The organism is Enterobacter sp. WPR_3_1, assembly GCF_003635055.1.
Taxonomy (GTDB): domain Bacteria; phylum Pseudomonadota; class Gammaproteobacteria; order Enterobacterales; family Enterobacteriaceae; genus Enterobacter; species Enterobacter ludwigii.
Window position 1 is genome coordinate 56,488 of the sequence record NZ_RBXU01000015.1, and the last position, 115,343, is coordinate 171,830.

Here is a 115,343-nt window from a genome sequence, read left to right on the forward strand (position 1 = left end):
CTCGCCTGTCTGAACCAGCATCAGCTGCATCTGCAGGGCTGGCGTGTTCACGTTACCGGTGGCACTGGAGTAAAGCACATACTGCGCACCGACGTTACGGGCAATCCCAATCGCCTTGCTGCGTGAACCGAGGCTGTCCTGCGGTGACAGGCCCAACTGCTGCTTGGCTACCGCGAGCTGCTGTGCCGAGACCAGCGTAAACTTACCGTTATTGGCCAGGGCATTGCGCAGGGTTTCTGTCGCTTCGCCCGCGTTCAGCGAACCGTTGGTACGGTTATTCACGCTATCAACCAACAATACGCTGCCCGCGGTCACACCCTGAGCCTGCAGCATTTTGCCGACCATCGGTTGCATCGCACCGTTCCAGTCGTAATGGCGAACGCGCGGCGCAGGCTGCGATGTCTGATCCGGATGTTCAATTGGACCAGGCTGCGACGGAATAGACGGCACAGTCGGTACGGTTGGCGGCGGCTGTGTTGGCTGTGTCGGCTGCTCGGTACCCGGTTTGGCCTCTTCCACAGGCGCAGGTTCTTCAGTTCGGGTCACACACCCTGCGAGGAACAGAGCGAAAGCAGTCACGAGCGCATAACGGCTCAAATTTTTAATCAAGGTTCACCCCTTACAAATAAAGATAAAGTCTCACCTTATGTGCACCCAGATAGTTGGCGCTGCCATAGAGCGTTACCGACGATCTTGCCGGAATAGTGACGCTGCGCGGCGCTTCCAGCGGATGCATTTCAAGACCTCGTACGTCATACCAGAAAAAACGGTAGTGCACCGTCACTGGTTCTTGTCTTTCATTAAAGAGCGTAGAGGAAGCAGAAGAGTTGATTTCACTGATCGACAACGCAGGTTGTTGCGCCGTGATGCCCGCAGCAAGTACGGAGGATTCCATCACCAGCGTCTGTTCATCGCTGACGGGGATCGCCGGACGCGTGCTGCACCCTACGATCAACATCGTCATTACCAGCGCTGCAATACGCCCTTTAAGCATGTCAAAGACCTTTATGTGCCAGCATCGGCCCCAGAGGACGTCCACCCAGCAGATGCATGTGAATATGATAAACTTCCTGACCACCGTGGCGATTACAGTTCATGATGAGACGGTAACCGTCTTCAGCAATCCCTTCCTGCTCAGCAATTTTTGCGGCCACTGTCAGCATACGACCTAACGCTACTTCATGCTCGGTTTTTACGTCGTTTACGGTCGGAATCAGAATATTAGGAATAATAAGGATATGTGTCGGAGCCTGAGGAGAAATGTCCCGGAAAGCCGTCACCAGCTCATCCTGATAAACGATATCCGAAGGGATTTCGCGGCGGATAATTTTACTAAAAATCGTTTCTTCAGCCATGACCTTTTCCTTTTTTGTTTAATCTGGCGTAGTGCGCCGCCATTAACACATTCTCAGTATTACTGTGTGACACAACACAAGAGTATGAGCGAGATTCTCCTGTCCTTTCAACCTTCTCCACCGATTTCTTTCCTGAATGTCCTCCAGCTGCCTGGAGAGTGAGCGCTGACGCGTCGCGATCGCCTGAAACATTATTTCAGTTCTCTTTGACACATCTGTTTACACCGTTAATCTCAATGCGTATATTTCGCATTTGCATTTTCATGCGCATTTTCAACATAGAAAACGACATCAGCCCGTACATGCGGGACTGATGCAGACCACCTTCACCATTCATTAAGGGTTTGATGATGTCTTTCATTACTCATACCAGGGATGGGCAACGCCAGCCTGTCGCAACACCTTCGTTGCTGACAGCCTGTATTGCTATGGCATTGATGCCAACCGTCAGTTTTGCCGCCTCCACGACCGAAGATACGGTAGTTGTGGAGGGTGGCTTTGATAACGCACAGGATCCCGCCAGCGGACAGGATCAGGACTACAGCGTAAAAACCACCACCACCGGGACCAAACTGTTACTTGTTCCCCGCGATATCCCCCAGTCCGTCAGCGTGATTAGCCAGCAGCGCATGGCAGATCAGAACCTGCAGTCAGTCGGCCAGGTATTGACCAACACCACCGGCGTAACGGCTCAGGTACAGGACAGCGACCGCACCGTATTTTACTCGCGCGGATTCTTCGTCAGTAACTATGCGTTCGATGACCTGCCGACCTCCATCAGCGAAGTATGGAACTTTGGTGACACCGCCGCCGACACCGCCATTTATGACCGTATAGAGGTGGTTCGCGGCGCTACCGGGCTGATGTCCGGCACCGGTAACCCATCCGCCTACGTCAATATGGTACGCAAGCACGCAGACAGTAACGTATTCAAAGGGAACGTCTCCGCCAGCTACGGCAGCTGGGACAAGCAGCGCTATGTGCTGGATTTACAGGCCCCGCTGGTAGAGTCTGGCAATGTGCGCGGTCGTCTGATCACCGGTTACCAGGACAACGACAGCGCTGTGGATAACTACCACTACCGTAAAAAATTCCTCTATGGCGTGGTGGATGCCGACGTCACCGACAGCACGACCCTCTCCGTAGGCTATGAATACCAGGAAAGTCACACCGCCGATCCCACCTGGGGCGGGCTGCCAACCTGGTATAGCGACGGAAGCAAAACCCATTACAACCGCAGCCAGACCGTTGCGCCTGACTGGGCTTACTCGGATAAAGACAACACCCGTATCTTTGCCAACCTGACCCAACGTTTTGACAACGGCTGGGAAGCGCACATCAACGGCATGCATGCGGAAACCCATTTCGACAGCAAACTGATGTATATGTCCGGCTATCCGGATAAAGAGACCGGGGCGGGCATGGTCGGCTACGGCGGCTGGAACCGCGGAGAACGTAAGCAGGATGCCATCGACGCCTTCCTGCGTGGCGATTTCAGCCTTTTTGGTCGTCAGCATGAGATGATGTTTGGCGGGAGCTTCAGCCGCCAGCGTAACCATTACGATAACAGCATGCCGGATGCGTTATACGGTATGGTGGATGTGGGTAATTTTAAAAACTGGAATGGCAATATCGCCGACCCGCAGTGGACACCGTGGAAGCTCTATAGCCAGGACGACATTCGCCAGTCATCGGCGTATACCTCGGCCCGATTCTCGCTGGCCGACCCGCTGCACCTGATCCTTGGCGCGCGTTACACCAACTATAACATTCGCTACAACCCTGCAGGTTCCCCGGATACCCGTCTGGAAAGTTCCAAAGATGACGTAACGCCTTATGCAGGACTGGTTTATGACATCAATGAAGACTGGTCGACCTATGTCAGCTACACCTCTATTTTCCAGCCACAGGACAAGCGTGACGCGATCGGCCGTTACCTCGACCCTACGACCGGGAAAAGCTACGAAGCGGGGGTGAAAGCGGACTGGTTCAACACCCGCCTGACCACCTCACTGGCCGTTTTCCGTATTGAACAGGATAACGTGGCGAGCAATACCTACACCTATATGCCGAGCGGCGAATCTATTTATGAATCACTGGATGGCGTAGTCAGCAAAGGGATTGAATTTGAGCTAAACGGTGCACTGACCGACAACTGGCAGTTAACCTTCGGGGCGACACGGTTTATTGCAGAAGATAAGCGCGGGAATGCCATCAGTTCCGATCAGCCACGCACGACCATGAAGCTGTTTACCCGTTATCAATTGCCTATGCTGCCAGAACTGGCGGTGGGCGGCGGGGTGAACTGGCAGAATAAAGTGTGGACGGATGTGGAGGGTGGCCCGGTAGGCCAGTCACGTGCAGAACAGGGCAGCTATGCGCTGGTGAATCTCTTCAGCCGTTATCAGGTCACCAGGGACCTGGCCTTGCAGGCCAACGTTAACAACCTGTTTGATAAAAAATACTACGACTACGTCGGGTCATACGTTGTCTATGGCGCGCCGCTGAACGTCTCCGTCAGCGCGAATTACTCTTTTTAAGTTTCTACCCATAAAAAAGGCAGCCATTCGGCTGCCTTAGTCTCCCCAGGTCACAGCTTAGCTGTTGCGGATGTACTCATCCATTTCGGTTTTCAGGTTATCGGATTTAGTCCCGAAGATTGCCTGAACGCCCGAACCAGCAACAACAACCCCTGCTGCACCCAGTTTTTTCAGACCCGGCTGGTCCACTTTCGCGACGTCGGCAACGCTAACACGCAGACGAGTGATGCACGCGTCCAGGTTAGTGATGTTCTCTTTCCCGCCGAATGCGGCAACCAGAGCCGGAGCCATTTCGCTTGTCGCGGTGGCTTTGCTGTCTTCTGACGCATCTTCACGACCTGGTGTTTTCAGGTCCAGTGCTTTGATCAGCACGCGGAAGATGGTGTAGTAAACAACGGCATAGCACGCACCAACGATTGGGAACAGCCACAGTTTGCTGCTGTTACCGGACAGAACGATGAAGTCGATCAGGCCGTGAGAGAAGGACGTACCGTCACGCATACCCAGCAGGATACAGATTGGGAACGCCAGACCCGCCAGAACCGCGTGAATGATGTACAGGATCGGCGCAACGAACATGAAGGAGAACTCGATCGGCTCGGTGATACCGGTCAGGAACGAGGTCAACGCTGCGGAGATCATGATACCGCCCACTTTTGCACGGTTCTCTGGTTTAGCAGAGTGCCAGATAGCAATTGCCGCTGCTGGCAGACCGTACATTTTGAACAGGAAGCCACCAGACAGTTTACCTGCAGTTGGGTCACCCGCCATGTAACGTGGGATATCACCGTGGAATACCTGACCTGCTGCGTTGGTGAATTCACCAATCTGCATCTGGAATGGAACGTTCCAGATGTGGTGCAGACCAAATGGTACCAGGCAACGCTCGATGAAGCCGTAGATACCAAACGCCACAACCGGGTTCTGATAAGCAGCCCACTGAGAGAAGGTCTGGATAGCGGAACCGATTGGTGGCCAGATGAAGGACAGGATCACGCCAGTGAAAATCGCTGCCAGACCAGAAATAATCGGAACAAAACGCTTGCCCGCGAAGAAGCCCAGATACTCAGGCAGCTTGATGCGATAGAAGCGGTTGAACATGTACGCTGCAATCGCACCGGAGATGATACCGCCCAGAACACCGGTGTCTGCCAGGTGTTTCGCAGCGATCTCTTCTGCCGGTAAATGCAGAACCAGTGGCGCAACCACTGCCATGGTTTTCACCATGATGCCGTAGGCAACAACTGCAGCCAGCGCAGAAACGCCGTCGTTATTGGTGAAGCCCAGCGCCACACCGATAGCGAAGATCAGAGGCATGTTAGCAAAGACGGAACCGCCTGCTTCGGCCATCACGTGGGAAACTACGGCTGGCAGCCAGCTGAAGTTAGCAGAACCGACACCCAGCAGGATACCTGCGATAGGCAGTACGGATACTGGCAGCATCAGCGATTTACCGACCTTTTGCAGGTTAGCAAATGCATTCTTAAACATAATTGAGAGTGCTCCTGAGTATTTGTGCTTTTTTTACGCTTTCACGCATTGGCCCGGGGGGAGTACCGTGCCGTGGACAGGACATCTAAGCGCCCTTTATTTATTACACAGAGTAAAATAATTCCCTCTGAGTTTGTTTGACGGCTATCACGTTTCAGCTTAAGACGGTCGAAAAACTTTCAATTATTTACAAAAAGCGTTTCTGGATGTGTCTAAATACACCTTCACCACCCCAAATGAGGCGGTGAACTTTACTCGTTTTATGTATTAATTACGAGCCTAAAAAAAACAGGCGTATCAAACAGATTGCAGGCGGGCGGGGTCGATATGGAACAGCGTAGAGAAGTTGTCCGTCGTGACGCGGGCCAGCTCTTCAATGCTGACGCCTTTAAGCACGGCCATGTACTCGGCTACGTCTCTCGTCATGGCTGGCTGATTTTCTTTACCGCGATGCGGCACCGGTGCCAGATACGGAGAGTCTGTTTCCACGAGGATGCGATCGAGCGGAACATAGCGCGCAGCCTCGCGAAGTTGCTCAGCGTTACGGAACGTCACGATCCCCGAAAACGAGATATAAAACCCTAAATCAAGCAGTTTACCCGCTGTTTCTCTGTCTTCTGTGAAACAGTGTAGTACGCCACCGCAATCCGTCACCTTTTCTTCCTTCAGGATCGCCAGCGTATCGGCGCGCGCATCACGGGTATGGACAATCACCGGCTTGTTGAGCTCGCGACCAATGCGAATATGATGGCGGAAGGATGCTTGCTGGCGCGGTTTCGTTTCCGGCGTGTAGTAGTAATCCAGCCCGGTTTCCCCCATCGCCACGACGCCCTCTTCTGCGGCCAGCCGGCGCAGTTCCTCAACGTCATACTCTTCATCCTGATTGAGCGGATGCACGCCACAGGAGAAAACAACGTTCTCGCGCTCGCCCACCAGCTCACGCATGCCGCGATACCCCGGTAACGTTGTCGCCACGGCAAGGCAAAACTTCACATCACGGGCAGCGGCTTTGGCCAGCACGTCGTCCACGTTTTTATGCAGGGATTGATAATCCAGGCCATCAAGATGGCAGTGTGAGTCGACTAAAAACATAATGTCTCTCTCAGAGATGGGAAACAGGCGGTGTCACGCCTGGTTGCAGGTAATGTTCGATACGCAGCAACTGGTCGGTCAGTAAAAGCTCGCGATTAAGACCAGTCACTGTTAAAAGTTGTTCACGACTTTGACAGATATCGTGAAGGATAGCGTGTAATGATGCGCCTGACAGGCTGTTCGCCAGCGTGTTAACCAGCGGCCAGACGTCCGGGTTGGTCAGTAGCGTTGCCCCTTGCTGGAGTTTGAGCGCATCCAGAAGTAAGGAAGCCAGCCAGTGCAGACGTTCCGCGGCCTGCTCGCCGTTAAGCACAGGCAATAAACTTAGCCAGTCGCGGCTGGTGATGGAAGACTCAACGGCCCGGCAGAGCGCGTCTCGCTGTGACCAGACCTCTGGCTGCAGTAATGCCAGCGCCGCCGCGGGCGCACCGCTGCTCAGGCGCAACGCAGAGAGCGCCCCTTCCTGTGACGTTGTCACTTCTCGCTCAAGCCAGCTCAGCGCCCATGATTCCTGAGGCACCGCGAGGTGATGAAGACGGCAACGGCTGCGCAGCGTTGCCAGCAAACGCCCCGGGTCACGACAGGAGAGAAGGAACCACGTTTTCTCCGGCGGTTCTTCCAGCGTTTTAAGCAGCGCATTCGCCGCCGCCTCGGTAAGCTGTGCTGCGTCTTTGAGCCAGACGACTTTTGCGCCGCTGAGCCGCGCATGTTCGTACAATTTTTCACTGACTTCACGCACGGCATCAATACCGAGCGCGCTTTTGCCCTTCTCAGGCTCGAGCGTGTAATAGTCAGGGTGCGTGCCCGCCTGCATTAACTGGCAGCCACGGCATTTACCACAGCTTTTGTGCCCTTCCGGCTGCTGACACATCAGGAAGCGGGTGATGGCGTAAATCAATGCATCATCCCCCATTCCCGGCAGTGCCTGAATCAGTAACGCATGATGCCCCCGACCAGCCTGATAGCTTTCGATCAGCTTTTCAAAATGCGGGCGCAACCATGGGTACCATTTCATGCCTGTTGCTCCTGTAGCCACTGCGTAACCGTCTTCTGAATTGCGCGGGTGACCTCTTCCAGGGATTGCGTCGCATCAATGGTGCGAATACTGCCATCCTGATCCGCCAGTTCCAGATAGCGCGCGCGGGTACGGTTAAAGAAATCAAGGGACTCCTGCTCAATGCGGTCCAGCTCACCGCGAGCACGGGCGCGCTTGAGACCCACTTCCGGCGTCACATCCAGATAGAGCGTCAGGTCAGGGCGAAAATCACCCAGCACCGCATCGCGCAGCGTGGCCAGCATCGTCTGGTCAATACCACGCCCACCGCCCTGATAAGCCTGGGTCGACAGATCGTGACGATCGCCAATTACCCACTTGCCATTAGCCAGGGCCGGTTTAATGACCGTCTCTACCAGCTGCACGCGCGCCGCGTAGAACATCAATACTTCGGCTTTATCTGTGATGACCTCGTCACCTACGGATTTGATATCCAGCACCAGGCTTCGCAGCTTTTCGGCCAGTTGCGTACCGCCGGGCTCGCGGGTAAATACCATGTCCGCAACGCCAAGCGATTTGAGCGTATCCACCACCACGTTGCGGGCCGTGGTTTTACCCGCCCCTTCGAGTCCCTCAATGACAATGTATTTACTGCGCATTTTTTTCCTTAAGTGCCTTCAGATAGTCCTGAACGGAGCGATTATGGCTGGCAAGGTTGGTGTTAAAGGTATGCCCCCCTTTTCCATCAGCCACAAAATAGAGATACGGTGTTTTAGCAGGATGCGCAGCCGCACGCAGGGAAGCCTCGCTCGGCGTGGCAATCGGGCCCGGCGGCAGACCGCTAATCACGTAGGTATTATACGCCGTTGGCGTCTCCAGATCTTTTCTTGAAATCTTACCGGTATAACTCTCGCCCATTCCGTAGATGACGGTGGGGTCCGTTTGCAGACGCATGCCGATACGCAGACGGTTAATGAAGACCGATGCCACCTGATCGCGTTCGGCGGCGACGGCCGTCTCTTTCTCAATAATTGAGGCCATCGTGACAAACTGGTTTTGATCTTTGTATGGCAGGCCGTCCATGCGCCCTTCCCAGGCGGAATCGACGGCTGCCACCATCTTTTTATGCGCCCGCTTAAGGATAGCCACATCGGTCGTGCCTGCGGTGTACATCCAGGTGTCTGGCCAGAACCAGCCTTCCACCCACTCAGGGTGTTCAAATTTCAGTACCTCGGCCACCGTCTGATAGCGGTCATCTTTCAGGGTATGCTTAATGTACGGAGCATCGCGCAGCTGCTCGAGATAATCGCTCAGGCGCATCCCCTCAACAAAACGCAGCGGGAACTGCGCTTCTTTACCGCTTTCCAGCAGCTGAAGCATCTCTTTGACGGTCATCCCCGGCGTAAAGCGATAGGTACCGGCTTTGAAATGAGACAGTTCAGGCTCGATACGTAACAGCCACTGAAACACGCGCGGACGGTTAATGATCTTGTCGCCATAAAGCTGTTCGCCAAGCGCCAGGCGGCCCGTCCCCGCTTTCAGGGTAAAAATCGTCTCGTCTTTAATCAGGATCTTACTGTTCGCCAGCTGACGAACTTTCCACACTCCCGCTCCGCCGGCAACACCCAGCGCAACGATAAGGAGGAGGACAAAGCGCAACATTTTCTTCATGACTATCGGGTTTGCTCACATATCGGGGCTAAAAACTGAAACAGCTCGCGCGAGGACAAGCTGTATTGACCATACGCGCGGACGGGTACAACCGGCATCAGCGCATTACAGATGATAATTTCTTCAGCCTGGTGCAGCGCCTCTTCTCTCGCGCTCACTTCGACAACGCGAAAGCCAGAGTGTGCCAGCTGCTGCAAACAAAACTGACGCATAATCCCGTTGACGCCGGCCTGCTCGAGCGACGGCGTATAAACATCGCTCCCCTGCCGCCAGAGTAAATTAGCCGCACAGCATTCCGTAATAAACCCTTCGCTGTCAAGAACCAGCGCCTCATCAGCGTCCGTCTGTTCAAGATGAGTGCGAATCAGTACCTGTTCAAGGCGGTTGAGGTGTTTTATACCGGCAAGCATAGGGTTTCGCCCCAGACGTACCGGGCTGAGCGTTAGCGTAACGCCCTCTTCACGCCAGCGCAGATAATGAGCAGGACAGGCAGACACCGAAAGGATCCGCGTTGGGTGCTGGCAAGCTATACCGCTGTATCCCCGGCCACCGCTGCCGCGGCTGATGATCACCTTCAAAACACCGCTTTGCTTCCCGGCCGCCAGCTGGCACATCTCCTGACGCAATGTGTCCCAGTGCGTGAAGGGGATCATCAAGGCTTCACAACCCTGCTGAAGACGACGAAGGTGCGCCTCGAGCAGGCAGACATTGCCGTCGAGAATGCGCGCTGTCGTAAAGCAGCCATCACCAAACTGAGTTGCCCTGTCACCAGCAGGCAGCGTGTTTTGCTCAAGGCCATTGATTAAAAACATGGTGGCTCCTTATGCGTGGGCATTTAGTCTGGCAGGATGCCATGCAGCCGACAAGAAGATTAGGCTTAATAAAAAAGGCCCGACAAGCGGACCTTTTTTAATCGCCATGATGCAGTCAGGCTCAGATCTTTTTGAAGATCAGTGAACCGTTAGTACCACCAAAGCCGAAGGAGTTACACAGGGTGTACTCCATACCACTTACCTGACGCGCTTCGTGAGGAACGAAGTCCAGGTCACAACCTTCATCCGGATTATCCAGGTTGATGGTTGGCGGAACAGCCTGATCGCGCAGCGCAAGGATAGAGTAGATAGACTCTACTGCACCCGCCGCACCCAACAGGTGACCGGTCATGGATTTCGTGGAGCTCACCAGCACGCGGCTGGCATATTCGCCGAAGATAGACTTAACAGCCTGAGCTTCTGCTTTATCGCCTGCAGGCGTAGAAGTACCGTGCGCGTTAACGTAACCGATGTGCTCCGGGGTAAGACCCGCGTCGCGAATCGCGTTGGCCATTGCCTGCGCGGCACCTGCACCATTTTCTGGTGGTGACGTCATGTGGTATGCATCGCTGCTCATCCCGAAGCCGACAACTTCAGCATAAATCTTCGCGCCACGTTTTTTAGCATGTTCGTACTCTTCAAGTACGATCATACCCGCACCGTCACCCAGCACGAAACCGTCACGGTCTTTGTCCCACGGACGGCTTGCTGCCTGCGGGTTATCGTTGCGGGTAGACAGCGCACGCGCTGCACCAAAGCCACCCACTCCCAGCGGAGTACTGGCTTTTTCCGCACCGCCCGCAACCATAGCATCTGCATCGCCGTACGCAATCATGCGCGCGGCCTGGCCGATGTTATGCACGCCAGAGGTACATGCGGTAGCGATAGAAATGCTTGGCCCACGCAGGCCGAACATGATGGTCAGATGACCTGCCACCATATTAACAATCGTGGACGGAACGAAGAACGGGCTGATTTTACGCGGGCCGCCATTCATCAGAGATGTATGGTTTTCCTCAATCAGACCCAGACCGCCAATCCCGGAACCGATAGCGGCACCGATACGGGTTGCGTTCTCTTCCGTAATTTCAAGGCCAGAATCCTGCATGGCCTGAACGCCAGCGACAATTCCATATTGAATGAAGGCATCCATCTTGCGCTGTTCTTTGCGCGAGATGATCTCTTCACAGTTAAAATCCTTTACTAAGCCAGCAAATTTCGTTGCATAGGCGCTAGTATCGAAATGGTCGATTAGGCTGATGCCGCTCTGACCGGCAAGGAGAGCTTTCCAGGTGGACTCTACGGTATTGCCGACAGGAGACAACATGCCAAGTCCGGTCACAACTACACGACGCTTAGACACGTTTGTCCTCCAGGGAGGGATAAAAAAGGGATTCGTGGGACAAAAAAGATAAAACTCAGGCGGTCGAATGACCGCCTGGAGATGTTCACTTACGCCTGGTGACCGTTGATGTAATCAATGGCAGCCTGAACGGTGGTGATCTTCTCAGCTTCTTCGTCCGGAATCTCAGTATCAAACTCTTCTTCCAGAGCCATTACCAGCTCAACGGTGTCAAGAGAATCTGCGCCCAGGTCTTCAACGAAGGAAGCGGAGTTCACAACTTCTTCCTGCTTAACGCCCAGCTGTTCGCCGATAATTTTCTTAACGCGTTCTTCGATAGTGCTCATACTCTTAAATTTCCTATCAAAACTCGCTTTCGCGATGGTTTTCGTAGTGTATAAAATGTTGAAAAATTTGCAACTAAATCCCGGCAGTTCTTACCACGATTTTACGTTATTTTGAGGCCATTCGCCCTAATAACGCAAATATTTTTCATCGTGATTAAACCATGTACATCCCGCCGTTGACGTGGAGGGTCTCACCAGTGATGTAACCCGCTTCGTCAGAGGCTAAAAATGCAACCGCGCTGGCAATTTCTTTAGGGTCGCCTAAGCGGCCCGCTGGAACAGCTGCCAGCGTACCCGCACGCTGCTCATCAGTTAGCGCACGCGTCATGTCCGTTTCAATAAAGCCCGGAGCAACAACGTTTACAGTAATACCGCGGGACGCAACTTCACGTGCCAGCGACTTACTGAAACCGATCAGACCTGCTTTCGCCGCAGCGTAGTTAGCCTGACCAGCATTTCCCATGGTACCAACCACAGAACCGACAGTGATAATACGACCATGACGCTTTTTCATCATAGCGCGCATTACCGCTTTTGACAGACGGAATACAGATGACAGGTTGGTTTCGATGATATCGTTCCACTCGTCGTCTTTCATTCGCATTAACAGGTTATCACGAGTGATCCCGGCATTATTTACCAGAATATCCACTTCGCCAAATTCTGCGCGAATATTTTCCAGAACAGATTCGATAGATGCAGGTTCGGTCACATTCAGAACCAGACCTTTACCGTTCGCACCCAGATACTCGCTGATGGCCTTAGCGCCATTCTCGCTGGTTGCTGTACCAATCACTTTCGCGCCGCGCGCAACCAGTGTTTCGGCAATTGCACGCCCGATACCGCGGCTTGCGCCAGTGACCAGGGCAATTTTTCCTTCAAAACTCATGGTATTCCTCTTTTATTGCGAGAGTGCCGCTGACATCGCGTCCGGCTCGTTAATTGCCGAAGCAGTCAGGGTGTCAACAATACGTTTTGTCAGACCGGTGAGGACTTTACCTGGGCCGACTTCATACAGATGCTCAATGCCCTGAGAGGCCATAAACTCAACGGTTTTGGTCCACTGTACCGGGCTGTAGAGCTGGCGAACCAGCGCATCACGGATAGCGTCCGGCGAGGTTTCGCATTTCACATCGACGTTGTTCACAACGGAAATTGTCGGTGTGTTAAAAGTAATTTTTTCAAGCTCAACGGCCAGTTTATCGGCAGCAGGTTTCATCAGTGCGCAGTGGGACGGTACGCTGACGGGCAGCGGCAGAGCGCGTTTCGCCCCTGCAGCTTTACAGGCTGCACCAGCACGTTCAACCGCGTCTTTATGACCGGCGATAACCACCTGGCCTGGCGAGTTGAAGTTAACGGGAGACACCACCTGACCTTCAGCGGATTCTTCACACGCTTTTGCAATCGCAGCATCATCAAGGCCGATGATAGCAGACATGCCACCGGTGCCTTCAGGTACTGCTTCCTGCATGAACTTACCGCGCAGTTCAACCAGACGCACCGCGTCAGCAAACGCGATAACACCGGCACACACCAGCGCAGAGTATTCACCCAGGCTATGGCCCGCGAGCAGCGCTGGCGCTTTACCGCCCTGCTGCTGCCAGACACGCCACAGCGCAACGGATGCCGTCAACAGCGCTGGCTGAGTCTGCCAGGTTTTGTTCAGCTCTTCGGCCGGTCCCTGTTGGGTCAGCGCCCACAAATCATAACCCAGCGCAGCGGAAGCTTCACGGAAAGTCTCTTCGATAACCGGATACTTTGCTGCCATTTCAGACAACATCCCAACGGCCTGAGAACCCTGGCCCGGGAACACAAAAGCAAATTGCGTCATTATTTAATCCTTATACTAGAAACGAACCAGCGCGGAACCCCAGGTGAACCCGCCACCAAAGGCTTCAAGCAAGACCAACTGGCCCCGTTTGATTCGTCCGTCACGTACCGCTTCATCAAATGCGCACGGTACTGACGCCGCAGAGGTATTGCCGTGACGATCCAGCGTCACCACAACGTTATCCATCGACATGCCCAGCTTTTTAGCGGTCGCGCTGATGATGCGCAGGTTCGCCTGATGCGGCACCAGCCAGTCGAGTGCGGAGCGGTCAAGGTTATTCGCTTCCAGCGTTTCATCGACAATGTGCGCAAGCTCAGTCACCGCCACCTTGAACACCTCATTACCGGCCATCGTCAGGTAAATAGCGTTATCCGGATTAACGCGATCGGCGTTAGGCAGGGTCAATAATTCGCCATAGCTGCCATCGGCATGCAGATGCGTAGAGATGATGCCCGGCTCTTCGGACTGACCGAGCAGTACCGCGCCCGCACCATCACCAAAAATAATGATCGTCCCACGATCGGTTGGATCGCAGGTACGTGCCAGCACGTCAGCACCGATGACCAGCGCATATTTCACGGCACCGGATTTAACATACTGATCGGCAACGCTCAGCGCATAGGTGAACCCTGCGCACGCTGCGGCAACGTCAAATGCCGGGCAGCCTTTAATGCCGAGCATGTTTTGCACCTGGCACGCTGCGCTTGGGAAGGCATGCGTGGCAGAGGTCGTGGCAACCACGATCAAGCCAATCTGATCTTTATCAATGCCCGCCATTTCGATAGCACGCTGCGCGGCTTCGTAACCCATGGTCGAAACGGTTTCGTCTGGCGCGGCAATACGACGTTCACGGATACCTGTGCGCGTGACAATCCACTCGTCAGACGTATCTACCATTTTTTCAAGATCGGCGTTGGTACGCACGTGTTTTGGCAGGTAGCTGCCGGTACCTAAAATCTTCGTATACATGTACGCTCAGTCACTTTTAGCTAATACAGATTCCAGGCGAGCGGCAATCCGCTGAGGGACTTGTCGCTGCACCGCCTGCACTGCCTGTTCAATGGCGACAGTAAATGCTCGCTGATTGGCGGCACCATGACTCTTAATCACGATGCCGCGCAATCCTAACAGACAGGCGCCATTATACTGGTCGGGGTTGAGGTGACTGAATCGCCGCGTCAGGCTTTTTTGTAACCAACGCTTTAATAAAATCAACCACCAGGCGCTTTTTTTGCCTTCTCCCTGCGATTTAAGCAGTGAGAGAAACATTCGCACGACCCCTTCCATGGTCTTCAACGTTACGTTCCCGGTGAAGCCATCACACACCAGAACATCCGTTTTCCCCGTCAGCAACTCATTGGCTTCGAGATAACCAATATAGTTGATGGAGGGAACCTGTTTGAGCAATTCGGCAGCTTCGCGAATGCTGTCCAGGCCTTTGGTCTCTTCTTCACCGATGTTCAATAACGCAACACGGGGATTGTTTATCCCGACCACTTCTTCTGCCAGCACCGACCCCATCACGGCAAACTGAGCCAGCATTGTACTATCACAATCGACGTTAGCACCCAAATCGAGCACCACGGTCTTGCCCTTCTGCTGATGCGGTAATACCGTCACCAGCGCCGGACGCTCAATACCTTCAATAGGTTTGAGCAACAATTTCGATAGCCCCATCAGCGCGCCGGTATTTCCCGCACTGACGCAAGCCTCCGCGCGTCCTTCCTTCACCAGCTCCAGCGCCATTCGCATAGAACTGCCCCGGCTATTGCGAATCGCCTGCGATGGACGTGCATCACTGGCAATAACTGACTGCGCAGGAATAATCTGCAGACGCGAACGTTGTTCGAAGTCAGCTTTTGCAAGTAATGGCGTGATTGTGTCGGGATTGCCGACTAAAAGAAGTGTGAGTTGCGAATTAGAATTCAGTGCCTGCAAAGCTGCAGGCACTGTCACGGAAGGGCCAAAATCCCCTCCCATGACATCTAACGCCAGGGTTAGACGTGTCAAGGTATCGTCACAGCCTGGTTCGGTAAATTCCCCGTTTGCACGGGGAAATCCTCACTAAGCCTAATCACGCTGACGCGTGATTACTTAGTGATAACCTTGCGGCCGCGGTAGAAACCGTCAGCGGTGATGTGGTGACGCAGGTGTTTCTCACCAGAAGTCTTGTCTACAGACAGGCTGGTAACTGCAGTCAGCGCGTCATGGGAACGACGCATGCCACGTTTGGAACGGGTTGGTTTATTCTGTTGTACGGCCATGGACCTTACTCCTCAATTACTTACGCTTTAAGCTGGCTAATACGGCAAATGGGTTTGGTTTTTGCGCTTCATCAGGCAGTTCCCCAAAGACCATGTCCGCCTCGGACACTTCACAGTGTTCAGATTCATGCACCGGAACGACTGGCAAGGAGAGGATGATTTCATCTTCAACCAGAGCCAGAAGATCGATTTCACCGAATTCATTAACTTCAATCGGTTCATACGCTTCCGGGAGTGCTTCAGCCTGTTCGTCAGAACGGACCGGACTGAAACAATACGTTGTGTGAACATGCTGTACAAACGGTTTCCCGCAACGCTGACATTCGAGGGTTACCGTCACCTTTGCATCACCGGTTAAAACGGCGAGACGCTGGTTATCGATAGCGAACGACATGGAGCATTCTACATCACTGTCCACACTGACTACGGATTCGGCGACACGCTCAGCCTGATCGGAAGTATAAATACCTTCGTAATCGAGGCGTTTTTGAGCCGTGCGAACCGGATCAAGAGTCAGGGGTAATTTTACCTTTTGCATAGGGCGCGCATATTAACTTTGTAACGTCATATAGTCAAAGAAAAAGGCAACCACAGCTGCCTTTTGCCAATTATTCGCACACATTGCGGCCTGTAGTTTAAAATGGCTGGCATCGATACGCTATATCTGGTGATAAAAATATGCCAAATCTCGTTCTTGCCTCCACCTCACCCTACCGTCGAATGTTGCTGGAAAAGCTCGGGATCCCGTTTGAATGCGCGGCGCCGGAAGTTGACGAGACGCCGCAGCCGGGCGAATCACCACGTCACCTGGTCACCCGTCTTGCGAAGGAGAAAGCGCAATCACTTGCCGCACGCTACCCTTCGCATTTGATTATAGGCTCCGATCAGGTTTGTGTGCTGGACGGTGTTATCACCGGAAAGCCGCACACTGAAGCGAATGCCTGCCAGCAGCTTATGCAAGCGCGAGGCAATATCGTCACCTTTTATACAGGTCTGGCGCTCTACAACTCCGCCTCGGGTCACCTGCAAACCGAATGCGAACCTTTCGACGTCCATTTTCGCCATCTTAGCGAGCAGGAAATCGCCGACTATGTGCGCCGGGAGCGACCGCTCAATTGCGCCGGAAGCTTCAAAAGTGAAGGTCTGGGGATTGCCCTGTTCGACAAGCTGGACGGACGTGACCCAAACACGCTGGTTGGGTTGCCGTTGATAGCATTGTGCCAGATGCTCAGACGCGAGGAGTGTAATCCGCTGAAGATGTGAGTATTACGGGTGATACATCACTTACCGGCCAGGGAGACCTCAGGCCGGTAAGTGCTAGCCAAATCAGCCGCGCAGCACCTTCAGGCAGCGTTTTAACTGCTCATCAAGGGGGGCTTCAATGCGAATTGTTTCGCCGGTATTCGGGTGAGTGAACGTCAGTGCCGCCGCATGCAGGAACAGGCGTGACAACCCGGTGCCCGCCAGCTGCTTATCAAACTCCCTGTCACCATAGCGGTCATCAAATGCGATCGGATGACCGGCATACTGCGTATGTACGCGGATCTGGTGGGTACGGCCGGTTACCGGGCTGCAGCGCACCAGCGTGGCGAACGCATAGCGCTCTTCCACTTTGAAACGCGTCTCAGACGGCTTCCCTTCCTGATTCACACGGACAATGCGCTCACCGCTTTGCAAAATATTCTTCAGCAAAGGTGCCTGCACCGCCTTAACGTGGGACTGCCAGTGGCCGCGAACCAGCGCCAGATAATCCTTCTGCATCCCTTTTTCACGCAGCTGCTCATGCAGGGAACGCAACGCAGAACGTTTTTTTGCGACCAGCAGCACGCCGGAGGTATCGCGATCGAGACGGTGAACCAGTTCAAGGAAACGGGCTTCAGGGCGCAGCGCACGCAGGCCTTCAATCACGCCAAAGCTGAGACCACTCCCGCCATGGACGGCGGTACCTGACGGTTTATTCAGCACCAGGATATGATCATCCTCATAAAGGATAACGTCACTCAGGGCGGCCACTTTCTGCAACCTGGGTGAAACGACCTCTTCTTCGCGTTCCGCAACACGGACCGGTGGGATACGCACTTCATCACCGGCTTCGAGTTTGTACTCAGGCTTTACGCGTTTTTTGTTAACCCGCACTTCACCCTTGCGCAGGATGCGGTAAATCATGCTCTTTGGCACGCCTTTGAGTTGGGTGCGCAAAAAGTTATCGATACGTTGCCCCGCGTCGTCTTCCGCGATGGCAACCATTTTTACGGCTGGAGTCTCTGTTTTCATGGTTGGCGATTCTAAATATCGTCAGCCATTAGCGCCACTCATTTTTCTATGCTTATATTTACTTTTATCCGGCCTGTCCCCTGTTTCACGCAATCGATTTGGTGGTTATTAAACCAATCACCACCTTGAAGTGAAGAAACTGTGAGTAACCGGGTGATAATTGGTAAAAGTCATCTTGCTATAACCCGGCGAGCAGTGGAATAATGAACTCGTTTTCCGTGTTAAATCCTGGTTAAGTAAGGATCTCGACGGAATGACCAATTTTGTCTGACCGATCATCCACGCAGCAATGGCGTAAGACGTATTGATCTTTCAGGCAGTTAGCGGGCTGCGGGTTGCAGTACTTCCCGGTATAAGGATTGTTCTCTGGAGAGTTCTACCCAGGCAATTCCCCTGATAATTGCGCTGTGTTTCCGTATGAAATACAGGCAACCGACACTCTGCGCCTCTTAAGCGAGCGACAACCGTGAGGTTGGCGACGTGAATAGACACGAGGCCATCGGTTCATACCCCGGAAAGCGTCACCTTGCCCGCAGCTTTGTCGTCAATGTAAGAATAACGAGTAAGTTACGATGAAAAGAATGTTAATCAACGCAACTCAGCAAGAAGAGTTGCGTGTCGCCCTTGTGGATGGGCAGCGCCTGTACGATCTGGATATCGAAAGTCCTGGACACGAACAGAAAAAAGCGAACATTTACAAAGGTAAAATCACCCGCATTGAACCAAGCCTTGAAGCTGCATTTGTCGATTACGGTGCTGAGCGTCACGGTTTCCTCCCTCTGAAAGAAATCGCCCGCGAATATTTCCCTGCAAACTATAACTCCCATGGCCGCCCAAACATCAAAGATGTGCTGCGTGAAGGTCAGGAAGTCATTGTTCAGATTGATAAAGAAGAGCGTGGCAACAAAGGTGCCGCACTGACCACCTTTATCAGTCTTGCGGGAAGTTACCTGGTCCTGATGCCAAACAACCCGCGTGCCGGTGGTATCTCTCGCCGCATCGAAGGTGATGACCGTACCGAGCTGAAAGAAGCGCTGGCAAGTCTTGAGCTGCCTGACGGCATGGGGCTTATCGTGCGTACCGCAGGCGTCGGCAAATCTGCCGAAGCGCTGCAGTGGGACTTAAGCTTCCGTCTGAAGCACTGGGAAGCAATCCAGAAAGCGGCAGAAAGCCGCGCAGCGCCGTTCCTGATTCACCAGGAAAGCAACGTGATTGTGCGTGCCTTCCGTGACTACCTGCGTCAGGACATCGGTGAGATTCTGATCGATAACCCGAAAGTGCTTGAGCTGGCGCGCCAGCACATTGCTGCGCTGGGTCGACCGGATTTCACCAGCAAAATCAAACTGTACACCGGTGAAATCCCGCTGTTCAGCCATTATCAGATCGAATCGCAGATTGAATCCGCTTTCCAGCGTGAAGTGCGTCTGCCATCCGGTGGTTCTATCGTTATTGATACGACCGAAGCGCTCACCGCCATCGACATCAACTCCGCACGTGCTACGCGCGGCGGTGATATCGAAGAGACCGCCTTCAACACCAACCTTGAAGCCGCTGATGAAATCGCCCGCCAGCTCCGCCTGCGTGACCTGGGTGGTCTGATTGTTATCGACTTTATCGACATGACCCCGGTTCGCCACCAGCGTGCGGTTGAAAACCGTCTGCGCGAAGCGGTACGTCAGGATCGTGCTCGTATCCAGATTAGCCATATCTCACGCTTCGGCTTGCTGGAGATGTCCCGTCAGCGTCTGAGCCCTTCACTCGGTGAATCCAGCCATCACGTCTGTCCGCGCTGCTCCGGTACCGGTACCGTTCGTGATAACGAATCTCTGTCCCTCTCTATTCTGCGTCTGATTGAAGAAGAAGCGCTGAAAGAGAACACCAAAGAGGTTCATGCCATTGTTCCCGTGCCAATTGCGTCCTACCTGCTGAACGAAAAACGTGCGGCCGTCAGCGCAATTGAATCACGCCAGGGCGATGTTCGCTGCATCATCGTGCCTAACGATCAGATGGAAACCCCGCACTACCACGTGCTGCGTGTCCGTAAGGGTGAAGAGACCAGCACGCTCAGCTATCTGCTGCCTAAGCTGCATGAAGAAGAGATGGCGCTGCCTTCCGATGAAGAACCTGCCGAGCGCAAACTGCCAGAGCAGCCAGCCTTAGCGACCTTCATCATGCCTGAAGCTCCGCCAGAAACGGCACTGGAAAAACCCGTGACCAAACCGGTTGCGCCAAAACCAGAAGCCGTTGCGGTCAAAGCCCAGCCAGAACAACCGGGTCTGCTGAGCCGCCTCTTCGGTGCGCTGAAAAAGATGTTTGCAGGCGAAGAAGTCCAGCAGCCTGAGCAACCGAAAGAAGCACCGAAAGAAGCGAAACCTGAACGTCAACAGGACCGTCGTAAACGTCAGAACAACCGCCGTGACCGTAACGATCGTAATGACCGTAACGAACGCCGTGACAACCGTTCGGACAATAATGAGGGTCGTGAGCAACGCGAAGACAACCGTCGCAACCGTCGCGAGAAGCAACCGCAGAATGTTGAAGATCGTGAAATTCGCCAGCAGGCGGGCGATGAGTCTGAGAAGAGCAAACAGCGCGACGAGCAGCAGCCACGCCGTGAGCGTAGCCGTCGTCGTAACGACGAGAAGCGCCAGGCGCAGCAGGAAGTCAAAAACCTGAACCGCGAAGAGCCTGTTGAACAACAGGAAAGCGAGCAGGAAGAACGTACTCAGGTTATGCCGCGTCGTAAGCAGCGTCAGCTGTCACAGAAAGTGCGTGTAGGTGCCCTGCCGGTGGAAGAGACCATCATCGTCCCAGCAGAAGCAAGTGACACTGCACCGGGCACCCAACTGGCGAAAGTGGATCTGCCGGCCGTCGTCGAAAACAACGCTGAGCAAGACGATAACGGTGAAGGCCGTGATAACGCGGGTATGCCACGTCGTTCACGCCGCTCTCCGCGTCACCTGCGCGTCAGCGGTCAACGTCGTCGTCGTTATCGCGACGAGCGTTATCCGACACAGTCGCCAATGCCATTAACCGTGGCGTGCGCGTCTCCTGAAATGGCTTCCGGTAAAGTCTGGATCCGCTACCCGGTTGCTCGTCAGGAGCAGGTTGTGGAAGAACAGGCTGTCACCGAAGAGGTGATTGCCCCGGTAGCCGCAACTGAAGAAGCGGTAAATGAAGCCGCTATCGTGGTTGAGCCACAGGCCGTTGAGTCAAAAGCGCCTCATGCAGTAGACGTTGAAACCACGCACCCTGAAGTGATTGCCGCGCCGGTTGACGCCGCACCGCAGCTTATTGCTGAAGAAGACACCGTGGTCGCTGAAGACGTTGTTGCTGAGGTTCAGCCAGCAGCAGCGGTAGAAGAGACCCCGGACGTGGTTGTCGAAACCGTGACTGAAGACGTGGTTCAGGACGTTGAAATTGACGTCGAACCAGTGCGTGAAGCCGCGAAAGCAGAAGAGCCAGAAGTGAAAGCCGAGCCGGTAATCACAGCGCCGGCCCCTGCTCACGTTGCGACAGCCCCGATGACTCGCGCACCAGCGCCGGAATATGTGCCGGAAGCGCCGCGTCACAGTGACTGGGTCCGCCCTGCGTTCAACTTTGACGGTAAAGGCTCTGCCGGTGGCCACAGTGCAACGCATCAGGCGACGGCACCGGCTACCCGTCCGCAGTCTGTTGAGTAACGACACATAGCGTAAAAAGCCGACCTTCGGGTCGGCTTTTTTATTGCTCGCGTGCCGGCTTTCTCATACCCGCAATGTCCGGCATCACCCTCTTCATCATCTCCAGAAAACGGCGTAAACGCGCCGGATAATAACGCGACCACGGATAAACCAGATGAACCGGGAGCGCGGCGGGCTGCCACTGTGGAAGCAAATGCACTAAGCGCCCTTCCTGGATATCCTGCTTGACCGTCCAGCTTGAAACCATCGCCACCCCTAATCCTGTCAGGGCGGTATTGCGCGCAACATGCAGGCTATCCGTGCTTAGTCGTGGCGCAATGGAGATACGTTTTACCTGCGAAAGATCATCCCACAACTCCACATGTCGCTGATAGAACGTGCTGATGGCAATCCAGGGAAGCGCCTGCAGATCCTCCGGTGTGTGAACCGGCGCAAACTGGTCCAGCAGCGCAGGCGAAGCCACCACACAGCGTGGCACTTCCGCCAGCAGCACGGAGACGGTTGCCGGATCCACCTCTGCGCCAACTCGAATAGCACAATCCAGATTGTCGCTCAGAAAATCCACCGACTTATCGTTGAGCATCCACTCCACCGACAGCTGAGGATAACGCTGCAAAAACTCCGTTAACGGTCTCAGAAGCTGATCCTGCCCAAAGGCGTGCGGTGCACGTACCCGTAACACCCCTACCGGCTCGTCCTCCGTCTGGCCGATTTCATCTTCCAGTGCCAGCCAGCTATCAATGACCCGCCGGGCATGTTGATAGCAGCGCTCGCCGTCATCGGTAAGTTTTGTTGCATGGGTGGTTCGCAATAAAAGCCGTACCCCCAGCAGCGTTTCCAGAGACTGAAGGCGGCGGCTCACCGTGGCCTGGCTCGTCGCAAGCAGTCTTGCCGCCCCGGATAGCGATCCGCTTTCCACAATACGAACAAATGTGCGCATGAGTTCCACCCTGTCTATACGCTCAACTCGCTTCATCATTTTCCCAGCTATACGCCAAACGTATAAGCGTTTTACCACCAGGCCCTCTACCGTCGCAAGGCATAGTGATAAAAAATAGCGGCACACTATGAGTGAGGAACGTCTTATGAACACAACAACTGCTCCCCATGCCGCCAGTCGCTGGGTGATTTTTATGCTGGCTCTGGGGGCTGGCTTTAGCGTCGCATCCATTTACTACGCGCAACCGCTGCTGCCGCTGATAGGCGCCGACCTTCATCTTAGTATTGAAGGGATGGGGCTGGTCCCGACGCTGACCCAGGCAGGCTACGCGCTCGGTATTCTTTTTCTGTTGCCACTTGGCGATCGTCACGACCGCAGGACGTTAATCCTGATAAAAAGCACCGCCCTGGCACTGTTTCTGCTGGGCTGCAGCCTGACCGGGCAGCAGCACTCATTGCTGCTGGCAAGCCTGCTGATTGGTATGGCCGCGACCATGGCACAGGATATCGTTCCCGCAGCGGCTATCCTCGCCCCCGAAGGGAAGCAGGGAAAAACCGTGGGAACCGTGATGACAGGGTTGCTGATGGGCATCTTGCTGTCGCGAACCGTCAGCGGTGTGGTGGGTGAAGCTTTTGGCTGGCGCGTCATGTATCAGCTGGCCGCTGTAAGCATCGCATTTATTGGGGCGGTGATGTGGCGGGTACTCCCGCGTTTTGCCATTCACTCCACGCTGAGCTATCCCGCCCTGATGCGCTCAATGGAACATCTGTGGCGTCGTTATCCGGCTCTGCGTCGTGCAGCACTGGCACAGGGTTTTCTGTCGATTGCCTTTAGCGCCTTCTGGTCAACGCTGGCGGTCATGCTGCTGGAGCGCTATCACCTGGGGAGCGCCGTCGCGGGTGGTTTTGGTATTGCCGGGGCCGCGGGGGCCTTAGCCGCCCCGCTGGCGGGAGGTCTGGCGGACAAGCTGGGCGCCGGAAAAGTCACGCAGCTTGGCGCAGCACTGGTTACCGTCTCGTTTGCCCTGATGTTCCTGATGCCCGCGCTGGGTCTTCATGGACAACTGATTCTGATTGCAGTCTCAGCCATCGGGTTTGATCTGGGGCTGCAGTCCAGTTTGGTGGCGCACCAGAATCTGGTCTATAGCCTTGAGCCTCAGGCCAGGGGGCGTCTTAATGCCCTGCTCTTTACGGTGGTCTTTATCGGCATGGCGCTGGGTTCGGCAGCAGGGAGTAAAATCTACACGCTGGCTGGCTGGACGGGCGTGGTTGCCCTGGCAACGGTATGCGGTGTCATTGCGCTGGCAATACGTCTGATTGAAAGTGCACGCGTCGCCTCCGCACCGGCAGAAATCGCGTAAAAAAAATGCCCAATCCACACGGATTGGGCAGTAAAACATGCCCAGTTTCAAGACATGTTCCAAGAGGTCAAGATGTTATCTGTTCAGCTGGAACAGGGACATGCCCTGCATATCGCTAAACGCTTTATAAGATGCCTGCAGCGCGGCCTGCTGCATGGTGTAAGAGGAGATCGCTGCGTTCCAGTCCACATCAACCAGGTCGCTCATCTGCTTAGTCTGGCCCAGTGCACGATCGTCACCAAGTGTATCCAGCTTTTCAAGCTCGTTCATCTTGGTACCCACATCAGCAACAACAGTAAGGATATTGTTCTGGGAATTTTTGATACCAATTTGAGCATTTGCAATCACCTGAGCTTGCGCAGCTGCAGCTGTCGGATCGTTCTCAATCGGCGTTTTCAGCGAGGCAACGGTGGCATCAAGGATTTTGAACATATTTGTTTCGCCATATCCCCCACCCGGCACTTCCTGTGCATTACTCGTAATGCTCTCGAAAATTTGCTGCCCAGTATGGCTAATTGCCATGTTTCGTGCCGTATCGACTTGCTGAGTGATCGGCTCAAGGCCACCTTTGTAATCCCCGGTAGCAGAATCAAACGGTGCACTTTCTGTTTTATATCCTGCAAAGATAAAACGACCATTACCATCGGCTGTATTGGCCAGGTTCATGAGCTGATCGCGCACGCCCTGGATATCAGTTGCCAGGGAAAGGCGGTCATCATCACTTAATGTCCCATTTGCAGCGTAAACTAATTTCTCACGCACGCTCGATAAGGCGGTGTTAACCTGAGCCAGTACATTATCCTCGAGCGAGACTTTTTGCGTAGCAAACGTACGCGCCAACGCAAACTGGCTATTTTGTGACTGTGATTGTGACAGAACAATAGCCTGCGACGCCGCGATGGGATCGTCCGACGGGCGATTGACACGCTTGCCGGTGGACATTTGTTCACCATAACTCAACCACTTGCTCTGGGAATCGGTGATCCCGCGCATGTTTTGGTCGTACATCATCTGGGTGCTAATACGCATGTTTCACCTCAGCCTTAGCGAATATTAATGATTGCATCAAAGAGCGAGCTGGCAGTTTGTAGAACCTGCGCATTAGCGAGGTAATACTGCTGATAGCGCTGCAAATTGCCGTACTCTTCGTCAAGGTTTACCCCTGAGATCGACTGCTGCTGTTTGGTTAACTGCGTCGCCACATTCGCTTTCGTTTCGCTGCTGGTTTTCAGTGCCGCTGTTGAGCTACCAACGGTACTGACGAGGGAAGCATAAGCATCATTGAAAGACTTATTCCCGCCGACAAGCTTGCTATTTTGCAGATCCAGCAATTTTTGACCGTTGCGGTTGTCACTTTCGCCACCGGCGCTTGTCGATGCCATCGCCAGTTTGGACTCATCATTAAACTTGAGTTCCATGTTTACGATGACATCAGAAACGGGCTTAACAACAAAACTGTCTTTGTTATTCGCGGTACCGCTCACGTTGACATTCAGGCCGTCGAAAGACAGATTGCCGCTCGCATCCGGACTCATCGTGAAACTGGTCTTATCCGACGTACGCGTAATGGTCCAGTCGGTTCCGTTGAACTGCAGCTTATAATCGGTTGCCTGGACTTTAGTACTGTCAGCCACGGAGGCTGTCAGCGCGGCGGTACCTGAATTCTTGCTGTTGGACACAACCGCAGGCGAGCCAAAGTCAAAGAGCTTGCCGCCAGCATCGCCGTTAGCATCAAAACCCGCTTCATGCTGCTTGTTCATCGCGTCAGCAAAGGCCAGCGCCATCTGGTTAAGGCTATTACGCGCTTTATCCAGATCTTCAGAACGGAAGGTGAGTAAACCGCCAAGGGTGCCGGTGGTAATCAGCTTCTCAGGAATTTCGATATTGCCTGTAACATCATCGGTATAGGCCAGCGTTGTACGGGTTGGGTCTGCGCTGGATTTCACCGCAGCCAGCTGGTTCGCTTTGCTCCCCTGTACCAGGCTGTAACCGGTGCCAAATGAGACGTTATACGTGCCGCCATCCTGCACAGAAACTTCAACACCGACAATTTTATTCAGTTCGCTCACCAGCTGATCGCGTTGATCGAGCAGGTCATTTGGTGATGAGCCAGCACCCACGCCGGTCAGACGGGAAATCTGATCGTTCAGGTTCGCAATCTGTTTGGCGTAGTTATTAATTTGATCGACGCTGGCAGAAATCGCGGTATTCACCTGAGAATCCTGATCGCGAAGATACTGATCGTTGGTTTTAAACTGATTGACCAGGCCATCCGCTTTGCCCAGCACCGTCTGGCGCGCAGCCGGATCTTCTGCGTTGCTCACCAGCGTCTGCAGACTTTTGAAGAAGTCCTGCAGCGTGGTAGAGAGCGAGTTGGTGGTATCCGAGAGCACATCGTCGATTTTTGACATTTGCTGATAGCGCGTAGTCAGGCCGCTGCTCTGGGTCTGCGCGGCGCGCAGCTGGTTGGTAATGAATGCATCATACTCACGCTGGACACCGGAGACATAAACCCCGTTACCTACCCAGCCACCGCCGGTCAGCGTGCTGTTCGACGCGCCCAGCACTGTCGTCTGGCGGGTATAACCTGCCACGTTATAGCTTGAAATATTATTACTGACGGTATTGAGTGCCGACTGCGCAGCACTGAGGCCACTCATGGCACTGTTAATCAAACTGGACATGGGGGTTCCTTTTATACGTTCAGACACGAGTCCTGATGAAGGTTATCGGCAGCCTCCACCGGGACTTGAGAACTTTCAGAACAGATTTTCGATATCTGTGCTATAGGCTTTACTGACCTTCTCGCCCATCGATTTCAGCTGCTGAATCATACTGGTGAGCTTACGCGCATAGTTCGGATCGGTGGCGTAGCCCGCGTTCTGCAGTGCCTGAGCGCCCTGCTCCGCGGTTGCCGCCTGTGTAACGGCGGTATAACGCGGATTTCGGCTCAACAGGCCCACATAGTCGGATAAGGCTTCCAGATAGGAGCTATAGACGCGGAATTTGGCTTTAACCTTCACCGCCGCACCGTTTTCATATTCAGTGGTGGTGATCTCGGTGGTCGGCCCCTTCCAGCTCGACGTGGCCTTCACGCCGAAGATGTTAAAGCTCGGATCGCCGTTTTCTTTACGGATCTGCCGCTGACCCCAGCCGGACTCCAGCGCCGCCTGCGCGAGGATCAGGTGATGAGGCACGCCGCTCTGTTCACTGGCAAGACGTGCCGGCAGCGAGAGCTGCGCCAGGAAGTCTTTGCTGTCGCCAGAAAGTGGCTCATCGCTGGTACTCGTGGCCTTCGGTATGGCTTTGCGCACCATCTGCGTCAGGGCCTGATTCTGATAACTGGTCACCGTTTGCAGGTCGAACTTCATCGGCACCTGCTGTGGCTTATCATCCGGCTGGATGCCCTGCGCGGCTTCGGTCTGTTTGACAATCATATCAGCCAGACCGAGGCCTTTCCCGGCGGTCATCTGCTGTGCAATCTGCTGGTCATACATGCTGGTGTAAAGACGGGTTGAATCACTGCTGAACATCCCGTCTTTCGGCAGGGTTTCACGCATGCTTTTCAGCATCATCTGTACAAACATCCCTTCCACCTGGCGGGCGACCGGGCGGATATTCGCCGCCGGGTCCTTACCTGCTTTGGTTTTCAGTTCGTTGAGCGACTGGGCATCCCAGGCAGCACCGGTCAACAGCTTGCTATCGGTCAGCATCAGATGATTTCCAGTTTGGCGCGCAGACAGCCCGCGCTTTGCATGGATTGCAGAATCGACATCAGATCCATCGGCGTCGCCCCCAGGGCATTCAGGGCCCGAACCACGCTATTGAGGTTCGCGCTGGAGCGTACGCTCTGCAGCGACCCACCGCTCTGGCGCAAATCAATCTGCGTTTGTGGCGTCACCACGGTCTGGCCACCCCCGAACGGGGTATCAGGCTGGCTGACGTTGGCGGAACGGTTAACCGTCACGGAGAGGTTACCCTGCGCCACGGCACAGCTGTCGAGCGACACTTCGCGGTTCATTACGACCGAACCGGTGCGCGAGTTGATAATCACTTTGGCATCCTGAACCGGAACATTCACTTCCATATTCTGGATATCAGCCAGCATACGGACCTGGTTGCTGCTGCCGGTAGAAGTACGGATTTGCACGGTACGGGCATCCAGCGCCGTGGCGCTGCCATAGCCGCGGCTACGGTTGATGGTGTCGGCAATCTGCTGCGCCATCGTGAAGTCTTCATTATTCAGCTGCAGGTTAATGGTGTTGCCTGCGCCAAACTGGGTCGGCAGTTCACGCTCAATGATCGCACCATTGGTGATACGCCCGCCGTTCAGCTGGTTCACCTGCACACTGCTGCCGCCCGCAGACGCGCCGGCACCGCCGACCAGAATGTTCCCCTGCGCCAGCGCATAAACCTGGCTGTCGACCCCTTTCAGCGGAGTCATCAGCAGCGTGCCGCCACGCAGGCTTTTGGCGTTACCCATTGACGAGACCACGACATCAATCGTCTGCCCCTGGCGCGCGAACGCCGGATAGGAGGCGGTGACCATGACCGCGGCCACGTTTTTCAGCTGCATGTTGGTTCCCGCCGGGACGGTAATACCGAGCTGGGAAAGCATGTTGTTCAAACTTTGAGTCGTGAATGGCGTCTGGGTGGTCTGGTCGCCCGTTCCGTCCAGACCCACCACCAGCCCATAGCCAATCAGCGAGTTTTCGCGTACGCCCTGAACGCTGGTGAGATCGCGAATACGGTCAGCCTGGGCAAACGTTGCCACCAGCGCCAGCGCCACAGCGAAGATCGATTTAAACATGGGTCACCTCGCTTACATCGGCGATAAGTTAAGGAAGAAACGCTGCAGCCAACCCATATTTTGCGCTTCATTGATGTAGCCGTTACCGACGTACTCGATGCGCGCATCCGCCACCTGGGTGGACGGAACGGTGTTGGTGCCGCTGATGGTGCGAGGATTAACCACGCCCGAGAAACGAATGAACTCAGTGCCCTGATTGATGGCGATCTGTTTTTCACCCACAACGTGTAAATTGCCGTTAACCAGCACCTGGTCAACCGTCACCGTCAGCGTGCCGCTAAAGGTATTGCTGGCATTCGCGCCACCTTTACCGTTAAAGGTATTGCCGCCAGAGGCCTCGACATCAGCACGCGCATTGCCGAACAGGCCCTGCAGATAGCGTGGAACGGTATCGAAACCGAAATTGGTTTTGCCATCGCGGCTGGCATTCGCCGACGAGCTCTTGCTCGCGCTGACGTTTTCCTGCAGCACAATGGTCAACGTATCGCCGACATTACGCGGGCGGCGATCTTCAAACAGCGGTTGATAGCCATAATTGATTGGCTGCGCGGTCTGGAAAATGGAGCCGTTCACCACTGGCGCCGGGCCAGGAACGGGTTGGGCGGTAGTCGCACCCTGCACTAAAGGTTTAGACGGGATCAAGGCACACCCGCTGAGGGTGACAGCCAGAACAGTCAGTATCGGATAACGAAACGCCGCGTTTTTTTGCATTGCCTTCATCTTCGAAAACAGGGAGCCGGCGCGGCGTTGACCGCACCGGGCTACACCTTAGAGTTGCGTCAGTTTCTGCAGCATCTGGTCGGTCGTCGACACTGCTTTACTGTTAATTTCATACGCGCGCTGGACCTGGATCATATTCACCAGCTCTTCCGCAACGTTCACGTTCGAGGTTTCCACATAACCCTGATACAACAGACCCGCACCGTTGAGGCCCGGGGTGCTTTCATTTGGCGTACCGGAGGATTGCGTTTCGGTGTAGAGGTTCTCACCAATGCTTTCCAGACCGGTGTCGTTCATGAAGGTGGTCAGGTTTAGCTGTCCAACCTGAACAGGTGCGGCCTGCCCCTGCTGCGTCACACTCACCACGCCGTCACGCCCGATAGTAATACTCAGGGCATTCGCCGGGATGGTAATCGCAGGCTGAACCTGGAAACCACCCGCCGTCACCAGTTGGCCATTCTGATCGACCTGGAACGATCCGTCGCGGGTATAGGCAGAAGTACCGTCAGGCAACTGCACCTGGAAGAACCCCTGGCCTTTGATTGCCACGTCTTTGCTGTTGTTGGTCTGAGACAGGTTGCCCTGGCTATGCAGACGCTCGGTGGCTACCGGACGAACACCGGTACCAATCTGCAGACCGGATGGCAGCGTCGTTTGTTCAGAAGACTGCGCTCCCGGCTGGCGGATGGTTTGATAAAGCAAATCTTCGAAAACGGCACGCTGACGCTTGAAACCATTGGTGCTGACGTTTGCCAGGTTGTTGGCAATCACATCCATGTTGGTTTGCTGCGCGTCCAGGCCAGTTTTCGCGATCCATAAAGAACTGATCATAAGGAGTCCTGTTAACTCATAGCCAGAAGTTGGTTAGCCTTGCCCGCGTTCTCATCAACGCTGCTGATAATCTTCATCTGCATTTCAAAACGACGGGCACTGGCGATCATGTCGGTCATCGCTTCGACCGGCTTGACGTTACTGCCTTCCAGAACGCCGGACATCACGCGGATGCTCGGATCGGCCTGTAACGTGGCCCCCCGAGTGGCCTGGGTCGCCTGGGTCAGACGGAACATCCCGTCATCGCCACGCTGCACCTCTTTGCCTTCCGCCTTCACCAGCTTCAGACGCCCGACGGGCGCAACGGTATTGGCCGGATCGCCCGGGTTCAATGCCGAAATGGTCCCGTCGGCCGCGATAGTCAGCTCAGACCCTTCCGGCACCGTCAGCGGACCCGCTTCACCCATTACCGGATGCCCCTGAATCGTCAGCTGGCCCGTGGCACTCACCTGGATGTTACCGTTACGGGTATATCCTTCACCGCCGTCAGCGGTCTGCACCGCCAGCCAGCCGTCCTGTTGCAGGGCAACGTCCAGCGGGCGTGAGGTGTAATCCATCTGGCCTGGCGTCATATCCGCACCCGGCGTAGAGGCCGTAACCAACGTACGCGTCGGCAGGGAGAGCCCTTCCACCGGGACCGCACGCAGCGCATTAAGCTGCGCACGAAAGCCCGGTGTAGAGGCGTTTGCCAGGTTGCTGGCAGTAACAGCCTGCTGATTGAGCGTCTGGCTTGCCGCGCCCATCGCGGTATATATTGCGTGATCCATTGCGCTTTCCTGTCAGCCGCTTAACGCAGGTTAACCAGCGTGTTGAGGATCTGATCCTGGGTTTTGATGGTCTGCGCGTTCGACTGATAGTTACGTTGCGCGACGATCATGTTCACCAGTTCTTTACTCAGATCCACGTTAGACGCTTCCAGCGCACCGTTGGTCAGCGTACCGAAGTTACCGGAGCCCGCAGTACCCAGCAGCGCCACGCCGGAAGACTGGGTGGCAGACCAGACGTTATCGCCTTCAGACTTCAGACCTTCGTTGTTGGCGAAGTTAGCCAGCACGATCTGGCCCAGGGCCTGGGTCTGTTCGTTGGAGTAGTTACCCACCACGGTGCCGTCGTCGTTAATCTGGTAGCTCACCAGATCACCCGGTTTGTAACCGTTCTGGTTGGTTGCCACGATGTTATTCGCGCCGGTGTTCTGCTGCATGGAATTGGCGAAGCTCATCGCAAACGTGGCTGGCGTTGCACCTGGAACTGTGCCGGTGGTGATATTGATGCTGCCGCCGCCAGTCAGTACGCCGCTGGTGTTGAAGGTCAGCGTGGTCGCCAGGGATGGCGTGCTTCCTGCAACGCTGCCGTCCTGGGCATAGACTTTCCAGGAGTTTGCCGGAGTCGCGTCTTTAACGTAAAACAGGTTCATGTTGTGCGCATTACCCTGGCTGTCAAAGACCGTCACCGTCCCTTTTTTGTTGTAGCTGTCAGGGTTGGTCGGATCAAAGGCCGTGGTTGGCGCGGTGTCAGTGGAGTTCAGGTTGATCTGCTGGGACGCGGTGGTGGTGGATTTCGCCGCCATCAAGGTCGTTGGGATATTGATCGCCTGCGGGTTAGCGCCGGTCTGAACCGTTGGCGGGGTACCCGCAACAGGATAACCGGTTAATTGCAGACCCTGCATGTTCACCAGGTTACGGTTTTCGTCCAGTTTGAACTGACCGTTACGGCTGTAGAACACAGAGCCGTTGGAATCGACCATACGGAAGAAACCGTTCTGGCTGATGGCGACGTCCAGACCACGACCGGTGTTGGTCGTCGTACCGTCGGTAAAGTCCTGAGTGATGCCCGCAACTTTCACGCCCAGACCCACTTTGGAACCGGCAAACATATCTGCAAATGAGGCAGAACCGGATTTAAAACCATAGGTCGCGGAGTTGGCGATGTTGTTGCCAATGACATCCAGGTTGGTGGCCGCAGCATTCAGGCCGCTGACCGCTTGAGAAAAGGCCATGACTTACTCCTGATAAGTGTTAAGGCTTAGATAATCTGCCGAACTTCGTCGAGCGTGGTGGTACCCGAGGTACCCAAATCCAGTTTGTTACCGCCGGCGCCTTTAATCACGCCCTGAACCAGCGCGAACTGCAGCGGCTGCGCCACCAGTTGGGTGGTTCCGTTGCTGGCGCTGATCGCCACTTTGTAAGAACCGTTTGGTGCTTTCGTGCCGTCGGTCAGGCTGCCGTCCCAGGTAAAGGTGTGTACGCCTGCCTTCAGCTCACCAATCTCAATGGTGCGTACCACTGCCCCGCTCGCATCGCTGATCGTCGCAGTCACTTTGTCAGCCGGCTGCTGCAGCTCAACGCCAAACGGCGTGGTGGTCGTGGTTGACGTCCCCTCGGTAGTGCTGGTGCCGGCAAGGATCGTGGTCCCCGGGATCATCACCCCATGACCAATCAGATTCGCAGCCTGCAGAGACTGGCTGTTGTCAATCTGACCGGAAACGGAGCCAAGGGTGGTATTGAGTTTTTCAATGCCGCTGACGGTACTGATCTGTGCCAGTTGCGTGGTCAGCTCGTTGTTCTGCATCGGATTGGTGGGATCCTGGTTCTTCAGCTGCGCCACCAGCAGCGTCAGAAAGCTGCTCTGCAGATCGGACGCGTTACTGCCCGTCAGGGCGTTGGAACCCGTCGAACTTTTGGCGCCATTAACACCTGAGTTCGTGGGATCATTCACATTTACGGCGATGGACATGCATGTCTCCTTTACTGGCCGAGAGTGAGTGTTTTGAGCATCATGCTCTTCACGGTATTAAGCACTTCGACGTTTGCCTGGTAACTGCGTGACGCCGACATGGAGTTCACCATCTCACCCACCACATCCACGTTAGGCATTTTTACGTAACCGTTCGCATCTGCCAGCGGGTTGCCTGGCTCATACACCAGCTTGTCCGGTGCCTGGCTCTCAACCACATCAGAGACTTTCACACCGCCGGTGGCCGCGCCTGGCGCTGCATCGACCTGAAAGACGACCTGTTTCGCACGATAAGGCTGACCGTCTGGTCCGGTCACGCTGTCGGCGTTCGCCAGGTTACTGGCGGCTACGTTCAGACGTTTGGACTGCGCGGTAAGCGCCGAGCCGGCGATATCAAAAATATTCAGCAAGGCCATTTATCAGTTGCCCCCCTGCAGGACGTTCATCATGCCTTTGATCTGTCCGCCGAGAACGGTCAGGCCTGTCTGGTACTTCAGGCTGTTATCGGCAAACTGTGTACGCTCCCGGTCCATGTCCACGGTGTTACCGTCGAGTGAAGGCTGGTCGGGAATGCGATAAAGCAAATCGGTCGTTGGTGCGGTCATCGTCTGAGCCGGAATATGACGTGAGGAGGTCAGCGCGAGCGCGACACCGCTCCCTTCTGCGCGTCCACGCTCCATCACTTTTTTAAGCTCACTGGAAAAATCAATATCGCGCGCCTGATACCCTGGCGTATCGGCGTTAGCGATATTGGCGGCTAAAATTTCCTGCCGCTGGGCACGTAAATTGAGCGCTTCCTGCTGAAAACGTAACGCGGCGTCGAGTTTATCGAGCATGTCTCCTCCGCTGATGGCAAAATTTCAGTTCACAGCTTAAATCTCAACCCATCCGCCTTATCGACGGAATAAGCGCAAAATGCGTCGCTATTTATTGCGTTGATGAAAAACCACTGCAGGTAGAATTCACTCAATTCTGGAAACGGTGGAACTTGCGATGCAAACGTTAAAACGTGGCCTGATGGCAACTTTCTTGCTTTTTAGCCCCCTGGTGCAGGCGGATGGTTTACAGGATCAGCTAAACACCTTTTTTGCCCAGAAGCTGGCGGGCTTTAGCGATGAAGTTGTCGTCACGGTACGCACGCCACCAAATCTGTATCCCTCCTGTGAGCAGCCGTCATTTACCGTGACCGGCACCACCAGACTGTGGGGGAACGTGAACGTGCTGGCACGCTGCGCCAACGAAAAACGGTATTTACAGGTTGCAGTCCAGGCGACAGGCAATTATGTTGTCGCCGCTGTCCCCATTGCCCGGGGTACCGCACTGCAGGCCAACAGCGTGACGTTGAAACGTGGCCGTCTGGATCAGCTGCCGCCACGGACAATGCTTGAAATTAACCAGGCGCAGGACGCCATCAGCCTGCGTGATGTCGCACCGGGCCAACCGATACAGCTGTCGATGCTGCGCCAGGCGTGGCGCGTCAAGGCGGGTCAACAGGTGATGGTGGTGGCCAATGGAGATGGCTTCAGTATCAACAGTGAAGGGAAAGCGTTAAACAATGCCGCGGTGGCACAAAATGCCCGCGTCAGAATGTCTTCAGGGCAGGTGGTTAGCGGAACCGTCGATTCTGATGGGAATATTCTGATTAACCTATAATCTTTTTAAAGATTTCGCTGCAGCTGCCGATAAATATTCAACTATTGATGATGTCAGGCGCCAACGCCGCGAACCCTCGATGAGGACAACACTATGAGCATTGATCGTACATCAGCCCTGAAGCCGGTAAGCGCTGTACAACCTCGCGAAACGAATGACGCTACGCCGCAGAAAACGCGTCTGGAAAAACCGTCAACGTCTAACAGCACCAGCGTAACCCTGAGCGATGCCCAGGCAAAACTGATGCAGCCAGGCGGCAACGATATCAACATGGAACGTGTTGAAGCGCTGAAAACGGCTATTCGTAACGGCGAGCTGAAAATGGACACCAGCAAAATTGCTGACGCCCTGATTCAGGAAGCGCAGAGTTTCTTACAGAGTAACTAACCGTATGAGTCGACTGTCAGAAATACTGGATCAAATGACGGTTGTCCTGAACGACCTGAAAACGGTAATGGACGCTGAGCAACAGCACCTCTCTTCCGGTCACATCAACGGCAGCGCGTTGCAGCGTATTACTGAAGACAAAAGCTCGCTCCTGGCGACGCTGGATTACCTTGAGCAGCAACGTCGCGCTGAGCAGGATCCTAAGCGCAGTGCTAACGACGATATCGTTGAGCGCTGGCAGACTATTACAGAAAAAACCCAGCACCTTCGCGATCTCAACCAGCATAACGGCTGGCTGCTTGAAGGTCAGATAGAGCGTAATCAGCAAGCGCTTGAGGTGTTAAAGCCGCATAAAGAAACCGGGCTGTACGGTGCGGATGGTCAGACAGCGACGGCCCGTATTACGGGCGGGAAAAAGATTTCGATTTGAAGCATAAGCGACAAATCAAGCAGTGGGGAGCACCATAAGGTGAACTCCCCTTTTGGCGTTTATGCCGTACGGCGGGCAAACTCTTTCACTTTGAAGCCCAACACGGCGAGGGTGGCAAAGTAAGCCACAACCCCAACACCCACCACGGCCATCAGTCGCAGCAGACGATAAGGCATGGTGCCGAGCGACCACTCCGGCATCACGTGCATCATGCCGAGCAACGCCGCTGCCATCACCAGCACCGCGATAACCAGTCGCACAAGGAAACTCGCCCAGCCCGGCTGCGGCGTGAAGATATCCTGCTTACGCAGCTGCCAGTACAACAGCCCGGCATTCAGACAGGCCGCCAGACCAATAGACAGAGCCAGACCCGCGTGCTTCAGCGGGCCAATAAACGCCAGGTTCATCAACTGGGTCATCACCAGCGTCACCAGGGCAATCTTCACCGGGGTTTTAATGTTCTGACGGGAGTAGAACCCTGGCGCCAGCACTTTAACAACAATCAGCCCCATCAATCCCACCGAGTACGCCACCAGCGCCTGCTGAGTCATGGACGCATCATGGGCTGAAAATTTACCGTACTGGAACAGCGAGACGGTCAGCGGTTTCGCGAGGATCCCCAGCGCCACCGCGCTTGGCAGTGCCAGCAGGAAACAGAGGCGTAAGCCCCAGTCCATCAGGCGGCAATACTCATCATGGTTGCCGCTGGCAAAGCTTTTAGAGAGCGACGGCAGCAGAATCGTCCCCAGCGCGACGCCCAGTACGCCAGAAGGAAACTCCATCAGACGATCAGCGTAGTACATCCAGGAGACCGAACCGGACACCAGGAAAGAGGCAAAGATGGTATTGATGATAAGTGAGATCTGGCTGACAGAAACCCCGAGGATTGCAGGTCCCATCTGCTTCATGACGCGCATTGCGCCGGCATCACGGAAATTAATGCGCGGCAGAACCAGCATGCCAATTTTCTTCAGATGCGGCAGCTGATATGCCAGCTGCAGGACGCCGCCCACGGTCACCGCCCAGGCCAGCGCCAGTACCGGCGGGTTGAAATGCGGTGCGGCAAACAGGGCAAAGCCGATCATGCTGACATTCAAAAACGTCGGCGCAAACGCCGGAACGGAGAAGCGGTTCCAGGTATTGAGGATTGCCCCCACCAGCGAGGCCAGCGAGATCAGCAGAATATAAGGAAAGGTAATGCGCAGCAGCTGGGTGGTAAGCGCAAATTTATCAGCGGTGTCGGCAAACCCCGGCGCGGTCACCATAATCACCCAGGGCGCAGCCAGCATCCCCAGGACTGTCACAATAGCCAGCGCCAGCGTCAGCAGCCCGGAGACGTAGGCGACAAACACCCGCGTAGCATCTTCGCCCTGCTTGCTTTTATATTCCGCCAGAATTGGAACGAAGGCCTGCGAGAAAGCCCCCTCAGCAAAAATACGGCGCAATAAATTCGGCAGTTTGAACGCGACGAAAAAGGCGTCCGTTGCCATCCCAGCACCAAAAACCCTTGCCACAATGGCATCGCGCGCAAAACCCAGTACGCGAGAAAACATGGTCATCGAGCTGACTGCTGCCAGCGATTTTAATAAGTTCATTAATGTGAATTTCCACAACCATACGGCAAAACGCCTGCAGAGCAGGCGTAATGAATGCCCGACGGCGTTGCGCTTGCGCAGGCCTTCGGATTTGCAGGCCGGGTAGGCGAAACGCCTCCCGGCGAAACCAACAATCGGCGCTTAGTCTACCCGGATTTAAGGGAATTACTATCGGCAGATGTTACAGAGGGTTATTCACTCATGGCCTCTCGCCAGAGCCGTTCCACGATGCGTTGCGCCATGATGGCCTGTTCACCGGCGGTTTCCGGAACCGTCTGATTTTGCACGCAGCTAATGAAGTGACGGGCGCATCCCGCGAAGCCGCGTTGCTCCAGAGTGCTCTGCCAGCCCGGCGCCGGAAGCGTGACCACACCGTTGCCTTTCTCTTCACGCCACTCCCGCATGTCGGTGATGTCATACAGCGCACCGTCAGTGACGGCCTGGACAAACTCCCGCTGACTGCCCGCACGACGATGCATGGTGGTGGTCACCTGCAGATGTTCCAGCGCAAAGTGGTGCTCGGCGTAGACCATCTCGCCCAGATCGTTGGTCATCAGGGTCCCGCTTTTCAGCTGAGCCTGGCCGTTTGTCAGCCAGAGCGCCGTGTCCACCACGTGCAGATAATCATCGAGAAGCGTAAAGCGCAGATCGTTTGGCCCGACGCTGTCGGTACGGTGTTTATCCATCCTCAGAGAGGCCAGCGCGCCCGGCTGTGCCTTCAGTTGCTGATAAAGCGGAGCGAAGCGGCGGTTAAAGCCCACCATCAGCGTCAGGTTCTTGCGTGCCGCCAGCTCTATCAGTCGCTCGGCATCCTGAACGTTCTCCGCCAGGGGCTTATCCACACAGACGTGAACACCGGCATTCAGCAGTTCGCTGACCGCCTGATAGTGCGTTGCCGTTGAGGTATGCACAAATACCGCATCGCACTCGCGGGCAAGATCCGACAGCGAAGCGGCGTAAGGTATCCGCCAGGTTGCGCAGATGCGTTCAGCCTTCTCGCGGGTAGGTGACCACGCGCCCTGAAGCGTCCAGTCCGTTGCCGCGCCTAATACCGGTAACCAGGCTTTTTGTGCAATACCGCCAAGCCCCACCACGCCTACACGTAATTTTTTCACTGTTAATCTCCCAAATGTGCCAGCAGTGCGTCCAGGCGCTGTTTCAGCCCAGCGACCTCCTCTTCCAGCGCGTCCACGCGCGCCGTCAGGCTGCCGCTGACAACAGTGGACTCTTGTTCCGTTGCCAGCGTCGCGGTATCCACCTCGCCACTGAAGAGATGCATATAGCGGCTCTCACGCTTGCCCGGTTCGCGCGCCAGACGCACCACGTAAGGGCCATCCTCGCGGGTTGCAAGCCCTTCCAGGGTTTGTTCCACTTCCTGCATATCCGCAAACTCATGCATACGGGAAGCCCGCGTGCGCAGCTCGCCGGGAGTCTGTGCCCCGCGCAGTAAAAGGGTCGCGATCACCGCCACTTCCGCGGCGCTTAACTTCAGGTCGCCGAATTCGGAATTACAAAAACGTTGTTCGTACTTGGTGACGCGGTTTCCGAAGCCGCTGACGGTGCGCAGATAATGGCGTTTCACCAGTTCATCCAGCACATCCTGAACGTCATGCTCGCTGAGGTTCATTACCGGCTCGCGGTTGGTCTTTTGGTTGCAGGCCATCATGACGGCATTGACAGAGAGCGGATATTGCTCCGGCGTCGTGACCTGTTTTTCCAGCAGGCATCCGACGACGCGCGCTTCTGCACCGCTTAACTGATATTTCATCTCTTCTCCTTAGCGACCCGCTGTCCAGTCCCGGGTGGTTAATGCCGTGAGGACATGGTCGCGCCATTCTCCATCTATCAGCAGATAGTCTTTGGCGTAACCCTCTTTCTCAAACCCTAAACGCGCCAGCAAATTACCGCTGCGCTGATTATGCGGCATATAGTTCGCCATAATACGATGGATATGTTGCGTGCGTTGCATATAACGGATCGCCACCGTTAATGCTTCATACATCAGCCCCTGCCCCTGCCATTTCTGACCGATGGAGTAGCCGAGGTAGCAGGCGTGAAACGATCCGCGCACGACGTTTGAAAAATTGGCGATGCCGATGATCTCTTTTTCTTCGGGATCCAGCAGCGCAAAATAAAACGCACTTCCCTGCTTATGAAATTCCGCAATCATACTGAGGCGCGCCTGCCAGCCGGATGGGTAACAATGGCTCTCATCCCGAACGGGTTCCCAGGGTTTTAAAAACTGGCGATTCTCGGCGTAATAATCCGCCAGACGCCAGGCATCACGCTCATGCACCAGACGAACGACCAGCCTGTCCGTTGTCAGACGCACTTTTGGCACATTACTGCGATAGCCAAACATCGATACCACTCCTTCCCGTCACTTCTGCTGACCCATTAGGTTTACTATACCTGTGCCTGCGCCGTCTGTGAAAACAGTGACATACCATTTTGACCTCTTTTCACATTTTTCGATGAGAACTCTCTATCAAAGCGCTCTTTTGATAAAAAAATATTGTCACGCCCAGGGGTGGGAAAACGCGCAGTAACCCCGCAGAATGTTAGCGTGCTCACCATCCTGTTTTCCCTGGAGGGAAAATGTCCCGCGTATCACAGGCGAGGAGCCTGGGTAAATATTTCCTGCTAGTCGATAACATGCTGGTCGTGCTCGGCTTTTTTGTCGTGTTTCCTCTTATCTCGATCCGCTTTGTCGATCAGATGGGCTGGGCGGCGCTGATGGTTGGCATCGCGCTGGGTTTACGCCAGTTTGTCCAGCAAGGCCTTGGGGTGTTTGGCGGCGCCATTGCTGACCGCTTTGGCGCGAAACCGATGATTGTGACCGGTATGCTGCTTCGTGCGGCAGGCTTTGCCACGATGGCGGTTGCCCATGAGCCCTGGCTTCTGTGGTTCTCCTGCTTTCTCTCCGGGATCGGCGGAACCCTGTTTGACCCGCCGCGCACCGCGCTGGTGGTGAAGTTAATTCGCCCGCAGCACCGCGGACGTTTCTTCTCGATTTTGATGATGCAGGACAGCGCGGGCGCGGTAATTGGCGCGCTTCTGGGGAGCTGGTTGCTGCAGTACGATTTCCGTCTGGTCTGCGCGGCTGGCGCGGTGCTCTTTATTCTGTGCGCCCTCTTTAATGGCCTGTATCTGCCCGCATGGAAATTGTCGACGGTGAAAGCGCCGGTACGCGAAGGGCTGGGCCGCGTCCTGCACGACAAACGTTTTGTCACCTACGTATTGACCCTGACGGGTTACTACATGCTTGCCGTGCAGGTGATGCTGATGCTGCCTATCATGGTGAATGATATTGCGGGAACCCCGGCCGCCGTGAAATGGATGTACGCCATCGAAGCCGCGCTTTCGCTGACGCTGCTCTATCCGATTGCCCGCTGGAGCGAACGGCGTTTTCGCCTGGAGCATCGTCTGATGGCCGGGCTGTTTTTAATGACGCTGAGCATGATGCCCATCGGTCTGGTGAATTCTCTCCAGCAGCTGTTTACGCTGATTTGCACCTTCTATATCGGCTCTATCATCGCCGAGCCGGCTCGTGAGACGCTGAGCGCCTCGCTTGCAGATGCGCGTGCCCGCGGCAGCTATATGGGGTTCAGCCGACTCGGTCTGGCCTTTGGTGGGGCTTTGGGTTACGCCGGCGGCGGCTGGCTGTTTGATGCAGGCAAAGCGCTGAATCAACCGGAACTGCCGTGGATGATGCTCGGCGCGGTGGGCTTTATGACGCTACTGGCCCTCTGGTGGCAGTTCAGCCAGAAGCGCAGCGCAAGCGGCATGCTCGAACCGGGCGCGTAGCCCTTCCCTCTGGCGGGAGGTCGCTCCCGCCTCACTTCTCAGTTTTTTCTGCTGGTTTCTGCCATTTCACACTGACATACTGACGTAACAGGACAGAAGCGCCGATTTTTCGTTGAGGAACACTATGAAGAAAATTGTCATTGCCGCTGCATTCATTGTCAGCGGTCTGCTGGTGGGCTGTAACCAGCTTACGCAATACACCGTCAGTGAACAGGAAATTAATCAGGCGCTGGAAAAACATAACAACTTTTCAAAAGACATCGGCGTCCCCGGGCTTGCCGATGCGCATATCGTCCTCAGCAACCTGACCAGCCAGATAGGACGTGAAGAGCCAAACAAAGTGACGCTGAACGGGGATGCGAACCTCGATATGACCTCCCTCTTCGGCAACCAGAAAGCCAATATCAAGCTGAAGCTGAAAGCGCTGCCGGTCTTTAACAAAGAGAAAGGGGCTATTTACCTGCAGGAGATGGAAGTCGTCGATGCGGAAGTCACGCCGGACAAGATGAAATCTGTGCTGCAAACCCTGATGCCTTATCTGAATCAGTCGCTGCGTAACTATTTTAATCAGCAGCCAGCCTATGTCTTAAGTGAAGACAAGAGCAAGGGTGAAGCGCTTGCGAAAAAGTATGCTAAAGGGATAGAGGTGAAACCGGGAGAAATCATTATTCCCTTCACTGATTAATCCGTAGGGCGCCGAGGCGCCCTTTTTTTTACGGAAAAGTGTGCAAACGAAAACGTTTCCGCTTATGATTTGTGTCCGGCAAAAACAGCCATCCGAATGACTGATTCCTGACAAGCCGGAGCTTCCATGACTGCACAACCCCAGGTTCTTAAAATCCGCCGCCCTGACGACTGGCATATCCATCTGCGCGATGGCGATATGCTCAAAACCGTCGTGCCTTATACCAGCGAAATTTATGGCCGCGCGATTGTCATGCCTAACCTGGTGCCACCAGTCACCACCGTCGATGCCGCAATGGCGTATCGCCAGCGCATTCTGGATGCCGTCCCGGCGGGCCATGATTTCACCCCGCTGATGACCTGCTACCTGACCGATTCCCTGGATCCAAACGAAGTGGAGCGCGGGTTTAACGAAGGCGTGTTCACCGCTGCGAAACTTTACCCGGCCAATGCCACCACCAACTCCAGCCACGGCGTTACCAGCATTGATGCCATCATGCCGGTGCTGGAGCGCATGCAGAAACTGGGTATGCCGCTGCTGGTTCACGGTGAAGTCACGCATGCCGAGATCGACATCTTTGACCGTGAAGCCCGTTTTATCGACACCGTGATGGAGCCCCTGCGTCAGCGCCTTCCCGCGCTCAAAGTGGTCTTCGAGCACATCACCACCAAAGATGCCGCTGAGTATGTACGCGACGGTAACGAGCTTATCGCCGCCACCATCACGCCACAGCATTTGATGTTTAACCGTAACCACATGCTGGTTGGCGGTATACGTCCGCATCTGTACTGCCTGCCGATCCTCAAGCGTAACATTCACCAGCAGGCGCTGCGCGAACTGGTTGCCAGCGGTTTCTCCCGTGCGTTTCTGGGCACGGATTCCGCACCTCATGCGCGTCATCGCAAAGAAGCAAGCTGCGGCTGTGCGGGCTGCTTTAATGCCCCAACCGCTCTCGCCAGCTATGCAACCGTGTTTGAAGAGATGAATGCCCTGCCGCATTTCGAGGCGTTCTGCTCACTCAATGGCCCCCGTTTTTATGGGCTGCCGGTCAATGAGACCTTCATTGAGCTGGAACGTAAAGAGAGCCAGGTTGAGGAAGCCATTCCACTGACCGATGACACGCTGATCCCATTCCTGGCAGGTGAAACCGTTCGCTGGACGGTAAAACGCTAAAAAATCAGTGCCCCTTGTTGTCAAACCGATAATATACCTGTATAAATAAACAGTATATTACACAGGGGGCATTTATGCGTATTGAAGTCACCATAGCCAAAACTACCGTTCTGCCTGCCGGCGCGCTTGATGCGCTTGCAGGTGAATTATCCCGTCGTATTAACAACACCTTTCCCGAAAACGACGGTGCCGTAACGGTGCGTTACGCGGCCGCAAACAACCTCTCCGTCATTGGCGGCGCGAAAGAAGATAAAGCGCGTATCACCGAAATCCTGCAGGAAACGTGGGAAAGCGCCGACGACTGGTTCATCACAGATTAACACTGCTCCCTCATTGTGTTTTTTTGCCGGGTTGCCCCGGCTTTTTTTCGCCTGAAAATCCAGAAAGTTCAAATTAATTCGGCAACTTCTTTAAAAATCGTGAACAACATGGTGTTTTATTGTTCGAACAATCCTAAAAAGCAGAAAAATGTGTTGCTAGCTGTTTATTTTTCCCTTAGGAACCCTTATTACTTGTATACTGAAGTTGCTTCAGAAAAACATGCATTGAACCTCGAAGTCGTTGTCTTCTAACACGCATTATGGGGGTTATAATGGAAAAGAATAGCGAAGTCATCCAGACCCACCCACTCGTTGGCTGGGATATCAGTACCGTAGACAGCTACGATGCACTGATGCTGCGTTTGCACTACCAGACCCCAAATCAGCTGAACCGTGAAGAAGCGGAAGTTGGACAGACGCTGTGGCTTACGACAGACGTCGCCCGTCAGTTTATTTCTATTTTGGAAGCAGGCATCGCAAAAATAGAATCTGGCGACTACCAGGAAAATGAGTATAAACGGCATTAGCGTTTAGCCCACTTTTCACTCTACAGGCACCCTCGGGGTGCCTTATTTATTTCTCCCTTGTATAAGCCCCCGATGTTAATTACTCTGCTAACAAAGCGTTAGTTTAAGAGATGCCCATGAAATATGATCTGATTATTATTGGTAGCGGCTCCGTTGGTTCTGCCGCCGGATATTATGCCACCCAGGCTGGCCTCAAGGTTCTGATGATAGATGCCCATCTTCCCCCTCATTCAGAGGGAAGCCATCATGGCGATACTCGCCTCATTCGTCACGCCTATGGTGAAGGCGAGCGCTATGTCCCGCTGGTACTTCGCGCGCAAGCGCTCTGGGACGAACTGGCTAAACAGACTGAGGAACGCATTTTCGAACGCACGGGTATCATTAACCTTGGTCCTGCCCACTCTGATTTTCTCGCCAGCGTCGAACGCAGCGCGAAGACATTCAACCTGGACGTTGAGAAGCTCGACGCGGCGGGGATCATGTCACGCTGGCCGGAAATCACCGTCCCGGACGATTATGTTGGTCTCTTTGAAGCCCATTCTGGGGTGTTGCATTGCGAAACAGCAATAAAAACCTGGATAGCGCTGGCCGCGAAAGCAGGCTGCGCCCAGCTTTTCAATTGCCCGGTCGAGGCCATTAAACATGACGCTGACGGCGTCACGGTGACAACCCTGGACGGAGAGTACACGGCCTCCCGATTGCTCATCAGTGCAGGTACCTGGGTAACCCGTCTGCTGCCAGACCTGCCCGTACAGCCGGTGCGCAAGGTCTTCTCCTGGTTCCAGTCTGATGGCCGTTACAGTACGCAGAATAAATTCCCGGCGTTCACCGGCGAGTTACCCAACGGCGATCAGTTCTACGGCTTCCCTTCGGATAAAGACGCGCTCAAAATCGGGAAACACAATGGGGGACAAATTATCTCCTCTCCTGAAGAACGTAAACCGTTTGGCGCCTACCCACAGGATGGCTCTGAAGCCTTCTCGTTCCTGCGAAATATTCTGCCGGGCGTCGGTGGCTTACTCTATGGCGCGGCATGCACCTACGACAACACGCCGGACGAAGACTTTATTATCGATACGCTGCCCGGGCATGAGAACACATTGCTCATCACCGGTCTGAGCGGTCACGGCTTTAAGTTCGCGTCGGTGCTGGGTGAAATTGCCGCGCAGTTTGCCCAGGGTATTACGCCGCAGTTTGATCTGACGCCCTTCTCTCTTTCACGTTTTAACGGATAATCCACCACGGGCTTCGGACGTTCCGGAGCCCGTCTTTTTGTTACGGTTTGCGGGGCGCTATGCGCAAAGTTGTGGGTTTTCTCATCAATAATATTCGTGAGCATTTGATGCTCTATATCTTATTGTGGGCGCTGCTGGCCATCATTGATTTTATTTACATTGTATTTTACTGAAAGCCTGCCTGACATTTATTGACATTACTTTGTATTTACTTAAGTTAGAACAATTCCTCAATTAGCCCTTTGTTAAGTCTTGCACGAAGACATTGAATTACCTTTGCGGATCATTTTCAAAACCGCTGAAATAAATAAAATAAAAATCAATATCGACTTATTTCAGTTGCAATATCATTCCTTCCCGTTCATTTTTACTGTTCTGTTTATTTGATAATGGTAATCCTGATGCAATTGCGTAACTCCTCCCGGCGCTATGGAATAATATCCATAAGCTTGCACTGGATATTTGCTATTGCGGTCTATGCCATGTTCGGACTTGGCCTCTGGATGGTGACGCTCAGCTATTACGATGGCTGGTATCACCAGGCCCCGGAGCTGCATAAGAGCATCGGCGTGCTGCTGATGATGGGGCTGGTTATTCGCGTGATCTGGCGACACATTTCACCCCCGCCTGCCGCGCCAAAGACCCACAGTAAATTTACCCGTATCAGCGCTGTTGCCGCGCATATTACGCTTTATGCGCTGCTCTTCGCTCTTCTGATCAGCGGCTATCTCATCTCGACAGCAGAGGGTAAGCCAATAAGCGTTTTTGGCATTTTTGATGTCCCGGCAACGCTTGCCGATGCGGGATCACAGGCCGATATTGCCGGGGTGATTCACCTCTGGCTGGCATGGAGCGTGGTTATCCTGTCCGTGCTGCACGGGCTTGCCGCCCTTAAACATCATTTCATCGATAAAGACGATACGCTAAAGCGCATGCTTGGCCGCTCGTCAGTTGACTCTGGAGCTTAAAATGAAAAAACACCTGCTGGGTATCGCACTGGGTTCTCTGTTATTTACCACCGGCTCAGCCGTTGCTGCTGACTATAAAATTGATAAAGAGGGCCAACATGCTTTCGTCAATTTCCGTATTCAGCATCTCGGGTATAGCTGGCTGTATGGCACCTTTAATGATTTTGACGGCACATTCAGCTTTGACGAAAAAAATCCTGCCGCCGATAAAGTCAACGTGACCATTAATACCAACAGCGTCGACACCAATCATGCAGAACGCGATAAACATTTGCGCAGTGCGGAATTCCTGAACGTGTCTAAATTCCCACAGGCCACCTTCACCTCCACGGAAGTGAAAAAAGATGGCGATAAGCTGGATATTACCGGCAACCTGACGCTCAACGGCGTGACAAAACCGGTTACGCTGAATGCAAAATTAATGGGCCAGGGTGACGATCCGTGGGGGGGTAAACGTGCCGGATTTGAAGCCGCAGGTAAAATTCACCTGAAAGACTTTAATATTACTACCGATTTGGGCCCGGCTTCTCAGGACGTCGAACTGATTATTTCCGTTGAAGGCGTTCAGCAGAAGTCATAATAGCGACGCCCGGCAGGCTTTCACGCTGCCGGGCATCAGCCTTATTCAGGGTCGGGAATACCCAGTTTGGTGTTCAGACGGCCACGGGATTTATTAAAAATCTTGTTACCGTTTTCCCGTCCTGCACGACGACGGCGCTGCTCCTCTTCCGGCAGCATACTCTCTTCACTGCACAGTTCGCTGCAACATCCGTTAAATTTCTCGGCACAGGCCGGACACTGAATAAACAGCAAATGACATCCGTCATTTTTGCAGTTGGTATGGGTATCACACGGCGTACCGCACTGGTGACAGTGGGCAATCACATCCTCTGAAATACGCTCGCCCATTCGTTCGTCAAAGACAAAGTTCTTACCGATAAAACGCACCGGTAAACCCTGCTCACGGGCACGGCGGGCGTACTCAATAATGCCGCCTTCAATGTGCCAGACCTTATTAAACCCGTTGTGCTTCATCCAGGCGCTGGCCTTCTCACAGCGGATCCCGCCGGTGCAGTACATCACGATCTTTTTATCTTTATGTTCCTGCATCATCTCAACCGCTTTTGGCAGTTGCTCGCGGAAGGTATCAGCCGGAATTTCCATCGCGTTTTCGAAATGCCCCACTTCATACTCATAGTGGTTACGCATATCGATGAACACCGCATCCGGATCGTCCAGCATCGCATTCACTTCCGCCGCTTTCAGGTATTCCCCGACATCAGCGGCGTTAAACGCCGGATCGTCAATACCGTCCGCGACAATGCGTTCACGCACTTTCATGCGCAGTACCCAGAATGATTTACCGTCATCATCCAGGGCAATGTTCAGGCGTACACCGTTGAGAGCCGGATCGAACCCGTAAAGCAGGTCGCGGAAGGCGTTTACTTTGCTTTCCGGTACGCTGATCTGGGCATTGATGCCTTCACGGGCAAGATAGACGCGACCGAAAACATTCAGCGTCGTGAAGGCCTGATAAAGCGCATCGCGGGTCGCTTGTGGATCGTTGATGGTAAAGTATTTGTAGAATGAGATTGTCGTGCGCGGTTCGGTTTCAGCCAACATACGCGCCTTTAACATCTCATTCGAAACGCGGTTGTGTAACACTGGCATGGTGTACAAGTCCTGCAATCGTTAGAGATAATGAAAAATCGGTCGGCATCATATAGCAAACAATGACAATTTACATCCACACAATTTACGCTACATTTCACACACCCTAGTTAGTCAGACTTAACAATTGCTGCATTCGTACACGTTTCGAAGACAGACATTTTGGCTACGCCTCAAAAAATGAGACAATAGCTAAACAGGACGTTAGAACACAGGAAAGACATGACCCAGTTACCGAAATTTACTGTCGCCCTTTTGCATCCCCGCTATTGGTTGACCTGGCTTGGCATTGGTTTTTTATGGCTTATGGTCCAACTCCCTTACCCTGTGATTTTCCGTGTGGGCAAATGTGTGGGCCGTATTGGTCAAAAATTCATGAAACGCCGCGCCAGGATTGCCTACCGCAACCTTGAGCTGTGCTTCCCGCAGATGAGCGAGGCGGAACGTCATGAGATGGTTACCAGGAATTTCGAATCCGTTGGCATGGGGCTGATGGAAACCGGTATGGCGTGGTTCTGGCCAGACAAACGGATGTCCCGCTGGAGTGAAGTCACCGGGACGGGTATGGAGCCTGTGCATACGCTTCAGGCCAATAAGACAGGCGTACTGCTGATTGGCGTGCATTTTCTGACGCTGGAGATCGGTGCGCGTATGTTTGGCATGCAGGCACCCGGTATTGGTGTTTATCGCCCTAACGATAACCCGGTGATCGATTTAATCCAGACCAATGGTCGTATGCGCTCCAACAAAAGTATGATCGACCGTAAAGACCTGAAGGGGATGATCCGCGCGCTGAAATCAGGTGAAGTGATCTGGTATGCCCCTGACCACGATTATGGCCCGCAATCCAGCGTATTTGTCCCGTTCTTCGCCGTTGAAGAGGCGGCCACAACCACCGGTACCTGGATGCTGGCGAAAATGTCCAAAGCCGCAATCGTCCCGTTTGTCCCGCGTCGCAAGCCGGATGGCTCAGGCTACGAGTTAATGATGCTCGAGCCGGAACTCGCACCGCCGCTGGACGATGCGGAAACGACCGCTCGCTGGATGAACAGAGTGGTTGAGAAATGCATCATGCTCGCGCCGGAGCAGTATATGTGGCTCCATCGTCGCTTCAAAACACGGCCAGAGGGTATGCCGTCGCGCTATTAATTTTCCGTGCGGCCATCAGGGCCGCACGCTCATTTAGCTTTAAAAGCGCCTCCGCATTGCAGCGATCATAACCCAGGCGCATACTTAGCAGGCTTATTACTTCAGGCCTATGGTGCTCTGCACCTCATTATGCGGATTGTTATGTCACCCTCAGATGCCCCCATAAACTGGAAGCGTAACCTCACGGTTGCGTGGCTTGGCTGTTTTCTCACCGGTGCGGCGTTTAGCCTGGTGATGCCCTTCCTGCCGCTTTACGTTGAACAACTTGGCGTCACCGGTCACAGTGCGCTCAATATGTGGTCTGGCCTGGTCTTCAGTATCACCTTTCTCTTTTCCGCGATTGCTTCGCCCTTCTGGGGTGGCCTTGCCGATCGCAAAGGACGAAAGATCATGCTGCTGCGTTCGGCACTGGGGATGGCCATCATCATGGCGCTGATGGGCCTTGCGCAGAACGTCTGGCAATTTCTGATTTTGCGCGCGTTACTGGGTCTGCTGGGGGGCTTTATTCCTAACGCAAATGCGCTCATTGCCACCCAAATTCCGCGACACAAAAGCGGCTGGGCGCTCGGCACGCTCTCCACCGGTGGCGTGAGCGGCGCATTGCTGGGACCGCTGGCAGGCGGACTGCTGGCGGATAACTACGGCCTGCGTCCGGTCTTTTTCATTACTGCCAGCGTCCTTTTTCTCTGCTTTATCGTCACGCTGCTCTGTATCCGTGAACGTTTCACCCCGGTCACTCGAAAAGAGATGCTCCACGCACGGGATGTGCTGACCTCGCTTAAAAATCCCAGGCTGGTGCTAAGCCTGTTCGTCACGACCCTGATTATTCAGGTAGCAACCGGGTCGATTGCCCCTATTCTGACGCTCTACGTTCGCGATCTGGCCGGTGACGTCAGTAATATTGCGTTTATCAGCGGGCTTATCGCGTCGGTGCCCGGCGTGGCAGCGCTGCTCAGCGCCCCGAGGCTGGGAAAACTGGGGGACCGCGTGGGCCCGGAAAAAATCCTGATATGCGCCCTGGTGATTTCCGTTCTGCTCCTCATTCCGATGTCGATGGTACAAGCACCGTGGCAGCTTGGCCTGCTGCGTTTCTTACTGGGAGCGGCAGACGGCGCGTTACTGCCTGCGGTTCAGACCCTGCTGGTGTACAACTCAACGAACCAGATAGCCGGCCGCATTTTTAGCTATAACCAGTCATTTCGCGATATCGGCAACGTCACCGGACCGCTTGTCGGAGCCGGGATTTCCGCCAGTTTTGGTTTCCGAGCCGTGTTTATCGTCACCGCGGGCGTGGTGCTGTTTAATGCGATTTATTCGTGGTTCAGTTTATCGAGGGCTTTACGACCGGTCGTTAATAAGACAAACGCGTGACAGCTTATTTTTGCATTCATACTTGCAGAACCCGATATTCAGCTATTCTTTCCCTGAAACCTTCAGGAAAACAGGGAGACACCAATGACCATGTACGCCACACTGGAAGCAGTGTAAAGTGAAATACATCTGAAATTTGTGTCGTTTTAGCCCACACAGATTCTCCCACAAATCACTTTTGTATCGTTCCTTTCAGCCTTGTAGCAGGATAATTTGAGTTGTTACGTATATTGGCAATTTCTTGTTTTATCCGGTCGATTTCTCCCAGTACTCTCATCGCTTCCCTTAAATTCTTACGTAACTTCTGCTTCTGTTCGTCTGTAAGATCTTGTATTTTCGTGATTCGTATCTATCTATGGATGTACTTACCTTACAATTAAAAGTTTGTACCGTCATAATCCACACAAACGCTCTCACAGATTACCTTCGTACCGTTCCATTCGTCCTTGTAGATACTGGTATCAATCCCTACCCCAGGTTGAAACGTGTACCCTGTATCATTAACAAACTTCTGGTACTTGGCTGTCTGTACTGTAGCGTCATAGTACCTATGGCCTGAGTACTTAAACCCTGCTGAACCTTGCGGTACTATCCATACCCCATATGATGAGAAAGTGCTCGCATGTTCAATCACCTTGTATTCGAATTCTGAGCCTGTATAACGGCCTGTATACACTTCTGATGTGTCGATCTTACCGAAAGGTGGATTGCCGTAGGCAACGTCATAGAAACGGTCTGGGGTGTACTGGAGAGCGTCACCAATGATCCATTCTGCCTCTGGTAGTACCCTCTTCCCGATCATTACGTACTCTTGATTGAGTTCAACACAGGTAATGTGTGCTGGGTTGTTTCTCAAGAACTGGTAGTAGCTGAGGCGACCTATACCCGCACAAAGTTCAATACATTGACCAGTACAGCCAGCATCAAGTATGAAATCCCATGCGAGCATTTCAGGTGTGAAGAAAGCACCAGTAGCCCCTATACCATCGCCTTTGTAGTTATTGAAGATAAACTCTTTATTGTCTTGTGTGAGTTGCTTATCAGAGTGGATGAGATCCATAACCTGAATGTGTAATGCAGATTCCTTTTTAGTAATTCTTGCCATAAAATACCCTTGTACAGTTGTTGTACGGGTATTTAGGGGGGGTCATAATGAGTCTTATCGATTTAAGTCTTTCCGGGTTATCTCAGCCAGGAACAAAACTTATTGAAAAAATGAGTGATGCGATTGGTGTTCTTTATGAACCTACAAGAATTCGCAAAAAAGCAAAAGCTGAGGCCGAAGCCAAGCGTACAGAGCTAATTTCAAAGTTAGAACTTGAAGGAATAGAAAAACGGGCAGTTGAGCGTTTTCTCAAGCGTGAAACCAAACGACAAGAAAACATTGAAAATATTACAATACAAGCAGCACAAAACCTCTCTGAAACTGACAAGGTTAATGACATCGACGAGGATTGGATAGAGGCATTCTTAAGAGAGTGTCAAGATATTAATGATGAACAAATGCAAACACTCTGGAGTAGAATTTTAACAGAGGAAGCAAAATTCAAAGGGTCATTTAGCCTTAGAACCCTAAAACTACTATCTACTTTAAACAAAGAAGAAGCAAACCTGATCACATATTTCGGTAAATATGTTTGGCAGGCAAGCAATCTAACACCGATTCTTACCCATGATAAAAATGGTGGCACAGAGGGAATAACATTCAGTCAACTTGCATTATTAGACTCATTAGGTGTGATTCAACAAGGTTTTGGTTACAACTTGACTTATAGCCAAAAGATAGGCCGTATTCATTATTATGGAATACCTGTTAACGTCGAATTTAAGAATGATGACCCAAGCACTTGGTCATTTTCAACGGGTCAAGCCCTGCTTTCACCTATCGGTTCAGAATTAATGAAGATTTGCGGTTCTACACCTGACTTTGATTATTTAAAAAATACCATCGATAAAATTAATTCAGAACAAGATCAAGTAAAACTAACAATCGTAACCAGGTAAAACAAGGCCGGGTATCCGGCCTAATTTCCACCAACCATAATCAATAGTACTTGCATAAGTTGACCAAGTGGCACTTGAATTACTACAATACCAAAGGCATCAAGTACTGGTACTATGATCCAGTTATATAGAATGATTAAGGTGAGCACAAATCCTAGAGCATTACGCCAATGGAATGACACCTTTTCAATCTCTTCTTTGTTCGTTTCTATCTGCCCTTCAGCATTTGTTTTTTGAACTTCCTGTTCTAAAGTTTTATGCTTTAGAAAGAAGTTAATTCCTTTTGTTAGTATCCCTAAAATTATATTAATCATAAGTCATCCTTGTATTTGGCAAACACAAGAAACTACGCGATGACCTTTAAAGATGTGGTTGTAAGATAATAGTACCTTTACTTCTAATTGTTCTTTTAGTAGTTCAACCATCAATACATCATCCTCATTTACTTTAGGTGTTGTATGATGATGAAAACTATATACGACTAAATCACCTTTTGTTTTATCTACTTTCTTTTTTATGAGCCTACTACCAGATAGTGCTTTATCATATGGTAATGTTACACTTACTGGTTGGATTGTCTGAAAAGAAAAATCTGTTAGTACAGAATGATCATAACATGGGAAATTTTCTAAGTTATCCATCTTACTTCCTCCAACGGTAATCAAACGTACCGCGTAATGTTCTTAATTGTTCTATTACTTGCTTCTCGGTTTCATCATAGAAATCAAACAATGGTTTTCTACCAACGGAACCATAATAACCAATCACCCTTTGTTCACGTGCCAGTTTAGGATTACGTTTAGAGGATTTCTTGGTAGTGTCGATTAAGTACGTGTTACCGTTCTTACTCTTCACCTTTTTGTATTTATCACTCTTGGTTCTTGAACGTAGCTGTGTAATGTTACCTTGCTTAGTTAACTTAGCATTCTGGTACGGTATAATCTTACCTTCATTAACACGTTTATATACTGGATCAAGAATGTACTTTAGATATGATGCTTGATTAGGTAGTAGAATGATTTGGTTTACTGTCTTGAACTCACTTATCTTTCTAAAGTTAAAGTACATACTCTTTCCAGTAAAAGCGACACCACCACCCGCAACATCATTATCAATCTTTCTTTGAATGTGCTGTGTAACAATACGCATACGGCTACTTAATTCTTTTTTAAATTCTTTCCCTATCTTTGGTCTATTTTTGTTTATGAACCGCTTCATATCATTAGGACTATTGCTGTTTCTCCAAGCCATATCTATTCCTTAATTGAGTATTTCATATAATGATTGAAGGATTCCGCGAATACGTACAGCATCTTTCCCACTTGGTAATCTTGCCTTATGCATTACGGCAAGGTTTAGATTACCCGTTTTTAGTCCTTCGTTTATGATTAATGCTGTTTCTACGAATAGTGTTTCTTTCATTGTGGGGAAAGCCCACAAAATGGTTCGAGTATAATTCACCCCTTCTTCAATCTTGGAATTAACTATCTTTGAACTTGAACTGTACTCACGCCATCCGTTTTCTATTGAATTATCTTTTAGTTTCTTAATGTCCTTAACTCTCTTGTACATCTGTTTGCTACCTATGTAGCTTGTGTTATCTTCAAATTGGAACAAATACACGAATCCTACATAACTACCGTTTGTTAATTCCTTCTCACTCCAATCTTCGTTGTATTGCCATGCTTCCATATAAATACCTTATAAAAATTATCATAAGGTATTTATTCAATGGATATAAAAACACGACTAATAGATTATGAGGGATCACGAGCATATCAAACACGTATGGGGTTCTTTAGAAACAACAAGTATTATCCATATAAGGATAGTGAAGGGTTCTTAACCGTAGGATTCGGGCATAAAGTACTACAAGGTGAAAATTTCATTAATGGTATTACTGAGATTGAAGCACTTAGACTACTTGATAAAGATATTGCTATAGCAGAAAGCCAGCTAAGTAAACTAAACCTAACCATTCCTAAAGATTGGCAAGACTTCATGATCATCATGATTTTTCAACTTGGTCTATCTGGAACGATGAAGTTTAAAAAGATGATTCAAGCACTTCGTGATGCCAACTACCCCGAAGCAATTAAACAATCTAAAGATTCTCTATGGTATCGTCAGACACCTAATAGAGTTAATGCGATGATCGCACAACTAACAAACAAGTAAAAGAAAAGGGATAGTATCTGTTACGGTACTATCCCTTTTTTGTTACTGCTTTGATTGTTCAAGAATCGTAATAATTCGCTCAAGTTTGATATCCAATTCGTGAATTTGAATTTCAAGGTTTCTCAAAGTTTCTTTCATCTTGTCTTGTTCGTCGCTTAGACGTGTAATGTTACTATCTTGTACCGCAATGGTAGTTTCAATATCAGACACACGACTTAATAAATCATTAGTATCTTTTGTATTGTCACGAAAAATAGTATATATCAGTACCAAACCACTAATAACCAAAGCAAGAATTGTTCCCATACCCATTTAGTACTTCCCTATTTTATATTTTTGGTAATAGTATTTATTACGCATTATATAAAGGCTGATCACCAGCACGATATAAGAATGATGACCAGTTAGCAGGAACATTAAGTGAAGCAATACCACTACGTGAAGTTGTACACATCACATAGATATAATTCCAGTTACCACGACCTACAGGCGGAACATATATAGAATTCAATCTGAAAGATGTAGAACTACCACCGTTACCAGCATCATAATAATAGAGATTAGTTAAACCAATTCCATCACCACCCATACGAATATAGAAGTATTGACGTTCATATGAGGTTAAACTAATTGATAAATCACTATCAAAATAACGTGGAAAATCTTCACCACGAATACGCAACGCTATATGGTGTTGGTTTGCTACTGGATCTAATGCGGCCTGACCACCTGAAACAGTACGTGAACCAAAGATAAACGGTACAGGGTTGATACCCGTCGATTGAGGACGGCAAATGTCACCTACGATACGTGCGGCACTTAGAGTACCAAGAATGTTACAGTTTTCATTGATAGTAACGTTGTTAAGTACACCAGAAGTTGCCTGGATATTCCCACGTACAGTTACGTTACCAAAGTTGGCTGTACCGTTCTTGTTAATCATCCAACCGTTTACACCATCCCAATTACTGGATTGTATCTGCTGGCTGATCTTCGCTGAGTCGATCACGCCGTCCATGATGTGGGCGTTACGGATAGCGGCATTGGCAATTTTAGTATTGTCGATTGCGGCATCCTGAATTTTCGCACGGGAAACGGAAAGGTTATTTATCATAGCCTCATTGATGCTCGCTGATGCTATCACCGCTGAGTTGATATAAGTCTTACCCCCCTGAACCACAAAAGGATATACCCTGTCTGATAGCTTGGCACTGTCTGTACTTATGATGCTAAAGCGATCCGCCATGACGGTAAACACCGATGTTTTTTCATCTGCTGCTAAGGCAATGCCCGTTACGTTACCGTTGTTTGATACCTGTAGCTGCCAGCGTGAACCAAGTTCATCTACGATCTGTTTCTCAACAATGCCAGTAGCCGTATCACTGTTAAGTAGACTATCAATAACGTCTTCGTTCAATTTACTGTACGGTACTTTCGTGTTTTGGTTAAAACCGATAGTAGGCGACCATACCAGTTCATCCTGGCCGAACACGTCATAGGCTGCTACACGTGCGAACCATGAACCATCTTCAATACCAAACGATGCTGAATAGCGGTTAGCACTACTAAAGTACTTCGAGCCTGAGCTAAACCCCTCATCAAGTGCGATTTGAAGAACTACCCCCGCATAATCCGGTACGTTTGATTCTGTCCAGTCAATGAACACGGAATCATAACCACTCTTCAAATTGATCCCTAACAACTGTGGATGCTGTGGGTTACTAACTTCAATCTGAACTTCTTCACTATAGATACCTGTACCCCAACCATGAGCGATGATCCCAAACACACGGTAACGGCTAAGGCCATCACTGGTATTCATTGAATATGAGTACGTCCAGTTGCTTGTAGTGGTGTAGTACGATGTGATGTAGTTCCTGTATCGGTCATACACACGAATTTCATAGTGTTTGAAGAAATCAGCAAATGTTTTCCCATTTACGGCTATGTTAGCCTGATCATCCCAACGGAAAATAAAATCTTGAGCATACGTCTGGTTTAAACCTACATCATCATTCATCATGTCAAGGTTAGTAATCTTCGGTAGAGCAAAAATAACTTGTGGTGTTTGATTATAGATTGCTACTAAATCGGATGAATAACCTAATGTGTTATACGCCTCAATAGCAAAATCGTACTGTACACCATATAAAAGATTTAATATCTCAAAGCTCGTTGAGTACTGCCCTACGTTACCAATGCTGATCCAAACACTGGAATCACTGCGTTTATAACGAATCTTATAACCACGTACAGTTGTATCCTGTGATAAATCCCATGTTAATAGAACGGTGTTACCTGATGCCGTAGCCCCTAAGCGTTGAGCCTGTAGGTTACTTGGCGGTTCTACGTATGTTGGATTAGGTAGATTGGTCAATCCATCTTGTGGGAATTGTCCCGGATCTTTTCCTTGATATATACCATCATCATATGAAATCGCTGTAATCTGGATAATGCCTGTTTTATCTACGGTCATTGGTACAGTACGTTGAATACATCTGTACTTATTATTACTAAATCCAGCTTCTTTAAAATCAATTGTAAACACATCATATACTTTCATGTCTGTTACATAGGTATTGAAAGTAATCGTGTTCGTAATGTATTTAGATTTTAGTAATTCAATGTTACTAAGAATAGCAAGCTGATCTTTATCCTGTACCCAAAGGTAGTTTAAATCCTTCTTGATAATATAACCATCTTTAGCAATGGATGCGTTACTAATAGCATCACTTGGATAACGGATAATATCTTGTGAATAGTCATTGCCAGGGTTTGTATAAGTACTGTCCATTGTATTAAAATAATCAGACTTAGAACCCGTAGTGATGTTCACGCTACCTAGAATGTTTGTTTCATCAAAATGAACACTTGGAATATCTGGAGCATCTACCGTTAGATAGTACATACCATTTGATTCATACAGTACACCACCAAATGTCTGTAGAATATTTTCAATGTTTTCCTTAAATGATTTATCGTACTGAATATTTCCGTTTGAATAGAAATGATTATTAGCACAATAGTTAGCCATATTACGGAAACTTGTCATATCAATATCATTTGGATTCAAACCAAATCCAAATTCTGTATTAGTGATAAAGTCATATAACTGGCTTGGTGGGTTTGAACTTGGTTTACGTACATTATCAGTTAAGTCATAGATCATACGTCCACGCATTTCTACCGATAATGTATAGTTCTGGTTCGTTAGAATCCCATCAATCAATGAATCGTTGGTTTTCTTGATTACGGTACAGATCTGTACAAGACCATCACCACGCATGTTGTCAGTCCATTGACTACCGCCATACTGACGGGCAAGCGTCATAGAACCACCGTATGAGGGTTTACCAAAACGAACCTCAATTTGTAAGTACTTGCGGTACTTCTCAATCATCATTGACGTAGGTACTTGGCCTTCTGTGGTGATATACGCACCATCAAGCAGTACCGGAGCATTATCAAAATAAATTTGCTTAATTACGCCTTGTGATTGTTCTCCTGGAACCTGACCAATTTCACCAATACTGATAGCATGAATAGTACATAACTGGTTTGATGTACCATTGTAAACATTCTGCCAAACCACAATAGAACCTAATTTGTTATAGGCTACTTCTGTTGCGTTACGGTTAGAACCACCGTATGAAATTGGGATACCAGTACTTGGCGATGTTGATCGGGCGTTATTGCTTCCCGTACTTGGGTACGATACCCCCATTTGACCTACATTCATCATCTGTGATGAGCTGATGTAAGATAGTGCTGCTGTACCAATACCTATAGCTATTACTGCTGCTAAAGCTAAACCTGCTGCGTATGCCGCTGCTGCTGCTGATGCCCCTGCGATAATAGCTACGGCTACTGCTGCTATTGCCATAGTTATTCCCCTTTGAATCTATATATTTTGTCTTTCTCATTTGGGATATATTGAGATACGATATAATTTGTTTTATCCTCGGATAAAATTATGACTTTCCCACGCCAATAAACAGTACTGTGACCTGATGAGATAACAATATCCCCATCAAGTGGCTCTGTTACTAATTGGCCTTTGTCTTTACACAATAGAAGTAAGGTAGAATAGCTACAGTTTTCTTTAGCATATTTTCTACCTGCTGTTGGTGTTGTGTATTTTTGATAGATTTCATCACGGTAATTGCTACCTGTGATCATATCAATTACTGTTAGTACCATGATATGACAATCATTAGTACCGTACACTAATGGTTCACCAACTAAACCACTTAGGTACTCTGTTATAAATCCATTTTTCATTATTTCTTACTACTCTTCCAGAATTGCTCTGAACTATTTAGTATGCCAATTAGATCAAAGAACTTATCACCAGTATGTAATGATTGGTGTACTGATGTACTGGATAACAGACGTTGTGTTTGGTCTAACTTCTTCCACAATGAATTTAGATTTACTGTTGTTTCATTTGTGGTATTACCTGCTGTGTTGTTGAAGTCTGAACTAAAGTAATCAATGTAACCGCTAAACATACGATAGGCATATAGAATGCCCCCTGTAGCTGGGTTAACAATACCCATCCAGATATTAACTTTGGCATCATTCCATAAACCACGTAACGCCATAGATAGATAATCCTGGCTTACGTTACTTACTTTCAATGAAGTACCGTTATTGTTGATTTGGTTCTTTTCTACATAGTTAGCAAATGATGAATCAAGGAAATCAGGTACAGACTTATAATTAATCCCATTATAGTTCTGATCGGCTATGGCATCAGTTAGATATATGTTACTTCCAGTAGCTGGAAGAATATCAATCAACTTAACCATAACCCCACATTGATAGAGTTCTTTTTCTGTTAGAACGGTTTTATTATCACCACGTGTAAGATTCCAGTACGCGATAAGATCCGCATTAGTTAGTACATTGCTTGGAATTGACATAAATTAACCTCTGATGTTTTCGGTTGCGTTTATTGTCACTTCCATAATGTTTGTACTTGGCATCTGATATGCTGCGTTCTGTGGTGTAAGAATAAATGAACCTTGAATATTGTCATATTTCATTATTTCCCCAAGCTGGACGTTTTTGATTAATCCAGGGAAGATAGTAATCACGTTGCCAGTGTTGGCTATGATTCGGTATAGTTTCTTGTGTCCGTTGAATTGAACTAACGTACCAACTTCAAGTGTATTAGCATTAACGGCAATGGATGTTGCCCCCGCCGCCCTTGCTGCTGTTGCCTGTACTTGTGATGTTTGAGTACCGTTGTATGTACTCCACCATCCAAGAGGCATAGAGAATGGTTTGCCCTGACCATATAAAGCGTAGAAGTTAGCGAGTTCAGCACGGTTCATCTTGTTCAAAGTAACTTTGAAACTTAGGGTGAAGTACTGCGAACCAACCACACGTGTAATAGTTTCACCTGTCCATGTTTGGTTTTGGTATTGCGGTATATTGTCCGTTAACATGAACTCACTGATAAGAGTGTTATTTAACATATTATTATTCCTTTAATAGTTAGCCCACAATCCATGTGGGCTATATGATATTTATACGTTATTCTTCTGAGATTTACGTGTTGCCTGAACGATAGTATCAGCGTGTTTATCACACATCTTTTGAAAATCAGCATCGGAAATCTGACCATTACTATTAATAATTAACGGTGCGTCAATTTTAATATCACCAGTACCGCCACTATCTTGATTACTGAGATACTTAGTTAGATCCTGGTTCAATGATTTACCTACGACACGTTCACCCTTTTCAAGGTTGTAAGTACCAGTACTTGGGAGTGAATCCCAACCATCATGGGCTTGACCCTGAATAGTTGTACCTTTGATAGTACTCACGAGCTGAGCACCCTGTGCGGCTACCTGTAGACCTGCTGCGATCCCCATAGGCCAACCAAGTTTGATAGCCTCGGATATACCCTGCTGGATGTTGATCACTGCCTGAGCAATGGCAATACCTTTACTTACGGCAAAAGCTGCCTTAGCCGCTGCTGATGATTCACCGAACACGCCAGCCATGATAGTTCCTACATCACCAGCCCCCGTAGCCCACATACCTAAAGTGTTTGATAGTGCGTCTGCGGTTAATCGACCACGTTTAATATCGGCGTTGGCCTGAATAGCTGTTAGCTGATCCTGGTACTCCTGGAAACCAATTACTTTGGCATCGTATAGAGCTTTAGCCCCATCCTGATTCTCTTGCTGTTCAGTGCTTACTTGCTGTACTTTCGTTGGATCTGGTGAGAAGTCTAACGGGTTTGTATACCCTAATCCCTGGCTTGCTGTGTCACCTGTCCACGTCTTACCCGCTGCCGCTGCTTTGGCTTTAGCTTCTGGTGTGGCATTCGGATCACTGGCAATTGCGGCAATGTTTTGTGCTTGCTTTAATCGGTCTGTTTCAGCAAGCATTTCATCAACCATAGTTTTGTACTTAGTCGCACGGCTTTTATATTGCTGATCTAACATTGCTGTAATTTCAGTTTCACTCTTACCAGCTAATTTACCTGCTGTACTGATACGTTTTTCAATTTCATCTTGTTCATAGTTGAAACGAGTAATACGTATCTGAGCTTCGTTAGTACCGATCTGTGATAACGTTTGTTCTAATAGTGCTTTTGCTCTTTTAGTTTGTTCATTAATTTTATCTTGTGCGGCTTGTGCTTTCTTGGCTGCTGCTTCATCTTTCTTAGCTTTGGCATCACGTGCTTTATCTTCATCGGCTGTTAGGCTTTTTACTAACTTCTCACGGTTAGCTTTATACCCTTCATCAAGTTTAGCTAAATCGGCATTCATTGCCGCTTCATCACCTTTGTAAGCACGTGCTAAAGAATCTTTAATCGTTGCTCGTAGTTGTTGGTGAGTAGCATCAAGAGTATCAATCTGTGCTTGTGTCTTTTGCTTAGCTGATAGATAAGGCTTCAACGCTGAATCAATAACGCTTTTATCTGAACCCTTGTTATATTGTTCTTGTTGTTTGGCTAAAAGATTATGTGCGGCATCAAGATTTGCTAAAAGATTCTCAAAGGTTTTGTTATTAGCTTCTTGTTGCTTCTGTTGTTCCTCTACCACCTGAGCACCATAGATAGAAGAGTTTTTCTGTATCTGCTGTTGGTACTGCTGTTGGTATTCCTGTACTGCCTGTATACCCTGCTTACTCGTAGCTGCTGCGGCTGCTGCCACTGGCTTACTGTTAAGTATCTTAGTCATTAGATCAAGAATATCAGCAAGGCTTTTAGCAACAGGGGCAAGCGTTGAATTTCGCCACGCATCCCACGCTCTTGATAGATTATTTGTTGCCGTTCTATATTCTTCAAATTGTCGTGATTGCTCTGCTGTTAACTGAATAGTTTCATTAGCAAGGCTATTTTGGTACTCTTGTTCGCTACTGAATTCTTTATATACAGTCATGCGTTTAGTAGCATCGTTAGCTACGGTTTCCATCATCTGTACAATCTGAGCCTGACTAAAGCCCATTTTTTTAGCTTGATAGTAAATCTTAGCAATAATATCTTCACCGCTTTCTGCTGCTTTCTGTAACTCAAACATATTCAACTTCAACGGTTGAATTACATCGGTTAGCATAGAGCCAGCGTTATTAGTGATAGCATCGCCTAACTTATCCTTAGCATCTTTCATCTGATCGGCTACTTGATCCATAGTTAGACCTACGGACGCAAACATATTAGCCGCTTGTTGGATCTGTACTATGCCAGTTTGTGATAGTGATGCGGCCTGAAAGACTTCAAACGCCTTTTCTGATTGTTCTTGAACATTGGCTAATGTGGCGGCAATGGCGATACCTGCGACCCCTACCGCACCAGCGAAACCAGACATAGCTTTAGCCGTGGTTGATAGTCCGGTATTGAAACCACCAAATACCCCTCCAGCACGATCACCAAAATCACCTATATCATTTGCCGCGTTTTTTAATGATTTTTGTAGTCCAGATTCATCACCTGTGATTTCAAATATCATTGATTGTTTATTATTGTTTGCCATTTGGCTTTACTCCCATCCAATTAAGCATGTTTGCTTTTTGTTGTTCTGCGATCTTCTTCTCCCTTTCTGCGTGTTGTTCAGCTAAGGTTTTATTTGAAATAATGTTCAATGAATCGAGTTCATAGATACTAAATTTAGGTATATCTTCTTTCTTGATATTGCCAGTACTTAACCATATTGCTTGTAATAGTTCTGTATGCCTGATTTGTTCAATTTGCGAAGAATCAGGATCAACCGATTCTTTGAATACTAATAGGTAGAAGAAAAGCAAAACGGGCATAGTGTAGAGATCATCCACACTACACCCGCTGTTATACAATAAAGATAGTGATAGTCTGAGAATCGGATCGCGTCTTACTTTACCTCTACATCCTCAACATTAAAGGATTTGGCAAACACTTTACCGATCTCGGCATTTAGTTTTAGTTGTACTGTTAAATCAACATTCTGTTCAATTTGTTCAGGTGAATCAAAAATCTGTTTACCACTTTCATCAACCACACAATAGAAAATCGCTTTATATGGATCTGATACTTCTGCGTGTTGGGTAATAGTTGGTAGTTTAATGTATACAGTACATTCTGGTGTTAGTTCTACTGGTGTTAACTTCACACCAATAGCTGTCATAAGATTAGTAAAATCCATTTCGCTTTATCCTTGTTAGTTGGTTTGTAGTATTTAGTACTTACGCACCAGTAACTTCACCAACCGCAATTGGAGCACCAGTAACAGAAACTACGAAATCACGAGTAACCACACCATCAAAATCACCGTTAACTACATCTGAACTTACATAACCGTTTACGATGCTGTAATATGCCGCACCATCTTGATCATCGATGTTCTGATAATAAGTAACTTTAACTTGAATTAGGGTTTGTGCTGCTGCGGCTGCCGCAAGCATTTCTTGACCTGTCGCACCTGGTTTCCAGTTAACAGTTAGAGTTAGATCCGGTACTGAACGAGAACCAAGCAATTTTTTAGCGTACTGTTGACCGAAAGTGTTTACACTAACAACGTTAGATTCCGCACCTGCCGCTGATGGAAAAGCACCAACTTCTTCAACAACAGTAAATGCTGTAGCCTGACCGCCACCCACTGGAGCATTAGCGATTTCAACTTTTACATTATTGCCTACAAAAATAGAATTAAAAGCCATATTTAATATTCCTTTATATATTTGGGGCATCAGTCCTTGATACCCCTTCTGTTTATTTATATATGTTGGTTGTAGTACTTCATGTAAAGTGCTAAACCTCTTAGTAGTTCACCTGTATAGAATCCAAAGAACATAGAGTTATTCTGTGGTGTTGTAGGTGTTCCACTTCTGATAGCTGATGACCAGCCACCATTCATTACGTGATTAGCTGAAACTACGTTATAGTTCTGTTGAATTTCCGCGAATAGTAAATCAAGTAATTCGTGATCTGGATAACCTGCTATTGCCATCATTGAAGCACCAGCAAGCCACAAACCAGACATATGACCTGTAAAGCCATCATAGATAACTTCACCATCATCTTTAAATCGTGTTGGTGCGTGACCATCATTATTTTTCATGAACCACTTTAAGTAATTCATCCAGTTCTTACAGTACGTAATAATATTCTGTGGAATAGCATAATCACCACGTTGATATAACTCATGTACTACATCACAACCAGCAAAGAACGCACGAGGTTCATAACCTGACCATGCTTCTTCATACCAGTGCTGCATAATGAATTGATCCGGTTTACCATCTGGGGCATATGCTAATGCGTCCTGACGGTTCCATACATAAGCCTGAGCACACGGACCAGGTAAAGTAGGATGGAATTTATTAGTAAACCAGTCCTGAGCATCACATAAGAACTTAATACTATTATTTAGTCTGGTTTGATCAATTGTAGTACCTTTGAAACACCATATAGCAGGCAATTGATAACCAGGATATGGTAATCCACGCCAACCGGAATACAATTGAGCATATGGATCTGTGATGTTACTGAATGGTATTAGTCCTGGTGTATATGAAAGACTATCAAGCATGTAATTACGAATTACACAATCACCTAAACGTGCTGTATATCCATTACCAGTACTATCATTGAATGTTAAACTTACCAATACAGAATAATCACCTATACCACCATCGTTATAGAGTGCTGGCAAATCGTTAACACAATACCAATCAATACGACCTGAAACACCATCAACCGGATCGGTATCAAGTAATAGTGTAAAATCTGTACGTCCTGTTAGTGTGGGTTGTCCTGGCTGTTCATCACCTTCTTCATGATCCGGTTGATATGAACTCAATTTAAAATCCAGTACATTAAACGTTTGTGTTACCCATGCCCCGTTACTTGCTGGAAGCATAGCCCACCAACGCCAACCAAGATCATCAATAATACGGATATTAAAATCATCAGCATATGTTCTGTATGTGAATGTGTTTAAGTCCTGTGTTTCATCATCAAAGATCCAGAAACCTACCGTAGAGCTACCGTCAGAATCCATAGTAGTAGAAATCACGTTGTCATAGTACGTTCCAGCGATACCGGAAACATATTGAAGTGAAGTTACTGTATTATCCCCATAATCGGATATCATACGCATATCTGCCGTTAGATATTGTCCACCATCGGGTTTAGCAATACGGGTAAAATGGTTCATCGGTATATCCATAGATATAATACTATTATCAGTATTAGTAATAGGTAAACCGCAACGGTATTTTATTGAACCATCTTCTGTTTTAGTTTTATTCACTGTCATTGCTACAGCAAGACTTAACGGTTTACCTGTAGTATCAACACCACTATATTCAACATGGAATGATGAACTATTATTAAATTTGAACCATATAGATTGTTGCTCAAGTGTTGTTTGTGCTGAGGCACTTTGATTAATTACAATATAGCCATCTGAATCACGTGAATATGTTGCTACCTGATCACTTGGATAGAAATAATCATATGAAATACCATCAGTAAAAGGCGTTAAAGCAAGAGTACTTTTACGAAAGAACATATCAAATTTATCAATATCAGAATAACCAGTACAAGTAATTAGTGAATTCTGCCATGCTAAGTAATAGATACGTTCGCCTGTAATATCCCATAGTAATTTACATGCCTGACAGAACCACAATTCAGCATCTGATGCGTTATCAGAGAAATCAAGCGAACCATAGTTATCAATAGGTACGTTTACTGGCCTGTTGTGCCAACGTTCATTACGCCCCATAAGATAACCACCCTCTGATACAGGATTCTTTGTGGCGTAGTTGAATCGGTAATTGCCGTTTATAGACGTGTCTTTGAGCTGGACTGTACCGATCTGGCTTGTTAGCCCTTCTGCCAGTACATCACCATTGCTATCTACCTTGCGGCCTGTACGGTCAACAATCCAGTCAACATCATAGGTAGGGGCTTTGGTATCCCAATCAATGCTATCTTCACTGGCTAACCAGGCATAGGCAGTTGCGTTAACCTGATTCCAACCAAGACCCGCCCTTTCTGGAAAGGCAAACCATACAGCATCGAGGTATTCACCGTAGTTAGGTGAACCATGAGGTATCTGTGTTTGTCCGTTCGTCCATGTGAACAATACGCCCTTGAACCCGCCATGAGTTGGATACTCTGGATCTAATGGGTAATGTGCCAGTACTGGAGCCTTACCATTACAGATCCAGTTACAACGTAGTGAACCATTAGGTGGATCGGGGAACGCTACACCACGGAAGAACGCCATGTGATAGGCGTTGAAAAAGTCTTTAGCACGTTGTAGGTAGTACGGTTCTTTGGTTGCCTGATACGCATAGATAGCACCAAGGATTGCTAAGGATTGTCCTTCTGTAGTTGCGTCACCGTCCGGTTGTGCTTCCCATCCTGTTTCCGCTATAAAGTGCCTGTTGTTACATAGAACGTTCTGAGGGTTTAGTACATAGTGATCTGTTTTATTGTCATTAACTAAACCCGTATTACGTTCTAAAAATTTCCAATGCCCTTCAATCATCTGTTGGGCATTGCTGATATTTTGTTTTCTTATCATTCTTGTAGATCCGCCATTAGTAAGGAGCCGTACCAGGTACTCCCCCCATCGACAGTTAAGAATTGAATTACATCAATTGAGTTCTGAGTAAAGGTTAATACTGGTTCACGACCATAAGACCAAATAACATTAGAAGGCCATGAAATTTTATTTGCCCCTGTTCCTTGTGTTAAACACATAGTAATAGTTTGGCTATTTAAGTTGCTTCCACTGGCATTGATTACACTTAGTTGTGTTACTGCTGCGGTTAGTGTTGCTTTGAAAACACGTTTACCATCAGACATATCAAGTTCTAAAGTATCTTCTACGTTATTTATTGTTAGGAGGTCTTGAGTGATAGTAACTTTGGTATCAATGTTCGCTTGTAGTGCGGCATCTTTAGCATCAATTTGTGCTTTTGAATACGTTCCAACATCGTTATAGTTCAACGTTACGTTACTATTAAGAGCATAACCGTTAATCGTAGTGATACGTAACGCAAACAATCCGTTACTTTCAGTACGGGAATATACATCACTAATATCTGCTGCTACCAATTGAATGTTAGTACCAGATAATGGCTTGTTATTGATTAAGAACGTCTTAGGTACATAAGTACTATTACTAAATGCCAATGATGCCATATCAGTTAGTTGTGCTGCCGTTAGAGTGATATTGCTACTTAATGGTAATCCGTTAACAGTAACCGTTTTAGCAACAAAGGTATTATTAACCTGAGTCTGTGAATATACATCAAGAATATCTGCGGCTACCAAGTTCAACGCCGTTCCTGATAATGCGTGTCCGTTTAACTGGAATACTTTCGGAACTACGTTTGAATCAATGTAGGTCTTAGAGTAAACATCACTAATATCTGCTGCTACCAAAGTAATGTTAGCTGTAAGTGCTTTACCATTGACAGTACGTGTGATTGGTACGTAGTTACTGAGATCGGTAGCGGCTGCCGCACCAAGTTCTGTTAGCGTTGGTTTATCGGCACTGGTGTAGACCTTGTACCATGCCCCGTTACTTGCTGTAGAGAAGTTACGAAAGTTGAGTACAGGCGTACCGGTTTTGTTCATTACCAGTTGAGTACCGTTAGAACCATCAAGGTTAGTGATACCCAACATATCAACACCTGTTGGTGCGTTGGCTGCTGCGATCTTAACGAATGAGTTACCATCACGGCCTTGATAGCTTGGGAACTCGTTACCGTTCGAACCAACACCCCAATCACCACGATAAAGTTCAACTACAGATTCATCAAGAATACCTGCTGATACCTGGTTTTCTGGTGTGAAGACGTATGAGCGGGTAACAACCTGATCCATATCTGACGTATCTGATACGCTGGATAAGTACCCGTTATAAAGCACATAGTTTACGGTAGTATCGTTTGAACCTTCATCAAGCATTTCTACTTTGACTTGTACTAACTGCTGAGAATCAACAGCAGAATCAAGTACGGCGTTTTCACCTGGAACGTAGTTAACTTGAATAGTCATATCACCATATGAACTATCGCCCGCTACTTTAGAGGTGTAAGTACTATTATATGTTTCTACAGTTGAAACAGAAGTTGATTCACTAAAACTTGGAAACGCTGAAAGGTTTTCAACTTGAACAAAAGTACGGGCATTTGGATCAACGTTGGTTGTATCGGTATTAATCCATACTGTAGTTAGATTCCCTAAAAATGTTTGAGCCATAATTATTCCCCATAGCTAAAAGATAGTGTTTGCGTGTGAACATATGCGGTTTCCGTGGCTTCTGCTTGAGAAGTCATTAGACTATCTTCAACTCGGATATTGAATAATGGCATTGGAAGTTGCTGGTTTAGTTCATCAAAGAAACCAGATGTATAAAGTGCTTCAAGAATCTTTTCTATTTCATCCGAAGCACCTTTATATGATTGCCCGACAGCTACAAACTCAACTCGAAATTCACATAAATTTCTGATAGTTGATGGTACGATTTGATTGTTTACAATTTGATTTGCTTTGGCTATCTGAGTACGTTGTACTGAAGAATCACCAATATAAACCATTGTGGTATCATCTACTGTTGCTTTTGATGGATATTGTAGATTAACAATTACTGCTAATTTATTAATCAAATATTTTCTTATTGTATAGTCTGCCGTGAACATATTATATTTCCTCTTCTAAATCGATCTTGCGAATATAGTGATAGTTAGAGATACCGCTTGTATCATCATCTATTCTATTTACTAGGTATTCGGTGTTATCAATTGTGAAGGTACTATTTAGTTTAATTCCTGATTTGGCACTAAAATATGTTACGGTAGTTTGACTATCATCGAAAAAAAGCTCGTCTTGTTCAAAAATTACGGTAATCGTTATTGATACACCATCTTGAACAATGACGAGCTTTTCACCAAAAGCATTAAGTAGTGACTCTATTTGCGAGTTACTAAGAAATGCTTTCATTTGTCATACCTGTATTAAGCTAGGTTTAGTACTAGGAATGCTTCATCGTGTGCTAGAGCATGAGATTGGAAGCTGAAAGTACGTAGAACAATGCCCATAGAGTTACGTTGAGTTGTATCATCGCGATCCATAGTTACTGAACCCCATTGAGCCATGATGATATTTGACCAATCGCCAAACACAATAGCACCAGCGGCAACTTGAGTAGATTCAATAATACGTACTGAATCAGCTAGGATACCGTCACCCATATAGCCTTGTAGCAAGTACTTAGCAGCGGTGTTAGAACCATCTAGAGTAGTACGTAATACCGCAGCGGTAGTAGGATGTACAATAGCAACTACATTCTCAACACGTACATTAGCAGCAGCTAGAGTAGCTAGAGCACTAATAACATCGGTTTTGGTTAGAGCAGCAGTTAGGGTTACTTCTGGAGCCTTAGCAACAACATCATCAAGAATTAGACGTTCTAGTTTTAGAGCAGCACCCTTAACCATCGCATCTTGAATATACTGTTCAGCAGTACTAGCAGATTTGATTAGAGTACGAGTTAGTTCAACAGAACCGGTAAAGATTTCTGGCTTTAGAGTGATCTTCTCAAAAGCGGCGTTATAAGATGGTGATGGAGCACCTTCTGTAACATAACCGAAGTTATCAGTGAAATCAGCAGATAGTTTAGGTAGAACTAGATTACCTTCACCTTCTAGATTTGCGAATACTTGTACAGGTAGAGTAGCAAATACTGACTGAGCACGTAGCACATCAATATAAGAATCTGCGTATACTTCTTTAACTAGAGCAGCACCGCCAACAGTAGTAGAAGTACGGACGAAATCACCCGCAGGGATTTCAGTTTTACCAGCAAAATTACCTTCACTTAGTGAACGAATTAGGCCATTTAATACGGATTTTTCCATTTTGATTTCCTTATCATGATTTGGATTTGTTTTTGTATTTAGTGTGCGTTTGAAGTCCTCAACTGAAATTCCATTTTCAATTGCTTCAGACACATCAATATTTAGAACTACGCCGATTGATTCCAATTCACGTTTACGTTCCACTTCTTCTGTAGAATTTTCCACTTCAGAATCATCAGTACTTTCTTGTACTTCTTCGCGTTGTTCTTCAACGTCGATTTTATTTATCATTTGTTCAAGCAAGTCTGGACGATTAGCCATTAGTGCTAATAGTTCTTCATCGCTCATACGTACTTCTTCAGATTCTTCTACTTCTTCTTGTTCGGTAATTTCTTCTTCAGTTTCAACTTCAGTACTAATTACTTCTGATTCATCTTTGATTTCAGGTTCAGTACTTTCAATTTCATTTTCATCTTCCATGATCATATCCTTCTGGTTGTCATCATTGTTATTTATCAATGAACGACCAACACCAGCCGATACATCAGCAGGTACAGTTACCAGTGATATTTCATATGGGGTGAAATGAGTTACGTAGATAATGTTACCTTCAATATGGTAATCATTAACCGTGTAACCAAAGCTAATATGTGTTAATACACCTTCATTGATTTGTTCCCATTCTTTTTCCGAAGCATTGGAAATCTGTAATACAGCACGACCTACTTTATCTGAATCAATACGTGCTGATAGTACTTTGCCAATCAAATGATCTCGGTCATGATTGAAAAGTACTGCCCCTGAATTGTTCAAACGCGATAGGTCTACATTTTCTGGATTACATAGAAGTACTTCGTTATATAACTTTCCTTCTATTTCACGTGCTACAGGAGTTTCAGAACAAAAAGCAACTTCAACGGTACGATTATCAGAATTAATCGCCGTTGGTAGGGTTAATTCCCTCGTCTGGTTTTTGATTTTCATCTAGAACTTCCTTGTTCATATTTTTCTCATTCTCTATTTCTTGAAGTACAACACGTGGATCACCGCCCATTTCACTAATTACCTGTGTACGGGATTTCAAACCAGCATCAATAGCAGCTACTTCACATTGAATATCCTTCAATGGATCAAGTGAAATAGGTTTAGTAGGGATATAACGAGCACATACAAGATCATCGAAATCAGAAAAACTTAATTTCAACTTACTATTATTTAGCATTTCATTCTTTAACCAAGCTGTATAAATTGGCTTGAGTACTTTATTTATGAGTACATTAGTTCTAGTACTGAAAGTTGTAGCTTGTAGGCGTTCGGCAAGTTTCGCAGCACTAAATGACGCATCAGCAGTACTTCCCATTAGGGATTGCTTAGTGACGTTTAAGCCCATTGAAATATTATCAAATAGTACATCGGTGAATTCTGCTATGCCGTCAACACCATTACGAGGATCTACCGATTTAACATCTTGATTAGCATTTAATTCAAAGATAGCACCAGGCTCTAAGTACTCGTTATAAATCGCTGTATCTTGTTCACCTTCAGATAGTGCTAATTCATTGTTACTTCCATTATTGGTAATAAATGTGGTTACACTGGCTGAGATTCGTTTAGCAAGTAATGCCGCTTCCTGGAAGTTCTTTAGGTCTGCTAATACTTTAGTACTGGCAATTAGATCCGGTATACCGCGTTCCTGTGTGGCATCATCCATAACAAAGTAATGTAGGATTTCACTTGCTGGTACAACTTCATAACTAGTAGCATCATATGTATATATTACTGGATTATATTTAGCGAAATAGTAGTTTACAGGTTGACGGTACTTGTTATATTCAATTCCATTACTGATATATCCATCTGCCAGTGCTGCGTTATTCAATTGAGTCAATCTAGCAGAATCAATAATTTCAATTTTGATTGAGCGGTTGAAATTATGAATACGTACAAACGCTTCACCATCACGGCAGCGGTGTTTCTCTAGTACTTGTGCGAATAAATCAAAAGTCATTGAGCCATCAATAGAGAATTTACTAGCATCATAAGCCCAACGATCAAATAGTTTTTCTAGTTGTTGGTTAATGGTATGTTTGGTTTCTTCATCAACATCAATATCTACTGATGGTTTTACATAGATACCATTACTGCCTACTACACCATCTACAGAAAGCATCATGTACTTACGTGCTATTGGGTTTACTAGTGTTGCGTCACGTGATTGATTACGCCATTCTGATAAATGCCATTTAATGATGTTATTAATACTTACTGAGTTAGTACCGACACCAAAGCCGAAAGCATTCACACCATTACTAGTTGTACGAATCTGGTTTAAATCACGTTGTAATGTTTTACCAACATGTTCACGGACTTCATTAGTTTTCTGTACTGGTTTTGGTTGTTCTGGTTGTTTTTTCTTAAACCACATTAGCGAGTACCCCAACGATTTGGATAGTTAGGATCTCGGAATACAGTCATACTCTTAAATGGTTTACTTGAACCGGATGTAGATTGACCATTCATTTTAGCCCATAGAGAATTAGCACGTTCAATATAACGAGCACGGATTGCTTCTAAGTTTGCTAATGACTCACTAACTAGAGTTTTATTATTAATTGTAATGCTGTAGTTAGCACCACATTGTATTTTTGCTTCAATTACCGCTTCGATCTCTTCAATCATCTTACGAATACGTGCGTATTCTTCAGTATGTTTAGTTGGATCGATTACTTCACATTGGGAAGTACTGGCAATGCCATTAGTAATAGTTGTACAGAATAGCTTTTCTGAAGCAACGTTATTTTCAAAGGTGATAGTAAATGAACCTTCACTATCACTATTACTGTTATCTAATGTAATTGAATTACCAGTACTGAGATATGAAATAACGAAAAGTGTTTTAGCAGGAATTGTTACAGAGTAATCATATGGGTTTGAAACCATATAAATCTTTTCTGGTAAAATTGCCATTGGATATCCTTATCATTTTACGTTTTTCCAAACCAGTTTGAACCCACACCAGTACGCCTAGAACGTCTGGTACTTTGGGTAGGTTGTGATTCTTCTGGTTTATTTATCTTTTGTGGTAATGATTTGGCTTTATGTTCGCGTAGTTTTCTAAACGGTTGCGTACCTAATTGTGATTGGGAATATACGATTGCGATCATTCCATAGACCAGACAATCTAGAGCCTCATTTCTCTTCTGCCCTTTCTTTAGTCGCCATACTAATTTACCACCAGCAGGTTTTAACTCTTCGGCAGATAGTTGTTCAAAGTAATCTGATGGTAGAGTACTGGAAAAGCGTAATTGAATTGGTGCGTTCTCCGCTTCAGTACTGAGCATCAAGTTTAAAAGTTTACGAATAGTATTCTTTTGCTCGTGAACATTTAGGATCTGAAGTTTATATCCGGCCTGTGTACTCTGTTTGAATAGGTCACTTGTAGTACTGCTACTGCCCTTGATTGGATGATACTTAGCCCAACGTGCGGTAAACTTCTTAACTGTATCTGTAGCGTTACCGTTCGAACTATCCACGAATACAGCAAGTGTAGGTACTATGCGACCGTCAACACTTCGGAAATCTTGACGGCAAAACTGATCTAAGTCCTTCCATGCTTGAGATTCAATCTTTGTACAGTCATGACCATAGAAAAATTCATGTCCAAGTACATAAATATTCTTCTCGTCAAAGCCTAATATAGTTGCTTCACATCGATCTAATTGTTGGTCTACTGCTATTGTTATGCCTAAAGTACTTTCAGGTATTTTATGTAGATTAAATTCATCTTCTCTTAGTGATTCCAATCGAAGTATATCTAGTTCTTTTGCGTATTCATCTTCATAGGGTAATCCCAATTCATTATTATAAAATGTTTGAAGATTGAAATTATAAAGAGCATCGGCAAACTTACTAACCATTTCTGAAATAGTATTCAATGGGGAATACATACGCGAAATCTGATAGCCTACTACACCCGGATCACCATCAGTACTAGTAGCTATCCATCGACCGTTATCGATCATTTGGTGGCGTGTATGCTCGTCTATCTCTTCCTGACAATGAGGACAAATTAAACGTGTAGTTGTACTGTCTGGTATTGCTCTACCATTTTCAAGTTGTTTGAATTCAAATGCTACTTGTTCCCATTCAAAAGTATATTCATGACCGCATGTGTGAGTGACGTACCAACGGCGTTTATCTGATAGATTATATTCACTGTTAATCAAATCATCTTTATATAATGGGGTACTTGAAATAGCAACTAGAGCATCATCACCGAAAGTACTAGTACGTGCTTCTGCTAGTTTAATTGGATTACCTTCATTAGTAACACCTACGTTTGATACTTCATCAAGTAGAACTACACGGCAAGTAATACCACGTAGGTTTCCTGGTGTATTTAGGTTAAGCCAGTATACAAAAGTACCGTTTACCATTTGTGTTTGCTTCGCGTTATTCGCGGCGTTCTTATCGTTCTTATCTGTTACTAAGGGCTTGAGTACTTCGCTAGTTTCAATAGCTGGTAGAAATTTACCATCCTTGAATTTTTTCACTTCAGATTCAGAACTACTACCAAAAGCAAAGTTACATGGATCATTTGCCATAAGGTTAAATGCTATTGATTGTAGTACTGTGGTTTTCAAAAGCTGAGAACAAGACTGTAAAACGATCTTCTTTGTACTTCTATATTGTGCTATATCCATTGGTTCGCGTTGAAAAGAAAACGGAACCCAATCAAGACCCATATTAGGACCATCTACAAACTTTACTACACCGTTACTTATCCATTGGCTTGTTTTCTGTATCTTCGGTGGCTGTATAGTCGGCAGTACTTTCATCAGTACATGCGTTAATTTCTTCTTGTTCGTTTCCATCTTCTAATATTTCTTCATCCGTGGGTAGTTCAAATTCCATGCTTCCTAGCTGGAATAAAGTACTATCAATATGTTGTTTTAATATATCTCGTAAATCTTTTGCGTCTGTCTGTGCGAATAACTCTAAGTATGTTTTACTAGGGATTGCTCTCATTGCGGTTTTAACTTGAAAGAGGTATTCAGTTAATACTTGTTCAAGATATTCAGTACTAACTACCGTTCCATGTTTCACCTGTAATTCAAGTTCAGATAATGCCGCTTCTGCTTTTAGTTTACGTAGACGTTCTTGATCTATTTGTTCGCGTGTATCGGTATTACGTAATGGTAGAATTACATTCTGTACTATCCATGCTCGTGTATCAGCTTCTTCAGTACCTTCACCAATTGGCATACCCTGTGCTTTCCATTCGCGAACTGTGCTTTCGTTATACCCGTACTGCTTCGCAAGCTGATTCATGCTAATGTTCTTATTCATCTGTTTAACGTTTCGCCTCTTTATTATTTTTTCACATATATTTAAAACAAAGTGCGTCGAAATCTACGCGGTGTTTTAAAGCCCAAAGAGAACCTAAATGAAAAAAGTTCTCATATTGTCGAGTTATTTTTCTTTTCTGAATTGATTGATCAATAGAGCAATTCGATAGTTATCTATAGGTCTACCGTTCAATGATTCATCTTGAAATAGTTCCTGAGTCAAGCACTGTAGATAGTCGAGGTGTACTCGCTCTGAGCCTTTGTAATCGTCTATTGTGTTCCAGTCATAAACCCATCTACCGATTGTGTAGCTGTTCTGGTGATTCACTGTGATGTATTTATAGCTGAGTACTAAACGGTGTTGGTTGATGAATAGCTTGTATGATTCATCAAACGTGATTTGAGCGTTGATTAGCTTATCTGAGCGGGAATACTCATAACCTGTATAAGTACCGTCTATGAGCTGGTAGAGCCTTTAGGGAAGTGTAATGTGATGTTCATTGGTTTACCCCATAGTTGTTGTCTATAGGGTATTTACTATGGTGTTAGAGAAGGTTGTTTATCTTGTCAAACGGTACTGATCGGTACAGGTATCCTTGTACTGCCGTTACTCCAGCATCGCGTAGTACTGGTAGCTCCTGGCGTTGCTCTACTCCCTCCACGATCACATACGGGCAGTAGTTCATGATGTTCTTCATCAGTACGTTGAATGTAGGTTTCTGTACTTCCTCGCGATAGAACGCCCTATCGATTTTGACCGCCTCATAGCATCCAGTAGTTAACGCTGCGACGTTAGCCCGACCGGAACCAAGGTCATCAAGAAACAAACGATAGCCTACGTTTAACAGGGTACTAAGTACCGGGTGTTTGATACCCAATTCCAGCCCTTCAAAGTCCTCTGAGATTTCTAACCTTACGAATTCTAGCTTATCCAATAATCTCGTTACATCAGTATCAAACACACATAGCTGTGCCTGTACGGTATCAATGTTAACGGTACAGAAAAGCCGGTGATCCCTGAACCATGACGCCTGTAATTCGATGGCCTGTAGTTGTCGCTTAAGTAGTTCCTTCTTCGCTTCAACAGACATGGCCATTATGAAGTACTTGCTGTTCAGTACAGGCAAGTCCTGGCGATGGAAACGGGTTAAAAATTCACAACCTACCAGTTGGCCTGAAGTTGTCATGATCGGCTCTGCTATAAAGCTAGTTATTATCATCTAATTGATCTCTTTAATCGATCGATACTCAATTATTGATCGTTTTAATCTATTAGTATAGAAATTATTCGCCTAAAGAAAATCATTTAACTCATTGAATATGATCGTTTTTATTGTATTTTTAGCGTTTCGTCTTGTGCTTAAGCTTTGTACTGTATAAATTTACAGTAGTTAATGGTTAGTGGAGGGCTAAGAAATGGGCAATAAGAACGGTTACGATCCATCCATACGTAGAGGTGTTCATCAGTTCTCACACGCTGGGATTTGGTTCACGGTCTGTTATCGGGGAAGCATTCTTGAACAATTCAAGTTTGGTGATCGGGTGATATTTGAAGGTTCTGTAGGCGGGTTGTTCTGGTTGGGAACGGTTGAAAGGGATTGTTTTGTACTGATTAGCGAGACACCCTTTAGCAAGGTGTTGGATGCTCTAGTTTATCTACATGCTGAACGCCGTGTGGTTGAACAACATGCTGATGATTGGTTCTGTGGGCAAGAAGAACTGCCATTCTAAAAAATGCCCCTACACATGGACGGTCCCATTGAGTAGGACAGTTCATGTTATTGGGGCATATTCAATTACTTAATAAGTATTGAGTAAAATCTTCTTGTTTGTACTATTGCGACAATAAAGCACCCAATAGCAAAGCATACTTTCATACCATCTTCTATTGGGTGTACATTTAATACATATCTAATTATAAAGTTGAATACTGAAAGCGTTACAAACCAATACAGTAGGAAATACAAAAATGAAAACAGGCGGCAAAGTATATTGCTACTTTTAATATCAAAAATCTTTGCTGTCAGTTTTGTTAATGGTGAGAAAAGCATCGCGACAAAACCAGGTATTATAGTAATTAGAAATATCGCAACTAACATCAAAGGCACTTTTACATATTCATTGCCATTTGGACCAATTATAATAATCAAACCAGTGATAGCAGTGATCAGCCCACCAATCAATAGTTCTTTCGTTCCCTCGAACATATCAGAGATATTTTCAACAGTAATTTTCATTTTAGCACTCTTCACTATAGGCAAGTTCTGAATGATAATATCATTTACAAATTAAAAAAGCCCTGTAGATTCACATCATACAGGGCTTAGCACTGAAATTTTCAGATTATTTCGCTACTACCTGCCAGCGTCCACCAGGCTTTGTAATCTCATACTGGTACTGATCATCACACCATACATCTATACGGCCTGAGAAGTTCGCATTGCTAAACGTAGTGACTTTATCGCATGTGTAATCACGCTGGATAAGAGCCTGAGCGAAATCCTTAGCGTCCTGTAACTCTTGATTGGTGAGCTGGGTAGACGGTTCTTCCTTCTGTGCTTCATGCTTAACATCTCCACCTGAGATTTTGAAATACAAAGCGATGAGCACCAACAAAACTACAATAATTTTCCCCATTAGTAACCCTTGTGAACTATCTAGAATACAAGAGGTTGTTTCAACACCCTCTAAGTCACAATGGGTAGTATCGGCCTTATGTAGAATTTCTTTACTTACATGTAAACTGAAGGGGGAGTAACAGTACTGAGGGCTATCGTATGGTAGCTTCACGCCACACCCACACCTTCAACAAACCTACCCATAGTGGGGGGCGTGAGGTTATGAGTGTACTTTAGGTATGATATAGAGGTAAAGCCATATAAGATTATCGATAAGTTTTTTTAAAGTTAATCCAAAAGCAGAATGCCCTTACCAAGTAGTAAAGGCATTGAGAAAATTAATAGCTAAGCTGTTTTATCTCTGTTGGTGCGATTGGATACTGGTATTCAGGAATAACCAATCTACAAAACATATCAAATTTAATAAGATGTTCCTTAACCTGATCGATAGGAACCCCAACATGACGTAATGAATTGATAAGAATGTCATTATCAAAATCAGGTCTGCCATAATACGCACATTTATTATCCATGATGTGGTTATAGAACTGTAGTACATCATTATAAGTCTGAATTTCAGTATCAGTTTTATAATCAAATGACTTTACTGACATGTTTCCGTCAATGCTTTCAATGCTGACTCGTAAACTATCGAAATGTAAAAAAGCACTACGAAATTCACTTTGAGGCTTATCTATATTTTGGTCTGAGATATTAATGAAAGTTTCCGCTCTCAGGTCTAGTAGATTAGAAAAAAGATCACCCTTCTCTATAGTTACTAAATCATCAGTACGAGTATAGACGCCATCCTCAAAATGATAATAGTAATATTTTTCATTATCAACTAACTTATAAAAACCAGTAATATCATCTTTCATGCGAAAGATGACACCATCCACTAATTCTATAGCAGAATAGTCACATTTATTATAATTCATTTTTCTTCCTTAACTAGGGTACGTAGAACATAATATAGTCTATATATGAAATGTCGGGATACGTCTGAGGATTTGTTAGTAAAACCTCATGTGAACTAAGGATAGTCCGGGCTAACTGAGTAAACGAATCATCGCTGCTTTCACTCAAGCGATATATCTCATATATACCATTATCAAGGGGAAGAATTTTATAGCACATAACGATTCTAGATATTAATTTGTCAGCCTTATAAAGTCATAGCGAAGTGTTAGACTTTCAATATCGATTAATTTACAAGAGTTAAACAAGTAACCTTGTACACCCCACACCTCTAAACGCCTTGCTAGTTCAAGTTGTTCATCTGTCTCTACTCCCTCAAAGACAATTTTGTCACATTTCTTTTTATAGAGTACAAGACCATTAAAGGGTTGCTCTTTCTTGGCTTCCCGCCAGAAGTATTCACGATCAATCTTGATTAGTTCATACTGAGAGGCATCGACCATGCTTATATCACAGTACCCTGCCCCCATGTCATCCAGCCATACCTTACCCAATCTAAGACAGAGTGCTTCTGTTAGCTTAGTACGGGTTTGTAACTCGCATGTGGCTAGGCTCTCTGAGATCTCAAGCCGCACATAATCCATACCCTTTAGTAAACAGTCCTCTTCAGGTGTTCGGTTGATACATTCGATCATATCCCTATTAACATTGAGGCTACATAGAAGATTGTTTTCTATGAAGAACGCACTTTTCTCTCTGATGGCGATGATTTGTTCTTTGAGTAACAAGCACCTTTCTTCATTGTTCATGCTGTCAATGACGGCATCAGGTGGTATGTACTTTCCATCTTGATCTTGGAAACGAGTTAAGATTTCAACACCTTTTAACTTCATAGAAATGGGGTCTACCAATGGCTCCACAATGAAAAAATGTTTCATATCAATCACTTCCCCAGCTCAGCATTGTAAGCACTAAAATTTTTGTTAAGTTACTTATTCTTTTTTAACTACCTTTATTTCTAAACATACTTAGAATTTACATGTTTTCAAGGTTTCGAATGTAAATTGTGTACTTGTCTCTCATATCCGGTTTTCATAGTGTTTAATACTGGATTTCAATCATTTACGTAAGCATCATCTTTCCTAATGATTTCTTAATGTTAATCGGTACTAATGAAGTCGCAAATAGACCTTAAAGGTTATATGGGATTATCTGATGATACTATCTTTAGATGATTAGATAAGATATTAATTACTCGGATTATTGTATCTAACTCTAAGTTAACTAATGATTGTTGGAAGTATACTGCCTAATCATCTGATAAATCCTTAGTTCTGGTAGTACTGACCCAGTAGTAGATTAATTAATAGTAAGGGCTTAAACAGCCCGATAACCCGACAAGGGCAAAGCCCGCGTAGTTACTCCAAAAGACGGCAGACCCAAAACAGTTTTGGTTTTCACTTCCTTCAGTAGTCGATAGACAAAAACCAAAGGCGTGGCGTACTTCGAGTGACTAGCGAGAAAAACGCAAGTTTACGATCTTATCTTTTTGGTTTTACAGAGACTAACGAGCAAAGCGAGTTAGGCTCTATGAGACTTAATAGACAAGTAAGGCATTTACTTTAAAGTGTATATTATATTAAGTTACGGGAATCAATATATGGTGTGTAACCAGTTGATTTTACTACTATATATTGTGGTATTAACCGTATTTTACGCATAATAACCGTATTTTCGACGTATACAATACGGATATAGTTACGGTTATTAATTCAATATAAATCAATCACTTATTTATTGCCACTAGTTTTTCAATTAGGGTATCAAGATCAGCACCTTCATTTTTTAGCAATTCAACAAGTGCTACATGTTCTTCAGTTACGGTTTTCTTTGGTTTGTATTGCTTCATTCTATTAAGGGATTTCCCTTCCTTTACCAGTACTTCAAACGCCTGTGATACTAGGGTTGCTATGCGTTTGTACTTTTCACGCGATGATTTACTATCTGGATAGTTTTGATTTTTATTCTGTCTGAATAGTTTTAGATGTTCAAATACCATCACTTCACTGAATTCAGGAGCACTCTTTACTATCGCAAATACATCTTCTTCCGGTACACGGTGTTTACCTAGAAAAGTACTTTCCTGTATTATTCTACGCATTACTTCTTTTGCTTCACTCGATAGTGAATTAAAGCAAATGAAACGTAGTTCATTCTGGATCATTTGATTATTGTGTATTGTTTCTTTTCTTGCCATTATAATCCCCCCTTAATATGGGGCTGTCACTCCTACATGATAGCCCCTAAGTTATTATGCTTTTTTGATAATTCTTGTGTAACTATTTCGTGTGGTATTACGGTTCCATAGTTGATTGAAGTGAGATGTAATCCCAATGTATGAGTACTTTCCAGTATTCCACGCAGCAATGATTTGTACTCTCTCTTCTTCGGTGAATCTATTCCAGCTACGTTTATTTTTCGCTTTTGCCATATTCTCTTTTTGTGTAATCCATTGTAGGTTATCCACGTGATTGTTTAGGGGATTACCATCAATATGATCAACAACTAATTTCAATGATTCATCACGTTCAATAAAAGTTTCTGCGATTAGTCGATGTACTTCTACAGTTCTACTATCACCACCTTTAACAGATAGTGATACTTTGTAGTACCCATTAGATTTTGAAGGGGTTAGCTTTAGTAGTGTTTCTGTCTTAGTATTGAATACATCACCTTCATTACTTACTACATAATATTCATATTTTGTTTCTTTCCAGATTTTCATATATAACTTCCATATTACCCGCGTTACTTCCTGTAATCGCGTTTCTACTTATTGTGTGGTTAGTAGACAACCAATTAATTACTTACTGTTTAGTACAATGTACTGATCAATTAAGTAACCTACAGCAGAAGATAGAGTACCTTTTGATACCTTACCTTCATCAATCAATTCCTTTAGTACTTCAACCTGTGAATTAGATAAACGTGCGGTTATTACGTTATCTTTTCTATCCTTAGATTTATTATTCTTCATTTAATTAACTCATGTGATTTGTATACGTATACATTATTTATCCCAAGAAAAAAAGATAGCCCTTTTTAGGGGGCTATACTTTAGCAATATAGGAGAATTATAATGTTACCATCTATTTAGTCTCTGATGGCTGGAGAAATTGAATTATACTTCGCAGTTCGGCTACGTGAACATTTTCGATCACTCAGAAAGCCACATCTATATTATAGGACATTTTTTGCGTCTGTCCCAAATATGTTATAGATACCTACATTATACCGTGAAAAAATCACCCGATCCAAAATTCTTAGGTTTTTTTCTTGCGTAATACATTAGTACTTTTATTTATGTATTGTCTTACGTGACCTTCTACAAATCGTATCTTTATTGGAAGTGCTAGTACTGTGAGAATCATAAACATCAATACTAGTATTGTGTAGATTGGGAATAGTAAGAATTCAATTAATAGTTTTAGCATGTATACGCCTCCTGTATTGTATACATTTATTTATATAAAGAGGCGTAATCATGTGAGTTATTATAATAGAAGTACTGATATGAACATACCAGGTTAGAACATTTCAATACTTATAGCCCCTGAATCTTTTCAGGGGCTATAAGAAGGTAATGTACCTTTAACCGTCGACAAACGGTAGAGGCGGCAACCTTATTTCAGTACTACCATTCACCAACAGGAATTTTGGCTTTTGTATTATATCAAATAGAAGGTTTTTTCACCAAGAAAAATCTCACATCGCCTAATATCAGTCACCCTCACAAATCACTTAACGCAAATCTTCGCTGTAACGCGTTTTGAGAGGCTCTATAACAAAACCACACCAACGTATCACCATATACGAAAAAGCCCCGCATACGAACGCACACGAGGCCAAAATTAATTTTAAAACGTATAAATCTTGTTTTTAAGATAATCAGATAGTTCTCAGAAAGTTAGATAGTCTGCCTTTCGATTTATGATAGCTTTTACTATTCAACGTTAATGATAGTTAGCTTTACTATTGTTCTTCAAACATAAAAACACCCTGCTAATACCATCAAATACTAGCAGGGCAAAAAAATGTATCGTATTTCGCTTACGTCCCATGATAACTATCATCAAAGTACTGCTAACTACTCAACTGATACTACTTTATTATTATTGTCAATTTAACTATAGACTACTTTCAAGTACATCACTATGTACTTTGGAAGTAACGTTAGATTTATCACAAAAATACATGTAACGATTGTTAGTTACATTTTTAAAAGAGAAATACTATCATTACTCAACTTTGTATTTTTCAATAAACCCTTCAGGGATATGGTTACATTGTTCATATGAAGATGCTCCACAACTCATAGATCGTCGCCAGTATGAATACTACACTGAAGATGTAAGGCCAAAATCCAAGGATTAACCAACCAATACCGCACATTAGGCCAATACTAAGTATCATATTCATATACGGGTTAATTCACATACCAATAATCCTCTTCAGTACTAGTCAATCCATTCGATCTGATCTTCGTTCAGTTGGTATGCAAACTCATCTGGCTCTCTTCCAACCATCATTGTGGTTATATAGTATAGTAGATCATCTATTGTTTTAGTTCTACTTGCATACAATACCCATGCATTACCATTAGATTCTACCTTGAAAACAGTTTTACCGTCCTCTCTTACCTGATAAGTACGTTCTTTATTTTTTTCTGATATGGCTATTTCACTAATCAACTTGCCACTGTTATCGGTAATCAGGATATGCTTAAGTACTTCCCTATGGTAAGTAATGTCATAGAGATAATATGCTCCCAATAAGCTAGAATCCACTCTATGGCATTTAACAGAAGATATCACTTTAGTTATCTGCTCGTTAGCCTTACGTCTAAGTACTGTATTGTCTTGATTTGTTAATTGTTCAATGTCGTATGTGTAATTCAAAGTAACTGCTTCACATTGGTTCTCAAGCGAGTTGATCTTTGCAATCAATTCATCCTTTTCTAAAATTCGTTTCCTCTTAAATTCCATTATTGCAAACAATTCACTTTCATCGTTTACACTCTGAACCTTTTCATTTAGCAATGCTATTTTTTCATTCACATCAGAAAGTAATCGTTTTAAGGTATCAAGTGACTGATTACTTTTTTCATCACCATAGATTTCATCAAGGTTCAGATTTTTGATATGTTGTAATAGTACCTTTTCAGTTTCAAAGTACCGTAACATTTTGGAATTACACTTTTCATCTTTTGTTCGTTGCCTGTAACAACGTAAGTATTGTCCACCATTAGACATGGATTGGACGATCATCGGACTACCGCACTCATTACATTTAGTAAGTCCATTGAAAAGATTTCTTTGTTTAGTAGTTGTACTTTTTTGCTTTTTGGAAGATACATTCCTATCCATCATTGATTGTACTCTTGAAAAGAGATCATCCTCAATCACTACTGGATAGATACGCTTTGCATTATCGTTAGCTTCTTTCTTTATTTTAATATTCTCTAAGATCCGCTTTTCAGCATCATTAGTACTTTCATTATCTTTTTTAGGTATGGTGGTGTACTTACCAACAAGGTAGCCATTAAGCCGACGATCACGCAATTTGTTGTAAACCGTAACGGTATTCCAGCCTTTGCCGTTGTACCTCTCGCCTTCTTTGTTCAGCAGATTCACGATCTGAGTTACACCATAGCCATCACGGTATAACTCAAAAATTTTTGTAATTGTCTGCACCTTCTGAACATCCAATTCATAAGACTTCTTATCCTGACTTAATGACAGCCAATCAGGGGTATTGTTGTTAAGAGCAATACCAGTATCTACAGAGTCTTTTTTACGTTTTTGCCATGACTTCTTACTGATACGAGCCTTACGTTTTGATTCCTGGTAAGCACGTTCAATGCTCGTTGATAGAGTGGACAGTTTATGGTCAAGCTTGTAGCTGTAGATTTGCCCTGTCTCTACTTCAACAATGTCAATGTTACGCTTGATCAGGAAAGTGAATTCATCAATGGCATCATAGCCCTGTTTTCTGGAAAACCTGTCCACACTCTCAATTAGCAAACAGCCTTCTGTAATCTCACCTGACCTTACACGTTCCTTGAATCGCCCCAATGACCCCTTTGTGAAGTTGTGCCCGGCGTAGCCACTAAGTCCTTTATCCGAATCCAGTACTTCATGATTGCTTGGATCGAGCTGATACCCTAATTCAGCGGGTAGTTTAGCGTTTTCGAGGAAGTCTAATACTGTACTAATCTGGCGATCTAAGCCAAAAGCATCAACCTGCTGCAAGCTCGATACCCTACTATAGATGTAGGCTTTGACAGTTCGCATTCATGCACCTATACATTTGATAAACATAATCATTGAGGAACTCATTATGTCCGATAAAGAATATGTATTCTATAGTACGCTGGAAGAAGCTATTGATGCCGCTCGTGAAGAGTTCCTCGCCGATAATCCCGGCGTTGAGGAAGAAAATGCTGACGTGCAACAACTTAATATCCAGAAATACGTTCTGCAGGACGGGGATATTATGTGGCAGGCCGAATTCTTTGCTGATGAGGGCGAGGAAGGAGAATGTTTGCCGGTCCTGAGCGGAGAAGGTGCGCAGGCCGTCTTTGATGGCGACTATGACGAAATCGAACTACGGCAGGAATGGCTTGAAGAAAACACCCTGCACGAGTGGGATGAGGGCGAATTTCAGCTCGAGCCGCCGCTGGATACGGAAGAAGGACAGACCGCAGCCGATGAGTGGGATGAGCGTTAATTTCCCCTATTCATAAGGGCCGTGCTGAGCGTCGATCGGCAGCAATAGCGTATCGAATACCAGTGAAAACGGTAAATCGAGCACGGTGAGATAGCGCCACGCTGAGTCACGTACATCCCATTTTACCCCGGGGTAGTACTGATTACCGTGGCCTTGCCCTGGAATGGTGCGGCTGATGATGCTGCCACAGCCGCTGAGTAAACACGCCATCATCACGGCGAGGATTATTTTCATCAATGACCTCTAAAAAAATACCGGCTTTTCAGCCGGTATTTTTATTTGCCGGGTAGCATAACGCCGCCGGGCACAGAAGGCTTACTTCGCCTTCAGCGCGAGTGGATTAATTTTAATCTCTTTATAGTGGCTGACCCACGAAGAGTATTTTTCCGGCGCAGACCACACACGGTAGTGAAGGCGTGCCATCGTAACCGGATCGCTCAACAGCACCAGACGACGGTCGCGGTTGAGTTTTTCCGGCGTATCGTTCAGCGCCTGCTCAACGTGACGATCGCGGGCAATCTCCAGTACCTGGCTTGCACGGTGACGCGCTGTCGCCATGGCCGTCGCCAGAGCGTTAAATGACGGGTTAAACACCGCGTGCATAAAACCATCTTCCAGCGAGCGTTTGCGGTTCTGCTCCAGATACGTGTCGGTATCCACCAGCACCTGTGGCGGCGAATACTCTTCCGGGATCAGGAACAGTTTCCAGCGTTTGGTACGCAGCCCCACCGTTGAGCGGCTCGAAATCACTGACACAAACGGTGACAGGATCAGCGAGAAGACAATCGGTGCCAGCCAGAACAGGAAGCGCAGATCCAGCCAGGCCATACCTGCCGCCCATACCAGACCCAGTAGCAGCTGCGAGCCATGACGCATGAAGGCTTCCCCCCACGGCGTGGAGTCATCATCACGCTGCGGTGAATTCCAGACCACTTCCCAGCCGAGGAACGCGCTGACCACAAACACGGTATGGAACAGCATACGCACCGGCGCCAGCAGCACGGAGAACAGCACTTCCAGCAGAAGCGAGAGCGTCACGCGGCAGAAACCACCGTATTCTTTCGAGCCTTTGCACCAGATCAGAATGATACTGAGCAGCTTAGGCAGGAACAGCAGTACCATGGTGGAGGCAAACAGCGCAATCGCCAGCTCCGGACGCCACTGCGGCCACACCGGGAACAGCTGGCGCGGTTGCAGGAAGTATTGCGGTTCCGTCAGAGCATGCACCACCTGTAACGCAGTAGAGAGCGCAAGGAACATAAACCACAGCGGTGCGGAGAGATAAGACATTACGCCAGTCAGGAACACAGCACGGTGAACCGGGTGCATCCCTTTTACGAGGAACAGGCGGAAGTTCATCAGGTTACCGTGACACCAGCGGCGGTCACGCTTGAGCTCATCCAGCAGGTTCGGCGGCAGCTCTTCGTAAGATCCCGGCAGGTCGTAGGCGATCCAGACGCCCCAGCCAGCACGACGCATCAACGCCGCTTCCACGAAGTCGTGCGACAGAATAGACCCCGCAAACGAACCTTCACCCGGCAGCGGAGCCAGCGCACAGTGCTCAATGAACGGCTTCACGCGGATAATGGCGTTGTGACCCCAGTAGTGAGACTCACCCAGTTGCCAGAAGTGCAGACCAGCGGTAAAGAGCGGCCCGTAGACGCGGGTTGCAAACTGCTGGCAGCGCGCATAAAGCGTGTCCATACCGGACGCTTTTGGCGAAGACTGGATAATCCCCGCGTTCGGGTTGGCTTCCATCAGACGCACCAGACCGCTCAGGCAGTCGCCGCTCATTACGGAGTCAGCATCGAGCACGACCATGTAGCTGTACTGATTCCCCCAGCGACGGCAGAAGTCATCGATGTTCCCGCTTTTACGTTTCACGCGACGACGACGACGGCGGTAGAAGATCTGGCCTTCACCCTGTACTTCCGCGATCAGTTCCATCCAGGCTTTTTGCTCGGCAACGCAGATGTCCGGGTTGTAGCTGTCACTCAGGATATAGACGTCAAAATGCGCCGCGTTACCGGTTGCCTTTACGGACTCCCAGGTCGCACGCAGACCCGCAAATACGCGGTCAACGTCTTCGTTACAGATAGGCATGATCAGCGCCGTACGGTGCTCAGGATTAAGGGGTTCATCCCCGACCGTTGAGGCTGAAATGCTGTATTTGTCCCGCCCCATCAGCAGCTGCAGGAAGCCCATCAGCGCGGTCCAGAAACCGGCTGACACCCAGCAGAAGAGAACGGCAAACAGCAGAAGAATGCCGCTCTGCAGGATATACGGCAGCAGCTGCATGAAGGAGACCCAGATATCCTGGCCCATCATGTCTGCAGGGTTGATAAGCGCCCAGCCCTGGTAAGGCAGAATGGTTTTCATGTACCAGGTAGCGACCACGGTCTGCGCCAGCGTCAGTAACAGCAGAATGTAACGACGAATGGTCCCCACGGTCCGCCATTTCTGTTCGGAGGCCTGCTCTTCTTTCGTCAGGCGCGACAGATAGCGCGGCGTAACATCACGCCCACGCAGGCGATCCCAGAAGCGGCCAACCGGGTTGGTGCGCCACGGGTCAGGGAACATCGAGGAACGCGTGGCTTTCGGCATTGCCTGAAGCTGATCGCGTCCTTCGTCGTCTTTAATCAACTGCCCTTCTGCCAGCGAATCTGGCCATGCCTGCTCCAGACGCGCCTTTACTGACCCCAGCGGCGTATCATCGTCACGTGAAAACGGACGGTGTTCGCCATCCAGCGCGGTATGCACCGCGCGGATGTCGCTTTTAGGCAGCGCCGCTTTTTCAATGTCCGTCAGCGGCATGGCATCAATATATTCAGATGTATTATTCATTGGCAGGTAGCTGATAGCTCCAGGTTTCACTCAGCGGCTGATCGTTACTGACCAGCGCAGCACGCATTTCAGTGGTCTGTTTCGGATCTTTCACTTTCACGCGCAGCGTCAGACGCCAGCCTTTCGTTACCGGGTTATAGCGTACGGTGTTCTCAACGATTTCACCGTTATCACCGATGCTCGCCTGAGCGGCAACGGCGGTATCCGGGGACAGTTTTTTCATATCCTGGCCCGCGAAGTCCACAACAAAGGCCACGGTGCCATCAGGCTGACGGATCAGGTTAGACTGCTTCACATCACCCGTAGAACGGCGAGTCTGCATGACGTACGCGTTATCCGGCGCATGCAGTTTGTCTTCGTCGCGGCTAAAGGTAATGGTGTATTTGAAGTTCATCTCTTTACCGGCTTCCGGCAGCTGATCCGGCGTCCAGTAAGCAACGATGTTATCGTTGGTTTCGTCATTGGTTGGAATTTCAACCAGCTCAACTTTACCTTTACCCCAGTCACCTTTCGGCGTGACCCAGGCGCTTGGGCGCAGGTCATAGCGGTCATCCAGATCTTCAAATCGGGAGAACTGACGGCCACGCTGCAGGAGGCCGAAACCTTGCGGGTTTTCCATCGCAAAACTGCTAACAGCCAGATGTTTCGGGTTATTCAGCGGACGCCAGATCCACTCACCATTACCTGCATGAATAGAAAGACCGTTGGAATCGTGCAGTTCCGGGCGGAAGTTCGTCGCCGGTGACGGCTGATTCGGCCCAAACAGGAACATACTGGTCAGCGGTGCAACGCCCAGTTTGCCGACTTTATCGCGCAGGTAAACTTTGGACTGCACGTCAACGACCGTGTCACGGCCAGGCATAATCACAAAGCGATAAGCACCGGTCGCACGCGGGGAATCCAGCAGTGCATAAATAGTCAGGCGTTTGTCGGTTGGTTTTGGACGTTCAATCCAGAACTCGCGGAAACGCGGGAACTCTTCACCTGATGGCAGCGCGGTATCAATGGCGAGGCCACGCGCAGAAAGCCCGTACACCTGCCCTGCCCCGATCACGCGGAAGTAGCTGGCACCGAGCATGCTGACGATTTCGTCGTTTTTATCTTTGCTGTTGATCGGGTAAAGCACCTTGAAGCCAGCGAAGCCCAGGTCTTTAACCGTATCTTTATCGTGCTGAACATTGCCAAAATTGAAGTAATCCGGGCTGTACTTGATTTTACGTACCGCGGTCGCCGTCACTTCATTAATGGCAACAGGCGTGTCGAAGTACATTCCCTGATGATAAAACTCAAGCTTGAACGGGGTTTTAATGTTGTTCCAGTACGCTTTGTCATGGTTGAACTGGATCTGCTGATAGTCCGCATACTTCATGTCGCGGAAAACGGAGGGCAAGTTACTTTTTGGCGCTTCGTAGCTCTTGCCTGCCATCGATTTTGCCTGTTTTGCGACATCGTCGATGTTAAAGGCCAGTGCCGATGAGGTATACAGAGATAACACCACTGCAGCACCCAACCAACGCATTTTCATCATCTGTGGTTTATGTTTCATAATAAGTAAGCACTTCCCCCTTTGTGTGCTTATATCGATCCGATCCATTTTAATGGAAACTCAGGCAATCCGACAACATTATCACTGCTTTGTTCAGCTCGCTGGCTCATGGATTAAGCAAATGAAAGAACCCGCTTTTCACTTTGCGTGCTTATCCTGGAGACAGGGTGTCGGTCTTGGTGTAGGGTTGGCTTCGAATGTAACCATTATGAGTCTTAGGGATAAGGCGAAAAGTCTGAGAATGCACAAAGTTATATGAGCTCAACACCTGTAGAACGTGAATATTTCCTCGACTCGATCCGGGCATGGCTGATGCTGTTGGGGATCCCCTTTCACATTTCACTGATTTACTCCAGCCACACCTGGCATGTGAATAGCCAGATGCCTTCCTGGTGGCTCACGCTGTTTAATGACTTTATCCATGCCTTTCGTATGCAGGTGTTTTTTGTCATATCCGGCTATTTCTCCTACATGCTGTTCTTACGCTACCCGGTAAAACGCTGGTGGAAAGTGCGCGTGGAGCGTGTGGGCATTCCGATGTTGACCGCCATTCCCCTGCTGACGTTGCCGCAGTTTATTATGTTGCAGTACGTCAAAGGCAAAGCGGAGAACTGGCCAAATCTGACGCTGTATGAAAAGTACAATACCCTGGTCTGGGAACTGGTGTCTCACCTGTGGTTCCTGCTGGTCCTGGTGGTGCTCACTACGGTCAGCCTGGTCATTTTCAGCCGCCTGCGCCATCGCCTGAGTACCCAGGCCGATACCTTCTTCGCCAACATTACGCTGGGTAAACTGTCTCTGCTCTTTTTGCTGCTGGGTATCGCCTATGCGGCCGTGAGACGCACGCTATTTATCGGGTATCCGCCGATACTGAGTGACGGGCTGTTCAATTTCGTCGTGATGCAGTCGCTGTTTTACATCCCCTTCTTTTTAGCCGGTGCGCTGGCATTTATTCATCCCAAACTTAAATCGCTGTTTACCACCCCGTCGCCATGGTGCGCCCTGGGTGCCGCTATCGCGTTTGCGGCCTATCTGTTAAATCAGCGCTATGGCAGCGGCGATGGCTGGATGTATGAAACAGAAAGCGTGATCACCATGCTGCTGGGTCTGTGGATGGTGAATGTGGTCTTCGCGCTGGGACACCGCTTGCTGAACTTTAAGTCCAGCCGCGTGACCTACTTCGTCAATGCTTCACTGTTTATTTACCTGGTGCACCACCCGCTGACGCTGTTCTTCGGCGCTTATATCACGCCACATATTGCGTCCAACACGCTGGGTTTCTTTACCGGACTGGTCTTTGTGATTGGGATTGCCATCGTGCTTTATGAAATCCATCTGCGGATCCCGCTCCTGCGTTTCCTCTTTTCAGGAAAACCACAGGCTAAAGCCTCATAAACAAACGCGGCGCACTCAGTGCGCCGCGTTTGTTTTAGCTCTCTACGTCCTGTCCACGCTGCGTGAGAAGCCGCTGATAAAGGTGTGTGGTTTCTTCGTCGAAACAGACAAAAATCACCTTCTCAGGCATCGGCTTGAGGGAGAGGTATCGGTAAACGGTCTCTACCGCGATCGTGGCAGCGGCAGGTTTTGGATATCCATATACCCCAGTGCTGATAGCCGGAAAAGCCATCGTCTTATAGCCGTTATCCGCTGCCAGGCGCAGGCAGTTGCGGTACGCCTCCTCCAGAATACTCGCCTCATGCCGATCGCCGCCATGCCATACAGGCCCCACAGCGTGAATCACCGCTTTGGCAGGAAGATCTCCCGCGAGGGTAATCACCGCATGACCCGGAGGACATTCACCCTGCTGCTGACGCACAGCCTTACAGGCCTCAAGGAGCTGCGGTCCTGCAGCCCGGTGGATTGCGCCGTCAACACCGCCCCCGCCCATCAGTGATGGATTGGCCGCATTAACGATCACGTCGACGTGCATCGTCGTAATATCGCCATGAATGACTTCAATTTGCGGTTTCATACGTACCCTCTGCTACCCGCCTTTTTCTTAAGTGTATCGCAGAGGAGGTATGGATAAAAAACTATCGGGGAAAAACCTCTTCCGCCGGGGAGCGGAAGAGCGAGAATTAACGATACTGAATTTGAACAACCGCGAGCGTTTTTTCGGGATTAAGGTACTTCATGCTGAGAGTTGCGAGGCTGGAATCGTTGACCTGACCGTTAAGTACATCTTCATAGCTGACTCTGCGCGTTTGCATCCGATTATTATCCGGGCATGTCATTGCAAACGCGTCATGATGCGGTGTGACCACGCAGGGGTCTGCGACAATAGCGCCGCGAAAATGAATCACACCACCGTCGACAATCGTGGCTGAAAAAGCGGGAGTAATAAATGCAGAGAGGATCAAACCTAAACCATAAACCCGTCGGGCTAAATATTTGGTCACTATATGTACTCCTCAATGAAAGTCGTCCTTGAGGGGTAAACGCGCTCCGCTAGGGCAAACGAAGCATCACGTTATGGAACAGTACTGCACAGTTCCTGATAACAGCATAGCTCAACCGCGCACGCCCGCCATATCCACAACGTCTTGATTTCATAATCATTAGAGCGCACTTCCCGCCGGGGACCATTGCTGTGATAAATGAAGCGATTTCCCGTCAGAGACGGTGACAGTAATGTTCACCTTGTCTCCGGAATCTATATTTAAACTCAGCCGCATTAAATCAATCGTCTGATTAGCGGGAATAAAAAGTGTGTTTTGTTGCCGTGAAGAACTTTGCCCCCCCTGCCCCTGTCGCAAAGAGACAATCTGCACCTGACATTCACACGGTTCCGTCAGAATAACCTGCGGAATAATGGTGGTCATATTTCCCTGTTGCGATGTTTTAAACGTGATCTGACTGGAAAGCGCCGCGAGGAGAATTAAGGTATTCATGATGAACTCCCGAAAAAAAACAGGGCAAATGCCCTGTTTTTTGTAGCACAGACTGGAAATTAATACTGATGTGCAGTCGCGTGGTTGCCAAAACCAACCTGCTGAACAGTCACAGTGGATCCGGATGCGGTTTGATCAACAGCAGCACCGTTGCCACCACCGTACTGGCTAACGTTCATCACCGAGTGGTTACCATTCCACTGGTCAAGCGTTGCGCTGTTACCGAAACCATTCTGAGTCAGACTAATTGAGCTGTCATCAGAGCCCTGACCAACGTCAGCACCGTTACCGCCGCCACTCTGATTAATGGTCAGTGTGGAATTCCTCGCACTGGTTTGCAAAGCGAGAGCCGAGTTACCGCCACCGTACTGGTAAATGCTCAGCGTTGAATTTGGACCACTGTCATGACCACCGTGGCCATGCCCGTTACCCCAACCGCCTTGATTAATACTACCGGCCATAGCACTACCAGAAACTACGATTGCTGCAATTGCTGCCACTTTGATAAATTTCATGGTAAACCCCCATCGGATTGATTAAAGTCGCCGCTAAATAACTAACGCTGAATAACGCGAATCGCCATTTGCGACTGTCTCTGCACTACAACTGCGGTTTTCTGCGTACCGTACTGCGTAATATTTGCTCTATTACCCGACCCTTTTTGGATAATTTTCGCACTATTACCATACCCATCTTGCGTAATACCTGCATCATTCGCGCTACCGCTCTGATCGATCCAGGCAATATTATAAGTCCCTGATTGATCAACTCTCGCTCTGTTGCCTGCTCCATCCTGAGAAACAATGGACAATAATTTTGACCCGTCCTGGCGAACCTGAGCATCATTTAACATGCCCTGCTGACCAATAATGGCTGCCTGATTTAATGATGAACGACTTAATTCATTAACCGTGAAGTTATATTCAGCGTTAGCCAAATCTGAATCAGCCGCGATTACAAATCCAGGCGCACCCAGTAATGTAAACATCATAAATAACGATGTATTTTTCATGTTGTCACCCTGGACCTGGCTATTTGATAACGCCATAACCTTGTTACTGTGACTTCGTGTTAGAACGACTCGTAATTTGTTAACGCGTCGTTACGGTGATGAGTATGTCTGCCGAAACATTTTAAATATCTCACCCGCGTGGCTTATTTTTATTTATCACGTCACCTCAAAGTAGTAATTCCATGCAAAAAAACGTTATAGACCGGGGTTCTTATTTTTCTATTAAGCCTTTCTTAATAATCGATTGTGCAGCGGGACGAGAGGGGTAAAGCCCCCATGCAACGGACGCTAAACGAAACGCCAGGAGGACATTTTACACAACACGTGACACGAGACCTGTTTTCTTAAGACGCAGCCCCGTTCATTCCAGGACTTAGAAAATCTCTGTGACTCATACCTCTTCAAGGGAAGAAATAAATAATTAATATTCATAAAAATCAAATGATTATAAATATTTGTATGATTTTTAAAATCTGTGCAGGGTTATTTATATGTACAACTTTCTTATCATTCCACAACATTTAAAAGAGTCCATTTTAACAAATTAATATTCATTTTTACATCCTGTTACACGTTTAACACTTGCTTTAAAGTTAGTAATAGCTAGATTGAAATCAGATGTACGAAATTTGTTTTATATTTACCTCCTGCTGGAGGTTATGGTTTTTTTCTTCACACAGCAGTGCAACATCTGTCAGTACTTCTGGGGTCCTCTTTTTTATCTGGAGGACCGCTGTCAGGTGTCATAAAAAAGTGGGGTTTCATCATGTATAATGAAGTCCAAAGTTTACATGGTCATACGTTACTGTTGATCACAAAACCTTCGTTGCAAGCGACCGCTTTATTACAACATTTAAAGCAATCGCTGTCTCTGCACGGGAAATTACATAATATTCAACGTTCTTTTGATGATATTGCACCTGGCAGTATCATTCTGATTGATATGATGGAAGCGGATAAAAAGCTTATCCATTACTGGCAAGATAATTTAAGCAGGAAAAACAATAATATCCGCGTGTTATTATTGAATACCCCTGATGAGTATCCCTTCAGAGATATTGAAAGCTGGCCGCATATCAATGGTGTGTTCTATATCACGGAAGAAGAAGATCGGCTGGTCGAAGGTCTGCAAGGTATATTGCGCGGCGAGTGTTATTTTTCGCAAAAACTTGCCAGCTACCTCATCACGCACTCCGGAAATTACCGCTATAACAGTTCAGAGTCAGCGCTGCTAACGCACCGTGAGAAAGAGATCCTGAACAAATTGCGCATTGGTGCTTCAAATATTGAAATCGCCCGTTCGTTATTTATCAGCGAAAATACGGTAAAGACGCACCTTTATAATCTTTTCAAGAAGATAGCTGTTAAGAACCGAACTCAGGCTGTTTCATGGGCAAACGATAACCTCAGGCGTTAATCAAATGAAACGCACGTTGAGTTGGATCGCCGCAGCGAGTTTCATGCTCGCTGCCGGGAACGTACGGGCCGTCGAGGTCGAAGTTCCCGGATTGTTAACAGACCACACTGTCTCCTCGGTCGGGCACAATTTTTATCGTGCATTCAGTGACAAATGGGACAGTACATTTACTGGAAATATAACAATCAACGAGCGGCCCAGTGCACGATGGGGAAGTTGGATAACAATAACGGCTAATCAGGACGTTATTTATCAAACATTTTTATTCCCCACGAAAATAGACTTCGATAAAAACGTAGCCTTAGCACTGGCTCAATCAGAAGATGCTATTAATCGCCTGCAAATTGATAAAGCGCTATTAAGCACCAGCGATTTAGCAAAAGACGAATTCTAGCGAACCTATATCCGGAGGCTGTCATGCGTATTGCATATGCAGTTGTTTCGATAATGCTAATAACCCCTATAAGCTGGGCCGGAAATATGACGTTCCAGTTCCGTAACCCTAACTTTGGCGGTAATCCCAATAATGGGGCGTTTCTGTTGAACGAAGCCCAGGCGCAAAACTCCTATAAGGATCCCAGCTTTAAGGATTTTAGCGTCGATACCCCATCGGCACTGGACAACTTCACGCAGGCTATCCAGTCGCAGATTTTGGGAGGGTTGCTGACCAACATTAATACCGGCAAACCCGGCCGAATGGTGACCAACGACTTCATTGTCGACATCGCCAACAAGGACGGACAACTCCAGTTGAACGTTACCGATCGAAAAACCGGGAAAACCTCCACCATTCAGGTTTCCGGTCTACAAAGTGATTCAACGAACTTTTAAACAACAACGAAATAAGGACAACGATCATGCAGCGCTTCCTGATATTTGTTGCAGTGTGCTTATTGAGCGGTTGTTTAACTGCTCCACCTAAAGAAGCTGCAAAACCAACATTAATGCCTCGGGCTCAAAGCTATCGTGATTTAACACATTTACCTGCGCCGACCGGTAAAATATTTGTCTCGGTTTACAACATTCAGGATGAAACGGGACAATTTAAACCTTATCCGGCAAGTAACTTCTCTACGGCAGTGCCACAGAGCGCCACCGCCATGCTGGTGACCGCCCTGAAGGATTCGCACTGGTTTATTCCTCTGGAACGTCAGGGTCTCCAGAACCTGTTAAATGAACGGAAAATTATTCGCGCTGCGCAGGAAAATGGCACCGTCGCGAATAATAACCGCATGCCGCTGGAATCACTGGCCGCGGCGAACGTCATGATCGAGGGATCGATTATTGGTTATGAAAGCAACGTTAAATCGGGTGGTGTGGGCGCGCGTTACTTTGGTATCGGTGCTGATACGCAATATCAGCTCGACCAAATCGCCGTAAACCTGCGTGTCGTCAACGTCAGCACGGGCGAAGTGCTCTCTTCGGTAACGACCAGCAAAACCATTCTTTCTTATGAAGTGCAGGCCGGGGTTTTCCGCTTCATCGATTACCAGCGTTTGCTGGAGGGTGAAATCGGGTATACCTCTAACGAACCGGTCATGATGTGTCTGATGTCAGCCATAGAAACCGGAGTAATCTTCCTGATTAATGATGGTATCGATCGTGGATTGTGGGACCTGCAGAACAAAGCAGAGGCGCAAAACCCGATACTGGTTAAATACCGCGATATGTCGGTGCCTCCGGAATCCTGACAGGAAGCGCATAAAAAAGGCGAGATCATCATCTCGCCTTTTTTTATTCGCTTACCGCACTGATGTTTTGCGCTTTATCCCGTCTGGCGGCCAGCCAGAGGCCGCTGTTCTTCATGGCATAGCCAAACACCAACCCCAGCATTAGCGAGGGAAGCACCAGTGCCCAGTCCCCCTGCCCTGCAAACGTCGCGCATGCGCCCATAAAGGTACCGGGTACAAACGACAGCAGCATATGCTTTGCCTGGATACACATCAAAAACGCGACTACGCCGGTCATGATATAGCCCAGGATCTCCAGATGCGGGGCCAGCGCGCTGCCCTTCATAATCACAAGTGCCCAGATAACACCGCTCATCAGGGTACAGCCAGAGATAAAAAGCCCTTTTACGCCGCCCTGCGGGCAGGCAAAGTAGGCCGTACAGCCCAGAAACCCGGCCCAGCTGAGCAATCCGAGAGAGACCGCCACCCATCCCCATAGTCCGGAGAGAATGCCTGTCGTTAATGCGATACACAGTAATATGTTCATGGTGCGCATCTTAGCAGAAGCGCGCCATGGAAATGAGATCAGATGCACATTACGTGCAAGATGAAATGTATGGTTGCAGAATTTATGTGACCTAAATCACTCTTCATCCTCTTCTTCCAGCTCATCCCACATTGCCGCAATGGCGTCGCGGGTCAGCGGAGCCAGCGTTCTCCAGAACGGCGAGGTCGCATGTGCTTCAACTTTGCCGAGGAAAGTACCGCACCACGGCAGCAGATACGCTTCGAAGAGCGTTTCGATAGCCTCGTTCTCATCATCAGCGGCGTGATCTTCAATCCAGGATGCAGCCAGCAGCAACGTTCCGATATGGTCCGCAGGGGTATCCGTCAGCGGCATTCCGCGTTCAGAGAGAAACGCGCGCACTTCCGCTTCCGTCGCCCCTTCCTGCCAGGCTGAACGGTACGGCGAAACGCGGCATTCGTCGCCAATAAACAGTGCGTTGTAATCCGTTGAAATCTGATGCATATCGCAACTTTTTTGCAGACGCTCCAGCAACTCATCCTGTTCCAGCGGCCAGTTTTGCGCCAGTTTCCCTTCACGAATCAGGGTAAAGAGTGGAACCAGCAGCGGGTCTTGCGGCTGACGATAGAACAGCGTACCCAGCACGCGGCAAAGGATGGAAAACTCATTCATTTTTTTATTCCATTACACAATTAAAGATCGGCAAATTCATCAATCGGATCCATTCCACGTGACTCGAGGAAATCAAGCATGCGGCGTGGGGTAACGTTAAGGATCCTGTCTTCCGGGAAATCCACGTCATTCAGTATTTTCAGGCATTCACTAAAATCACCCAGCGTAAACGCGGTATGGGAATCGGAACCCAGCGCCACCATGCCACCGGCATCCCGCACTGCTGCTGCAACGGCGCGACAGTTTGCTTCACTGCCCTTACGCGAGTGAACAAAAGAAGAGTTATTGATCTCCAGCGCCACGCGGTGTTTCGCTGCCGCCTGGGCAACAGCCTCGATATCAATCGGGTATTTAGGATTACCCGGATGAGAAATAATGTGCACGTTGCCGCTGGCTATAGCAGCAATCATCGCTCGGGTGTTCGTCTCTTTATCCTGCGGCGCGAAAACCGGCTCGTGGAAACCGGCAAGGATCAGATCCAGAGAGGTCAGCATCGGTCCGGTACAGTCGATTTCACCGTCTGTATTTTTAATGTTTGCCTCGATGCCGCGCAGTATCCCAATACCGTCCACCAGACGTGGCCAGATCCGCATATTCACAAAATGCCAGTAGTGCGGCGCATCTGCCATGTCCGGGCCGTGATCGGTAATCGCAAAAAGCGTAATGCCCTTGCGTTTCGCTTGCGCGATATAATCATGGAGGTTGCTATACGCGTGGGTACTGGCGACGGTGTGCATATGCAGGTCAACGGGATACATCTTTCTCTCCTCTGCGGTTTTTCCAAAGGATAGCAGTTATCTGCAGCGAATATTAGCAAAAACCCGGCTAACGCCGGGTTTCACTCAGTAGCCGCGCTGTCTGTCGACCTGTCCGGTTACCGGATGGCCCTGCTCCATCTCACTGATGGTGTGGGTAATATAGGCCACAGCTTCCGCCGGACGCGTGACCGCTGCAATGTGCGGCGTCATCGCCACACGCGGATGTGCCCACAGCGGGCTTTCTGCCGGTAACGGCTCGCGGCTGTACACATCCAGCATCGCCCCTTTCAGTTTTCCGCTGTTCAGCGCCTGCAGCAGATCGGACTCAACAAGGTGTACCCCGCGCGCCAGGTTCATTACGTAACTCTGGTCAGCCAGTTGATTAAGCAGTGCACCATTGATAATCCCCACCGTTTCGGCCGTATTTGGCAGCAGGTTGATGAGCACGCGCGTACCGTTCAGGAACGCAGGAAGCTCATCAGCGCCGGCAAAACTTTCTACGCCCGGATAATCCTTGCGGCTACGGCTCCAGCAGCGCAGTGGGAAGCCCCACGGGGCAAGTGCTTCAGCGACTTTTGAGCCGAGCACGCCAGCCCCGAGGATACCAATGGTAAAATCTTCTCGCTGATAATCCGGCAGCGGTTCCCAGTGGGATTGCTGTTTTAGTGCCTGATAGTCGTCGAAGCGGCGGAACCAGTGCAGCACCTGGCTGACAGCATACTCCTGCATTTGCTGGCCCATGCCGGTATCTTCCAGACGGAAAAGAGGGATCTCTTCCGGCAGCATTTCAGGGTGTGCTTTCAGTTTGCTCAGAATCGAATCCACGCCGGCGCCCAGTGCAAAAACGGCCTTCAGTTTACGGCCCTGGAGCATTTCTACCGGCGGATGCCAGACCAGCGCGTAGTCAGCATGTTCGTTATCACCACGTTTCCACTCACGCACGCGCGCCCCGGGCAATGCCGCCGAAAGTGCCTTAATCCAGTAAGCAGTATCAAAAGTGGGGTGATAGAAGATTATATCCATAGTCATTCCTGCCTTTTATTGCGCTGTTTTGTGTTCATTTTCAACTGGATTGCCAGCATAACAAATTTTTCCCGCCACCGCGTTGTTGATAAAAAAGGCGCTTTCAGCACATTTAAAAGCCATGTTGACTGAAGTTTGTCTAAATGCACTGATTTACTGAAAAAGTGAGTTGACGCCAGTTCGGCTTTTCCTTACATTAGCGCCCGTCCCGGCAACAACGGGATGACAATATGGTGAGGTGTCCGAGTGGCTGAAGGAGCACGCCTGGAAAGTGTGTATACGGCAACGTATCGGGGGTTCGAATCCCCCCCTCACCGCCATATTTAAGATGAGAGCTCGTACGAAAGTACGGGCTTTTTTCTTTTATATTCCCCGGACAGGGGGGATGAGAATCCCCGACCGGGGTTCGACAACGGGCGACAGCCAGTTGGACAGACTGCGCGCGCAGCGAACAGGCTGCCCACAGGGCGAGCGAAGCGAGTCAATCCCCCCTTCACCGCCATATTCAAGATGAGAGCGCGTACGAAAGTACGGGCTTTTTTCTTTTATATCCCCCGGACAGGGGGGATGAGAATCCCCGACCGGGGGTCGACAACGGGCGACAGCCAGTTGGACAGACTGAGCCCGCAGCGAACAGGCTGCCCACAGGGCGAGCGACGCGAGTCAATCCCCCCCTCACCGCCATATTCAAGATAAGAGCTCGTACGAAAGTACGGGCTTTTTTCTTTTATATTCTCCGCCCGTGCAGCATGAGGCCTTGTGTGGTGTAAGATCCTCACCCTCGCTCCAGGGGAGAGGGAAAGATTAATCTTCCACCATCCGCGCATACTCTTCGGTAAGAAAATCCACCAGTGCCCTGACAGACGGGAGTAACCCGCGTCTTGAAGGATACACAGCATGAATCACCTCACGTCGTGGCTCCCAGGCATCAAGTACGCGAATGAGGTCCCCTGACGCAAGCTGATCTTTCACCATCAATATCGGCAACTGCACCACGCCGATACCCGCTATAGCCGCTTCACGCAGCGCCAGCATATCGGTAGTGATCAGGCGAGGATGGTAATGGATTTCCGCCTTCGCCCCTTCGGGTCCGCTCAGTTCCCATTTATGGATGTGTTTACCCTCGTTCGTGCTTAATCCAGGCCAGGCACTGAGTTCAGAGGGCACCAACGGTTTACCCATCCGCTGTATCAACGCCGGTCCGGCGACCAGACAATGTCCCCGGTCAGCCAGTACCCTTAACACCAGATCGCTGTCATCGAACGGACGCGGGCGCACGCGAATCGCGACATCAATCCCCTCCCCCACCAGGTCTACCCGCCGGTTGGTTGCCTCAAGCTGCAGCGCGATCCCTGGATAGCGCGCCATAAATCTCGCCAGCATCGGGCCAACATGGACATGCAACAATGTTATCGGGCAGGTGATCCTGACAATACCGCGCGGCTCAGCCTGTAACGCGGCCACCGCCTCCTCAGCAGCTTCTGCTTCCACCATCATCGCTTTACAGTGCTGATAGAAGGTCTGGCCAACTTCTGTCACCGTAAACTGCCGCGTTGTGCGATGTATTAACCGCACGCCAAGCCGCTCTTCCAGCTGAGCTATCCGGCGGCTTAGCCGGGACTTCGGCAAATCGAGCGCACGCCCCGCTGCAGCAAAACCACCGTAGTCGACCACCTTCACAAACCAGACGAAGTCATTGAGATCCTGCATAAATCCTCATCGTTCTATTTTTAGAACAGTGAATGCCATTTTCACTATCTACCGGGATATTAACGCTAAATATAAGCTAATTACATCAACAACGCTTCAGGAGTTCATCATGAAAAACGTAACAGGCGTGTATACCGCTCCCCGTCAACACTGGGTTGGTGATGGTTTCCCGGTACGTTCAATGTTTTCTTACCAGACACACGGCGAGCCGCTCAGCCCGTTCTTGCTGCTGGACTACGCCGGGCCATACACCTTCCCGGCGGATGGGGCAAAGCGCGGCGTCGGCGAGCATCCGCACCGGGGTTTCGAAACGGTCACCCTCGTCTATTCCGGCGAAGTTGAACATCGCGATTCCACCGGCAGAGGCGGCGTAATAGGCCCCGGGGACGTGCAATGGATGACGGCGGGCGCTGGCATTTTGCACGAGGAGTTCCACTCCAGCGCGTTCGCGCAGAAAGGCGGTGAACTGAAAATGATGCAGCTGTGGGTCAACCTGCCTGCCAAAGACAAAATGGCGACGCCGGGCTACCAGAGCATCACTAAGACGGAAATCCCTGTGGTCACGCTGCCGGATAACAGCGGCTCGCTGCGGGTTATCGCAGGTCGCTACGAGGATGTTGCTGGCCCCGCGCACACCTTTTCGCCGCTAAACGTCTGGGACATCGCGCTCAATCAGGGTAGCCATCTCACGCTCAGTCAGCCGGAGGGATGGAGCACGGCGCTGGTTGTGATGGAAGGCACCATTACAGTGAACGGAACAGCCCAGGCAGGCGAGGCACAGCTGGTTGTATTAAGCCAGCAAGGCGACACACTCCATCTGGAAGCGAGCCTCGATGCCAAAGTCCTACTGATGGCCGGCGAACCGCTGAATGAACCCATCGTGGGCTATGGGCCGTTTGTGATGAACAGTAAAACCGAAATCGCGGAAGCCATTCGTGATTTCAACTCCGGCCGCTTCGGCCAGATCTGATGGTAATAAAGGAGAAGAAGATGTCTGCACCTGCAAATTTTAACAGCTCACGCCCGGTTATTGATGTAAACGATGCGGTGATGTTGCTTATCGATCACCAGAGCGGACTTTTCCAGACCGTGGGGGATATGCCAATGCCAGAGTTGCGCGCACGTGCTGCGGCGCTGGCAAAAATCGCTACCCTGGCGAAGATCCCGGTGATCACCACCGCTTCTGTTCCGCAGGGACCGAATGGCCCCCTTATCCCGGAGATCCACGCTAATGCGCCACATGCGCAATACGTTCCACGTAAAGGTGAGATCAACGCCTGGGATAACCCGGAGTTTGTGGCTGCGGTGAAAGCCACCGGGCGCAAAACGTTGATCATCGCCGGCACCATCACCAGCGTCTGCATGGCGTTTCCCTCTATTAGCGCAGTCGCGGAGGGTTATAAAGTGTTTGCGGTTATTGATGCCTCCGGCACCTACAGCAAAATGGCTCAGGAGATCACCCTGGCGCGCGTGGTCCAGGCCGGGGTGGTACCAATGGATACCGCGGCGGTTGCCTCTGAGATCCAGCGGACATGGAACCGGGAAGATGCAGCCGAGTGGGCTGAAGTGTATACCCATATCTTCCCTGCCTATCAGCTGCTGATCGAAAGCTATACCAGAGCACAAGAGGTGGTCAAAAACAGCGAAGTGCTCGATTCACAGCGTTAATCACCGGCTCCACGGTCAAAATGACGTGGAGCTGATTATTGCTTAACCGAACAAGCACTAAAGCAGAAAATCTGCTTGACCGTTTTAGCGCAACTCCCTATAGTAGCGCCCCGTTGCCCCCCAAGCGGTCAGGCAGCAAAACAATATGGTGAGGTGTCCGAGTGGCTGAAGGAGCACGCCTGGAAAGTGTGTATACGGCAACGTATCGGGGGTTCGAATCCCCCCCTCACCGCCATATTTAAGATGAGAGCTCATACGAAAGTACGGGCTTTTTTCTTTTATATTCCCCGGACAGGGGGGATGAGAATCCCTGACCGGGGTTCGACAACTGGCGACAGCCAGTTGGACAGACTGAGCGCGCAGCGAACAGGCTGCCCGCAGGGCGAGCGAAGCGAGTCAATCCCCCCTCACCGCCATATTTAAGATAAGAGCTCGTACGAAAGTACGGGCTTTTTTCTTTTATATCCTCCGGACAGGGGGGATGAGAATCCCCGACAGGGGGGATGAGAATCCCCGACAGGGGGTCGACAACGGGCGACAGCCAGTTGGACAGACTGAGCGCGCAGCGAACAGGCTGCCCGCAGGGCGAGCGAAGCGAGTCAATCCCCCCCTCACCGCCATATTTAAGATGAGAGCTCGTACGAAAGTACGGGCTTTTTTCTTTTATATTCCCCGGACAGGACGCCCGCACAAAAAACAAAGCCCGGTTTCCCGGGCCTTGAACACAACGGCTAACTCAATAGTACGCTTGCAGCGTGCGCTGGCAGAGCGCTGAACGCACGCAGTCTTCTTTCGTGAAGCGTACCACCCCAATCATCTCATCTTCCTCAAAACGTGACATGGCGTCGCTCAGTCCGGACTTCACGCCCGATGGCAGATCGCACTGGGTAATATCACCGTTGACGATGACCGTCACGTTTTCCCCGAGGCGCGTTAAAAACATCTTCATTTGCGCTGCGGTCACGTTCTGAGCCTCGTCAAGAATGACGACCGCATTTTCAAATGTACGTCCGCGCATATAAGCGAACGGCGCGATTTCCACCTTGCCAATCTCTGGTCGCAGACAGTACTGCATAAAGGATGCTCCCAGACGTTTCACCAGCACGTCATAGACGGGCCTGAAGTAAGGGGCAAACTTCTCTGAAATATCCCCGGGCAAGAAGCCAAGATCTTCATCAGCCTGCAGTACCGGACGGGTGACAATAATTCTCTCCACGTCTTTATGGATCAGCGCCTCTGCCGCTTTGGCTGCACTGATCCACGTTTTCCCGCATCCGGCTTCGCCGGTTGCAAAGATGAGCTGTTTACTCTCGATAGCATTCAGGTAGTGCGCCTGAGCCTCATTGCGCGCCACAATTGGAGAATTATCACGGCTGTCTCGGGCCATGCCAATTGCTTCTACGCCACTCATCTGCACAAGCGAGGTGACCGATTCTTCTTCACGCTGTTTATGACTACGTGAATCCCGTCTCAGCACACGTTTTGCTTCGCGACGAGCTTTGATCACTGCTTTTTGTCTTCCCATGGATAGCACCTTGAGTTGTTGGTATTCATCACACGTGCCAGTTTCAGCACGATTATGCGCACGAACATCAGAGGGTTGGCTTCCTTGTAAGCCATTGCTTGCTTTACCGGATGACGCAACAGAACGGCTACGCGCACCATTCTGCACGTCGGTCGAAAGAGATTCTTGAGTCGAGGGGGATAATTTTGTGGTGAGGAAATCGCTGCCGGAGTCTGAGCCTCCGCGCCGGGTGCTGCGGGTGTTGTGTTTACCATGTCCAGTACAGGACGCAACCATTCGCGATCTCCATAGTGATTCAGCATCACTGCCGGGAACTACCGCTGTCTTATCTTAAGTACATCAGGAGTTATCATAAATGCAACATTTATTTTACCTGAACGTAACTTTAAGACTGTCCCTACAGTGGAAATCAGTCTCATACAGGAATATTACAGAAATATAACAGCAGGACAGGCATATGAAAAAATAATGTCCCCGCGAATTATCGCAGGGACAATTATCAGGCTTCAATCAACCCTTGAGCGAGATAGGCGTTGCGATCGCGTGCGCCAGGCAGGGCAAAGAAATAACCGCCGCCGATGGGTTTAATGTACTCTTCCAGCGCTTCCCCGTTTAAGCGTTTCTGTACGGTCAGGAAGCCCTTCTCCAGGTCGTGCTGATAGCAGACAAACAGCAGCCCCATATCGAGCTGGCCGGCGTTGGTTACGCCAAGTGAATAGCTATATCCCCGACGCATCATCAGGCTGGATTGTGTCTCTTTGGTACGCGGATTGGCCAGGCGGATATGGCTGTCCAGTGCGATGACATCGCCATTCGGATCGCTGGCGTAGTCAGGCACATCATGCTCGTTCTTCATCCCGAGCGGAGCGCCACTCTGTTTATCGCGGCCAAAAATCGTCTGCTGCTCTTTGAGCGGCGTACGGTCCCAGAACTCCACGTGGAACTGAATAATCCGCACCGCCTGATAACTTCCCCCCACAGCCCATGCCGGCTCGCCCTGATCGGCCGTCACCCAGACCACCTCTTTCATGAGCGGGTCATTACGGCTGTCCGGGTTGGCCGTGCCGTCTTTAAAGCCCAGCAGGTTGACCGGCGTCTCTTTCCCTTTGCTGCGGGCGGCATGGTCAGAGATAAACCCTTCCCGCTTCCAGCGAACGCTCAGCAGGTCCGGCGTGTGCTTGATAATGTCGCGCAGCGCGTGGATCACCGTATCCTGGGTGTTGGCGCAAATCTGCAGGAGCAGATCGCCATGGCAGAGAGCAGCATCCAGAGAGTCATTCGGGAAACGCGTCATTTTCTGCAGCGCTTTTGGCTTCTGTTTTGCCAGCCCGTAGCGCGCATCAAACAGCGACTCACCGAGCGAAACGGTTATCGTCAGGTTATCCGGAGCGATAAATGCCCCGAGGATACCGGAGTCCATCGGCGGCAGACGCGGGTTAGGCGTGTCCGGCGCCGGACCACCGGCGGTGAGAAACGCGATGCGCGTCGTCAGCAGGCGGAACAAACGCTCAAGATCGGCTTTATCGCTTGCCAGCGAATCAAAAGCCACCAGCATCATGGAGGCCTGCTGTGGCGTCAAAATGCCCGACTGATGCTCGCCATAAAAAGGCTGCGTCTCCATGCGTGCATTGGGTGACAGCGTGCCGGGAGCACTTTGCGGTTTCGCCGCATGCGCCACCGGGCACCCTCCGGCCAGAGCAAGGGCGCCCCCCAGCGCCCCTACTCCTTTTAACAATCGACGACGTGAAGGTTCCACCACGTCGTGTTCATTCTGCTTGTTCATCGTGCTTAATCCAGACCCAGTACGCCACGCAGCAGGGAGAGATCTTCCGCCAGTGTAGTAATCGGGCCTTTCAGCGCGTTACGGTCGGCATCGGTCAGTTTATCGTAGGTTTCAAACCCGTCTTTGGTACGGTACTTCGCCAGAATGGTGTCGACTTTTTTGAAGTTGGCATCCACTTTCGCCAGCAGTTCGCTGTTATCTTTCTGCAGCTGAGGACGCAGCAGATCGACAATTTTCTGCGCGCCATCAACGTTGGCCTGGAAGTCCCACAGGTCGGTGTGGCTGTAACGGTCTTCTTCACCGCTGATTTTACTTGCCGCCACTTCTTCAATTAGACCCGCGGCACCACCCACCACTTTTGATGGCGGGAAGGCCAGCTCACTGATGCGTTTTTGCAGCTCAAGCACGTCACTGTTCAGCTGATCGGCATATTTATCCATCCCTTTGAGAGTGTTATCGCCAAACAGGGCTTTCTCCAGACGGTGGAAGCCGGTAAATTTCGGGTCGGCTGCTTTCTGCTCAAAATCATCTTCACGGGCATCAATGCTGCCATCCAGGTCAGAGAACAACTCGGCAATCGGTTCAATCCGCTCGTAATGCTGGCGGGTTGGCGCATACAGGGATTTCGCTTTCGCGATATCGCCCGCTTTCACCGCATCGGTGAAGGCTTTGGTACCGGTAGCCAGGTCCGCCGTCTCTTTGATGACATACGCTTTGTAAGCAGTAATCGCATCACCCAGGCTCAACAGAGCCGTGCCTTTTCCGGCGTCGGCCGTGGCATCGCCCTTCACGATAAGCTTGCCTTTAGGGTTCGTCAGCAGCCCGCAGGTCATCTCATATTCACCCGGCTGCAGGTTGGCGGTCATCTTCTGACTAAAGCCCGGCGCGATATTTTCACGCTCTTCCACCACCATGACGCCTTTCAGGATTTCCCACTCCAGCGCCTTCTGGCTGTGGTTCTGAATAATAAACTGGGTTTTGCCGCTGTTGACCGTGATGGTCATTGGCTCGCACTGCTTATCATTGACCGAAACCTTGACCTGCGGAACATCCGCCCCCCAGGCGGAAAATGCTGAAGCGAACAGCGCGGCAATGCCTGCGCATAACGCACTACGACGGAACTGAATTGCCATGACTCTTCCCTTTAAAAGTATGTTGTAACTAATGCAGTCAGATTACGGCGCAACGCGCGACGTCTGAGTGCCGGTGCGCGGCGGCATGGCAAACAGCACCAGCGCCGGAACCAAATAGATAAAGTACATCGCCACTTCGCTGACGCTCGGCGTTTCCTGGTAACCAAAAATACCTTCGAGCAAGGTACCGGTCAGGGAGTGCGTTGAGAGCACGTTACTGAGGTCGAACGCCACTTCCTGGAAGTGATTCCACAGGCCCGCTTCGTGGAAAGCGCGGATCGCTCCCGCCGCCAGCCCAGCGGCCACCAGCAGAATAAACAGGCTGGTCCATTTAAAGAACGCACCCAGGTTAAGACGAATGCCGCCCCAGTAGAGCAGGAATCCCAGCACCACCGCAGTGGCCAGACCCAGCATCGCACCCAGCGGTGGCCAGATCCCCACATCCTGCTGAAATGCCGCCAGCAGGAAGAAAACCGACTCCAGCCCTTCCCGCGCCACGGCGAAAAAGACCATCATGATCAGCGCCCAGCCGTGGTTATTGCCCTTTTGCAGGGCGTTATCCACCGCCTGCTCCAGCTGCACCTTCACGTTGCGGGACACTTTACGCATCCAGAACACCATCCAGGTGAGGATTACCACGGCAATGACGGCCACGATCCCTTCAAACAACTCTTGCTCTTTCTGGGGAAACTCACCGGTGGTTTCATTGATAAGAATGCCGAGGCCCAGACAGAGTGCTGCAGCGAGGAATACCCCAATCCACATGACACCAATCCAGCGTCCACGCTGGGTTCGCTTCAGATAACTGGCGATGAGGCTGACGATGAGGGCCGCTTCGAGACCTTCGCGTAACATAATGAGAAATGGAACAAACATGCCGACACCTTAAATGTTTATCGCGGTCAACTGATGCAAAGAAAGGTAAATTCTTGTGATAGTGATTATCATTACGCCAGCAAGAAAAACAAGCGAAATGTGTGTTGTTTTGATGACGAGTTGTAAACACCCAGCCTGGTAATAATTGCTGGCGTTATCGTTAAGTTTATAAGTTATAGCGAAAATGCCCATTTACGGTTAATCAGGGCTGTGGCTAAATATCTGCCTCAAAAACCAACTGAAAATTAACCATGTTTAACATTATCCATTTCCTGCTGGCGCTGGTGATTATTCTTGCGCTTGCCTGGCTGGTGAGTTTCGACCGCCGAAAAATTCGCATTCGTTTTGTTTTACAGCTGATTGTCATTGAAATAGCCCTGGCGTTCTTTTTCCTGCATGCCGAAAGCGGGCTGTTCATTATTAAATATGTCTCGGGATTCTTTGAGTCACTGCTGAAATTCGCGGCTGAAGGCACCAATTTCGTCTTTGGCGGGATGGGTGAAAAAGGACTGGCGTTCATTTTCCTCGGCGTACTCTGCCCGATTATTTTTATCTCCGCACTGATTGGTATTCTTCAGCACTGGCGAATTCTGCCGATTTTTATTCGGGTGATCGGGACACTGCTGTCAAAACTGAATGGCATGGGTAAGCTGGAATCGTTCAACGCGGTGAGCTCGCTGATCCTCGGACAGTCTGAAAACTTTATTGCCTACAAGGGTGTACTGGGCGACCTCTCCTCTCGTCGTCTCTTCACCATGGCGGCCACGGCCATGTCGACGGTATCCCTGTCGATTGTCGGTGCCTATATGACCATGCTCGACGCCAAATTTGTCGTTGCCGCGCTCATCCTGAACATGTTCAGCACCTTTATTATTCTCTCCATTATCAACCCGGCGCGCCCGGAAGCAGAGCCGGATATCAAGCTTGAAAAGCTGCACGAGTCCCAGAGCTTCTTCGAAATGCTTGGCGAGTATATTCTGGCCGGTTTTAAAGTGGCGATGATTATTCTGGCGATGCTGATTGGCTTTATTGCCCTTATTAGCGCCGTTAACGCCCTCTTCTCCAGCGTATTTGGTATGAGCTTCCAACAGATCCTGGGCTATGTATTTTACCCGCTGGCATGGCTGGTTGGTATTCCGCTGAGCGACGCGTTGAATGCCGGCAGTATTATGGCAACCAAGCTGGTCGCAAATGAATTTGTGGCAATGATTGAGCTGCAAAAAATTGCGCATCAGATGTCACCACGCGGACTGGGCATTTTGTCCGTTTTCCTGGTGTCGTTCGCTAACTTTGCCTCTATCGGCATTGTGGCCGGGGCGATCAAAGGCCTGAACGAGCAACAGGGGAACGTGGTATCACGTTTTGGCTTACGCCTGGTGTATGGCGCGACGCTGGTCAGTTTGCTGTCCGCCAGCTTTGCAGGACTGGTGCTGTAAGCGATAACGGCGGGTTCTCCCGCCGTTTTTCATTAAAACTGCACGCACACCGGCTGATCGACCCGCATCACCGACTCCTGCGCGAAGCGTGATTTATAAATACCGCGCAACGCTTCAATATTCTTCTCGCTCTGCGCATCTTTATCGTGGATCAGCATAAGCGCCTTACTCGGTTCACGCGCCACTTTCCCGTCGTTACCCAGCCACTGCCCGCGCGCATCAAAGACCGTCAGGCCATCGCGAAAACGCGGCGTCACGTCCTGGTCAACGAACTGCTGCCACTCGCCGGTGGTGATTTGCGCGCCTGCGGGACGGTTTAGCCCGAAATAGAGCGTGGTTTGCTGCATCTGGTTATCCGCTTTGCAGGTCTCCATCGCCGCGTGTTGCGACGGCACACTGCAGCCCGCCAGCATCAATAATGCCGCTGCCATTACCCCTGTTTTGATTGTCATGCTTCGCTATCCTCATTGTTATAAGCACAGCGATATCATCGTAAATTGCGGATTTTGGCAAGAAAAAAGCCGGGTAGCGCGCGCGCTTACCCGGCCTGTCTATCAGCGAAAAAAATTACTCAGCCTGCAGCTTTGACGGCGGTGCAGTGTGATAGTGTGCGTCTGCTTCAGCAAAACGTTTCTGCATTGAGGCAGAAGGCGCTTTACCCAGCAGGCTGAACACCACAATGCCGATACTGCCGAAGATGAAGCCCGGGATAATTTCGTACAGACCGAGCCAGGCGAACTGCTTCCAGACGATAACGGTAAGCGCACCGATAATCATCCCCGCCAGCGCGCCGTTGCGGGTCATGCGCGACCACAGCACCGAGAAGAGCACCACCGGACCAAACGCCGCACCAAAGCCCGCCCACGCGTAGCTCACCAGGCCCAGCACGCGGTTCTCAGGGTTTGCCGCCAGCGCAATGGCAATTAAGGCCACCACCAGCACCATGAAACGCCCCACCCATACCAGCTCTTTCTGGCTCGCATCTTTACGCAGGAACGCTTTGTAGAGGTCTTCGGTGATTGCACTTGAGCAGACCAGCAGCTGGCAGCTCAGGGTGGACATCACGGCCGCCAGGATCGCGGAGAGCAGAATACCGGCAATCCACGGGTTGAACAGAATGCCCGCCAGTTCGATGAACACACGCTCGGCATTCTGGTTTACTGCCCCTGCCTGCGCCGGGTTATTGTTGAAGTAAGCGATGCCGAAGAAGCCAACCGCACAGGCACCCGCCAGGCAGAGGATCATCCACGTCATACTGATACGACGGGCATGAACAATCGTGTGGTGAGAGTCAGCGGCCATGAAGCGCGCCAGAATGTGCGGCTGACCGAAGTAGCCCAGACCCCAGCCCATCAAAGAAACGATGGCGACAAAGTTCAGCCCTTTCAGCATGTCGACGTTTTCAATGCTCTTCTGCTTAATCACTTCCAGCGAATCAGCAAAGCCGCCGACGGTGAAGATGACAATGACTGGCGTCAGGATCAGAGCGAAGATCATCAGGCTCGCCTGCACGGTGTCAGTCCAGCTTACGGCCAGGAAACCGCCCACGAAGGTATAGAGAATGGTTGCCGCAGCACCGGCCCACAGCGCCGTTTCATAGCTCATGCCGAAGGTGCTTTCGAACAGGCGCGCACCGGCCACAATGCCAGAGGCACAATAGATGGTGAAGAACACGAGGATAACCAGCGCAGAGATAATGCGCAGCACGCGGCTGTTATCTTCAAAGCGTCCGGTGAAGTAATCCGGCAGGGTCAACGCATTGTTGTTGGCTTCGGTATGCACGCGCAGACGGCCTGCAACCAGCTTCCAGTTGATCCATGCCCCGACGGTCAGGCCAATGGCGATCCAGCTTTCAGATATACCGGAGATGAAAATCGCCCCCGGCAGCCCCATCAGCAGCCAGCCGCTCATGTCGGACGCGCCCGCAGAGAGTGCGGTGACCATCGGCCCTAAGCTACGCCCGCCCAGAATGTAGTCGTCAAAATTCTTTGTTGAACGCCATGCCAAAAACCCTATCAGGATCATGCCAAATATATAAACGAGAAATGTCACCAGCATCGGTGTGCTAATTGCCATTCAAATTCTCCAAAATGTCGAGCGACAACCGTCCGGGTTGCCTTGTTATGTCATCACCGGAACGTAGTGATGTGTGTATGTGTTTCTGTTGGCCGCGCGTATCCTGCCGTAAGCAGTGCTCGCACACAAACGATTTAACACTGCATTTACATCAAATTCATCCCTGGTTTTATACGTCTTTCGTATAGGTTGCACTCGCTCACGCTTTTACGGGTTGCACCTTTTAAAAGTGTTAAGTCCCGCATAAAAACAGGCCTCTCATCCAGAAGCCAGCACTTTTTTCCAGCTAACCATCTCTTAACAATCCATTCATTTTCCGGGTTGCAAACCAGGTCACATTTAACACGGTTGCACAAAGTTGCAACATGGTGGATATTTCACGCTATCGATAGCACACGACGACAGAACAACAGGAGCTTTGGCATGGGTATGACCACCATGGGGGTTAAGCTGGATGACGCAACCCGCGAACGGATTAAGACCGCAGCAACCCGCATTGACCGCACGCCGCACTGGCTAATCAAGCAGGCGATTTTTAACTACCTCGAAAGACTCGAAAGCGATGAGGGGCTGCCAGAGCTGCCCGCGCTGCTGGCGGGTGCAGCCAATGAAAGTGATGAGGTTTCCGCCGCTGCTGACGAAAACCATCAGCCGTTCCTTGAATTCGCCGAGCAGATCCTGCCTCAGTCGGTCAGTCGCGCCGCCATTACCGGTGCTTACCGTCGTGCCGAAACCGACGCCGTACCGATGCTGCTGGAGCAGGCCCGTCTGCCAGAAGCCATTGCCTCTCAGGCGCACAGCCTGGCGTATCAGCTTGCCGACAAACTGCGTAACCAGAAAAATGCCACCGGCCGCGCCGGAATGGTACAGGGTCTGCTGCAGGAGTTTTCCCTCTCCTCTCAGGAGGGCGTAGCGCTGATGTGTCTGGCGGAAGCGCTGTTGCGTATTCCTGACAAAGCCACCCGTGACGCACTGATCCGCGACAAAATCAGCAACGGTAACTGGCAGTCACACATTGGCCGCAGCCCGTCGCTGTTCGTCAACGCGGCGACATGGGGCCTGCTGTTTACCGGCCGACTGGTCTCGACCCATAACGAAGCCAACCTCTCCCGCTCCCTGAACCGCATCATCGGCAAGAGCGGTGAACCGCTGATCCGCAAAGGCGTGGATATGGCGATGCGCCTGATGGGCGAGCAGTTTGTTACCGGCGAAACCATCGCGGAAGCGCTGGCCAACGCCCGTAAGCTCGAAGATAAAGGTTTCCGCTACTCTTACGACATGCTGGGTGAAGCGGCGCTGACTGCCGCCGACGCGCAGGCTTATATGGTCTCTTACCAGCAGGCGATTCACGCCATTGGTAAAGCGTCAAACGGTCGCGGTATTTATGAAGGCCCGGGGATCTCCATCAAGCTCTCGGCCCTGCATCCGCGCTACAGCCGTGCGCAGTACGACCGGGTGATGGAAGAGCTCTATCCGCGCCTGAAATCCCTGACCCTGCTGGCGCGCCAGTACGACATCGGTATCAACATCGATGCCGAAGAGGCCGACCGCCTGGAGATCTCCCTCGATCTGCTGGAAAAACTGTGCTTCGAGCCGGAGCTGGCAGGCTGGAACGGAATTGGTTTCGTTATCCAGGCGTATCAGAAACGTTGTCCGTTCGTGATTGATTACCTGATTGACCTGGCAAGCCGCAGCCGCCGTCGCCTGATGATCCGCCTGGTAAAAGGCGCCTACTGGGACAGCGAAATTAAACGCGCCCAGATGGAAGGTCTGGAAGGCTATCCGGTCTATACCCGCAAGGTTTACACCGATGTCTCGTACCTTGCCTGCGCGAAAAAACTGCTCGGCGTGCCGAACCTGATTTACCCGCAGTTTGCCACCCATAACGCCCACACTCTGGCGGCCATCTACAGCCTGGCCGGTCAGAACTACTATCCGGGTCAGTATGAGTTCCAGTGCCTGCACGGCATGGGTGAACCGCTGTACGAGCAGGTCACCGGTAAAGTGGCGGATGGCAAACTGAACCGTCCGTGCCGTATTTATGCCCCGGTGGGCACCCATGAAACCCTGCTGGCGTACCTGGTGCGTCGTCTGCTGGAGAACGGGGCGAACACCTCCTTCGTTAACCGTATCGCCGATACCACCCTGCCGCTTGACGAGCTGGTTGCCGATCCGGTGCAGGCGGTTGAGAAGATGGCGGCCCAGGAAGGTCAGATTGGCCTGCCGCATCCGAAGATCCCGCTGCCGCGTGAACTGTACGGCAAAGGTCGCGTGAACTCCGCGGGCCTGGACCTGGCGAACGAACACCGTCTGGCCTCCCTCTCCTCCGCCCTGCTCAACAGCGCGCTGCAGAAATGGCAGGCCAAACCGATTCTGGAGCAGCCCGTCGCTGATGGCGAAATGCAGCCCGTGATTAACCCGGCGGAGCCAAAAGATATCGTCGGCTACGTGCGTGAAGCAACCGAAGCAGAAGTGGATCAGGCGCTGGACAGCGCGGTGAATAACGCACCAATCTGGTTCGCGACGCCGCCGCAAGAGCGTGGCGCCATTCTGGAACGTGCTGCGGTGCTGATGGAAGACCAGATGCAGTCGCTCATCGGGATCCTGGTGCGCGAAGCAGGTAAAACCTTCAGCAACGCCATTGCCGAAGTTCGTGAAGCGGTCGACTTCCTGCACTACTACGCAGGCCAGGTTCGTGATGATTTCGATAACGAAACCCACCGTCCTCTCGGTCCGGTGGTGTGTATCAGTCCGTGGAACTTCCCGCTGGCGATCTTTACCGGCCAGATTGCCGCCGCACTTGCCGCAGGCAACAGCGTGCTGGCAAAACCGGCGGAGCAGACCCCGCTGATTGCCGCTCAGGGTATTAACATTCTGCTGGAAGCAGGCGTGCCTGCGGGTGTCATACAGCTGTTGCCGGGCCGCGGTGAAACGGTCGGGGCGAAACTGACCGCCGATAACCGTGTGCGCGGCGTGATGTTTACCGGCTCGACTGAAGTGGCCTCCCTGCTGCAGCGCAACATCGCCACCCGTCTTGATGCACAGGGGCGTCCAACGCCGCTCATCGCTGAAACCGGCGGCATGAACGCCATGATCGTCGACTCCTCCGCGCTCACCGAGCAGGTGGTGGTCGATGTTCTCGCCTCCGCCTTCGACAGCGCGGGACAGCGCTGTTCCGCCCTGCGCGTGCTGTGTCTGCAGGATGACGTGGCAGACCACACGCTGAAGATGCTGCGCGGCGCGATGGCCGAATGCCGCATGGGTAACCCGGGCCGTCTCACGACCGATATCGGGCCGGTTATCGACGCGGAAGCCAAAGCGAATATCGAAAACCACATTCAGACCATGCGCGCCAAAGGCCGTCCGGTCTTCCAGGCCGTGCGTGAAAACAGCGAGGATGCCCGCGAGTGGCAGACCGGCACCTTTGTGCCGCCAACGCTAATTGAACTGGCCAGCTTCGACGAGCTGAAAAAAGAGGTCTTTGGCCCGGTATTGCACGTGGTGCGCTACAACCGTAACAACCTCAACGAGCTGATTGAA

At 49.2% G+C, this 115,343-nt stretch carries 117 protein-coding genes, 2 tRNA genes and 1 other RNA gene (2 of these 120 only partly in view); 34 read left to right on the forward strand and 86 right to left on the reverse strand.

Annotated features, from left to right (window positions below; all coding sequences use genetic code 11):
• The 3 genes in view from lpoB to hinT are tightly spaced (at most 10 nt apart) and all read right to left on the reverse strand, a layout consistent with a single transcriptional unit that may run on beyond the window.
• Positions 1-609: the 5' portion of a penicillin-binding protein activator LpoB gene (gene lpoB, locus BJ887_RS21110; RefSeq protein ID WP_014169586.1), read on the reverse strand. 39 nt of this gene lie to the left of the window's left edge; the window shows 609 of its 648 coding nt (coding positions 1-609); it begins with the start codon at positions 607-609; its stop codon lies beyond the left edge, outside the window.
• Positions 610-619: 10 nt separating this feature from the next.
• Complete coding sequence (locus BJ887_RS21115) at positions 620-994, reverse strand: YcfL family protein (protein WP_014169585.1); 375 nt, start codon at positions 992-994, stop codon at positions 620-622.
• A gap of 1 nt (position 995) precedes the next feature.
• On the reverse strand, positions 996-1,355 hold the full coding sequence (gene hinT / locus BJ887_RS21120; RefSeq protein WP_006809243.1) for a purine nucleoside phosphoramidase: 360 nt from the start codon (positions 1,353-1,355) through the stop codon (positions 996-998).
• Between the two features lie 350 nt (positions 1,356-1,705).
• Here hinT and fhuE point away from each other — a divergent pair, with 350 nt between their 5' ends.
• A complete protein-coding gene (gene fhuE / locus BJ887_RS21125) occupies positions 1,706-3,895 on the forward strand; it encodes a ferric-rhodotorulic acid/ferric-coprogen receptor FhuE (RefSeq protein WP_121340391.1) in 2,190 nt (729 codons plus the stop codon).
• Positions 3,896-3,952: 57 nt separating this feature from the next.
• Here the strand turns inward: fhuE and ptsG are convergent, their stop codons facing one another.
• From ptsG to yceD, 14 genes are all read right to left on the reverse strand, one after another.
• On the reverse strand, positions 3,953-5,386 hold the full coding sequence (ptsG, locus tag BJ887_RS21130; protein ID WP_014169582.1) for a PTS glucose transporter subunit IIBC: 1,434 nt from the start codon (positions 5,384-5,386) through the stop codon (positions 3,953-3,955).
• A 297-nt stretch (positions 5,387-5,683) separates the two neighbouring features.
• Entirely contained in the window at positions 5,684-6,478 is a 795-nt protein-coding gene (locus BJ887_RS21135; RefSeq protein WP_032677884.1) for a metal-dependent hydrolase, read from the reverse strand.
• A gap of 10 nt (positions 6,479-6,488) precedes the next feature.
• The gene (gene holB, locus BJ887_RS21140; protein ID WP_047744340.1) at positions 6,489-7,493 is read right to left on the reverse strand and encodes a DNA polymerase III subunit delta'; all 1,005 of its coding nucleotides are present in this window, start codon (positions 7,491-7,493) and stop codon (positions 6,489-6,491) included.
• Complete coding sequence (gene tmk, locus BJ887_RS21145) at positions 7,490-8,131, reverse strand: dTMP kinase (RefSeq protein WP_014169579.1); 642 nt, start codon at positions 8,129-8,131, stop codon at positions 7,490-7,492. Before tmk ends, holB begins: the two co-directional genes overlap by 4 nt.
• Complete coding sequence (yceG, locus tag BJ887_RS21150) at positions 8,121-9,143, reverse strand: cell division protein YceG (RefSeq protein WP_014169578.1); 1,023 nt, start codon at positions 9,141-9,143, stop codon at positions 8,121-8,123. The genes tmk and yceG overlap by 11 nt, the downstream gene beginning before the upstream one ends.
• A gap of 2 nt (positions 9,144-9,145) precedes the next feature.
• On the reverse strand, positions 9,146-9,955 hold the full coding sequence (gene pabC / locus BJ887_RS21155; protein WP_121340392.1) for an aminodeoxychorismate lyase: 810 nt from the start codon (positions 9,953-9,955) through the stop codon (positions 9,146-9,148).
• A 121-nt stretch (positions 9,956-10,076) separates the two neighbouring features.
• Positions 10,077-11,318 carry a beta-ketoacyl-ACP synthase II gene (gene fabF / locus BJ887_RS21160; protein WP_014169576.1) on the reverse strand — a complete coding sequence of 414 codons (1,242 nt, stop codon included), beginning with the start codon at positions 11,316-11,318 and terminating at the stop codon, positions 10,077-10,079.
• Between the two features lie 89 nt (positions 11,319-11,407).
• Positions 11,408-11,644 carry an acyl carrier protein gene (gene acpP, locus BJ887_RS21165; protein WP_003857954.1) on the reverse strand — a complete coding sequence of 79 codons (237 nt, stop codon included), beginning with the start codon at positions 11,642-11,644 and terminating at the stop codon, positions 11,408-11,410.
• 154 nt (positions 11,645-11,798) lie between these two features.
• Positions 11,799-12,533 carry a 3-oxoacyl-ACP reductase FabG gene (fabG, locus tag BJ887_RS21170; RefSeq protein WP_014169575.1) on the reverse strand — a complete coding sequence of 245 codons (735 nt, stop codon included), beginning with the start codon at positions 12,531-12,533 and terminating at the stop codon, positions 11,799-11,801.
• A 12-nt stretch (positions 12,534-12,545) separates the two neighbouring features.
• Complete coding sequence (fabD, locus tag BJ887_RS21175) at positions 12,546-13,475, reverse strand: ACP S-malonyltransferase (RefSeq protein ID WP_049022666.1); 930 nt, start codon at positions 13,473-13,475, stop codon at positions 12,546-12,548.
• 15 nt (positions 13,476-13,490) lie between these two features.
• Positions 13,491-14,444 (reverse strand): beta-ketoacyl-ACP synthase III, encoded by a 954-nt coding sequence (locus tag BJ887_RS21180; protein ID WP_014169572.1) that lies wholly within the window; start codon positions 14,442-14,444, stop codon positions 13,491-13,493.
• Between the two features lie 6 nt (positions 14,445-14,450).
• Positions 14,451-15,485: a phosphate acyltransferase PlsX gene (plsX, locus tag BJ887_RS21185; RefSeq protein ID WP_014169571.1), complete on the reverse strand. Its 1,035-nt coding sequence runs from the start codon at positions 15,483-15,485 to the stop codon at positions 14,451-14,453.
• 80 nt (positions 15,486-15,565) lie between these two features.
• Positions 15,566-15,739: a 50S ribosomal protein L32 gene (gene rpmF, locus BJ887_RS21190; RefSeq protein WP_003857964.1), complete on the reverse strand. Its 174-nt coding sequence runs from the start codon at positions 15,737-15,739 to the stop codon at positions 15,566-15,568.
• A 16-nt stretch (positions 15,740-15,755) separates the two neighbouring features.
• Positions 15,756-16,277 carry a 23S rRNA accumulation protein YceD gene (gene yceD / locus BJ887_RS21195; protein ID WP_014169570.1) on the reverse strand — a complete coding sequence of 174 codons (522 nt, stop codon included), beginning with the start codon at positions 16,275-16,277 and terminating at the stop codon, positions 15,756-15,758.
• 140 nt (positions 16,278-16,417) lie between these two features.
• Between yceD and BJ887_RS21200 the strand changes: the two genes are divergently transcribed.
• On the forward strand, positions 16,418-17,002 hold the full coding sequence (locus tag BJ887_RS21200; RefSeq protein WP_032677877.1) for a nucleoside triphosphate pyrophosphatase: 585 nt from the start codon (positions 16,418-16,420) through the stop codon (positions 17,000-17,002).
• A gap of 63 nt (positions 17,003-17,065) precedes the next feature.
• On the opposite strand, the gene rluC is transcribed toward BJ887_RS21200, so the two are convergent.
• Entirely contained in the window at positions 17,066-18,013 is a 948-nt protein-coding gene (gene rluC / locus BJ887_RS21205; protein WP_014169568.1) for a 23S rRNA pseudouridine(955/2504/2580) synthase RluC, read from the reverse strand.
• A 572-nt stretch (positions 18,014-18,585) separates the two neighbouring features.
• Here rluC and rne point away from each other — a divergent pair.
• Positions 18,586-21,696, forward strand: coding sequence for a ribonuclease E (gene rne, locus BJ887_RS21215; RefSeq protein WP_121340393.1), 3,111 nt, complete (start codon positions 18,586-18,588; stop codon positions 21,694-21,696).
• A 40-nt stretch (positions 21,697-21,736) separates the two neighbouring features.
• Here rne and BJ887_RS21220 read toward each other — a convergent pair whose 3' ends face one another.
• Positions 21,737-22,672 carry a LysR family transcriptional regulator gene (locus BJ887_RS21220; RefSeq protein WP_049022668.1) on the reverse strand — a complete coding sequence of 312 codons (936 nt, stop codon included), beginning with the start codon at positions 22,670-22,672 and terminating at the stop codon, positions 21,737-21,739.
• Between the two features lie 109 nt (positions 22,673-22,781).
• Here BJ887_RS21220 and BJ887_RS21225 point away from each other — a divergent pair, with 109 nt between their 5' ends.
• Entirely contained in the window at positions 22,782-23,996 is a 1,215-nt protein-coding gene (locus tag BJ887_RS21225; RefSeq protein WP_121340395.1) for an MFS transporter, read from the forward strand.
• A 75-nt stretch (positions 23,997-24,071) separates the two neighbouring features.
• Here BJ887_RS21225 and flgL read toward each other — a convergent pair whose 3' ends face one another.
• The 11 genes from flgL to flgB all read right to left on the reverse strand — a co-directional run bounded on the left by flgL (position 24,072) and on the right by flgB (position 33,926).
• The gene (gene flgL, locus BJ887_RS21230; protein ID WP_050736632.1) at positions 24,072-25,025 is read right to left on the reverse strand and encodes a flagellar hook-associated protein FlgL; all 954 of its coding nucleotides are present in this window, start codon (positions 25,023-25,025) and stop codon (positions 24,072-24,074) included.
• A gap of 14 nt (positions 25,026-25,039) precedes the next feature.
• Positions 25,040-26,680, reverse strand: a complete 1,641-nt coding sequence (gene flgK, locus BJ887_RS21235; RefSeq protein ID WP_050736631.1) for a flagellar hook-associated protein FlgK — start codon at positions 26,678-26,680, stop codon at positions 25,040-25,042.
• 75 nt (positions 26,681-26,755) lie between these two features.
• A complete protein-coding gene (gene flgJ, locus BJ887_RS21240; RefSeq protein ID WP_063214591.1) occupies positions 26,756-27,709 on the reverse strand; it encodes a flagellar assembly peptidoglycan hydrolase FlgJ in 954 nt (317 codons plus the stop codon).
• Entirely contained in the window at positions 27,709-28,806 is a 1,098-nt protein-coding gene (locus BJ887_RS21245; protein ID WP_014169561.1) for a flagellar basal body P-ring protein FlgI, read from the reverse strand. The genes flgJ and BJ887_RS21245 overlap by 1 nt, the downstream gene beginning before the upstream one ends.
• 12 nt (positions 28,807-28,818) lie before the next feature.
• A complete protein-coding gene (gene flgH / locus BJ887_RS21250) occupies positions 28,819-29,517 on the reverse strand; it encodes a flagellar basal body L-ring protein FlgH (RefSeq protein WP_023311139.1) in 699 nt (232 codons plus the stop codon).
• A 57-nt stretch (positions 29,518-29,574) separates the two neighbouring features.
• Positions 29,575-30,357: a flagellar basal-body rod protein FlgG gene (flgG, locus tag BJ887_RS21255; protein ID WP_008500810.1), complete on the reverse strand. Its 783-nt coding sequence runs from the start codon at positions 30,355-30,357 to the stop codon at positions 29,575-29,577.
• An 11-nt stretch (positions 30,358-30,368) separates the two neighbouring features.
• On the reverse strand, positions 30,369-31,124 hold the full coding sequence (locus BJ887_RS21260) for a flagellar basal body rod protein FlgF (protein ID WP_014169559.1): 756 nt from the start codon (positions 31,122-31,124) through the stop codon (positions 30,369-30,371).
• Between the two features lie 20 nt (positions 31,125-31,144).
• Positions 31,145-32,353 carry a flagellar hook protein FlgE gene (gene flgE, locus BJ887_RS21265; protein ID WP_014169558.1) on the reverse strand — a complete coding sequence of 403 codons (1,209 nt, stop codon included), beginning with the start codon at positions 32,351-32,353 and terminating at the stop codon, positions 31,145-31,147.
• 26 nt (positions 32,354-32,379) lie between these two features.
• Entirely contained in the window at positions 32,380-33,090 is a 711-nt protein-coding gene (gene flgD / locus BJ887_RS21270; protein WP_014169557.1) for a flagellar hook assembly protein FlgD, read from the reverse strand.
• An 11-nt stretch (positions 33,091-33,101) separates the two neighbouring features.
• Positions 33,102-33,506: a flagellar basal body rod protein FlgC gene (gene flgC / locus BJ887_RS21275; protein ID WP_013097138.1), complete on the reverse strand. Its 405-nt coding sequence runs from the start codon at positions 33,504-33,506 to the stop codon at positions 33,102-33,104.
• 3 nt (positions 33,507-33,509) lie between these two features.
• Positions 33,510-33,926, reverse strand: coding sequence for a flagellar basal body rod protein FlgB (gene flgB, locus BJ887_RS21280; protein ID WP_014169556.1), 417 nt, complete (start codon positions 33,924-33,926; stop codon positions 33,510-33,512).
• Between the two features lie 157 nt (positions 33,927-34,083).
• On the opposite strand from flgB, the gene flgA reads away from it, so the two are divergent.
• From flgA to flgN, 3 genes are all read left to right on the forward strand, one after another.
• On the forward strand, positions 34,084-34,743 hold the full coding sequence (flgA, locus tag BJ887_RS21290; protein ID WP_047366234.1) for a flagellar basal body P-ring formation chaperone FlgA: 660 nt from the start codon (positions 34,084-34,086) through the stop codon (positions 34,741-34,743).
• Between the two features lie 93 nt (positions 34,744-34,836).
• On the forward strand, positions 34,837-35,130 hold the full coding sequence (gene flgM, locus BJ887_RS21295) for a flagellar biosynthesis anti-sigma factor FlgM (protein ID WP_014169554.1): 294 nt from the start codon (positions 34,837-34,839) through the stop codon (positions 35,128-35,130).
• A 4-nt stretch (positions 35,131-35,134) separates the two neighbouring features.
• On the forward strand, positions 35,135-35,560 hold the full coding sequence (flgN, locus tag BJ887_RS21300) for a flagella biosynthesis chaperone FlgN (RefSeq protein WP_025204463.1): 426 nt from the start codon (positions 35,135-35,137) through the stop codon (positions 35,558-35,560).
• A 59-nt stretch (positions 35,561-35,619) separates the two neighbouring features.
• Here the strand turns inward: flgN and murJ are convergent, their stop codons facing one another.
• The 4 genes from murJ to rimJ all read right to left on the reverse strand — a co-directional run bounded on the left by murJ (position 35,620) and on the right by rimJ (position 39,517).
• Complete coding sequence (murJ, locus tag BJ887_RS21305; protein WP_020884681.1) at positions 35,620-37,155, reverse strand: murein biosynthesis integral membrane protein MurJ; 1,536 nt, start codon at positions 37,153-37,155, stop codon at positions 35,620-35,622.
• 191 nt (positions 37,156-37,346) lie between these two features.
• Positions 37,347-38,270, reverse strand: coding sequence for a Gfo/Idh/MocA family protein (locus BJ887_RS21310; protein ID WP_121340396.1), 924 nt, complete (start codon positions 38,268-38,270; stop codon positions 37,347-37,349).
• 2 nt (positions 38,271-38,272) lie between these two features.
• Positions 38,273-38,923, reverse strand: a complete 651-nt coding sequence (locus BJ887_RS21315; RefSeq protein WP_014169549.1) for a YceH family protein — start codon at positions 38,921-38,923, stop codon at positions 38,273-38,275.
• 9 nt (positions 38,924-38,932) lie between these two features.
• Complete coding sequence (gene rimJ, locus BJ887_RS21320; protein ID WP_013097146.1) at positions 38,933-39,517, reverse strand: ribosomal protein S5-alanine N-acetyltransferase; 585 nt, start codon at positions 39,515-39,517, stop codon at positions 38,933-38,935.
• 236 nt (positions 39,518-39,753) lie between these two features.
• Between rimJ and mdtH the strand changes: the two genes are divergently transcribed.
• From mdtH to BJ887_RS21365, 9 genes are all read left to right on the forward strand, one after another.
• Positions 39,754-40,962: a multidrug efflux MFS transporter MdtH gene (gene mdtH, locus BJ887_RS21325; RefSeq protein WP_014169547.1), complete on the forward strand. Its 1,209-nt coding sequence runs from the start codon at positions 39,754-39,756 to the stop codon at positions 40,960-40,962.
• Positions 40,963-41,086: 124 nt separating this feature from the next.
• Complete coding sequence (locus tag BJ887_RS21330; protein ID WP_020884685.1) at positions 41,087-41,647, forward strand: lipoprotein; 561 nt, start codon at positions 41,087-41,089, stop codon at positions 41,645-41,647.
• 126 nt (positions 41,648-41,773) lie between these two features.
• Positions 41,774-42,820: a dihydroorotase gene (gene pyrC, locus BJ887_RS21335; RefSeq protein ID WP_086463317.1), complete on the forward strand. Its 1,047-nt coding sequence runs from the start codon at positions 41,774-41,776 to the stop codon at positions 42,818-42,820.
• Positions 42,821-42,894: 74 nt separating this feature from the next.
• Positions 42,895-43,140, forward strand: a complete 246-nt coding sequence (gene dinI, locus BJ887_RS21340) for a DNA damage-inducible protein I (RefSeq protein WP_020884687.1) — start codon at positions 42,895-42,897, stop codon at positions 43,138-43,140.
• A 272-nt stretch (positions 43,141-43,412) separates the two neighbouring features.
• A complete protein-coding gene (gene bssS / locus BJ887_RS21345) occupies positions 43,413-43,667 on the forward strand; it encodes a biofilm formation regulator BssS (RefSeq protein WP_008500827.1) in 255 nt (84 codons plus the stop codon).
• A gap of 116 nt (positions 43,668-43,783) precedes the next feature.
• Positions 43,784-44,902, forward strand: coding sequence for an N-methyl-L-tryptophan oxidase (gene solA, locus BJ887_RS21350; RefSeq protein WP_049022472.1), 1,119 nt, complete (start codon positions 43,784-43,786; stop codon positions 44,900-44,902).
• A 59-nt stretch (positions 44,903-44,961) separates the two neighbouring features.
• Positions 44,962-45,075 (forward strand): DUF2770 family protein, encoded by a 114-nt coding sequence (locus BJ887_RS21355; RefSeq protein ID WP_032670549.1) that lies wholly within the window; start codon positions 44,962-44,964, stop codon positions 45,073-45,075.
• Positions 45,076-45,303: 228 nt separating this feature from the next.
• Positions 45,304-45,870: a cytochrome b gene (locus BJ887_RS21360; RefSeq protein WP_025204469.1), complete on the forward strand. Its 567-nt coding sequence runs from the start codon at positions 45,304-45,306 to the stop codon at positions 45,868-45,870.
• A 1-nt stretch (position 45,871) separates the two neighbouring features.
• A complete protein-coding gene (locus tag BJ887_RS21365; protein WP_020884691.1) occupies positions 45,872-46,450 on the forward strand; it encodes a YceI family protein in 579 nt (192 codons plus the stop codon).
• A gap of 41 nt (positions 46,451-46,491) precedes the next feature.
• Here BJ887_RS21365 and BJ887_RS21370 read toward each other — a convergent pair whose 3' ends face one another.
• Positions 46,492-47,541 (reverse strand): rhodanese-related sulfurtransferase, encoded by a 1,050-nt coding sequence (locus tag BJ887_RS21370; protein ID WP_020884692.1) that lies wholly within the window; start codon positions 47,539-47,541, stop codon positions 46,492-46,494.
• A 222-nt stretch (positions 47,542-47,763) separates the two neighbouring features.
• Between BJ887_RS21370 and BJ887_RS21375 the strand changes: the two genes are divergently transcribed.
• Both BJ887_RS21375 and mdtG read left to right on the forward strand, forming a co-directional pair.
• Positions 47,764-48,690, forward strand: coding sequence for a Kdo(2)-lipid IV(A) acyltransferase (locus BJ887_RS21375; protein WP_121340397.1), 927 nt, complete (start codon positions 47,764-47,766; stop codon positions 48,688-48,690).
• Between the two features lie 141 nt (positions 48,691-48,831).
• Positions 48,832-50,061, forward strand: coding sequence for a multidrug efflux MFS transporter MdtG (gene mdtG / locus BJ887_RS21380; protein WP_020884693.1), 1,230 nt, complete (start codon positions 48,832-48,834; stop codon positions 50,059-50,061).
• 376 nt (positions 50,062-50,437) lie between these two features.
• Here mdtG and BJ887_RS21385 read toward each other — a convergent pair whose 3' ends face one another.
• Positions 50,438-51,166 carry a methyltransferase gene (locus BJ887_RS21385; protein ID WP_121340398.1) on the reverse strand — a complete coding sequence of 243 codons (729 nt, stop codon included), beginning with the start codon at positions 51,164-51,166 and terminating at the stop codon, positions 50,438-50,440.
• 47 nt (positions 51,167-51,213) lie between these two features.
• On the opposite strand from BJ887_RS21385, the gene BJ887_RS21390 reads away from it, so the two are divergent.
• Positions 51,214-52,065 (forward strand): DUF2806 domain-containing protein, encoded by an 852-nt coding sequence (locus BJ887_RS21390; RefSeq protein ID WP_121340399.1) that lies wholly within the window; start codon positions 51,214-51,216, stop codon positions 52,063-52,065.
• Between the two features lie 20 nt (positions 52,066-52,085).
• Here BJ887_RS21390 and BJ887_RS21395 read toward each other — a convergent pair whose 3' ends face one another.
• The 4 genes from BJ887_RS21395 to BJ887_RS21405 are packed head-to-tail and all read right to left on the reverse strand — an operon-like array spanning position 52,086 to position 53,757.
• Positions 52,086-52,379 carry a 3TM-type holin gene (locus BJ887_RS21395; RefSeq protein ID WP_121340400.1) on the reverse strand — a complete coding sequence of 98 codons (294 nt, stop codon included), beginning with the start codon at positions 52,377-52,379 and terminating at the stop codon, positions 52,086-52,088.
• A 3-nt stretch (positions 52,380-52,382) separates the two neighbouring features.
• Positions 52,383-52,706 carry a hypothetical protein gene (locus BJ887_RS23230; RefSeq protein ID WP_229216869.1) on the reverse strand — a complete coding sequence of 108 codons (324 nt, stop codon included), beginning with the start codon at positions 52,704-52,706 and terminating at the stop codon, positions 52,383-52,385.
• Between the two features lies 1 nt (position 52,707).
• Complete coding sequence (locus BJ887_RS23235; protein WP_229216870.1) at positions 52,708-53,316, reverse strand: hypothetical protein; 609 nt, start codon at positions 53,314-53,316, stop codon at positions 52,708-52,710.
• Positions 53,317-53,325: 9 nt separating this feature from the next.
• Positions 53,326-53,757 carry a hypothetical protein gene (locus tag BJ887_RS21405; RefSeq protein ID WP_121340401.1) on the reverse strand — a complete coding sequence of 144 codons (432 nt, stop codon included), beginning with the start codon at positions 53,755-53,757 and terminating at the stop codon, positions 53,326-53,328.
• Positions 53,758-53,796: 39 nt separating this feature from the next.
• Here BJ887_RS21405 and BJ887_RS21410 point away from each other — a divergent pair, with 39 nt between their 5' ends.
• Positions 53,797-54,243 carry a glycoside hydrolase family protein gene (locus tag BJ887_RS21410; RefSeq protein ID WP_229216871.1) on the forward strand — a complete coding sequence of 149 codons (447 nt, stop codon included), beginning with the start codon at positions 53,797-53,799 and terminating at the stop codon, positions 54,241-54,243.
• Positions 54,244-54,285: 42 nt separating this feature from the next.
• On the opposite strand, the gene BJ887_RS21415 is transcribed toward BJ887_RS21410, so the two are convergent.
• From BJ887_RS21415 to BJ887_RS21500, 19 genes are all read right to left on the reverse strand, one after another.
• Complete coding sequence (locus BJ887_RS21415) at positions 54,286-54,555, reverse strand: hypothetical protein (RefSeq protein WP_023292983.1); 270 nt, start codon at positions 54,553-54,555, stop codon at positions 54,286-54,288.
• A 40-nt stretch (positions 54,556-54,595) separates the two neighbouring features.
• A complete protein-coding gene (locus BJ887_RS21420) occupies positions 54,596-58,126 on the reverse strand; it encodes a fibronectin type III domain-containing protein (RefSeq protein ID WP_121340402.1) in 3,531 nt (1,176 codons plus the stop codon).
• A gap of 2 nt (positions 58,127-58,128) precedes the next feature.
• Positions 58,129-58,524, reverse strand: a complete 396-nt coding sequence (locus tag BJ887_RS21425; protein WP_063923678.1) for a DUF6950 family protein — start codon at positions 58,522-58,524, stop codon at positions 58,129-58,131.
• Positions 58,524-59,168, reverse strand: coding sequence for a hypothetical protein (locus BJ887_RS21430; RefSeq protein ID WP_052686746.1), 645 nt, complete (start codon positions 59,166-59,168; stop codon positions 58,524-58,526). Before BJ887_RS21430 ends, BJ887_RS21425 begins: the two co-directional genes overlap by 1 nt.
• 3 nt (positions 59,169-59,171) lie before the next feature.
• Positions 59,172-59,726 carry a hypothetical protein gene (locus tag BJ887_RS21435; RefSeq protein ID WP_121340403.1) on the reverse strand — a complete coding sequence of 185 codons (555 nt, stop codon included), beginning with the start codon at positions 59,724-59,726 and terminating at the stop codon, positions 59,172-59,174.
• A gap of 51 nt (positions 59,727-59,777) precedes the next feature.
• Positions 59,778-62,240, reverse strand: a complete 2,463-nt coding sequence (locus BJ887_RS21440) for a hypothetical protein (RefSeq protein WP_121340404.1) — start codon at positions 62,238-62,240, stop codon at positions 59,778-59,780.
• Positions 62,227-62,538: a hypothetical protein gene (locus BJ887_RS21445; protein ID WP_126534640.1), complete on the reverse strand. Its 312-nt coding sequence runs from the start codon at positions 62,536-62,538 to the stop codon at positions 62,227-62,229. The genes BJ887_RS21440 and BJ887_RS21445 overlap by 14 nt, the downstream gene beginning before the upstream one ends.
• Before the next feature lie 56 nt (positions 62,539-62,594).
• Positions 62,595-62,885, reverse strand: a complete 291-nt coding sequence (locus BJ887_RS21450) for a hypothetical protein (protein WP_121340405.1) — start codon at positions 62,883-62,885, stop codon at positions 62,595-62,597.
• Between the two features lie 40 nt (positions 62,886-62,925).
• Positions 62,926-63,399, reverse strand: a complete 474-nt coding sequence (locus tag BJ887_RS21455; RefSeq protein ID WP_121340406.1) for a hypothetical protein — start codon at positions 63,397-63,399, stop codon at positions 62,926-62,928.
• 56 nt (positions 63,400-63,455) lie between these two features.
• A complete protein-coding gene (locus BJ887_RS21460) occupies positions 63,456-66,278 on the reverse strand; it encodes a hypothetical protein (protein WP_121340407.1) in 2,823 nt (940 codons plus the stop codon).
• Entirely contained in the window at positions 66,275-67,966 is a 1,692-nt protein-coding gene (locus BJ887_RS21465) for a hypothetical protein (RefSeq protein ID WP_229216872.1), read from the reverse strand. Before BJ887_RS21465 ends, BJ887_RS21460 begins: the two co-directional genes overlap by 4 nt.
• Positions 67,967-67,968: 2 nt before the next feature.
• Complete coding sequence (locus BJ887_RS21470) at positions 67,969-68,406, reverse strand: hypothetical protein (RefSeq protein WP_070556143.1); 438 nt, start codon at positions 68,404-68,406, stop codon at positions 67,969-67,971.
• Between the two features lies 1 nt (position 68,407).
• Positions 68,408-68,707, reverse strand: a complete 300-nt coding sequence (locus tag BJ887_RS21475) for a hypothetical protein (RefSeq protein WP_121340409.1) — start codon at positions 68,705-68,707, stop codon at positions 68,408-68,410.
• 14 nt (positions 68,708-68,721) lie between these two features.
• Positions 68,722-70,548, reverse strand: coding sequence for a phage major capsid protein (locus BJ887_RS21480; protein ID WP_121340410.1), 1,827 nt, complete (start codon positions 70,546-70,548; stop codon positions 68,722-68,724).
• Complete coding sequence (locus BJ887_RS21485; protein ID WP_121340411.1) at positions 70,499-71,989, reverse strand: phage portal protein; 1,491 nt, start codon at positions 71,987-71,989, stop codon at positions 70,499-70,501. The genes BJ887_RS21480 and BJ887_RS21485 overlap by 50 nt, the downstream gene beginning before the upstream one ends.
• A complete protein-coding gene (locus tag BJ887_RS23240; RefSeq protein WP_229216873.1) occupies positions 71,989-72,531 on the reverse strand; it encodes a hypothetical protein in 543 nt (180 codons plus the stop codon). The genes BJ887_RS21485 and BJ887_RS23240 overlap by 1 nt, the downstream gene beginning before the upstream one ends.
• Positions 72,532-72,548: 17 nt before the next feature.
• Entirely contained in the window at positions 72,549-74,402 is a 1,854-nt protein-coding gene (locus tag BJ887_RS21490) for a terminase gpA endonuclease subunit (RefSeq protein WP_229216874.1), read from the reverse strand.
• Complete coding sequence (locus BJ887_RS21495) at positions 74,341-74,895, reverse strand: terminase small subunit (protein ID WP_229216875.1); 555 nt, start codon at positions 74,893-74,895, stop codon at positions 74,341-74,343. The genes BJ887_RS21490 and BJ887_RS21495 overlap by 62 nt, the downstream gene beginning before the upstream one ends.
• A gap of 562 nt (positions 74,896-75,457) precedes the next feature.
• Positions 75,458-76,099, reverse strand: coding sequence for an EAL domain-containing protein (locus tag BJ887_RS21500; RefSeq protein ID WP_229216876.1), 642 nt, complete (start codon positions 76,097-76,099; stop codon positions 75,458-75,460).
• Positions 76,100-76,328: 229 nt separating this feature from the next.
• On the opposite strand from BJ887_RS21500, the gene BJ887_RS21505 reads away from it, so the two are divergent.
• Positions 76,329-76,643, forward strand: a complete 315-nt coding sequence (locus BJ887_RS21505) for a hypothetical protein (RefSeq protein WP_121340414.1) — start codon at positions 76,329-76,331, stop codon at positions 76,641-76,643.
• Between the two features lie 65 nt (positions 76,644-76,708).
• Here the strand turns inward: BJ887_RS21505 and BJ887_RS21510 are convergent, their stop codons facing one another.
• The 8 genes from BJ887_RS21510 to BJ887_RS21540 form a co-directional block, all read right to left on the reverse strand.
• Positions 76,709-77,149, reverse strand: coding sequence for a hypothetical protein (locus tag BJ887_RS21510; protein WP_121340415.1), 441 nt, complete (start codon positions 77,147-77,149; stop codon positions 76,709-76,711).
• Positions 77,150-77,255: 106 nt separating this feature from the next.
• Positions 77,256-77,549, reverse strand: a complete 294-nt coding sequence (locus BJ887_RS21515; RefSeq protein ID WP_121340416.1) for a hypothetical protein — start codon at positions 77,547-77,549, stop codon at positions 77,256-77,258.
• A 319-nt stretch (positions 77,550-77,868) separates the two neighbouring features.
• On the reverse strand, positions 77,869-78,468 hold the full coding sequence (locus BJ887_RS21520; protein WP_121340417.1) for a hypothetical protein: 600 nt from the start codon (positions 78,466-78,468) through the stop codon (positions 77,869-77,871).
• Between the two features lie 213 nt (positions 78,469-78,681).
• Positions 78,682-79,386, reverse strand: a complete 705-nt coding sequence (locus tag BJ887_RS21525; RefSeq protein ID WP_121340418.1) for an EAL domain-containing protein — start codon at positions 79,384-79,386, stop codon at positions 78,682-78,684.
• An 848-nt stretch (positions 79,387-80,234) separates the two neighbouring features.
• A complete protein-coding gene (locus BJ887_RS21530; protein WP_121340419.1) occupies positions 80,235-80,705 on the reverse strand; it encodes a hypothetical protein in 471 nt (156 codons plus the stop codon).
• A 54-nt stretch (positions 80,706-80,759) separates the two neighbouring features.
• Positions 80,760-81,233 (reverse strand): HNH endonuclease signature motif containing protein, encoded by a 474-nt coding sequence (locus BJ887_RS21535; protein WP_121340420.1) that lies wholly within the window; start codon positions 81,231-81,233, stop codon positions 80,760-80,762.
• Between the two features lie 78 nt (positions 81,234-81,311).
• Complete coding sequence (locus BJ887_RS23245) at positions 81,312-81,485, reverse strand: hypothetical protein (RefSeq protein WP_229216877.1); 174 nt, start codon at positions 81,483-81,485, stop codon at positions 81,312-81,314.
• A 1,480-nt stretch (positions 81,486-82,965) separates the two neighbouring features.
• Positions 82,966-84,801, reverse strand: coding sequence for a recombinase family protein (locus tag BJ887_RS21540; protein ID WP_121340421.1), 1,836 nt, complete (start codon positions 84,799-84,801; stop codon positions 82,966-82,968).
• Between the two features lie 46 nt (positions 84,802-84,847).
• On the opposite strand from BJ887_RS21540, the gene BJ887_RS21545 reads away from it, so the two are divergent.
• On the forward strand, positions 84,848-85,237 hold the full coding sequence (locus BJ887_RS21545; protein WP_121340422.1) for a MysB family protein: 390 nt from the start codon (positions 84,848-84,850) through the stop codon (positions 85,235-85,237).
• A 6-nt stretch (positions 85,238-85,243) separates the two neighbouring features.
• On the opposite strand, the gene BJ887_RS21550 is transcribed toward BJ887_RS21545, so the two are convergent.
• From BJ887_RS21550 to mdoG, 3 genes are all read right to left on the reverse strand, one after another.
• The gene (locus tag BJ887_RS21550; RefSeq protein ID WP_020884695.1) at positions 85,244-85,471 is read right to left on the reverse strand and encodes a YceK/YidQ family lipoprotein; all 228 of its coding nucleotides are present in this window, start codon (positions 85,469-85,471) and stop codon (positions 85,244-85,246) included.
• An 81-nt stretch (positions 85,472-85,552) separates the two neighbouring features.
• Positions 85,553-88,081, reverse strand: a complete 2,529-nt coding sequence (gene mdoH / locus BJ887_RS21555; protein ID WP_032681268.1) for a glucans biosynthesis glucosyltransferase MdoH — start codon at positions 88,079-88,081, stop codon at positions 85,553-85,555.
• Positions 88,074-89,627, reverse strand: a complete 1,554-nt coding sequence (gene mdoG, locus BJ887_RS21560; RefSeq protein WP_025204472.1) for a glucans biosynthesis protein MdoG — start codon at positions 89,625-89,627, stop codon at positions 88,074-88,076. Before mdoG ends, mdoH begins: the two co-directional genes overlap by 8 nt.
• 255 nt (positions 89,628-89,882) lie before the next feature.
• Here mdoG and mdoC point away from each other — a divergent pair, with 255 nt between their 5' ends.
• Entirely contained in the window at positions 89,883-91,022 is a 1,140-nt protein-coding gene (gene mdoC, locus BJ887_RS21570) for a glucans biosynthesis protein MdoC (protein WP_121340423.1), read from the forward strand.
• Positions 91,023-91,056: 34 nt separating this feature from the next.
• Here the strand turns inward: mdoC and ymdB are convergent, their stop codons facing one another.
• The 5 genes from ymdB to csgB all read right to left on the reverse strand — a co-directional run bounded on the left by ymdB (position 91,057) and on the right by csgB (position 93,530).
• The gene (gene ymdB / locus BJ887_RS21575; RefSeq protein ID WP_014169527.1) at positions 91,057-91,599 is read right to left on the reverse strand and encodes an O-acetyl-ADP-ribose deacetylase; all 543 of its coding nucleotides are present in this window, start codon (positions 91,597-91,599) and stop codon (positions 91,057-91,059) included.
• Between the two features lie 106 nt (positions 91,600-91,705).
• Positions 91,706-92,026 (reverse strand): hypothetical protein, encoded by a 321-nt coding sequence (locus BJ887_RS21580; protein WP_014169526.1) that lies wholly within the window; start codon positions 92,024-92,026, stop codon positions 91,706-91,708.
• 159 nt (positions 92,027-92,185) lie between these two features.
• The gene (gene csgC / locus BJ887_RS21585; protein ID WP_014169525.1) at positions 92,186-92,518 is read right to left on the reverse strand and encodes a curli assembly chaperone CsgC; all 333 of its coding nucleotides are present in this window, start codon (positions 92,516-92,518) and stop codon (positions 92,186-92,188) included.
• Positions 92,519-92,577: 59 nt separating this feature from the next.
• Positions 92,578-93,033 carry a curli major subunit CsgA gene (csgA, locus tag BJ887_RS21590; protein ID WP_014169524.1) on the reverse strand — a complete coding sequence of 152 codons (456 nt, stop codon included), beginning with the start codon at positions 93,031-93,033 and terminating at the stop codon, positions 92,578-92,580.
• Between the two features lie 41 nt (positions 93,034-93,074).
• Positions 93,075-93,530: a curli minor subunit CsgB gene (gene csgB, locus BJ887_RS21595; RefSeq protein WP_020884698.1), complete on the reverse strand. Its 456-nt coding sequence runs from the start codon at positions 93,528-93,530 to the stop codon at positions 93,075-93,077.
• A 766-nt stretch (positions 93,531-94,296) separates the two neighbouring features.
• Between csgB and csgD the strand changes: the two genes are divergently transcribed.
• Genes csgD through csgG form a run of 4 tightly spaced genes read left to right on the forward strand, consistent with a single transcriptional unit; the run spans position 94,297 to position 96,638 of the window.
• Positions 94,297-94,947: a biofilm master transcriptional regulator CsgD gene (gene csgD / locus BJ887_RS21600; RefSeq protein ID WP_020884699.1), complete on the forward strand. Its 651-nt coding sequence runs from the start codon at positions 94,297-94,299 to the stop codon at positions 94,945-94,947.
• A 4-nt stretch (positions 94,948-94,951) separates the two neighbouring features.
• Positions 94,952-95,341 (forward strand): curli production assembly/transport protein CsgE, encoded by a 390-nt coding sequence (csgE, locus tag BJ887_RS21605; protein ID WP_020884700.1) that lies wholly within the window; start codon positions 94,952-94,954, stop codon positions 95,339-95,341.
• 23 nt (positions 95,342-95,364) lie between these two features.
• Complete coding sequence (csgF, locus tag BJ887_RS21610; RefSeq protein WP_020884701.1) at positions 95,365-95,778, forward strand: curli production assembly/transport protein CsgF; 414 nt, start codon at positions 95,365-95,367, stop codon at positions 95,776-95,778.
• A gap of 26 nt (positions 95,779-95,804) precedes the next feature.
• A complete protein-coding gene (gene csgG, locus BJ887_RS21615) occupies positions 95,805-96,638 on the forward strand; it encodes a curli production assembly/transport protein CsgG (protein WP_014169519.1) in 834 nt (277 codons plus the stop codon).
• Positions 96,639-96,681: 43 nt separating this feature from the next.
• On the opposite strand, the gene BJ887_RS21620 is transcribed toward csgG, so the two are convergent.
• The 4 genes from BJ887_RS21620 to ghrA all read right to left on the reverse strand — a co-directional run bounded on the left by BJ887_RS21620 (position 96,682) and on the right by ghrA (position 99,596).
• Complete coding sequence (locus tag BJ887_RS21620; protein WP_074169989.1) at positions 96,682-97,164, reverse strand: DUF1097 domain-containing protein; 483 nt, start codon at positions 97,162-97,164, stop codon at positions 96,682-96,684.
• A gap of 96 nt (positions 97,165-97,260) precedes the next feature.
• Positions 97,261-97,815, reverse strand: a complete 555-nt coding sequence (locus BJ887_RS21625; protein ID WP_121340425.1) for a molecular chaperone — start codon at positions 97,813-97,815, stop codon at positions 97,261-97,263.
• Between the two features lie 20 nt (positions 97,816-97,835).
• Positions 97,836-98,573, reverse strand: a complete 738-nt coding sequence (locus BJ887_RS21630) for a phosphatase (RefSeq protein ID WP_014169516.1) — start codon at positions 98,571-98,573, stop codon at positions 97,836-97,838.
• Between the two features lie 84 nt (positions 98,574-98,657).
• A complete protein-coding gene (gene ghrA / locus BJ887_RS21635; protein ID WP_020884704.1) occupies positions 98,658-99,596 on the reverse strand; it encodes a glyoxylate/hydroxypyruvate reductase GhrA in 939 nt (312 codons plus the stop codon).
• A 232-nt stretch (positions 99,597-99,828) separates the two neighbouring features.
• On the opposite strand from ghrA, the gene BJ887_RS21640 reads away from it, so the two are divergent.
• A tRNA-Ser gene (locus BJ887_RS21640) sits at positions 99,829-99,916 on the forward strand.
• A gap of 484 nt (positions 99,917-100,400) precedes the next feature.
• Here the strand turns inward: BJ887_RS21640 and BJ887_RS21645 are convergent.
• Positions 100,401-101,306 carry a LysR family transcriptional regulator gene (locus BJ887_RS21645; RefSeq protein WP_014169514.1) on the reverse strand — a complete coding sequence of 302 codons (906 nt, stop codon included), beginning with the start codon at positions 101,304-101,306 and terminating at the stop codon, positions 100,401-100,403.
• A 109-nt stretch (positions 101,307-101,415) separates the two neighbouring features.
• Here BJ887_RS21645 and BJ887_RS21650 point away from each other — a divergent pair, with 109 nt between their 5' ends.
• The 4 genes from BJ887_RS21650 (at position 101,416) to BJ887_RS21665 (ending at position 103,390) form a co-directional block, all read left to right on the forward strand.
• The gene (locus BJ887_RS21650) at positions 101,416-102,276 is read left to right on the forward strand and encodes a pirin family protein (protein WP_121340426.1); all 861 of its coding nucleotides are present in this window, start codon (positions 101,416-101,418) and stop codon (positions 102,274-102,276) included.
• A gap of 20 nt (positions 102,277-102,296) precedes the next feature.
• Positions 102,297-102,974 (forward strand): isochorismatase family protein, encoded by a 678-nt coding sequence (locus BJ887_RS21655; protein ID WP_121340427.1) that lies wholly within the window; start codon positions 102,297-102,299, stop codon positions 102,972-102,974.
• Between the two features lie 147 nt (positions 102,975-103,121).
• Positions 103,122-103,209 (forward strand) — tRNA-Ser (locus tag BJ887_RS21660).
• A gap of 45 nt (positions 103,210-103,254) precedes the next feature.
• Positions 103,255-103,390, forward strand: a non-coding RNA gene (locus BJ887_RS21665) — RtT sRNA.
• 320 nt (positions 103,391-103,710) lie between these two features.
• On the opposite strand, the gene phoH is transcribed toward BJ887_RS21665, so the two are convergent.
• From phoH to efeU, 4 genes are all read right to left on the reverse strand, one after another.
• Positions 103,711-104,499 carry a phosphate starvation-inducible protein PhoH gene (phoH, locus tag BJ887_RS21670; protein WP_024908976.1) on the reverse strand — a complete coding sequence of 263 codons (789 nt, stop codon included), beginning with the start codon at positions 104,497-104,499 and terminating at the stop codon, positions 103,711-103,713.
• Positions 104,500-104,998: 499 nt separating this feature from the next.
• Entirely contained in the window at positions 104,999-106,282 is a 1,284-nt protein-coding gene (efeB, locus tag BJ887_RS21675) for an iron uptake transporter deferrochelatase/peroxidase subunit (RefSeq protein WP_020884708.1), read from the reverse strand.
• A 5-nt stretch (positions 106,283-106,287) separates the two neighbouring features.
• Positions 106,288-107,415, reverse strand: coding sequence for an iron uptake system protein EfeO (gene efeO, locus BJ887_RS21680; RefSeq protein WP_063858501.1), 1,128 nt, complete (start codon positions 107,413-107,415; stop codon positions 106,288-106,290).
• A 42-nt stretch (positions 107,416-107,457) separates the two neighbouring features.
• Entirely contained in the window at positions 107,458-108,291 is an 834-nt protein-coding gene (efeU, locus tag BJ887_RS21685; RefSeq protein WP_020884710.1) for an iron uptake transporter permease EfeU, read from the reverse strand.
• Positions 108,292-108,542: 251 nt separating this feature from the next.
• On the opposite strand from efeU, the gene BJ887_RS21695 reads away from it, so the two are divergent.
• Positions 108,543-109,727: a NupC/NupG family nucleoside CNT transporter gene (locus BJ887_RS21695; RefSeq protein ID WP_014169507.1), complete on the forward strand. Its 1,185-nt coding sequence runs from the start codon at positions 108,543-108,545 to the stop codon at positions 109,725-109,727.
• A 32-nt stretch (positions 109,728-109,759) separates the two neighbouring features.
• Here the strand turns inward: BJ887_RS21695 and BJ887_RS21700 are convergent, their stop codons facing one another.
• Together BJ887_RS21700 and putP are read right to left on the reverse strand one after the other, a co-directional pair.
• Positions 109,760-110,179 carry a DUF3574 domain-containing protein gene (locus BJ887_RS21700; RefSeq protein WP_121340428.1) on the reverse strand — a complete coding sequence of 140 codons (420 nt, stop codon included), beginning with the start codon at positions 110,177-110,179 and terminating at the stop codon, positions 109,760-109,762.
• A 115-nt stretch (positions 110,180-110,294) separates the two neighbouring features.
• On the reverse strand, positions 110,295-111,803 hold the full coding sequence (gene putP / locus BJ887_RS21705; RefSeq protein ID WP_020884712.1) for a sodium/proline symporter PutP: 1,509 nt from the start codon (positions 111,801-111,803) through the stop codon (positions 110,295-110,297).
• A 423-nt stretch (positions 111,804-112,226) separates the two neighbouring features.
• On the opposite strand from putP, the gene putA reads away from it, so the two are divergent.
• Positions 112,227-115,343, forward strand: the 5' portion of a protein-coding gene (putA, locus tag BJ887_RS21710) for a trifunctional transcriptional regulator/proline dehydrogenase/L-glutamate gamma-semialdehyde dehydrogenase (protein ID WP_121340429.1). Its footprint extends 846 nt past the window's final position; only the first 3,117 of its 3,963 coding nucleotides appear in the window; it begins with the start codon at positions 112,227-112,229; its stop codon lies off the right edge, out of view.

Coding starts and splice junctions, on each gene's coding strand:
- BJ887_RS21115 (WP_014169585.1), bottom strand. CDS start 994: ATGCTTAAAGGGCGTATTGCAGCGCTGGTAATGACGATGTTGATCGTA.
- hinT (WP_006809243.1), bottom strand. CDS start 1,355: ATGGCTGAAGAAACGATTTTTAGTAAAATTATCCGCCGCGAAATCCCT.
- fhuE (WP_121340391.1), top strand. CDS start 1,706: ATGTCTTTCATTACTCATACCAGGGATGGGCAACGCCAGCCTGTCGCA.
- ptsG (WP_014169582.1), bottom strand. CDS start 5,386: ATGTTTAAGAATGCATTTGCTAACCTGCAAAAGGTCGGTAAATCGCTG.
- BJ887_RS21135 (WP_032677884.1), bottom strand. CDS start 6,478: ATGTTTTTAGTCGACTCACACTGCCATCTTGATGGCCTGGATTATCAA.
- holB (WP_047744340.1), bottom strand. CDS start 7,493: ATGAAATGGTACCCATGGTTGCGCCCGCATTTTGAAAAGCTGATCGAA.
- tmk (WP_014169579.1), bottom strand. CDS start 8,131: ATGCGCAGTAAATACATTGTCATTGAGGGACTCGAAGGGGCGGGTAAA.
- yceG (WP_014169578.1), bottom strand. CDS start 9,143: ATGAAGAAAATGTTGCGCTTTGTCCTCCTCCTTATCGTTGCGCTGGGT.
- pabC (WP_121340392.1), bottom strand. CDS start 9,955: ATGTTTTTAATCAATGGCCTTGAGCAAAACACGCTGCCTGCTGGTGAC.
- acpP (WP_003857954.1), bottom strand. CDS start 11,644: ATGAGCACTATCGAAGAACGCGTTAAGAAAATTATCGGCGAACAGCTG.
- fabG (WP_014169575.1), bottom strand. CDS start 12,533: ATGAGTTTTGAAGGAAAAATTGCCCTGGTCACTGGCGCAAGCCGCGGT.
- fabD (WP_049022666.1), bottom strand. CDS start 13,475: ATGACGCAATTTGCTTTTGTGTTCCCGGGCCAGGGTTCTCAGGCCGTT.
- BJ887_RS21180 (WP_014169572.1), bottom strand. CDS start 14,444: ATGTATACGAAGATTTTAGGTACCGGCAGCTACCTGCCAAAACACGTG.
- rpmF (WP_003857964.1), bottom strand. CDS start 15,739: ATGGCCGTACAACAGAATAAACCAACCCGTTCCAAACGTGGCATGCGT.
- yceD (WP_014169570.1), bottom strand. CDS start 16,277: ATGCAAAAGGTAAAATTACCCCTGACTCTTGATCCGGTTCGCACGGCT.
- BJ887_RS21200 (WP_032677877.1), top strand. CDS start 16,418: ATGCCAAATCTCGTTCTTGCCTCCACCTCACCCTACCGTCGAATGTTG.
- rluC (WP_014169568.1), bottom strand. CDS start 18,013: ATGAAAACAGAGACTCCAGCCGTAAAAATGGTTGCCATCGCGGAAGAC.
- rne (WP_121340393.1), top strand. CDS start 18,586: ATGAAAAGAATGTTAATCAACGCAACTCAGCAAGAAGAGTTGCGTGTC.
- BJ887_RS21220 (WP_049022668.1), bottom strand. CDS start 22,672: ATGAAGCGAGTTGAGCGTATAGACAGGGTGGAACTCATGCGCACATTT.
- BJ887_RS21225 (WP_121340395.1), top strand. CDS start 22,782: ATGAACACAACAACTGCTCCCCATGCCGCCAGTCGCTGGGTGATTTTT.
- flgL (WP_050736632.1), bottom strand. CDS start 25,025: ATGCGTATTAGCACCCAGATGATGTACGACCAAAACATGCGCGGGATC.
- flgK (WP_050736631.1), bottom strand. CDS start 26,680: ATGTCCAGTTTGATTAACAGTGCCATGAGTGGCCTCAGTGCTGCGCAG.
- flgJ (WP_063214591.1), bottom strand. CDS start 27,709: ATGCTGACCGATAGCAAGCTGTTGACCGGTGCTGCCTGGGATGCCCAG.
- BJ887_RS21245 (WP_014169561.1), bottom strand. CDS start 28,806: ATGTTTAAATCGATCTTCGCTGTGGCGCTGGCGCTGGTGGCAACGTTT.
- flgH (WP_023311139.1), bottom strand. CDS start 29,517: ATGCAAAAAAACGCGGCGTTTCGTTATCCGATACTGACTGTTCTGGCT.
- flgG (WP_008500810.1), bottom strand. CDS start 30,357: ATGATCAGTTCTTTATGGATCGCGAAAACTGGCCTGGACGCGCAGCAA.
- BJ887_RS21260 (WP_014169559.1), bottom strand. CDS start 31,124: ATGGATCACGCAATATATACCGCGATGGGCGCGGCAAGCCAGACGCTC.
- flgE (WP_014169558.1), bottom strand. CDS start 32,353: ATGGCCTTTTCTCAAGCGGTCAGCGGCCTGAATGCTGCGGCCACCAAC.
- flgD (WP_014169557.1), bottom strand. CDS start 33,090: ATGTCCATCGCCGTAAATGTGAATGATCCCACGAACTCAGGTGTTAAT.
- flgC (WP_013097138.1), bottom strand. CDS start 33,506: ATGGCCTTGCTGAATATTTTTGATATCGCCGGCTCGGCGCTTACCGCG.
- flgB (WP_014169556.1), bottom strand. CDS start 33,926: ATGCTCGATAAACTCGACGCCGCGTTACGTTTTCAGCAGGAAGCGCTC.
- flgA (WP_047366234.1), top strand. CDS start 34,084: ATGCAAACGTTAAAACGTGGCCTGATGGCAACTTTCTTGCTTTTTAGC.
- flgM (WP_014169554.1), top strand. CDS start 34,837: ATGAGCATTGATCGTACATCAGCCCTGAAGCCGGTAAGCGCTGTACAA.
- flgN (WP_025204463.1), top strand. CDS start 35,135: ATGAGTCGACTGTCAGAAATACTGGATCAAATGACGGTTGTCCTGAAC.
- murJ (WP_020884681.1), bottom strand. CDS start 37,155: ATGAACTTATTAAAATCGCTGGCAGCAGTCAGCTCGATGACCATGTTT.
- BJ887_RS21315 (WP_014169549.1), bottom strand. CDS start 38,923: ATGAAATATCAGTTAAGCGGTGCAGAAGCGCGCGTCGTCGGATGCCTG.
- rimJ (WP_013097146.1), bottom strand. CDS start 39,517: ATGTTTGGCTATCGCAGTAATGTGCCAAAAGTGCGTCTGACAACGGAC.
- mdtH (WP_014169547.1), top strand. CDS start 39,754: ATGTCCCGCGTATCACAGGCGAGGAGCCTGGGTAAATATTTCCTGCTA.
- BJ887_RS21330 (WP_020884685.1), top strand. CDS start 41,087: ATGAAGAAAATTGTCATTGCCGCTGCATTCATTGTCAGCGGTCTGCTG.
- pyrC (WP_086463317.1), top strand. CDS start 41,774: ATGACTGCACAACCCCAGGTTCTTAAAATCCGCCGCCCTGACGACTGG.
- dinI (WP_020884687.1), top strand. CDS start 42,895: ATGCGTATTGAAGTCACCATAGCCAAAACTACCGTTCTGCCTGCCGGC.
- bssS (WP_008500827.1), top strand. CDS start 43,413: ATGGAAAAGAATAGCGAAGTCATCCAGACCCACCCACTCGTTGGCTGG.
- solA (WP_049022472.1), top strand. CDS start 43,784: ATGAAATATGATCTGATTATTATTGGTAGCGGCTCCGTTGGTTCTGCC.
- BJ887_RS21355 (WP_032670549.1), top strand. CDS start 44,962: ATGCGCAAAGTTGTGGGTTTTCTCATCAATAATATTCGTGAGCATTTG.
- BJ887_RS21360 (WP_025204469.1), top strand. CDS start 45,304: ATGCAATTGCGTAACTCCTCCCGGCGCTATGGAATAATATCCATAAGC.
- BJ887_RS21365 (WP_020884691.1), top strand. CDS start 45,872: ATGAAAAAACACCTGCTGGGTATCGCACTGGGTTCTCTGTTATTTACC.
- BJ887_RS21370 (WP_020884692.1), bottom strand. CDS start 47,541: ATGCCAGTGTTACACAACCGCGTTTCGAATGAGATGTTAAAGGCGCGT.
- BJ887_RS21375 (WP_121340397.1), top strand. CDS start 47,764: ATGACCCAGTTACCGAAATTTACTGTCGCCCTTTTGCATCCCCGCTAT.
- mdtG (WP_020884693.1), top strand. CDS start 48,832: ATGTCACCCTCAGATGCCCCCATAAACTGGAAGCGTAACCTCACGGTT.
- BJ887_RS21385 (WP_121340398.1), bottom strand. CDS start 51,166: ATGGCAAGAATTACTAAAAAGGAATCTGCATTACACATTCAGGTTATG.
- BJ887_RS21390 (WP_121340399.1), top strand. CDS start 51,214: ATGAGTCTTATCGATTTAAGTCTTTCCGGGTTATCTCAGCCAGGAACA.
- BJ887_RS21395 (WP_121340400.1), bottom strand. CDS start 52,379: ATGATTAATATAATTTTAGGGATACTAACAAAAGGAATTAACTTCTTT.
- BJ887_RS23230 (WP_229216869.1), bottom strand. CDS start 52,706: ATGGATAACTTAGAAAATTTCCCATGTTATGATCATTCTGTACTAACA.
- BJ887_RS23235 (WP_229216870.1), bottom strand. CDS start 53,316: ATGGCTTGGAGAAACAGCAATAGTCCTAATGATATGAAGCGGTTCATA.
- BJ887_RS21405 (WP_121340401.1), bottom strand. CDS start 53,757: ATGGAAGCATGGCAATACAACGAAGATTGGAGTGAGAAGGAATTAACA.
- BJ887_RS21410 (WP_229216871.1), top strand. CDS start 53,797: ATGGATATAAAAACACGACTAATAGATTATGAGGGATCACGAGCATAT.
- BJ887_RS21415 (WP_023292983.1), bottom strand. CDS start 54,555: ATGGGTATGGGAACAATTCTTGCTTTGGTTATTAGTGGTTTGGTACTG.
- BJ887_RS21420 (WP_121340402.1), bottom strand. CDS start 58,126: ATGGCAATAGCAGCAGTAGCCGTAGCTATTATCGCAGGGGCATCAGCA.
- BJ887_RS21425 (WP_063923678.1), bottom strand. CDS start 58,524: ATGAAAAATGGATTTATAACAGAGTACCTAAGTGGTTTAGTTGGTGAA.
- BJ887_RS21430 (WP_052686746.1), bottom strand. CDS start 59,168: ATGTCAATTCCAAGCAATGTACTAACTAATGCGGATCTTATCGCGTAC.
- BJ887_RS21435 (WP_121340403.1), bottom strand. CDS start 59,726: ATGTTAAATAACACTCTTATCAGTGAGTTCATGTTAACGGACAATATA.
- BJ887_RS21440 (WP_121340404.1), bottom strand. CDS start 62,240: ATGGCAAACAATAATAAACAATCAATGATATTTGAAATCACAGGTGAT.
- BJ887_RS21450 (WP_121340405.1), bottom strand. CDS start 62,885: ATGGATTTTACTAATCTTATGACAGCTATTGGTGTGAAGTTAACACCA.
- BJ887_RS21455 (WP_121340406.1), bottom strand. CDS start 63,399: ATGGCTTTTAATTCTATTTTTGTAGGCAATAATGTAAAAGTTGAAATC.
- BJ887_RS21460 (WP_121340407.1), bottom strand. CDS start 66,278: ATGATAAGAAAACAAAATATCAGCAATGCCCAACAGATGATTGAAGGG.
- BJ887_RS21465 (WP_229216872.1), bottom strand. CDS start 67,966: ATGGCTCAAACATTTTTAGGGAATCTAACTACAGTATGGATTAATACC.
- BJ887_RS21470 (WP_070556143.1), bottom strand. CDS start 68,406: ATGTTCACGGCAGACTATACAATAAGAAAATATTTGATTAATAAATTA.
- BJ887_RS21475 (WP_121340409.1), bottom strand. CDS start 68,707: ATGAAAGCATTTCTTAGTAACTCGCAAATAGAGTCACTACTTAATGCT.
- BJ887_RS21480 (WP_121340410.1), bottom strand. CDS start 70,548: ATGAAAATCAAAAACCAGACGAGGGAATTAACCCTACCAACGGCGATT.
- BJ887_RS21485 (WP_121340411.1), bottom strand. CDS start 71,989: ATGTGGTTTAAGAAAAAACAACCAGAACAACCAAAACCAGTACAGAAA.
- BJ887_RS23240 (WP_229216873.1), bottom strand. CDS start 72,531: ATGGCAATTTTACCAGAAAAGATTTATATGGTTTCAAACCCATATGAT.
- BJ887_RS21490 (WP_229216874.1), bottom strand. CDS start 74,402: ATGAAAGTACTGCCGACTATACAGCCACCGAAGATACAGAAAACAAGC.
- BJ887_RS21495 (WP_229216875.1), bottom strand. CDS start 74,895: ATGAATCAGCTTGCGAAGCAGTACGGGTATAACGAAAGCACAGTTCGC.
- BJ887_RS21500 (WP_229216876.1), bottom strand. CDS start 76,099: ATGACAACTTCAGGCCAACTGGTAGGTTGTGAATTTTTAACCCGTTTC.
- BJ887_RS21505 (WP_121340414.1), top strand. CDS start 76,329: ATGGGCAATAAGAACGGTTACGATCCATCCATACGTAGAGGTGTTCAT.
- BJ887_RS21510 (WP_121340415.1), bottom strand. CDS start 77,149: ATGAAAATTACTGTTGAAAATATCTCTGATATGTTCGAGGGAACGAAA.
- BJ887_RS21515 (WP_121340416.1), bottom strand. CDS start 77,549: ATGGGGAAAATTATTGTAGTTTTGTTGGTGCTCATCGCTTTGTATTTC.
- BJ887_RS21520 (WP_121340417.1), bottom strand. CDS start 78,468: ATGAATTATAATAAATGTGACTATTCTGCTATAGAATTAGTGGATGGT.
- BJ887_RS21525 (WP_121340418.1), bottom strand. CDS start 79,386: ATGAAACATTTTTTCATTGTGGAGCCATTGGTAGACCCCATTTCTATG.
- BJ887_RS21530 (WP_121340419.1), bottom strand. CDS start 80,705: ATGGCAAGAAAAGAAACAATACACAATAATCAAATGATCCAGAATGAA.
- BJ887_RS21535 (WP_121340420.1), bottom strand. CDS start 81,233: ATGAAAATCTGGAAAGAAACAAAATATGAATATTATGTAGTAAGTAAT.
- BJ887_RS23245 (WP_229216877.1), bottom strand. CDS start 81,485: ATGAAGAATAATAAATCTAAGGATAGAAAAGATAACGTAATAACCGCA.
- BJ887_RS21540 (WP_121340421.1), bottom strand. CDS start 84,801: ATGCGAACTGTCAAAGCCTACATCTATAGTAGGGTATCGAGCTTGCAG.
- BJ887_RS21545 (WP_121340422.1), top strand. CDS start 84,848: ATGTCCGATAAAGAATATGTATTCTATAGTACGCTGGAAGAAGCTATT.
- BJ887_RS21550 (WP_020884695.1), bottom strand. CDS start 85,471: ATGAAAATAATCCTCGCCGTGATGATGGCGTGTTTACTCAGCGGCTGT.
- mdoH (WP_032681268.1), bottom strand. CDS start 88,081: ATGAATAATACATCTGAATATATTGATGCCATGCCGCTGACGGACATT.
- mdoG (WP_025204472.1), bottom strand. CDS start 89,627: ATGAAACATAAACCACAGATGATGAAAATGCGTTGGTTGGGTGCTGCA.
- mdoC (WP_121340423.1), top strand. CDS start 89,883: ATGAGCTCAACACCTGTAGAACGTGAATATTTCCTCGACTCGATCCGG.
- ymdB (WP_014169527.1), bottom strand. CDS start 91,599: ATGAAACCGCAAATTGAAGTCATTCATGGCGATATTACGACGATGCAC.
- csgC (WP_014169525.1), bottom strand. CDS start 92,518: ATGAATACCTTAATTCTCCTCGCGGCGCTTTCCAGTCAGATCACGTTT.
- csgA (WP_014169524.1), bottom strand. CDS start 93,033: ATGAAATTTATCAAAGTGGCAGCAATTGCAGCAATCGTAGTTTCTGGT.
- csgB (WP_020884698.1), bottom strand. CDS start 93,530: ATGAAAAATACATCGTTATTTATGATGTTTACATTACTGGGTGCGCCT.
- csgD (WP_020884699.1), top strand. CDS start 94,297: ATGTATAATGAAGTCCAAAGTTTACATGGTCATACGTTACTGTTGATC.
- csgE (WP_020884700.1), top strand. CDS start 94,952: ATGAAACGCACGTTGAGTTGGATCGCCGCAGCGAGTTTCATGCTCGCT.
- csgF (WP_020884701.1), top strand. CDS start 95,365: ATGCGTATTGCATATGCAGTTGTTTCGATAATGCTAATAACCCCTATA.
- csgG (WP_014169519.1), top strand. CDS start 95,805: ATGCAGCGCTTCCTGATATTTGTTGCAGTGTGCTTATTGAGCGGTTGT.
- BJ887_RS21620 (WP_074169989.1), bottom strand. CDS start 97,164: ATGAACATATTACTGTGTATCGCATTAACGACAGGCATTCTCTCCGGA.
- BJ887_RS21625 (WP_121340425.1), bottom strand. CDS start 97,815: ATGAATGAGTTTTCCATCCTTTGCCGCGTGCTGGGTACGCTGTTCTAT.
- BJ887_RS21630 (WP_014169516.1), bottom strand. CDS start 98,573: ATGTATCCCGTTGACCTGCATATGCACACCGTCGCCAGTACCCACGCG.
- ghrA (WP_020884704.1), bottom strand. CDS start 99,596: ATGGATATAATCTTCTATCACCCCACTTTTGATACTGCTTACTGGATT.
- BJ887_RS21645 (WP_014169514.1), bottom strand. CDS start 101,306: ATGCAGGATCTCAATGACTTCGTCTGGTTTGTGAAGGTGGTCGACTAC.
- BJ887_RS21650 (WP_121340426.1), top strand. CDS start 101,416: ATGAAAAACGTAACAGGCGTGTATACCGCTCCCCGTCAACACTGGGTT.
- BJ887_RS21655 (WP_121340427.1), top strand. CDS start 102,297: ATGTCTGCACCTGCAAATTTTAACAGCTCACGCCCGGTTATTGATGTA.
- phoH (WP_024908976.1), bottom strand. CDS start 104,499: ATGGGAAGACAAAAAGCAGTGATCAAAGCTCGTCGCGAAGCAAAACGT.
- efeB (WP_020884708.1), bottom strand. CDS start 106,282: ATGAACAAGCAGAATGAACACGACGTGGTGGAACCTTCACGTCGTCGA.
- efeO (WP_063858501.1), bottom strand. CDS start 107,415: ATGGCAATTCAGTTCCGTCGTAGTGCGTTATGCGCAGGCATTGCCGCG.
- efeU (WP_020884710.1), bottom strand. CDS start 108,291: ATGTTTGTTCCATTTCTCATTATGTTACGCGAAGGTCTCGAAGCGGCC.
- BJ887_RS21695 (WP_014169507.1), top strand. CDS start 108,543: ATGTTTAACATTATCCATTTCCTGCTGGCGCTGGTGATTATTCTTGCG.
- BJ887_RS21700 (WP_121340428.1), bottom strand. CDS start 110,179: ATGACAATCAAAACAGGGGTAATGGCAGCGGCATTATTGATGCTGGCG.
- putP (WP_020884712.1), bottom strand. CDS start 111,803: ATGGCAATTAGCACACCGATGCTGGTGACATTTCTCGTTTATATATTT.